Consider the following 112,615-nt stretch of genomic DNA (forward strand, 5'->3'; position numbering starts at 1 on the left):
GTGCGTACGCCGGTGCGTTCAACGATGAACTCATCCGACGTGTTGATGCGCCCTACCAGGTCATGATTGCTGACCTGGCGTTTCGGCAGGCTGAAACCCAGCCCGGCCAGGATCGGATTACCCATGTACAGCCCTCCTCGGACACCGTGGTTCAACATGGCGATGCCTCAGCACACCAGCACCTCGCCCAATTGCCAGACCTGGGCGGCGAAACCCCAGCCGGTGGCTGCGCCGGCCATGACGATACGATCGCCGGGGCGGATCTTGCCCTCGCGCAGGCCGGTCATCAGGGTGTACGGGATGGAAACGGAGATCATCACGCCGGTATCGCCCATCGTCAGCTGGTACTGCTCCGGACGGGCACCGATGCCCTCGGCCCAGGCCTTGACCAGGAACGGCGCTGGCTGGTGGAAGACGAAATAATCGATGTCATCGCTGCCCAGGCCGGCCTTTTCCAACGCCCGGCGCATCGCGATCGGCACGTTGGTCGGGACGAAGCTGGCCATCTTGTTCTGGCCGTCGCTGAACAACGAGAAATACAGCCGCGGCTTGGCCTCGCCGGTCGGGTTTTCCGGCAGGCGCCAGCGACCGGTGGCCACTTCATAGAACGTGGCGTCGCTGTGTTCGGCCGAAGCCAGCAGATCGCAGCTGTCGTCGTCGCCGCGGGTCAGCAGGGCCACCGCGCAGCCATCGGCGAACAGGGTCGAGGTACGCGAGGTGAAGTCGAGCAGGTTGGAGATGTACTCGCTGCACACCACCAGCACTTTCTCGGCCTTGCCCTGGCGGATCATGCTCGCTGCCAGGCGCAGGTTGAGCAGGAAGCTGGCGCACTCCATCTGCGAATCCAATGGCAGCGCCCGGCTCAGGCCGAGCTGCTTGGACAGCACGTTGGCCATGCGCGGATAGAGACGCCCGCGCAGGTCCGGCAGGACATCGCCGGCGTCGGTCATGATCGGCGAGGAAGCCGAACAGATCAGCATGTCCACGCTATCCGGCGCGGTATCGCTGCTGCGCAGCAGGCGCTCGGCGGCCCGGACCACCAGGCTGAACTCGTTCTCACCGTTCCGCGGGTCGAAATAGCCCCGCCGATTGACGCCCCAGAATTGCCACCAGGACTCGCTGAGGTCCGGTACCGCGGCGAACACCGGATCGTCGTTTTCGTAGCTGCGAGCAGGAAGTTCACAGGTGATCGCTGCCAGTTTGACCTTATGCATGAACTTCTCCCGCCAGTTCCAGGGTCACGCCCTCCACCACCATGCCGAACGGATCGAAGCTGATCAGCAGCAGTTCATCCAGACGGTCGCGCTGCGCCGCGCGCAGTTGCGACGCCAGTTCGAACGGCCCCAGGCAACGACCATCGGGCCGCCCCTGGCCGAACCATTCCTCGCGCACCCAGTTCAGTTGCGGGAAGTCTCCGGCCAGACGGGTGAATCCATCGCGTACCGCTTCGGGCAATCCGGGTTGGGCCGGCAGGTTGAGGTGTCCCTTGACGTCGCCTACCTGGCGAATATCGGTATTCAGCGGAATGCTCAGCGGCAGCCATTCCTGCGCCGGATCACCGCCCAGCGCACCGCGACGGAACGCGGCCTTGCCGGTCGGCCGGCAGAGCAGCGCCAGGGCGCCGTCGGCAAGGGCGAAGCCAGACTCGCTGTCCACTTCCAATCCCTGGCTGGATTCGCCGCGCACGACCAGGACGTTGCGATAGCCCTGGTCGCTGGCGAGGGTATCGACCACGTAGAGGGCGCGAGCCAGGCTCGAGTCGGTGAGGTCGAAGACATGCGCGCGATTCGCGCCGAGGATCTTCTGCAACGGATGGCCGATCTTCGGCGCCATGATGTCGCGGTTCTCGATCAGATGGTCGGGAGACAGGGCGAGGCCGACGATCAGGTCGATCTCCTCGGGCTTGACCGCCGCCTCGTCCAGGGCTTCGCGAACCGCCGGCAGCAAGCGCTGCATCAGCATCTCGTCGCCCTGGGCGCGAGGGCGTTCGCCTCCCAGCGGCCCCTCCAGACACACATAGGATGGGGGCAGGTTCACCCCCACAGCCTGAATCAACATGCCCGTTCCTCCGGAAGGTTGTCGTGATAAAGGGTGTCGGCCAGGTGGCGCAGCTCGGCGCGCGCCAACTTGCCGTTGTCGTTGCGCGGCAAGGCCGGCAGCACATGCAATTGGCTAGGCAGCATGTGCGAGGGAATCTGTTCGGCGAGATGCTGGTCGATACGCTGCGCCAGCAGGATCTGGTTGTCGTCCAGCGGAGTGGCCAGGGTGACGAACAGGGTCGGACGCAAGCCGTCGTGCAGCCGGCAGGTAGGAACCAGAACCGCCTCGCTCACTTCCGGCAGATGACGGCAGATCGCCTGCTCGACCTGGGTCGGCACCACCCAGCGGCCATTCACCTTGAACAGATCGTCTTCCCGCCCACAGTGGCGGTAGGCACCCGACTCGTCGCGCTCGAACAGGTCGCCGGTGCGATACCAGCCACCTGCGAAGCGCGCCTGCTGCTCTTCGCTGGCCCGCCAGTAACCCGGACTCAGCCCAGGGCCACGCACCAACAGCACGCCTTGCTGGCCCGCTTCCTCGATAGTGTGTCCTTCGCGGTCCACCAGCCGGCACTCATAGCCAGGCAACGGCAGCCCGGTGCTGTCGGCACGCGCCTGCCCCGGGCGGTTGGCGAGGAACACATGGCCGACCTCGGTAGCCCCGATGCCGTCGCAGATCTCCAGCCCGTGCGCGGCCCAGAATTCGAACTCGCCGCGCGGCAGCGGCGAGCCGGCGGAAAACGCCAGGCGCACGCTGCTCAACAGCTCCCTGGCCTGCGCACGCAGCGAGGCATAGATGGCTGGCACCCCAAACAAGACCCGGGGGCGGAAGGCGACCAGGTTCTCCAGGACGCGCTCCGGGCTCGGCCAGGTATCGTCGAGCAGCGCCGAGGCTCCGCTGAACCAGGGAAAGAACAGGCTGTTGCCCATGCCATAGCCGAAGAACATCTTGGGAATCGAATACAGCCGGTCTCCCGCCTGCAATGCCAGCAACTCCGTAGCGAACGCCCGACAGAATCCGAGCGTGTTGCGCAGGCTGTGCATCACCCCCTTGGGCGCCCCGGTGGAACCCGAGGTGTATTGCAGGAAACAGGCTGCCGCCGGGTCCTGGCGATGGAAGGCACTCCAATCGAGGTCCGCAGGGCCGACCAGCGCGTCCAGCGAGAAATCGTCGAGCAAAGGGCGACCGGCGGCCGCACGCAGGGTCAACGGCGCCAAAGGACCGCTCAGCGACGGTGCATCGGCTTCACGTACCACCAGGCTGGCCTGGCAGTCGGCAGCGATATCGGCCAGGGCCTGCTCGCGGGACTTGGGGTTGATCACGGCGGGAATGGCGCCGACCGCGATGCAGGCCAGGAACAGGCAGGCCAGCGAAGGCGAGTCGTTCAACGCCAGCACCACGCGATCGCCGGGCTTGAGCAGGCGGGCCAGTTGGCTGGCCTGGGAGAGAATGTAGGTCCGGCATTGCAGCCGGCTGAGAGTCTGGCCCCGATAGTGATAAACGGCGGTATCGGGATCGAAATCGAGGCGGAACAGAACCTCGGTCAGGTTGGCCAATGTGGACATGACAGAACGTTCCCTCTTCAGCGATATGCATCCGAATCAGGAGATACCTGAGCCAGAGCGCTTGCTTTGTCAGGAACGGGAAACTAGCGGCGCTGGGCGAAGCGCGATATTCGGAGTCCGAACGAAAAAGTTTCGGGGAGAAGAACCACGGGCTTCGTAGGCCGCGGCAATCGGCGCGATCCAAACCGCGAGAAATTTGGCACACCCACCGGACTGCGCGGGATCCGAGAACGGCAACCAAGCAAGAAGGGTGGCAGCCTCTTTACGCAAGAGCCCCATCGGCCAGACAAAAACCGTTACAACCCTTGCTCGAGGCCGCGTCCGAACCCATGAGATGGCAAACCAATGACAACCCACTTTGCTCGGCAAATCGCCTCCCAGATCTCACAGTTCGAGGCGCTCGGCCTGGGCTCCATGGGGGCGACGGCATGCCTGGAAGCGAGCGGCCATCCATCGGGCCGATAGCGCTCCACCCCGTCTCACCTGCCATTTGCAGGCCTCCCTGTTGAAATCCCATTGCGTAGTACACTGGGCGATCCTGCCGAAGAGGACACCTACATGCCCCATAGCTACAGGAAAATGGAATCGCCGGTCGGCACACTGACCCTGGTAGCCAGGGACGATGCCTTTCTGGTCGCGATTCTTTGGCAGCATGAGCGTCCCAACCGAGTACCGCTGGACGAGATGCGCCTCTCCGAGGACAGCTCCCTCCTGGCGGAAACCGAACGCCAGTTGCGGGAATATTTTTCCGGCAAACGTTCCCGGTTCGAACTCCCGCTCGACTTCCAAGGTACCGAATTTCAGAAAAAGGTCTGGTCCGCCCTGCTCACCATTCCATTCGGCGAGACCCGCAGCTATACGGAAATAGCCGTGCAGATCGGCAGCCCCAACGCAGTACGGGCGGTTGGAGCCGCCAACGGACGGAACCCACTGTCCATTGTTGCACCTTGCCATAGGGTGATCGGAGCCTCTGGCGGCCTCACCGGTTTCGCCGGTGGGTTGGCCGCCAAGCAGTGGTTGCTGCGTTTGGAAACCCGAGGCAGGACACCAGACCTGTTGAGCATGATCGAGGACGAGTGAGCTGCCGCTTGCCCTCGCGCCCGGTGTTCACCGGAAAAATCCTCGCCTTTTGACTTGACCCGACTGCAGCGGGGACATTTCAGATCGAGGACCGACGGCAACTGAGCGCAACTCGTTCGTACGTCAGGTCCTTGTTCCTGGGCGGCAACTGATAGTCGACTGAACAGGAGCCATCGCTCCAGCGAATGGACAGGCGCCCCTGGTCCTCGATACCGAACACCAGCAAACGGGACAGGTTGTCGACCATTCCCACGACCCGCTCTTCCTTGTCGTATGCCTGTGCACCGAAGGGAATCTTTCCTCCAGACTCCATGCTCAGGACGAACTGCACCCGCCGACCGGACTCCGCGGAGAAACGCTTGGCAACCACGGCGCCCCGGGTCGGCACGGCCATTTGCGTGCTGTCGCTGATCTCGGTATCGCTTCCAAGGGTATTGGTATCCAGGTTCACCCAGTTGTAACGATAGGGTTGCATGTAGGGGAGCACGGCATAGCCACGGCCGTCGGTGCGAACCGAAGAGTAGCCGTCGAGGCCGACGCCGCCAACCTCCGGAACCTCCACCAGGCCGAACGTTTCCCCCACCGGCTGGCCGAAGGTCACTCCCCCCGGATGCACCACTACCGAACCGCTTGCTCCCAGGTTGATCTGCTTGTTGTCGCGCCCCTGGCTGTAATTGGCGGACAACTTGGCCTTGGACGTGTCCCAACCCAGGCCGACGCTGCCGGAGTTGCCGCCGTCCTTGCTGTAGTTGGCCTGTGCGCTGTAGTTGAACGCATTGGCTTCATCCAGGTATCCGGAGATACCGGTGTTCAGACTCGAATCACCATGCTGTGAACTCACGGCATTGGCATATACCTGACTGGAGCGTGCGCTACCGCCCAAGGGGATGCTGACGGAGGCCGTGAACTGGGTATCGGAGCGCCCGAACGACCCCGTCTCCTGGGTACGGGAAACCGCCAGGCTGTAGCTCGCGCGCTTGATGCCGCTGCTGAAGCCGAACTGCACGCGACGGCTGCTGCCGGGGCGATTCCAATATGTGGTTTCGCCCGCCGTGAGATAGAGCGAACTGCGTCGGAACAGCGTCTGGTTCACCGTCAGGTCTATGCGGCTCTTCTGCCGACTGGAACTTGAGCCATAGAGGTAGCTCTCGTCGGACATGTCGTCGATATGCTGGCTGAGAGTACGGTAGCCTTCCGTGGAATAGCGATAGCCCACCACGGTAAAGCTGGTTTCGGTGGCGTTGATGGTCTTGGAATAGAGAAGCCGCAGACTCTGCCCCTGGTTGCGCCCACCCCGTCGCGTGCGGGACTGGCTATGGGTCACGTCCGCAGAAAGACCGCCCAGGGGCGTGTTGAAGCCGAGGCCCAGGTTGGTGGCATTGTACTTCTCCGCAGCCAGCAGGCCGCCAAAGCCGGTAACCCTGTCGGACAAGCCATACACAGCCGATCCCTGGAGCAGGTTGACCGACGGCTGGCCGTCATTATGGTATTCACCGGCGGCCAGGCCATAGCGCAGGTTCCCCTTGCGGGTCATGACCGGCAGGTAGGAATAGGACTGCTTGAAGGACCGCTGGCGTCCGTCCGCCTCGATGATCTTGACCTCCAGGTCGCCATTGGAGCCGCTGGGATAGATGTCGGTGATCTCGAACGCACCGGGCGGTACGTTGGTGGAATAGATCACGAAGCCATTCTGACTCACCTCGACCGTCGCATTGGTTTCAGCGATACCGCGCACCACCGGGGTATAGCTGATCTCGTTGTCGGGCAGCATGCCGATATCGGATTGCAGTTGCACGCCGCGCATACGCACGCTCTCGAAAGCATCCCCCTGAGCGGAGGTATACAACTCACCGAGGGACAAGGTCCCCTTCAGGGCACGAATGTCACGTTCCACATAGGTACGGTTGCTACTGAACTTGTTGCGCATGCCGGTACCTCCGCTCAGGGAAGAGTCGTTGCGCAGGCGCCAGCCAAACAGGTTGAAGCCGTTGCGCAGACCCAGGTAGCGGTAATCGCTGTTCTGGCCAAAATTGGTGTTGCGCGTGAAGTTGGCCTGGTAGTTGGAAAACAACGCGGTGACGCCGTCATCCCAAAGAGAGGGATCCACATAGCCACGCGAGTGCCGCTGTACATACAGCTGTGGAATGCTGACCAGCAGGGAAAGGCTGTTGACGTCGAACTCTACGGATGCACCGGGGATGAGTTCGGCGACATTCAGGGGAGTATTGTTTTCCAGGTTGGCCGGAATGAGCTTGTCCCGAGTCAGCCGGGCGATATCGACCCCAATCTCCTTGAGCAGGCCCATCCGAATGATCGGGCGAACGCTTCCGGTGTCGGGATCGGCACTGAACACGACATCTTCGCGCCGGATCATGATCTGGTTCAAATGAATGTCGACGCTGTAAGTGCCGGGCGACACCGAGTTGCCGTTCTCGAAATACTTCAGTTCAACGGGCGCCCCGCCCTCGTTGTTCAGGAACTCGGCGTTGAATTCCACCGCGGAAGTTACGGCAGGCAAAGCCAATCCCAAGGCCACGAGACAGGAAGACCTGGAATAGACGGACACCTTGAGGTCGAACCTTTTCCTAAATATGGCCACGCGAATATTCCTTGGACTAATTTCCGACAAACCGGAAAAACCCATCCATAGGGGAAGTTAAGAGCAGCTCTTCTGCCCTTCTGCTCTTCTGAGCTTCAGTCGGATAAGGAGCTGGAATGTTTATCGAGGCCGCCATAGTCATTTACGCTCTGGAACTCGATATTTCCAGAAACGCCGGGGGGAGTTCCCTTGATTTCGAATCGGCGACTCGACTTCGGCGCGACCATGTCGGCATCAACGACATAGGAGGCATTGCCAGCTTTTAATTTCACGTTGGCGAAAGAGACATGAAACGCAGTATCGTTGGAAACTTCGACAACCGACTTACCTCCCTGCCGAACAAGACGCCAGATCAACTTTCCAGGCGCTTCGGCGGAAGTTCCCGACAAGTTATCGGGGCGGTAGAAGACCTTGATACGCTGGCGCAAAGCTATCTGCAACGTATTAGCCGACGCAGATTTTTGCGGAATTTCCTGGACGTTCAGGCGGAATACGGATTCCCTGTCGCTCGGCAAGCCTTCCCCTTGAAACAGGATACGCAGGGTTTGCTGCTTGTTGCCTCCCAAACGACTTAGGGCAGGCGTGATGGCAAACGGGACCTCGCGATTATCTGCCCCATTATCAGCCTCTACCCAGGATTGAATCATCACGTCCTTGGAAGCCTGGTTCCTGACCAGGATTGCAGCCTCCTTGGCAGGCGCCTGCAGAACGACCCGGGTTCCTCCCAGTGTGATTCCCGCATTGGCAAGGGTGGAAAAAAGCAAAAGGATGCCACCCCAGATAACTCTGGAAGAAAATGGATATTTCATGACGAACTCACACCTCATGGAGCGGGGTATATACATACCCCGCCCATGTAGCAGAACTTAGTTGTATTCCAGGGTGAAGGGCAGGGAGCCGTTGGCAACACCTGCCGTAGCGGCCGCAGCGCCAGACTTTACGTAAGCAGCCCGCAGATTCAGATTGGCGCTGTAAAGGGTGATGTCTTGGCCTTCGCCATCTTTTTCAACCCTGGAATTCAAGGGTGCATCAATGGTCTCGTTCGCCGACAGGTTCAGCAGCTTGCCATCGGAACCATAGATGCCAATACCGACGCCAGTGGCAGTGGAGTCTTTACCAAGCTTCAGCAGGCTTTCGTTGTGCGAATCGATGCCGGTACCGGACATCGGGTCGAACTTCAGCTTCACGGTGGTCAGACCGGTACCGGTCTTGCCACAGTCCAGGTTCAGATTCAGGCTGGTACCACCAGCGATGCTGCCGCCCGCGGTGCCGCTCAGCGAGTCGATGCTGATCTTGCCGAGGTTTACGTCGATGGTCTGGTTGCCCGCTGCACCGCCAACGGTGGTGCCAGCACCTCCAGTGATGCTGCAAGCGGCCGCGGTGATTTCACCTTTGAAATTGATGGTGCCGTCTGCCGCCATGGCATTGCCGACGACCAGGCTGGCTACTGCGGCAGCCAGAATGCTTTTCATGGAAATGGACACGATTGAGCTTCCTTTTGACAGTGAAAGTGTTGCGATTTTTGAACTCTATAAGAGCCAGCAACATTCTCCGAAAAGCCGAATAGAACGACAACGAAGCACTTCCCAGGCAATCGTGTGAAACTTCCCCAGTGCTTGTATGAAGTTTCCTACAAGCGCCAAAAACCTCGTAGTTAAAAACCCTCCGACACCACAAGCTCGCTGCCACCAACAGCCAAAGACAATGAACGATCCGAAAGAAGCGCCATCAGCTTCGATAGCGCCTCTTATATGGAAGAATGAAAAACCAAGACAAATCAAAGCAAACCCAGCAAGTACCCAATTACCCCATTGCCCCAGCAGCAAACGCGGAGCTTATGGGTTCGAGAAATCCATGCTGGAGAATAGAGGCGATTCAGGTTATGGAGAGACCTGAACAGCTTCTGAAAGTTCTATCCGGCCCGATCTCTAGAGCCTTGCCAATTCGGTTGAGATACTGATTTCGAACGCACTTAGTTTGCCTTCCAATGAAGAGGCCAGATTGGCTATCCGCTCGGAAGACTCCGATGGGTTCTGGCAAGCCTTTTCAAGGCAGGAACAAGACTCGACCAATAGGCTGCTGCCCACCACCCTCGCAGCCCCTTTTATCCTGTGCGCAAGTTCGGCCACTCCTTGCAGGTCTGCGAGTTCAAGCAATTCCGCCAACCGAGTACGATCATCCCGACTGCTGGCCAATAAAGTTTCCAGCAACCGCCGCAATGCAGCCGGCTCGCCGCCGGTAATGGCCTCCAGCGAACGAATGTCGAAAAGACTTTCCATCGGCGATTCCGAACCAAGCGCTTTCATACAGACTCCATCGATATGCTTAAAGGAAGGTCACTGCGCGTTGCGCTGTCCCGCCTGCGGGACTCCAGGCATCCGTAGAACGACAAGGCCGTATATGCCGTCCGGGCCAGTTATCCGCAAGCAGCATAAGGGAATTGTCTCCGCCTCTGCCGTCCAAACAGGGGAGCATCGCTTGTTGCGTCTCCTCGAACAGACGCAAACAGCCCTGGAAACACTCATGGCCGGCACGGAGTCTACCTTTGCCAGCCGACCGCAGCCGGCCCGACCGCTCGTTTCGGGGAGGGAAACTCCTACGGTAAGTCTGTGCGAAGAGGCGTCATCAGTTGCGACCGCCTGACGGTTCGAAGCGAACCTGGCAGTGGAGCCATCGCTGCGACACGCGAACCTGGGGTGACGCGCATGTGTTGGAAAGCGACGGTCGCAACCATGGTTTGATGGACCACTATTGGCGTGCACAGGCATACGAGGAAGACGCAGGGAACACCTGGTTGAAAACCAGCTCTACAGATCATCGAGCGGCGAGGGTTCTATCTATGGCAAATCCATTGGACGGCTTGCACGACGCGGACCACGCGAAGGCCGAAAAAACGGAAGGAAGGATGCCATCGGTCAGCGATCGCAGGGCGCTTGCCCGTCTTCTGGAATTGATACTGTCCACCGCCCAGGCCGGTCTCGCCTTCTCCAAGGACCGCTTCGACATCGGACGCTTTCGCGCGCTCCAGCATGCCGTCGCCGAATTCATCGCCAGCGACCAGGGGGTGGCGTACGAACGGGTCGAGAACTGGATCACTCTGGACAGCCACTACCCGACCCCGAAACTGGACGTCCGTGCGTTGATCCTCGACTCGCAACAGCGGGTCCTGCTGGTCCGCGAGGCCTCGGATGGTCGCTGGACCCTACCGGGCGGCTGGTGCGACGTAAACGAGTCGCCGGCAGATGCGGTAGTTCGCGAAACCCAGGAAGAAAGCGGACTGGAAGTTCGAGCGATACGCCTGTTGGCATTGCTGGACAAGCACAAGCATCCCTACCCTCCCCAACTGCCGCATGCGTTGAAAGCCTTCTTCTTCTGCCACGTCACCGGTGGCAGGCTTCAGCAACAAACGGACGAAACGTCGGCGGCCGAGTACTTTCCGGTGGACGCCTTGCCGCCGCTTTCCGAGCACCGGGTACTGGCCTCGCAGATCCAGACGTTATGGCAGCGAATCCGCGCAGGAACGCCAGAGGCGCTTTTCGACTAGGCTGCAGACCTCATGGAGTCATCGCGCGGCAGACGGCCTGACCCCAACGGCGTCCAGCAGGCGCACCCGGCAGATCGACCGACCAGTCGATGAGCGCTTGCCGCCCTCCACCATCGCCGGCAGCTTGACGCCGCCAACAGCGGCGCAGCGTGCCTTCCGACCAGTAAAGCCAGCCCGTCGTTCTCGTTCGAATGCTTGCCGGAGCGCACCCGAAGCGCCAGCCGCCCGACCATCCCGAACGTGCAAGCTCCGAGCGAGTTCCCCCCGCTTCGTCCATAGCTCATCCGTGCTAGTCGACCCTCACCTTGGGATGCACCTATGATTCGTCCCTTGGATGACCCTCCGCGGTCGGGAACAAGACATTCAAGGACGAACTCGTGGGCAAACCATTCCTTCACGCTCGGCGCTGGCTGCTGCCGCTCGCCTTCATCTGCACGGCAACGACTGCGGTCGCCGAAAGCACCGGCGACTACTGGATCGTCTACGGCAAGGGCGAACGCTACAACAACGAGGTATTCGTCGCCAACGCCACCGGCATCTTGCAGCAACCCAAAGGTATCCAGTCGGCGCAGATCATCCAGCTATTCGAAGACCGGTCGATGCCGACGCTGACGGCCTACGAGGTCCAGTTCAAGTGCAAGGAGCGCAGCGTCCGCTTCGACAACGCACGCGCCATGCGCCGCATCGACAACGTCATCACCAACGTGAAAACCGTCGACGGCTGGATCGACCCGGAGAAATACGATTATTGGCTGCAACGCTCGTTCGCCTTCGTCTGCGCCCCGGCCATCCGCGACAACAACCAGATGTTGCCGCTGGGCAAGATGCCCATTGCGCGCATGGTGCAGACCGTCCAGGCAATGTTCGTCGAACTGCAGGGCGTCCAGGCCAAGAAACAGACCATGCGCGATCTGGATGCGATGCTCGGCAACGAGTAGAAATGAAGGAAGGCGGCTTGCCGCCCTCCTCCGGAGCGCCACGGAGCAGGTCAGCGGCATGCCGCTCGCAGCGTCCTGCCGGCCGTAGCCAGCGCCGCGACGAATAGCCAGAATGTGTCTCTATGCGAGGAGCGCGCGGAGCTGCGCGGGGACTTCCATGACTTCGCGGGTATCCGGGGAGACACAGACCTGCGTCAGACTCGCAGTGAACGCCACCACGTCCGGCGAAAGACGTCCTTCGACTGAAAACGAGAAAGAATGCGTCCCCACGTTCGACACACCCACTCGCAGCGTGAGTTCGTCGTCCCAGGTGACCGGATGCAGGAATTCCAGGGAGAACGCTCTCGCCGGGGGAAGAATCCTGAAACCCAGGAGGGTTCTGAGCCCCGGGCCTCCCAGCCAGACCCCGAGCGCCTCCTGCACCGCTTCCAGCACGAAGTATGAAAAACGTGGCGTATAGACGATCCCTTCGGGATCACAGTCGCCAAACAGTACCGTTCTTTTTATGAAAACCGGGGTCGGCATCGCGTCACTAATCCAGTCGCGAGGAAAGGAGCTTCACTCTATGAAAGTCAAGGCCCACTGACAAATCCTCGGATAGCCATGCACCTGTTCACCAGGCTGCATGGAAGCAGACTGGCAGGCACACAACTGTGGTTGCCAGTGCCGATATAACTGGCGAAAGCACGAAACCAGCCGCTCGTTCTGGCGCGCTGTGGATCGGATATCCGGACTCCAGAAACAGAAAAGCCCACCTCGAGGGCCTCGGCTCGTTGAACCAGGATGGGGCTCGGTAGAAATGGTGTTGGCACGACAACTCATTGCAGCATGAACAGATAGGCCACCTTCGGGTGGCCCATCTATTAGAGAAATTACCAACTGCGGATTTTATTGGCAGTATCGCTCCTTCCCCTTGCGTTCAAACGAACACTAACGCGCTGGTTTGTATCTGAGCTGGAACCAACTCACCCGTGGGCTCTAGCAATGGCACTAATCGTGAATGTCCTTCCCGCAGCCTATCGTGCAAGCGGTTCAGTGCATCCACATCGTCAACGCCATCACGTGCCTCAGCCCAGAGCACAAGTCTACCGGCATCGTCCGCCGCAAGTTTCACCGGTGCCAAGGATGAGAATGGAGAGTTCACTTGTAACAATTGCAAGATCACACCCAGCGGTAACCCTGAAGGCACAAGTCCCAACTCGACGACGAAAAGCCAACCGCCCTCGAGGCGCTCCATAACCAGTTCCGGTCCCTCTGCCGGTTGCAGCCGCAACGTGGCATCGTTGCTCGAGGGAAGTCTCAAGCCCCACTGTGCCAGCCATGTATCAATCATGTGAACTCCTTATTCCGCCAAGCCTTAGCCATCTCAACGGTAGTCGAACTCAAGGGTTTGCCGAAACGCAGGAAGCCTCGTGCCGAGTAGTTGTCGACGATATCGTTCAGCGCTTGATTGATTTCCGCCGGACTGGTGGCATGCCGTAGCTGCTCCTCCGCCCGACGTAACAGAGCTACGTTGGAATCCGGCTGGCCAGGGCGATACAGAGAGGGGAAGATAACTTCCTTACGAATGTTCTCGGCAATAACCGCCACTTTGCGGCGCTGCGCCTCTGCTAACGCAGCGGCGAGCACCGGCGACTGCACCGTCTGCCCGCGCATGGCATCGAGTAACTGCTGATGATCAACGTTATCAGCATGGTTCAACTCAGCTGCCAACCATGCTAGGCGTTCCGGAGTATCTGCCAGCGCATCGAGTCGCTGAAGAGCGGAGCGCATAGCCTCGTCCAACTTGAGCCTACCCGCCAAGCCATTGGCGCTAACGATAGCGACAGTCAGCTCGGTGAACGCATCCCGCGCCTTCTGGCGAAAAGCCACCGCCCCGTCTGTGATCTCCGGGTTCTGTTGAGCAACACTGGTGAGCATACTGTCATCAAGTGCCAGCAGCGCCTCGTCGAGAGAAGCGAAGGTATGACGCTCTGAAGCCTGAAGACGTTTCTCCAGATGTTCACCGACTCGCTCCTGGAGGCGCTCCTGAAGATGCGCCTTGATCTCGTCCGGCATGGTGAAGTTCAAGGTGCCACCGAGCATGCCACTGAAATCACCGCGCTCGCTCTTCAACGGCACCACAACGGTTTGCTCGCGCAATTCCTCCAGGCCCTCGAGCTGCAGCATTTCGCGCGCCTGCAGGGCAGGCACCCCGACGACCCAGCCCTTGAGCGCGCCGCCCCTAGTACCTCGGTCGGGCGCTACCTCCCCAGCTTCGCCCTCGAACTCAAGGATCAGGTTGTCGTTGCGCCGCAGTGGCCCGCTGTCAAAATTCTTGTCGATCATCTCAGGGACCGGCACGTTAATCATCACCCCGCCATCCTGGAATTCTGTCCACTCTACGCCGGCCTGGTACGGCTGATCACTCAAGCTGACCTTCTGGAACACTCCTGGGAAGGAACCGGAGATATGTGCCGCCTGGGCGACCTCCAGATCCGGTGTGTGGCTGGCATTGAACACCACTAATTGCGGACGCCCCTCGAACATGGCCGTACCTGTGATGTTCAGCGTCTTAATCTGGGGAATGTAAGCACTCAACCGATCTAGATCGCCAAAGGTGACTCCGGAGCCGGACTGCAATCTGCTGGCGATGGCGGCAACGGTCGGCTGGCGTGCAACCTCTGGATGCGTAGCGATCTGTCCGAGCACGGCCTTGCGTGTCTCGTCGCGCAATAGGCGTTCTAGGGGCTCAGCCCGCGAATCTATGCGTGGGAGTACATTGAGCAGCAACTCAGAGAAGCCGCCGATCTTGTTGCCCAAGCCCTTTTTCAGCGATGCGCCGATCTCGCTGCTAATGTGTTGGAACAGCTTCAGCTTCTTGTTCGAGCTGTCGAGCAGCGAAATAAGATCCATCTTGTCGGAAAGGGTCTTGAACGCCGCCGGGCTCATACCTGAGGCCAAAAGGGCGGCGGTGATGCCGCCAGCGGACGAACCGGACATGCTGCGGATGCCATCGAGCATGCCTTTCTCTTCTAGCGCCAGCATTGCTCCCGGGTATGCCGCACCTTTGGCACCACCGCCGCTTAGGACCAGACTGGTCAATGGTGGCCGACTGAGCTGTAGCTCGGTGATTCCGTTCTCAAACTGGCGCAGAGTGATCTGCCGCGGCCCTGCCGAGTCAGTCAGAGTACGGGACTCCCCTTGCCCTTGGGGACTGCTGAAACGCACGTCGCTAACGCTTTCCGGCAACTTCCCGGAAAGTATTCCCGGCGTGCTCTTTAGGGCAACCCCGAGACCTTGCCCTGAAGGTTCCTGACGCAAGCTGGCGGACTTATGCGCTGCCTGCGACGGGGTTTCGACAGGCTCCTGATTCAGCGAGGAGGCAGTAGCCCCCAACGATTGGATATGCATGTTCGCTCCTTGAAATACCGAGGGTTCGGAGCAAATATTAGGAAAACCGGCCATAAGGTTTTGCCAGTTTCGGACGTTTTTTTATCAGTTCGGACTGGCCTGCCCCCAGTTTTAGTACCGCTGCCTAGTTAGTAGGCTATGGGGTTGATATCAACTTTTCCCGCTTCAGCTGCTGCTGGTTGGTTCGCCACTTCGCAGCAAGCTCTGCCGGGGAGAGATTGCCAATGGCGCTGTGTGGTCGGTGCTCGTTGTAATCCCGCCAAGCCGCGATACGGATTCTGGCTTCGACCAGCGAGCAGTGCTCATTGAGGCATTCGCCCCGGAACTTGCCGTTGAATGACTCGATGAAGGCGCTCTGCGTGGGCTGGCCAGGCTGAATCAGCTTCAACTTGATGTCACGCTGACAGGCCCACTGATCAAGCGCCTTGCCGGTGAACTCGGGGCCCTGGTCGGTGCGGATCGCCTGCGGGTAGCCACGAAACCGCGCCATCTCGTCCAGCGCCTGCGTGACACGAAAACCGCTGATACCGTACTCCACCAAGATGTCGACCGACACCTTGGTGAAGTCATCGACCACCGTCAGGCATTTGATCCGTCGCCCAGTGCTGAGCGCGTCGAAGACGAAATCCATCGACAAGACCTGGTTCGGTGCGCTCGACAGGCTCAGGCATTCGCGCGCCACCGCGACCCTCCGCCGCCTCACCATCAAGCCGGCGGCTCGGTACAGCCGGTAAATCCGCTTGTGGTTGACCTGCACGCCACAGCAGGATGTGCAGGCGGCGTTAGCTACAGCGTCGATACTGCTGGGCCAGTTCCACCAGTTGGGCGTGCAGCTCGGTCGGTACACTAGCCTCGACCCGCTTGAGGAAGTCGAGAAGAACGCTTCTGCACTGCCGTCTCCTGCTTGGAAAACGGACTCTACTAAGTTCAGCGTGGTACTGAAATCGGGGGGCAGGTCAATCGATAAAGGTATCCCGACCGCAGGTTTGTTGGCCCACGTGATGGTGGCCAAGTTTGCCGATCACTTGCCGCTGTACCGGCAGGAGAAAATCTTTGGCCGCGCCGGGCTGGCAATTGCTCGCTCGACCCTGGCGCAGTGGGTCGGACAAACCGGCGTGCGGCTTCAGCCACTGGTCGATGCACTGCGTGAAGCCGTGCTGAACCAGGGCGTGATCCACGCTGATGAAACACCGGTGCAAATGCTTGCGCCAGGCGAGAAGAAAACCCACCGGGCCTATGTCTGGGCGTACAGCACGACGCCGTTTTCAGGGCTCAAAGCGGTAGTTTACGACTTCAGCCCAAGCCGTGCTGGCGAACATGCGCGCAACTTCCTGGGTGACTGGAACGGCAAGCTGGTCTGCGACGACTTCGCTGGCTACAAAGCCGGTTTCGAACAAGGCATCACTGAAATCGGCTGCATGGCCCACGCCCGGCGCAAGTTCTTTGATTTGCACGTGGCGAACAAAAGTCAGCTGGCTGAACAGGCCCTGCACTCGATCAGCGGCTTGTACGAGGTCGAACGTCAGGCGCGGGACATGAGTGATGAAGAGCGCTGGCGAATACGACAAGAATTGGCGGTGCCGATCCTCAAAAAACTGCATGACTGGATGTTGGCTCAGCGAGACCTGGTGCCCAATGGATCAGCCACGGCCAAAGCCCTCGATTACAGCCTGAAACGCTGGGTAGCGCTGACGCGCTACCTGGACGATGGGGCTGTGCCCATCGATAACAATCAGGTCGAGAACCAAATACGGCCATGGGCGCTCGGGCGTTCGAACTGGCTGTTTGCCGGGTCGCTGCGCAGTGGTAAACGGGCGGCTGCAATCATGAGCCTGATCTAGTCGGCGCGTATGAATGGGCATGATCCGTATGCCTATCTCAAAGATGTGCTGACGCGGCTGCCCACGCAGCGGGCCAGTGAGATCACTGATTTGTTTCCGCATAAGTGGGTAAATAGTCTGGAATAATCCTACAGCCGCTTCTCCATAACGATGGTGCGCTCCGCCCCATGAAACTCGTCGCGGATTTTCTGATAACCCAATGCGGTATAAAACCTTTCAGCTGTAATCGACGATGGCACACGTACAGCTCCAACTCCTGCGCTGACAGCAGTTGTATGAATGACATCCATCAAATGCCGCCCGATACCGCCTTTCTGGTGAGCTGGGTCAACGAAAACACTTCTGACGACGTCACAGTCGAGACCGGCAGTGCCAATAATGTTTTCGCCCAATAAGTCTACGAAGACCCTACGCTTCGTAAGCTGTGTGGTGATGGCTTCAGGAGAAAAGCTCTGCTCAACCTGAGCGATCACATCAGGCGGATAGTCCTGTGAATTTGACTCACGCAGGGCGGCTATAACTACGCGGCTTATCGCTGCTGCATCTCTGCTCGTGGCGGGACGAACGTGGCATTCCATGCTGAGACCTCAATCCTAAAGGATTACAGCTTAGCGCATCGCAATGTGCCTTCCCCGGACGCTTACGAACATCGACACCGCACAGTCGAAGGGCATTACAGCGACCCCGACCCTCGTCATCCGGGACAACCAGACAGGACGAAGCGTGAAGCTTGAAGGCATGGCCGACGAGACCACGTTGCTGTCGGCGATAGACTGGCTAGCCAAGGATCTCTAGCGTCGCGCCAAGAGACTCTTGGCTAAGAAATCGGCGAGGATTCCAACATCCCTCTTTTGGGCCTCCAGGATGCCCTGCACTTCACCTGGCAGAACCTCGACCTCCTCCCCATCCACAATCTTTACCATTCTCTTGCGGCCGGAGCTGGTGAGGCTAAGCCTCAACTCCATCGCCGGCCGGGCATTGATGTAAATGCTCTCGAGCAAGCGTTCCATGACTTCGACCACCCCTTAATATCAGTTAGCCATCTCCATACAGGGATTATGCCCTCTAGGGCATGAGGGAGTCACCCCTAACGCTGCAAGCAGCAGTTCTGGATACGGACGGGCTGATGGTTTCCTGCTGCCCCATCGCAAGCGATCCTGTCTGCTGTCTATTCCTTCCTCGAACCGGTACAAGCCCGCACCTCTTCATCACTTCCCCAAATGGGCCACCACGCCCCCTGGCTATCGGCTTACTCTTGGTACTACTCACTAGCGTGTGCCTGCCCTAACCAAGACTACAAAACGATAGGCGGTTCATCTTTCCTCATAACTTGAGGTTACTATTGAGTCTCATCCAACCCTCAGGGTTAAGGAGATTGGAATGCTTATTAAAATTCTTCGAATTATATTCTTGTTGCCTATAGTTGGTTTGGCACAGCAGGCTGCTGCCTCCCCGCCCGCAGAGTCACACTCGGATGAACAATCTGAATCTTCGTGTATCGATGTCCAAGTCAATGGAGCACGTAGCCTGTCTTATAACTGCATGGCTCAGCAAATGACTCCACCCAAAGAGGATCTTCGGCGTCGGAACCCTACCTTGAACTCCACATTAGCGTCTGAACGCGCCACTCGCCTGCCACCCACACAGACAGGACTTTTTACCAGCCTTCATCAACGTGCCATATCGAACTCGAAAGACTAGCCCTCAGCCAAACGACTTCCAGCCTATGCAGGGCACTCTATAGAGTGCCCTGCAGCACATTCGCAAGCTGAACACCTTGAAATGAAATCCTACTAAGGCGCATCCTTAGTTCAAAACCACATTTATTATTCCTGACACATTCTGGACCTCACCATACACTGCCCGCCCATCACGATAACTGTAGCTCATTATCACTGGAATCGTTGTTTTGAATGCAGTGCAACTGTAGTTTACAACAACAGATCCGCCATATGGCTCAACACCCAATTGAATGTCGGTCGGGCCGACCCATGACACATTACACCCTTGAGATGAATTCCCGGGTGTATTGTAACCAACACATCGTAGATCTGATGTTCCCCTGCTAACACCGTCTGGATAGAAATTGGCATAACGTGGAGCATAAAGATTTGCCCGGCAAGATGTTGTAAATTTCCTATTTCCGCTGGCAGAAACAGTGACCGTTCCTGGTGAAGGCATTGCCGAAATGATCATCCTTTGCAGAGGAGGGAGTGTAGGCGCTCTTTGACTCGACTTCATATTACTTGGAAGAATCGAACAAACTACAATATCTTCAACATCCACACCCTTTGAGACTTCCCCCAGACTTGTTATTTCAACTCCACCCTGCGCCCGACATATCTCACTTCCATCATTTGAGCCCTCATCAGCACACGCGAAATTGCTAGCCACCAAAAGCACAGCCGACATAACAAGTGATTTTTTCATTTTCAAAAAGACCTCTCCAGGCTAAAAATTATTCACTCAGTGAATACCCAGCTCATTGGGCGGCTTTCTTATCAGCTTCTCTGATTCAAGAACACGACCTTCAATTGGATCGCAGTTCAGCAGATTCAACCTCACACTCCCCTCTTCATTATCATTAACTCCGGATAGCTTTTGCTCTCTCTCAAAGCAGTGCTGCCCAATCTCATCCGATCCACCTCCACCACCGACACACCCATAGATGAGAGCAATTAAAGAAAATAGAGAGAAGTACCTATATCCGACCCAACCACCCATCTTCATACCGCAAGAAAAATACAACATTTGCGTCACACCTTTGTAATTCTCAAGAGTTACCCTTCACCTAGAAAAACCCTACCCCCAATTTCGCTTCAGTTCTGTTTCAGAAGACAACAACTATCTAATTTACTAGTAGGAATCTCAGCGCAGCCTTCCTGCCTCTTAGCAACAAAAATAACTGTTTCGGCAGCGACTGCTCAGTCCGCGCAAACACCTGAATACAAGATGGCTTGGAAGCTCACTTCTACCTTATGAGTTACTAGGCTCCCTCCTCTGCACCATGCGCTAACAACTCGCCTTTACAGCGGTAAAAAATACTCCGGCGACGTAGTGATGATTTCCTGCTGCTCTATCCCAAGCGATCCTGTCTCCTGTCTGTACCTTTCTAGAACCGGTACTGTAGTGGTCAACCCATCCCGGACAGTGGGTTGAGTTTTTCTTCGGCCACCGCAGGTGGTAACCCGTCGTTGAATTGATGCGGCCTGATCCAGTTGTAGCGGTGCATCAAGTAATGACTGATGTCCCGTTGGGCCTCCTGCGCCGTCAGGTAACCCGTTGACGGGACCCACTCCGACTTCAGACTGCGGAACAGGCGCTCCATCGGCGAGTTATCCCAGCAATTCCCCCGACGGCTCATGCTCTGCTGCATCCGATAGCGCCAGAGCCGTTGCCGAAACAGGCGGCTGGCGTACTGGCTGCCCTGGTCTGAATGGAACAGCACCTGCTGTGGCCTGCCGCGCTGTTCGTAGGCCATGTCCAGGGCCTTGATCACCAGTTCGGCATCCGGCTTGGCCGAGAACGCCCAGCCGATCACCCGCCGGGTATGCAGATCCAGCACCGCGGCCAGGTAGTGCCAACGGCCTTGCGCCCAGACGTAGGTGATGTCGCCACACCACACCTGATTGGGATGCTCGGTCGCGAATTTGCGGTTCAGCCGATTCGGGATATCCGGCCGCTCAACAGTGGCCTGTTTGTAGGCGTGCGAGCCCGGTTGCTTGCTGACCAGGCCCAGCTCACGCATCAACCGACGCACTCGGAAACGGCCGATGGTCACGCCCTCTTCGCGCAGCATGCCCAGAATGCTGCGGCTGCCGGCCGAGCCCCGACTCTGGCTGAACAACTGGTTGACTTGGCTGCGTAGCGCCACGCGGCAAGCATCGACACGCCGCCGTCGAAGACGGTGGACGTAGTAGCAAGACCGCGCCACATCGAAAGCTGAACAGACCACTTCCACCGACTCCTGCTCACTCAACTGGTCTATCAGCGCGTACGATCGAGTTCGTCCGACATCAAGAGAGCGGTAGCCTTTTTTAATATCGCTTTCTCCCGCTCCAACCGGTTGATCCGGGCTTCCAGCTCCTGGATCTTTTGCTGCTCAGGCGTCAACGCCTTGCTCTTCGGGGTCACACCCTGGCGCTCCGCCTCGAGCTGCTTCACCCAACGGCGCAAGGCCGAATCCACCACCCCCAGCGAACGGCAGGCGTCGATATGGCTGTAGCCTTGGTCCAACACCAGGGCCGCGGCCTCTCGTTTGAACTCGGCGGAAAACGTACGTCGTTGCTTGCTCATCAGACACCTCTCTCACGGCGAGGATTCTCGCCTAAATCGGTGTCCGGGATCAGTAGACCACTACAGAGCAGCTGTAGCAGGAGCAAATGGCCCAAAGGGGAAATGGGCTTGAAGGGCGAAGGGAATGGTTCACAAGGGTAAAAGCCCTACCCGAAAGGGCCTGCCGGAAGGCAGAAATGGCTGCGTTCGCCCTGGCGAACGCACTGAAAAGGCTATAGGTTCATGCCCCCACAGACGTCATCCTATGGTGGGTTACTACTTTGACGTCGAGAACGATCACAATTTCACATAGGGGCGCAATCGGCCAGGATTTTAAGTCTTTTCCCAAAAAAGTCTGTCCAGAGGTATGTCGACGAATCGGAGTCAACCGGCAAAACCGCCTTCCTGAAGAAAGCGCTCCTCTTCTTGGGTCGAGACCCGACCCAGGATCGCGTTCCTGTGCGGAAATCGACCAAAACGCCGAATGATGTCGCAATGTCCTTCGGCATGCGCCAACCAGGGTTGACCCAATTGCTTGTTCAACCGTATCGACAGCGCTTGGTCGGCCAGATCCTCGGAATGGGCGAATGGTAGGCAGAAGAACACGCGCAACGGCGCGTCGACGTGGGGCATGTGTCCAGCCTCCAGGGCCTGGAGAGCAAAATGTCGAGCTATTGGATCAGTGGCATACATCCGTGCGGAACCGCGAAAAGCATTGCGGGGGAACTGGTCGGTCAGCAATAGCAATCCCAGCGCGCCCAGTGGCGTTTCGATCCAGTCATCGTGATGCCGGTCCACAACGGCCAGGTGCAGATTGAGGAAACGCCGTCGGAAGGCTCGATCAAACGAGGCCTGCTTGGCGAACCATAGACCTTGGTCTCCAGCCCGTCGCCAGAAGTCTATCAACTCAATACCTGCGGGATTCATGATGCACTCCGGTTGCCATGGATCAGGCTGCGCCCAGCGTAGATTCCCTGCGCCGTTTCCAGGGCGAAGCGCTCGGCGTCACAACGCCGCACGTCGTCCATGATCTGACGGCGCATTTGCTCCGGCGTTCCCATCAGCTCCAGGGCGTGCTCGCTCAATGTCAGCGCCGACTCGAAAGTTTCCCGGACTTGCCAGGTAGCGCCTGCATTAAGCAGTTCGATGGCGTGCTCCCGGTCGAACGAACGAGCCAGCACTGGGACCTGCGAGAAGCTGGTATGAACCAATTCGGCAATCTTCAGGCTAGCCTCGCGATCATCAACGGCGACGATGATCAGCCGTGCGTTCGCCGCTCCCGCAACCTGGAGAATATCCAGGCGAGCTCCGTCACCGTAGTGCACCTTGAAGCCAAAGTCGCCGGCATCGCGGATGGCATCGGGATCAGTCTCAATGATCGAAATCGAACAGCCATGGCTGAGCAATGGCTGGCTGACAATTTGCCCAAACCGCCCAAAACCGATCAGCAGCACGCTGGCACTGAGGTTGTCCGGGGGCTCGACGCCCTCTAGCGATGGCGAAACCTTGGGCATCAAGCGGTCATGGGCCATCACTAGGATCGGAGTAAGGGCCATGGACAGGATGATGGTCGCCGTCAGGATGGCATTGCCGTGCCGATCGATCAGCCCCACCGCCATGGCGGCGGCGTACAGCACGAAAGCGAATTCTCCGCCCTGGGCCATCAAAACCGCCCGCTCCAGCGCCTCGCGGTTGCCGGCCCCCATCAGCCGGGCAACCAGGAAGATGCCAAGCATTTTCAACAACATGTAGGCCAGCACGGACACCGCAATCAGCCGCCAGTTACCCGCCACGATGCCGGCATCAAGCGACATGCCCACGCCAAGGAAGAACAACCCCAACAGAATGCCGCGAAACGGCTCGACATCGGCCTCCAACTGGTGGCGAAATGACGATTCAGACAGCAATACCCCGGCCAAGAACGCGCCCATGGCCATGGATAACCCGCCCCACTGCATGAGCAATGCCGCCCCTAGCACGACGAACAGGGCTGCCGCGGTCATTACTTCACGAGCCTTCGCCTTACCCAGCACGCGGAACAGCGGATCAAGCAGGTAGCGCCCCGCCACCAACAGGCCAACAATGGCCCCCACCCCAGTGGCGACTTCGATCCAGCGACCGCCCTGGCTGACCTGCCCGCCTCCCGGCGCGAGAAAGGCGACCAGCGCCAGGAGCGGAACGATGGCTAGATCTTCGAGCAGCAGGACGGCCACGATCCGCCGCCCCTTGGGCTGCCCCAACAGACGACGCTCCTGCAGCATCTGCATGACGATCGCCGTGGAGGTAAGCACGAAGCCTGTGCCGGCGACGAAGCTTTGCGCAGTCGGATAGCCGAGCAGCAGCCCGACGCAGGTGAGCAGCCCGATACAGACCAGAACCTGTGCAAAGCCAAGTCCAAAGATATCCCCGCGAATCGACAGTAGGCGCGACGGTTGCATCTCCAGGCCGATGATGAAGAGGAACATCACCACCCCCAGCTCCGCGACCTGTAGGATCGAATGGGTGTCGTCAAAAAAGCCCAGGCCGAATGGCCCGATAACTACCCCGGCCGCCAGATAGCCCAGGACTGAACCCAGCCCCAGACGTTTGAACAGAGGTACGGCGATCACCGCAGCTCCCAACAGCACGACCACGGGTAGCAGGTCGAACCCCTGATGGACCGCCGTTTCGGCGGTCTGTGAAACGGATTCGCCGGTCATAACACTCCACCCTAACATTAGCGTACCGCACTCATGGGCACGCCGGTCGCAAGACAAGACCGCTTCCCCATGGGGAAGCGGCCTCCGTTCGCTCACTTGGTGGTGTAACCGCCGTTCACCAGAATCGTCTGCCCGGTCATCCACCACCCTTCGGACACCATGAAGCGAATGTATGGAACGATGTCCTCGATGTCGGTCAAGCCCGTGCGCGAATATTTCGACAGCGCCGCGGCCGTCTTGTGGTACGCCACCGCATCGGCACCCTCCTCTGGATAGAAGAACGGTGTATCCATCGGACCTGGGCCGATCGCGGTGACTGAGATACCCCGCTCACCCAACTCTTTGGACGCTGCCCGCACGAAATGCTCCACTGGAGCCTTGGTGCCCGCATACGCGGCGTAGTATGGGGTATAAGCCCCCAGCAAGGCGGTAACCAGCATGCAGATCTTGCCGTTATCATTAAGGTGCTTGCCGGCCTCCTTGAGGAAGAAGAATGCCGACTTGGCGTTGACATCGCTCATCTGGTCGTACTCAGCTTCGCTAATGTCAACGATTGGTTTCTTGAGTACCTTGCCCACCGTGTTAATGGCAATGTCGGGACGGCCGATGGCGTCAACCACATCGGCGAACAGCTTTTCCATGGCCCCGGCACGGGTTAGGTCTGCCTGGAACGCCACCGCCTGGGCACCCGCAGCCTTGATCGCGGCGATCGTAGCATCGGCCTCGGCCTTTGTTGAATCACTGTTGTAGTGGATGGCGACGGCCTTCGCGCCGTGAGCGGCAAGATCGCGTGCGATGAGGCCACCGAGGTTCTTGGCGCCGCCGGCGATGATGACGATCTTGCCCTTTATGCTGTGGTCGGTCATGGTATTTCTCCTGTTGCGGAGCTTGGCTTCGGAGTGTGCAGGGTGATTGAAGGTCACACGTTGATACGAGGCTTGAGCAGATCCTGGAGACCAATCGTGCGGAACATCTCGCGACGGATCCGATCGCCGACCCGAAATACTTCCTCTGCGCCATCCTGCGCTGGGTCGACGTACACCCTGTACGGCCGTTTGCCGAAAGGCGCATCGACGATCTCGGTGATGGCCACCGCGACGGACGAGGCGTCGGCATCTTCCGGCTCCTGTGCTGCCAGCCCCTCGAGGGACTTAACCGCCACATCGGCATATGGACCCGTATCGTAGGCCGCCTTAACCGCCGCGTCGGCAGGACTGCCGGCATGGGCGAAATGATTGGTGCCTTTGGTAAACGCGCCGGGCACCACGATCGAGGTCTCGATGCCCCAGCGTGAAACCTCGCAAGCATAGGAAACGGCGAGGGAATCCATCGCTGCCTTAGCGGCGAAGTATGGCGCCAGGAACGGCGGCGTACCGCCACGAGCCGAGGACGACGACACCCATACCAGCAGCCCGCGCCCCTGCTTGCGCATATAAGGCAAGGCCGCGCGGTTCACGCGCTGGGTCGACAGCACATTGATGTCGTAAAGTTGCGCGTACTGTTCCGGGGTAAAGGCTTCGGCGGGACCGAACACCATATGCCCCGCGTTGTGGACGATTACATCGAGCCGGCCATTGTCCGCGACGACCTTGTCGATGCCGGCCTGCACAGATGCTTGCGATTGCACGTCGAGCTCGACGGTGCGCAAATCGACGCCGTGCGTTTGTGCATAGGCCGCGATTTCGGTCACCCGCGGCGCATTGCGCCCCTGGGTTTCACGCATCGAAGCGTAAACGGTATGGCCCGCTTGGGCCAGTCGCTGGGCACTGAGCAGTCCGAAGCCGCTCGATGCGCCGGTTACCAGAACGATCTGTTTCATGAAATAGCTCCTTCTATTCAGTGTTGCCGCTCAGCATAGGCCGCCATTGGCTCGCACGACCTGTCCGTTAACCCAGCCCCCTTGCGGACCAGCGAGGAACGCGACCACCTCAGCGATATCCCCGGGTTCACCAAGGCGCTCCAGCGGCGCGACTCGGGACATGCGTTCGATCAGTTCCGGGCTTTTACCGTCAAGAAACAGCGCGGTGGCCACAGGCCCTGGCGCCACCGCATTGACAGTGATGCCGCGCCCTCGCATTTCCTGGGCGAGTACCTGAGTCAACCCCTCCACGGCCGCCTTGGTGGCGATATAGACGCCGTAGGTGGGGCTACGCATCCCGATCACGCTGGATGAGAAGTTGATAATCCGGCCACCGTCGCGCAGACGTCGCGCGGCTTCACGGCAGACATTGAAGGTGCCCTTGAAGTTGATGGCCACCGTGCGATCGAACAGTTGGTCGTCGCTGTCGGCAACGCTGGCCAGTTGCATCACGCCGGCACAGTTGACGACCACGTCGATACCCTGGAACGCTCTCTCAACTTCTTCAAACATCACTCCAACCGCCACGGGATCTGCCACATCAGCCTGAAGGGCCAGAGCCTGACCACCGGCCGCCTCAATGGAGGCGACCACTGCCGCGGCCGGGCCGGCGCTGCCGGCGTAGTTCACAATTACCCGGAAACCCTCGCCAGCCAGGCGCTGGGCCAGGGCCGCACCGATCCCGCGCGATGAGCCAGTGATCAACGCGACTTTGCTTGTTTCGCTCATGAAAGAAACCTCTTGCTGGGTCAGTGTCGTGCAGGCACCAGAGGGCGGACCGCCCCCTCATGGGCCAGCGCCATTTCCGCTACAGTTGATCCCTCGACAACCGTGACGCCCGCGCCTCGCTGCGCCGGGCCTGTCAGTACATCGAACGTTTACAGCATGACGTTGATGACCTTCTTCTCCACGTAGCTGTACAGCTCCTCAATGCCCTCTTCCCTGTCCACGCCGCTGTTCTTGAAACCGCCCCAGGGCACGCCGAGAAAATGGGTGTTGCTGCCGTTGATGAAGACGCTTCCAGCCCGCACCCGGCGGGCAGTATCGAATGCCTGTTGAATATCCTGGGTCCAGATGGCGGCGGACAGTCCATACTCAGTGTCGTTAGCCATGGCGATAACTTGCTCAAAGTCGCGCCATTTGCTGACAGACAGTACCGGCCCAAAGACTTCCTCGCGCCATAGGCGCATGCCGGGGAGAACGTCGGCATAAACAGTCGGTTCGACCCAGAAGCCCTTGGCGAAGGCCGCGCCTGGCGGGCGGCGGCCGCCGGTCATCAGGCGAGCCCCCTGGGTCTGCGCCGGGTCAAGGAAGCTCATCACATGAGCATAGCTCTTGGCTGAGTTGATCGGCCCCATGCCCGTATCCGGGGCCATAGGGTCGCCCACTTTTATCGCAGCCACCTTCTCGACGACGCGCTGCAGCAGGGCTTCGTAGATCGATTCGTGGACCAGCAGCCGCGAATTGGAGCCGCAGGATTGCCCCTGCCAGGAGAAGTTCATCCCGCGTACCGCACTGTCGGCCGCGGCATCGAGATCAGCGTCGGGGAACACGATCATCGGGTTCTTGCCGCCCAGTTCCAGGGTCACGTGCTTAATCCCAACCTGCGCGGCGCTGCGCTGGATCGCCATGCCAGTCGGTACCGAGCCGATCAGCGCGATGCGCTTGACCTCGGGGTGACGCACCAACGCATCGCCAACCTCTTGGCCAGTGCCGTTGACGATGTTGAATACCCCGGGCGGCAACACTTCCCGCGCGATCTCTCCCAGCAGCAGCACTGACAACGGCGAAGTTTCCGGAGGCTTGACCACAACAGTGTTGCCGGTCACCAGTGCCGAGGCGGTGCGCGCAGCAGAGAACATTGCCGGGTGGTTGAACGCGGCGATACGGCCGACCACGCCATACGGCTCGTGAACCGTCATGTGGAGATGTCTGCCAGTGGCGGGAATCGTTTCGCCGTGCAGCCCGTGTATCAGACCCGCATAGTAACGCAGGCTACGCACGGTCTCGTGCATACTGGCCAGGGTGGGAGAGTAGGTATTGCCCGAATCCAGCACCTCGATCCGAGCCAGCTCCTCGGCACGCGCCTTGATACGCTCGCCGAAGGTGCGCAGTAGTTCGCCTCGCTCCTCACCGGTACGCTCGGCCCAGGCCGGCCACGCGCGGCGAGCAGCATCCACCGCTCGCTCAACATCCCGTCGGGTACCGGCGGGCGCGCGGCCAATGATCTGTTCGTTGGCGGGGTTTATCGAATCCACCCAGCCAGCGCCTTCGCTCTCGACCAGTTCGCCGTCAATCAGCAGGCGCCCTGTGATCAATGAGTCTTGCATGCTCCCATCCTCTCCAGTCGCTCAATGGACATCGGAAGCGTGCAGGCGCTGCACACGCTTCTTCCACAATTCCCATGGCCGGTCGACCTGGGTCTCGATGTTGGCGCAGGCGGTGGCCGCCTCCTCTTCACTTAGGTAGACCACATCGCCCAGGTTTAGCGCCTCGATCTGCATGCGTGCGTTGACCTCGGCATACACGGCCCGGTACACAGCCTGCTTGAGGGTCGGTGCCACCACCGTAGAGCCATGCCCACGCATCAGCACGAATGACGCGTCGCCAAGGCTGCGGGCCAGCGCCGCGCCGAGGGCATTGTTACGCACCAGCAGGTCGGTGGCATCGCCGCCGCTCTCGCGGATCTCGAACACCGGCGCACCCGCCCCTAGGAAGCCGCTCATGTGGCATACCGGTCGCAGCGCAACAGCACGCGAGACACTAAACGGCAGGACTGTAGGTGAATGGCTATGGACAATCGCCTGCACGTCAGGGCGCAGCCGATAAATCTCTGCATGGATAAAACGCTCGAGATAGACCGCCCGCCCGCCGGCATCAACCGGCGCTCCGTCCAGGGTGAACTGGACGATATCCTCGGGGCGCACGGTTCCTGGGGCCATGTTGCGCGCCAGTAGGAATCGTTCGGGATCTTTGTCGTGACGCACGCTGACATGACCGAAGGCATCGACAATGCCCTGATCGAACAGAATATGGTTGGCACGGACCAGATCCTCGACCAACGCAGGATCCGGTGTAATGCCGATATGCCCAGAATCGTTAGCAAACGCTGCGCTGCCATGAGCCTGGCAAGAATGGTTAAGCATGGTAGGCATGTTCCTTGAGTGGTTAGGCGTCAGTGCGAGCCTCCATGACCTGGCTGGCTCGCCATACACACTCGTAGATTAGGAGCGGCCTTACCATATATCCATTAGCTATTCCCACAACCAAACATAGTCAGCCGACTATGAGATTAGGGCACGGAAACCGGCACCGCACGGCTGAGAATGAACTGGACCAATTGAGTCTGGAAAGCTGAGAAGCGCTTGTCTTCGCGGTGCACCAGATAGATCGGTACCTTCATGGACAGATCGGGGCGTGCCAGCACCTGCAGCTCACCACGGGCAATCTCGGCGCGCACCGCTGAGGCGAACATGAAGCTCACGCCGACTTCCTGTCGCACCGCATGCTTCATGGCCTCCGGATGGCCTAGCTCGATGACCACTCGCCGCTGCTCGAAACCCTGTCGACGCAGCAGTGACTCCTCCAATTCTCGACGCGGCATATTGCGTGGCGTGCTGACGAAAGGCATCTGGTGCACATCGAGATCGGCCAGCGGCAAGCTTGCCCATGGGCTGCTCGGCGAGCACACCAACACTAAGTCGTCTTCCCACAACGGCAAGGTGGTTAAGCCATCAAGATCCTGGCCAACAGCTAACAGAATTACCGCAAAATCGCATGTCCCCATACGCGTGGCATCTACGGCGCCCTGCGGGTTGGAGATTTCCACCGTCACCAACCCGTCGGGATGCAGCCGGTGAAAGTCCAGCAGCAGCGGCGGCAACGCATAGGACCCTACCGACATTGACGTCGCCACCACGGCATTGCCCATCTCGCCACTTTCCAGCCCAGCCAACTCGCGTTCCACCTCTCGGGTACGGGTTATGACCTCCGTCGCCCATCGATAAATGCGCTCGCCCGCCTCCGTCAAAGCGATATTGCGGCCCGAACGCCTAACCAAGGCATAGCCCAGCCGTGCCTCCATGCTGCGCACATGGGCAGTGACCACCGGCTGGGCTATGCACAGCCGGTCCGCAGCCCGAGTGACGCTGCCCAACTCCACAACGGTGCAGAACACCTCAAGCTTCTGGAAGGTGAGGTACGAATCAAAACCACGCATGGCCACACTCCTATATCCACTTGGCTATTTGAATAAAGATTAATACGTATTTGAAGGTATGATTTGCATTACCCCATCATCCCCGGAACCAACAACAAGCCTGCCCGACAGGAGACAACAATGGTTCCTCTGACTCCCGCACCTTCCCGGCCATCGGAACGTATAGTCACCTATCGCGAGGTGTCGATATGAACCTCACCAGCTACGACTACGTGATCGTTGGCGCCGGCTCCGCCGGGTGCGCTCTCGCTTATCGCCTGGGCGAAGATCCGCAAGTGAGTGTCCTAGTGCTCGAGGCTGGTGGCCAGGACCACTCACCCTATATCAAGGTACCGCTGACCTGGGGCGTGATCCTCAAGAACAGGCTGTTCGACTGGGGATACTTCACCGAGCCAGAAGCTAGCATGCAGGCCCGCCGGATCGAATGCGCCCGCGGCAAGGTGGTTGGCGGATCCTCATCGATCAACGGCATGGCCTATGCTCGGGGAGCTCGCGAGGACTATGACGGCTGGGCCAATGAGCTGGGCATTGAGGGCTGGGCTTACGACGATGTGCTGCCCTATTTCAAGCGCAGCGAAAGCTGGGAAGGTGGCGAAAGCGCCTTGCGCGGAGGCAGCGGTCCGCTGACGGTTGGACGGCTCGACTACCAAGACCCCTTGATCGATGGATTCCTAGCCGCGACACGAGCCTGCGGCTATCCCGAAAATCCGGACTACAACGGAGCTTCAAACGAAGGTTTCGGACCGATGCAGGCCACCATTCGTAATGGCCTTCGCTGCAGCGCGGCAGTAGCCTACCTGCGCCCGGCCCTAGCCCGTGGCAATGTCACCCTGGTGACTGGCGCCCTGGCCAGGCGCATCATGTTCGACAACGACCAATCCACGCCGCGTGCCGTCGCGGTCGAATATGCCCGCAACGGCGAGCTACATCACGCAGAGGCCCGCCGGGAGGTCATACTCTGCGGTGGGGTAATCAATTCGCCACAATTGCTGATGCTGTCGGGCATCGGCCCTGCCGGACATGTGCAGGCGCATGGTATCGAAAGCTTGGTAGACCTGCAGGGTGTGGGCAACAACCTGCACGACCATATTGTCTTCGATCTCCGCTGGCGGCGGCGCACTCCCGGTCCCTTACACCGAATGATGCGCGCCGACCGAATTGTCCTAGATGTCCTGCGTACACTGCTTGGCGGCAATGGCTTCTCCAGTCGCATACCCGCGGCGGCGGTTGGGCTTGTTCGCAGCCACGCCGACCTCGCGCATCCCGACGTACAACTGATCCTGGCCGCCGGACCGATGAACGCCGCGCCCTATCTTGAACCATTCAAGCGGCCCTACAGCGATGCCTTCGCCATCAAAGGTGTGTACCTGACTCCTGAAAGCCGCGGTCAGGTCACACTGCAATCGGCGGACCCCGAGCAACCTGCCTGTATCCGTCAGCATTTCCTAACCAGGGAGAACGACTGCATCGCGGTACGCCAGATGTTCAGGCGCATGCGCGAGATCGGCGCACAGCCGGGTCTGGAGGCCTTCATCGCCGAAGAGCTCGCACCTGGTCTCAGGGTCCAAAGCGACGCCGAGGTCGACGCCTTCATCCGCAGCCAAGCCATCACCCTGCATCACCCGGTCGGCACCTGCCGAATGGGGCCTGACGAAGATCCGCAAGCGGTGCTCGACAATCAGATGCGTGTGCGAGGCGTGAGGGCGTTGCGAGTCGTTGATGGCTCTGCCATCCCGCGCATCATCCGGGGCCCGACCAACGCGCTGATCATGATGATGGCTGAACGCGCTGCCGATTTCATTACGGGCAAGGCCTCGCCCCGCAAACAGCGGCCGGCCAGTTCCCCGCTCACCCCGCGCCAGCCTGCCGGGAGGCTGCAATGACCCACATCTACAATCATTCCCATGGCGCACGCATCGTCCAGCATGACCGCAACGTCTTCCGTATCGGCCTGGGCGAGGTTGAGGTGATTCGCTTGTACGACACTTCGCTGTTGGGCGAAACCGCACAAAGCTGGCTGCCGAATTTCGACCGCCAGCGCGTGGCTGCCCATGAGCACTGGTTGGCACCAACTCATTACGATCCGGAAAGCGGTCGCATTCCGATGCCGGTGCACAGCTGGATCGTACGCACCGGCCGCCACACTGTGTTGATCGACAGTTGCATCGGCAATCACAAGGAGCGCCCCGGTTTGCCGGAAATGCACCATCTGTGCACACGCTACCTGGACAGGATGCGAGCCCTGGGCATCCAGCCTCAGGACATCGATTACGTTATGTGCAGCCACCTGCACGCCGATCATGTCGGTTGGAACACCCAACTGGTCAACGGCGTCTGGGTACCGACCTTTCCCAAAGCCCGCTATGTGATCTCACAGGTCGAGTACGACCATTTGCTGCGCGCCGTACGCGGCGAAGGTGCCCCCGGCCCTGCCTGGTTCGCGCCCATGTACAACGACAGTGTTTTGCCTGTGATCGAGGCAGGCCAGAGTGTGATGTTCGCCGACACTTATGAACTGGACGACACCTTTCTCATCCGCCATGCACCGGGCCATTCGCCCGGGCATGTGCGGATCGAACTGTCCTCCCGAGGCGCACGCGGCGTATTTAGCGGCGACATGCTGCACTCTCCGATCCAAATTCCATTCTGGCAGTGGAGCAGCAAGGTTTGCGAAGACCCTGCGCTGGCCGCGCGCAGTCGCTACGACCTGCTGTCGTTTTGCGAACAGCACGGCGCACTCCTCTTGCCCGGGCATTTCGAGGCCCCTCACGCCGGTCATATCGTCGATGACGCCGGCACCTTCGGCATCAGATTCTTGTCCTGATGCCCGATTTCTACCGCCCCACTCATCAGGAGGAGTTTTCATGAGCAACGATTGCGCTCGCACCGCCTTCTATCAGCGCCTTGCCAGCCAGGCGCTGGTTCCCCTCTGGGAACAATTGCACAACCTGGTCCCGCACCAACCCAACAGCGACTGCCAGCCGGCCCTGTGGCGCTACGGCGACATTCGTCCGCACCTCATGGAGGCCGGCCAGTTGATCAGCGCTGAAGAGGCCGTGCGTCGCGTTCTGGTGCTGGAGAACCCGGGCCTACGTGGGCAGGCGGCAATCACCACTAGTCTGTATGCCGGCCTGCAACTGATAATGCCAGGCGAACTTGCCCCCAACCACCGCCACAGCCAGTCGGCGCTACGCTTCGTGGTGGAAGGCCAAGGCGCCTACACTGCCGTGGATGGAGAGCGAGTGACCATGGCGCCGGGCGACTTCATCATCACACCGTCCTGGGCATGGCATGCCCATGGCAACCCCGGACAAGCCCTGGGCGGCGAAGCGGTAGTCTGGCTCGACTGCCTGGACATTCCCCTGGTGCGCTCGCTCGACTGCGGTTTCGCGCAGAGCCCTCTCGATGCCGAACAGCCCGTCACGCGTCCCGAGGGGGTCAGCCAAGCGCGCTATGGTGCCAACATGCTTCCGCTTCGTCACCAAGTGTGCGGTGCAACGTCGCCGCTGTTCCACTATCCCTACGAACGCAGCCGCGAAGCCCTGGACAGCCTGCTGCGCCAATCCGAACCGGACGATTGGGACGGCCTGAAGCTGCGGTACGTCAATCCGGCCACCGGTGGCTGGGCAATGCCGACCATCGGCACCTGCATGCAGTTGCTGCCACGTGGTTTCAACGGCAAGACCTACCGGACCAGCGACGCCACAGTGTTCTCGGTGGTGGAAGGCCACGGGCGGGCCGTCATTGCGGGCCAGAATTTTGATTTTGCTCCCAAGGACACCTTCGTAGTGCCCAGTTGGGCTTCGCTGAGCCTGCAGGCCGAGCAGGAATGCGTGCTGTTCAGTTGCTCTGATCGCCCGGTGCAGCAGGTGCTTGGCCTGCTGCGGGAATCCCGCGAAAACCGTTAGCCCCAGTTGACGTTGTCATGACCTATCTGTTCGCTCTCGAACCATCCACTACGCTAGCGCCGGCATGCCCGTAGGAGAGCGAGCCTGTGCTGCCCCGCCAGTCAGTGAGCGGCGCCGTGGCAGAAGTCCAAGCGCACATGAGCAAGATGGGTAAGCAACGCGCTGCGCAAGGGCTGCAAGCTGAAGTGCTTACCCACGGTGGTGACGTTATTCGATCACTGCATGGTCCAGGAAGTGTTTCAGCGTACCGCACCCGAGTGTCAGGCCAATTTCATTCCCATAGGACAAAAGCAAGACAGGTGAGGAGACTCCACGATGAATGCACCCCAAAAACGACAATCGATCATCATCGTCGGCGGTGGCATAGGCGGACTGGCCGCCGCCCAGGCCCTGACCCAGCAAGGCCTGGAGGTACTGTTGCTGGAGCAAGCCGGAGAAATCGGTGAAATCGGCGCGGGCATACAACTGGGCCCGAACGCCTACTCGGCGCTAGACGCACTGGGGGTGGGCGATACCGCAAGGGCACGCTCGGTATTTACAGAAAATTTGATCATGATGGATGCTATAGATGCCCGGGAAGTGGCGCGCATAGATGTCGGCGAGGCCTTTCGCAAGCGCTTCGGCAACCCCTACGGGGTGATCCATCGCGCCGACATCCACCGCTCGATCCTCGAGGCCGTGCAGAAGAACCCGCTGATCCGCTTCCAGACCTCTACCCGTATCGAAACTCTCGTGGCGGACGCTACAGGGGTTTCGCTGAGCGACAGCCGCGGCAATCGCTACCGGGCCGACGCTGTGATCGGCTGCGACGGAGTCAAGTCGGTCATCCGCCAGACACTGCTGGGCGATGACGTCCGCGTCACCGGTCATGTGGTCTACCGGGCGGTCATCGAACGGGCGGACATGCCCGAAGACCTTCAAGTCAATGCGCCGATGCTCTGGGCCGGCCCTCGGTGCCACCTAGTGCATTATCCACTACGCGGCGGCCAGCAATATAACCTGGTGGTGACATTTCATAGTCGTCGCGAGGAACGCTGGGGCGTCAGCGACGGCAGTAAGGAGGAAGTGCTGTCGTACTTCGACGGTATCCACGAGCGTCCGCGACAACTGCTCGACCGCCCCACCTCCTGGCGCCGCTGGGCGACCGCTGATCGCGACCCAGTCGACCGCTGGGGCGAAGGCAGTGTCACCTTGCTGGGCGACGCGGCTCACCCCATGACTCAGTACCTGGCACAGGGCGCCTGCATGGCGTTGGAGGATGCGGTAGTGCTTGGACAGGCGGTGAAGGCCTGCAACCACGATCTGGTGGCCGCCATGCGGCTCTATGAGCAAGTACGCATACCCCGCACAGCACGTGTACTGTGGTCCGCCCGCGAAATGGGCCGTCTTTATCACGCCAAAGGCGTGGAGCGACAGGTCCGCAATCAGCTATGGCAAGGACGCGACCAGGACCGGTTCCATGATGCACTCCATTGGCTGTACGGATGGCAGGCTTCCAACTGCTTGCAGCCGTTGGAGCTGGCTACCTCTGTGAAACTAAGCTAACCAACGATGGGAGCCTGTTCTAAGAGCCCGACAATAACTGCTGAGCCAGGTCATGCCGGCCCAGCATGTGGTACAAGCGATGTGCCTGGCTACTGACCGTGCCAGCATAAAACGCCCGCAACAACACGAATCGCAGGCCGCCGGACTCCAATAGCCACTGGCTAATCTGGGCTGGATAAGGCTGTCCTGCGTCGTTAGGCAAACGTATCGTAAGTCATGCTCGGTTTATAAACTTCCCATGCTGTTCTCCATGACACAGTATCCCCTGATATCAACCCCAGGACGTACTAACTAGGAAGCGGTACTAAAACTGGGGGCAGGTCACCCCAGCATAGAGATGGCACATCGCCAAAAAAATACCCCTTCCCCGCTACCGTTGTTTTCTCGTTGTTGCCAGCCCCTGATCTGGCGGAAAAGCCCGCTCCATGAATCGTCATGGAGCCTCCCATGTTTCAACTCCTTTCCTGGATATCCAGGAAGCCGTCCCCCACCCCACCAACCAAAGCTGCCCCAGGGGGATTCCTCCCTCCTCTGAGCAGCATGGAACTGCTCGGCACGCCTCGGCGCCGGCAGCTACTGGAGAACATCTGGCAACGTGCCTCGCTATCCAAGCAGCAATTCGAGGAGATCTACCGGCGGCCACTGGCCAACTATGCAGAGCTGGTCCAGCAGCTCCCTGCTTCGGAAAACCATCACCATGCTCATCCAGGCGGGATGATCGATCACGGCCTGGAGATCGTGGCCTACGCACTCAAGGTACGGCAGACCTACCTGCTCCCGATCGGCGCAGCGCCGGAGTCACAGTCAGCCCAGGCTGAAGCCTGGTCGGCCGCCGCGGCGTATGGCGCCCTGGCTCACGACATAGGCAAGATCGTCGTCGACCTGCAGGTTGAGCTACAGGACGGCAGCACCTGGCACCCTTGGAACGGACCGATCAACCAGCCATACCGCTTCAAGTACGTGAAGCCCCGCGAGTACCAGCTCCACAGCGCTGCCTCAGCACTCCTCATCCACCAACTGTTACCGCGCACTGCACTCGATTGGCTCAGTCGCTTTCCAGAGCTGTGGGCTCAATTGATCTACCTGTTCGCAGGGCAGTACGAGCACGCTGGGATCCTCGGCGAGATCATCGTGAAGGCAGACCAGGCCTCAGTCGCGCAGGAGCTGGGGGGTAATCCGGATCGAGCGCTGGCTGCACCGAAGCAGTCGCTGCAGCGGCAGTTGGCAGACGGCCTTCGCTACCTGGTGAAGGACAAGTTCAAGCTGAATCAACCTGGCGGCCCGTCCGATGGATGGCTGACCCAGGACGCACTCTGGCTGGTGAGCAAGCCTGCGGCCGATCAGTTGAGGGCCTACCTACTGGCTCAGGGAATCGAAGGGGTCCCCTCCTCCAACAGCACGCTCTTCAACATGCTTCAGGACCAAGCCGTCATTCAGACGAACGCCGAAGACAAGGCCATCTGGACGGCCACGATAGACAATGGTGCTGGGTGGAGAAACAAGTTCACGCTCCTCAAGATCGCTCCAGCCTTGATTTGGGCTGACCCTGCCGAGCGGCCTGATTCCTACAGCGGATCACTCGTCATTGAAGAGGGCAACGCCTCCCCTGAAAAGCCGGAAACGACCTGCGAAATCCCCAACGATCCGATTGAACAGCAGCAAGCACCAGAAACCAAGATGACGCTCCGCCAACCTTCGCCGAGCGTTGCGAAACCGTCAAAGGAGATACGGGCGATTGCGAACCCGTCAATTGATGATCAGGAAGAAACGGACGACTTATACGCGCTTCTTGGTAATATCACTTCGCCACCAAGCGGGCTAGACACTACTAGCCACGCCTCACCGGCTGCTTCTCCTACGAACACTCGCGGGGAGGAGAACCTGCAGCAGCCACTAGGGAACAAGGAGCCAATAGATTGCGCTCCTGAAGCAATTGAAGACGTATTTATGCCTAGCAGAAGCACTGATCTGGGACAGGGATTCGTTGACTGGATGAAATCTGGCATCACGGCCCGTCGCCTGTTCATCAACGACACCAAGGCTTTGGTGCATACCGTCGACGGGACCGCCATGCTGGTCACGCCAGGAATCTTCAAGCGTTATGTCCAGGAGCATCCGGAGGTTGAAAAGCTGGCCCAGGCCAAGGAGACCGCCGGCTGGAAGCTGGTGCAGCGCGCGTTCGAGAAACAGGGTCTTCACCGAAAGACCAGTAAGAATCTGAACATCTGGACCATCAAGGTTTCTGGTCCTCGCAAGACGAAGGAGCTCAAGGCTTACCTGCTCCAGGATCCCAAACTGCTGTTCCCTGTGCAGCCTCTGGACAACCCAAGCCTCACGGTCATCACCGATGCCGAAGGAGGTGTGGAATGACGCCGCAGCAGCTCACCGAGGAGTACATCTTCGCGCACGATCTCCGAGAAGCCAGCGCGAAGATCTACCGCGCCGCGACCAAGGCGCTGCTCAAGCACTTCGGCCCTACGGCAACCGTACAGGAGGTGGACCACAGGTCTGTGCTGGGATGGCGGCGCAAGGTCCTGGAACAAGGCCTGTCGAAGAGGAGCTGGAACACGTATTCGAATCATCTGCGAACGATCTGGGGGTATGCCATCGAGCACGAGCTGGTGACGCACTCCCAAGTCAACCCGTTCAGAAAGACCACCGTCATCCCCCCCAGGCGAGCAAGCAAAACCGTCGCAGCCGAAGCCATCCTGCGCGCCCGCAATTGGCTCAACATGCAGGTCGGCGCCGAGCGCTGCACCGGCGATCGCGCACGCATCACTCCCGCCTGGTTCTGGCTTTGCACGTTTGAGGTCTTCTACTACACCGGCATCCGGTTGAACGCGCTGCTGTGCATCCGCAAGCGCGACATCGACTGGGATAATCAACTGATCCTCATCCGCGGCGAGACAGAGAAAACTCATAAAGAGTTCGTAGTGCCAATAACGGAGGGGCTTGTGCCTCACCTATCGCGGCTCCTGCAGGAGGCCGATAGAGCCGGATTCGCCGATGACGACCAGTTGTTCAACGTCAACCGGTTCTCACCGCATTACAAGAGCAAGACGATGAACTCCGACCAGGTCGAGGCCATGTACCGGAAGTTGACCGAGAAGGTTGGGGTGCGGATGACCCCGCACCGTTTCCGGCACACCCTGGCCACCGACTTGATGAAGGCACCCGAGCGGAACATCCATCTCACGAAGTGCCTGCTCAACCACTCGAATATCCAGACCACGATGAGCTACATCGAGGCCGACTACGACCACATGCGTGCCGTGCTGCATGCTAGAAGCCTGGCCCAAGGCGCGCTGGAGAACGTCAGAAAGGTGGATTACAGCGGCTCCCCGCAAGCCTCTGCCAAACCGAAGCCATGCGGGCAACCTCTCGCTCGAGTGGGTGAAGTGCCGCCACCTGAGGCCAGGACAGAACCGTCAGAACCAAGGGAGCACACACAAGAGACAGGCATTCAGGGAGGTCCAACCGTGCGGGAAGAAGCGCTACCACAGCCACCTGACACCTTCGACCAAAGCGTGCTGTTCACTCTAATGGCTCAACACTTATCGAACCGTGCCGCCTCGGCATCCGCGGCTCCCGCTGCAACAAGCGGATCTGGTGGATGGGGATCTACTGCCCGAAGCAGTCTCGCCTAGCGATACCGGTACTGAAGGACCGGCTACCGGACGAAAGGTAGCCGCGCCTCCCAGCAGTTCGCTAGGCCTGTAGGAAAAATCTGGAATTACCGAGAGCGCCTAGATTCCAGCGCCGGCATGCTGGCAGAGCCCCGCAGTTTCAAGGCCAACACCGCAGTACCCTCTGTAATCGCTGATTACGTCGAGGGCGCATTGCTACGCCTGCAGAATGGTTTCAGGGCCTTAGAAACAGAAAAGCCCACCTAAATAGGCGGGCTATTCCATATTGACATCACGTCAATGCGGGCCTAATGTTCGGCCCAGACGGCTGCTGGACAAGTAAAAGGTGCAACACCCCTTCCTAGGCCTGTGCAACTCGCCCCTCTCAAAATGGTGGGTCGTGTAGGATTCGAACCTACGACCAATTGGTTAAAAGCCAACTGCTCTACCGACTGAGCTAACGACCCAACGCGAGGCGTATAATACTGATTTCTAACGTAAAAACAACACCTCTCGCGAATTTTTTTCAGAAATATGGCGTCGGGTCGGAAATACCAGCCGCCGCGAAGCCATCCGCACGCAGCCGGCAGCTATCGCATTTGCCGCACGCACGTCCCTGCTCATCGGCTTGATAACAGGACACCGTCAGGCCGTAATCCACCCCGCGCGCCACGCCCGCCTGGATGATCTGCGCCTTGGACAGATACTGCAGCGGCGCCTGGATGCGGAAGCCATTGCCTTCCACGCCCGCCTTGGTTGCCAGGTTCGCCATGCGTTCGAAAGCCTCGACGAACTCAGGGCGACAATCCGGATAACCAGAGTAATCCACCGCATTCACACCGATGAAGATGTCACGGGCATCCAGGACCTCGGCCCAGCCCAGGGCGAGCGAGAGGAACACCGTATTGCGCGCCGGCACGTAAGTCACCGGTATACCTGCGCTAGGCGACTCGGGCACCGCGATGCTCTCGTCGGTCAATGCCGAGCCGCCCATGCCATTGAGGTCGAGCCCTATCACCTTGTGCTCGATCACGCCCAATTGCCGGGCCACGCGCTCGGCGGCCTGCAGCTCGGCGCGATGGCGCTGGCCGTAGTCGAAACTCATGGTGTAGCAGGCGTAGCCGTCGGCCTTGGCCATGGCGACAACGGTGGCGGAGTCGAGGCCGCCGGAGAGCAGGATGACCGCTTTCTTCTGGTTCATGATGGATTCCTCGTCTCAATGGCCAGGTTCGTCGTTCCAGAGAATCTTGTGCAGTTGCAATTGCAGGCGGACCGGCAGGTTGTCGGCCACGATCCAATCGGCCAGTTCGCGCGCGCTGACCTGATAGTGGCTCGGCGAGAACAGGACTTCACCGGCACGCTGGTCGAGGCGGTACTCGATCAGCTTGGATACCGCCCAGTCGTAGTCCTCTCGCGAACAGACGACAAACTTCACCTGATCGTTGTCGGTCAGCAACGGGATATTTTCGTATCGGTTGCGTCCGACCTCGCCAGATCCCGGCGTCTTGAGGTCGAGAACCTTGCTTACGCGCGGGTCGACCCGTGACACATCGAGGGCCCCGCTGGTTTCCAGGGAAACCTCGTAGCCGGCGTCGCAAAGCCGCTCCAGCAGAGAAATGCAATTCGGCTGGGCCAGCGGCTCCCCGCCGGTCACGCAGATGTAGCGAGGCTTGTAGGTGGCAACCCGCTCGAGAATAGCGTCCAGGCTAACGACGTCGCCGCCGCTGAAGGCATAGGCGGTATCGCAATAGTGACAGCGCAGGGGGCAGCCGGTCAGGCGCACGAAGACCGTCGGCAAGCCGGCGGTACGTGTTTCCCCCTGCAACGAGTAGAAAATCTCGGTGATGCGCAGGGTCTGTTGCATATTCAGCCACGGGCGTGACGACTGAACAGGTCGTCCGCCTCCGTTGCGGTAAATGAAGGGGCGCCACGGAACGTATCCTGTCGTGGCACTCGAAATCCCGGAAGGTCTCGCGAGGAGAGGCACGAAGATCAGCCGAGCTGAAACCATGCAGCTTCACGGGGGCGCCGATTCTAACGAAAAAACCCGCGACAGGCGCGGGTTTGTTCATCGGGAACGGGGTCAGCGAAGGTTCTTCAGGTCGCGCTGCGCCAGTTGGGCGGCCGAAGTGCCCGGGTACTGGGAAATGACCTGCTGGAGGATGCCCTTGGCCTTGTCGTTGTTACCCAGGCGACGCTCGACGTCCGCCAGCTTGTACAGCGAGTCGGGCACCTTCTGGCTGCTGGGGTAGCTCTGGCTGACCCGCGCGAAAGCCTGGCCGGCACCTTGCAGGTCGCCCTTGGCCAGGTTCACCTCGCCGAGCCAGTACTGGGCGTTGCCGGAGTACTGGCTGTTCGGGTACTTGCGCAAGAAGGCATTGAACGCCTGGCTCGCCTTGTCGAAATCCTTGCTCTTTATCAGGTCGAAGGCCGCGTCGTAGTAGAGCTTCTCCTTCGCCGGGTCGCCCGGCTCGCTACTCGGCGCCGGTGCGTTGTTGCCTGCGGGAGCCGCAGGCGCCCCATTGGCATTGATGGCGCCAGCAGGTGCGGAATTCTGTGCAGCGGGAGCGCCACCACCGGAAATCCGACGGTCGAGGTCCTGGTAGCGTTCCAGGCTTTCCTGCTTGAGCTGCTGGATCTGGTTCTGCTGTTCCTCGAGCGTGCCACGCAGGCGAGCCAACTCGTCCTGCATCTGCTGGAGCTGCATGAACAGTTCGCCCTGCACGGAGGTGGGGGTTGTCACCCCACCTCCGGCAAAGGCGCCGCCGGCACCTGCCGTGCCATACCCGGAAGGAGGAACGTTGCCGCCATTGTTGGCGGCAACGCCGTCATACACAGGAACTTCCGCCCAGGCCGCTAATGGCAGGCTGAGCGCGAGGAACGTCAGGACACGCAGGTGCTTGGGCATAACGACTTCTTACTTCTTCAGCTCGACGCGACGGTTCTGAGCCCAGGACTGCTCGTCGTGGCCGGTAGCGACCGGACGCTCTTTACCATAGGAAACCAGTTCCAGCTGGGCCGGCGAAACGCCCTGCAGCACCAGGTAGCGCTGAACGGCCTTGGCACGACGCTCGCCCAGAGCCATGTTGTACTCGCGGGTGCCGCGTTCGTCGGTGTGGCCTTCCAGCACTACGCGCTGACCGCTGCCTTTCAGGTCTTTCGCGTGTACGTCCAGAGCGCGCATGGCTTCCGGCTTCAGGTCGGAGCTGTCGTACTCGAAGTAGAAGGTGGTGATCGCACGCAGAGCGGCTTCGTCGCTCAGGCTGCCGTCAACGGCACCGCTGTTGGCGCCATAGCCTGCGTTCGGGTCGACGCCGCCATTGGCACCTTCACCGGAAGCATCGCCGCCCTTGGAGGAGCAACCCACAGCCACAGCCATGGCCAGAGCCAGCGCAGCAAATTTGCCGAATTTCAGCATTTCCATCATGTAACTCCTAATGAACCCCAGTGTATAAGTTTGTAACCGTTGGCGACCGTCAGTTCAGGTAAGGGGACCAGGAAGGCTCGCGCACATCGCCCTGAGCGGTAGGGAGAGGTATCCGTACGCGTCCGTTGATGGATACGAGCATCAGCACGCCCCGGTCCTGCTGGCGGGTGGCGTAGATTAGCATGGTGCCATTGGGCGCAACAGTGGGCGAATCGTCCAGAGTGGTGTTCGACAGCACCCGCAGATTGCCGCGCTGGAGGTCCTGGGCGGCGATCTGGAAGTTGGTGTAGCCCTGCTGGCGGTGGACCATTACCAGGGTCTTCTCGTCGGCCGAGAGTTTCGGGTTGGCGTTGTAGTTGCCGATGAAGGTTACCCGGTCCACGGCACCGCTGTTCACGTTCATCTTGTAGATCTGCGGCTTGCCGCCACGGTCCGAGGTGAAGTACAGGGTAGAGCCGTCCTTGCCCCAGAAGGGTTCGGTATCGATCGCCAGGTTGTTGGTCAGGCGGCGCAGGGCGCGGCTGCCAAGGTCCATGACGTAGATTTCCGGGTTGCCGTCGCGCGACAGGACGAAGGCCAGGCGGTTGCCGTCAGGGGAGAATGCCGGAGCGCCATTCAGGCCCTCGAAATTGGTGATCTGCTCACGACGGCCAGTATCGACGTACTGGATGAAGATACGCGGGCGCTTCTGTTCGAAGGAGACATAGGCGATACGGCGGCCATCGGGCGAGAAGCGCGGCGACACGATGGGCTCGCGCGACTGCAGCAGGGTCACCGGGCGGGCGCCGTCGTAGTCGGAGCGCTGCAAGGTGTAGCGGGTGTTGTCGACCGAGAAACGCTCGGCGGTGACATAGAGCATCTTGGTGGAGAACGCGCCCTTGATACCGGTGAGCTTCTCGAACGACTGGTCGGCGATGTAGTGCGACATGTCGCGGAGCTGATCGGTGCTGCCGGTCACGCTGCCGGTCAGGACCTGCTGCTCGGTGCCGACATCGAACAATGCGTACTGCACCTGCAGGCGTCCGCCGGCAGGCACGATGTTGCCGACCATCACGTAGTTGACGCCAACTGCCTTCCAGTCACGGAAGATCACTTCGCTGGCCTGCGCCGGCTGGCTGATCATGTTCTGCCGGGGCAGCGGCTCGAAGTAGCCGGAGTTGCGCAGGTCGTTGCCGATGATATTGGACATGTCTTCCGGCAACACGTTGCCCCCCTGGAAGCCGAACGGCACCACGGCGATGGGAATGGCACGGTCGTTACCGCTGGAGATCACCAGCGGGTCGGCAGCCTGCGCAGCACCTGCCACCAGGGCCAGGGCGAACAGCGCAATGCGAATCAGGGTACTCACAGACTCAAATCCTCCGGTTTAAAGATGATGCGGCGCTGACGATACAGGCTGTCGAAGGTAGCCCGCGGCAATTGCTGCATATCGGGAATACGGCCGACGTTGCGCACCGCCGCCACCGCCGAACTGTCGAAAGGCTTGTCGCCACTCGAACGGCTGACGCTGGCATTGGTGATGGTACCGTCCGGCAGCATTTCGATCAGTACTTCTACGCTCATTCCATTACGCGCCGATGGAGGACGCCGCCACTGCTGGCTCACCAGGTTGACGATCAGGTCGTCGAGACTGCCGGTGACCTCGCTGCCCACCTCGTCGGCCAGGGCCTGCTGGCGCTCGGTCGTATCCGAAAGCAACTCGGCCAACGCCTGCGCCTTCTTGTCCTCGGCAGCCTTGCGCGCTGCCGCGGCAGCGGCGGCGGCCTTTTTCTTGGCGGCCTCGACGGCGGCTTTCTTCTTCGCCGCTTCCGCAGCAGCCTTCTTCTTGGCCTCCTCGGCCGTTTTCTTCTTCGCGTCCTCGGCTGCCTTTTTCTTGGCGTCGTCAGCGGCCTTTTTCTTGGCCTCGTCCTCGGCGCGCTTCTTGGCTATGTCAGCCTGCTTCTTCTGTTCGGCGGCCTTGGCCTCGGCAGCTTTCTTGGCTTCATCGGCCTTCTTCGCCTCGGCGGCTTTCTGGGCCTCGGCCTTTCGAGCCTCGTCAGCCTTCTTTTGTTCCGCCGCTTTCGCAGCAGCGACCTGCTGCTGTTCCAGCTTTTGTTGCTCGAGTTTCTGCTGCTCGAGCTTCTTCTGTTCGAGCTGCTCGACTTCGTATTGCTTGGAGGCGGTCTTCTTCGCCTCGCCAGCGATCTTCTGGTTGGTCTGGGTCGTCGCCTGGCTCTTCGACTTGAGCTGGTAGAGCGTGGCCTGCACGATCGGCTTGGAGGGAGGAAGCTCCGGAGCAAACGCCCAGCTGACGAACAGCATGGCGAAGATCAGAACGTGCAGGACCACCGCCAGGACGACGGGCCAGAAATAACTCTCGGAAGGCGAGCGCTCGAACTGTTGCTTCAAGATCAGGGGGCCTCGGTAATCAACCCGACGTTGGGCACACCGGCCTGCTGCAAGGCACCCATGGCGCCAACCACCGCACCATAGTTCACCGCCTTGTCGCCGCGGATGAATACCTGGGTGTCCGGACGGGCACTCATGATCTTGGTGACTGCATCGGTCATCTGTTCCAACGACACGGCACTATCGGTCTGTTTTTCAGTATCCACTTCGCTGCCGACGTTCCAGTAATAGGAACCGTCGGCCTTCACCGAAAGGGTCAGGACCTGCTTGTTGTTGTCCTGAGGCAACGCCTCGCTGGACACCTTCGGCAGGTCGACCTTGACCCCCTGGTTGAGCATCGGTGCGGTCACCATGAAAATCACCAGCAGTACCAGCATCACGTCGATGTAAGGCACCACGTTCATTTCCGCGACCGGCTTGCGCTTGTGACGAACCCTTGCCATATCGGCTTACCTCTCAGTCGTCTTAGTCGTCGCTGGTGTGCACCTTGCGGTGCAGGATGGCCTGGAACTCGTCGGCGAAGGTGTAGTAACGACCGATCAGCATCTCAGAACGTGCGGAGAAGCGGTTGTAGGCGATGACCGCGGGGATCGCGGCGAACAGGCCGATGGCGGTGGCGATCAGCGCTTCGGCGATACCCGGGGCGACGGTGGCCAGGGTAGCCTGCTGCACGGTGGCCAGGCCACGGAAGGAATTCATGATACCCCAGACGGTACCGAACAGGCCGACGTACGGGCTGGTGGAGCCGACGGTTGCCAGGAACGGCAGGCTGGCCTCGAGTTTCTCCTCCTCACGGGAGATGGCCACACGCATGGCGCGCGCCACGCCCTCCATCACCGCATCGGGATCGACGCCGGGCTGCTGGCGCAGACGGGAAAACTCCTTGAAGCCGGCACGGAAGATCTGCTCGACGCCGGAGTCCGGGTCCGGATTGCTACCGGCCTGGCGGTACAGCTTGGACAGGTCGATGCCCGACCAGAAGCGTTCTTCGAAGGCATCCAGTGCCTTCTTGGCGGCGCGCATGGCGTTACCGCGCTGGAAAATCATGATCCAGGATGTGACCGAGGCGGCCACGAGGGTCAGCATGACCAGCTGCACCACGATACTGGCGTTGCTGATCAGGCTCCACATGGAGGTATGGTCGACGACGTTCGGTTCCACTTTAATCTCCTGCTGAAAAAGAATCCGGGCTTCCGGCAAAAGCCGCACGCAACGTTTCGGGGATAGCACGTGGCTTCAGGGTGTCCGCTCGCACGCACGCCACCAGGAACCGCCCCTCGCAGAGCAGGACGGAGTCCGACGCTCGACGAACCTGTTGACGAAACTTCAGGCTCGCCCGGTTCAACTCCTCGACCTCGGCGCTGACAAGCAGTTCATCGTCGAGCTTGGCCGGGGCGTGGTAACGCGCCTCGGCGGAGTGCACGACGAACAGCAGATTGTCGCCGACCAGTTGCGATTGGGCGAACCCCAAAGCTCGCAGCCGCTCGGTCCGAGCCCGTTCCATGAACTTGAGATAGTTGACGTAATAGACGATGCCGCCGGCATCCGTGTCCTCGTAATAGACCCGGAAACGCTGCTGGAACGGCTTTCCCCCGTGTTGCGCGCGCATACTCTAGAACCAAGTCCCGGCTTTGCCAATCGGCAATCGCCCACAAATGCAATTAATTACCATCTTCAGACGTGAACAGATCCGTCGTCACCCCCGGCCCCAACCTTTTCGGAATATTCAGGCCAAAGTGCAGGTACGCATGGCGTGTTACCACGCGCCCCCGCGGTGTCCGCATGATGTAGCCCTGCTGGATCAGATAGGGCTCCAGTACATCTTCGATCGTGTGCCGCTCCTCGCTCAACGCCGCAGCCAAGTTGTCGATTCCTACAGGCCCGCCATCGAACTTGTCGATCATGGTCAGCAACAGACGACGGTCGAGGTGGTCGAAGCCACGCTCGTCGACATCGAGCAGGTTCAATGCCTTGTCGGCGATCACCCGGGTAATGTCGCCCTGCCCCCGGACCTCGGCGAAGTCGCGTACCCGGCGCAGCAGGCGATTGGCGATTCGCGGCGTACCGCGGGCGCGCTTGGCGATTTCCGCCGCGCCCTGCGGCTCGATCTCCAGGCCGAGAATGCCGGCCGACCGACTGACGATGGTCGCCAGGTCCTCGACGTTGTAGAACTCCAGGCGCTGGACGATACCGAAGCGATCGCGCAGTGGATTAGTCAGCATGCCGGCACGAGTGGTCGCGCCGACCAGGGTGAACGGCGGCAGGTCCAGCTTGATGGAGCGGGCCGCGGGCCCTTCGCCGATCATGATGTCCAACTGGAAATCTTCCATGGCCGGATACAGCACTTCTTCGACGATGGGCGAAAGACGGTGGATCTCGTCGACGAACAGGACGTCGCCGGCTTCCAGGTTGGTCAGCAACGCGGCGAGATCGCCGGGACGCTCGAGCACCGGCCCGGAAGTACTCTTGATGGAAACGCCCATTTCCTGGGCGATGATATTCGCCAGGGTCGTCTTGCCCAGCCCCGGCGGACCGAAGATCAGCGTATGGTCGAGCGCCTCCTGGCGGCCGCGCGCGGCATGGATGAACAGCTCCATCTGCTCGCGCACGCTGGGCTGGCCGATGTAGTCGGCCAGCTTCAGCGGGCGAATGGCGCGGTCCAGCTGCTCATCGCGTTCGCGACCGGAAACGGCGGATATGAGGCGATCAGGCTCGATCATCGGGCGCCACCTAGACCATGCCCTTCAGGGCCTGGCGGATCATTTCTTCGCTGGACAAATCCTCTCCCGGTACGGCTGCGACGGCACGACTGGCTTCCTGTGGCTTGAAGCCGAGGGCGATCAGCGCGCTGACTGCATCGGCCTCGGCGCTTGAGACTGTAGCGCTGGCACGGGGTTCCATCACCAACGGTGCAATCGTGGGCATGTTTTCCCAAGCCTTGAAGCGGTCCTTCAACTCCACCAGCAGGCGCTCGGCGGTCTTCTTGCCAACACCGGGGATCTTCACCAGGGTGGAGGTGTCCTGTGCCTGGACGCAACGCACCAGTTCGTCCACTTCCAGGCCCGACATCAGCGCCAGGGCCAGTTTCGGACCCACGCCGTTGAGTCGGATCAGCTCACGGAACAGCTCTCGCTCGCGCTTTTCGGCGAAGCCATAGAGCAAGTGCGCATCCTCACGCACAACCAGATGGGTATGCAAGGTCACCGGCTCGCCTACCGAAGGCAACCGATAGAGGGTCGTCATCGGCACTTCCACTTCATAGCCGACGCCATTCACATCGAGGATCAGGTGCGGCGGCTGTTTCTCCGCCAGGGTGCCACGCAAGCGTCCGATCACGAAGAGCTTTCCTTATTCAAAGACGCAGGCGCCCGCCACGTCGGCGTGCGCCCACCAGGCCATGGGGGACCAGACTCTGTTGGGTATGGGCATGACACAGGGCGATGGCCAGGGCGTCGGAGGCATCGATCTGCGGTTTCTGGGTCAGCTTCAACAGATGCATGACCATCATCTGCACCTGCTGCTTGTCTGCACCGCCGGTCCCCACGACTGCCTGCTTGACCTGCGAGGCGGTGTACTCCGCCACGCTCAACCCCTCCTCCATCGCCGCGACGATGGCCGCCCCCCGCGCCTGCCCCAGCTTCAGGGCCGAATCGGCGTTGCGCGCCATGAACACCTGCTCGATGCTCAGGGCCGTCGGGCCATGGGTGCGGATCACCTCGCGGACGCTGCGAAACACCACGTGCAGACGCTCGTGCAAGGGGCCATTACCGGTCCGTATACATCCAGACGCCACGTATTCGCAACCGCGCGCCGTTTCCCGCACCACGCCGAAGCCGGTGATGCGCGAGCCCGGGTCAATCCCTAGAATCAAAGTCATAAGCTGGATACTAAAAGCCGGAAGCGGGGTTCGAACGCATCAAGCGTACCCCACTTCCGGCTTCGCGTTATCGCTCCGATCGGCTCAGCCGAGCTGCGCCATCACGTCGTCCGGGATATCGGCATTGGAATAGACGTTCTGCACGTCGTCCAGATCCTCGAGCATGTCGATCAGCTTGAGCACCTTCTGCGCGGTTTCCAGGTCCAGGGTCGCGGTGGTCGAAGGGATCATGGTGACTTCGGCTTCGTCGCCCTTGAATCCGGCGGCGGCCAGCGCCTCGTTCACCGAAATGAAGTCGGCGAAGGTGGTGAACACGTCGATGGAGCCATCGTCGTTGACTACCACGTCATCGGCGCCGGCCTCCAGGGCCGCGTCCATCAGCGCCTCCTCGTCCACGCCGGGAGCGAAGCTGATCTGTCCCTTGCGTTCGAACATGTAGGCGACCGAACCATCGGTGCCCAGGTTGCCGCCACACTTGCTGAAGGCATGACGCACTTCGGCAGCGGTACGGTTGCGGTTGTCGGTCATCGCCTCGACGATGATCGCTACGCCGCTCGGCGCATAGCCTTCATAGGAAAGCTCGACCATGTTGTCGGCATCGTTGGAGCCGACGCCGCGTGCAATGGCACGATCGATGGTATCGCGGGTCATGTTGGCGGTCAGCGCCTTGTCCACGGCCAGGCGCAGACGCGGGTTGTCCGCCGGTACGCCGCCGCCCTGCCTTGCAGCGACGGTCAGCTCACGGATCAGCTTGGTGAATATCTTGCCTTTCTTGGCATCTTGCCGCTCTTTGCGGTGCTTGATGTTGGCCCATTTAGAATGACCAGCCATAACTCACTCCGTATTGCTCTCTCGGCAGGAGGCGCCGCAAGCGGCGCCACCGCGGGTTGATTCGAATCACTCGGCCTTCGGCTGCTCGCGCAGGCGAATGTGCAGCTCGCGCAGGGCCTTGCCGTCCACGGAACCCGGTGCCTGGGTCATGACGTCGCCAGCGCTCTGGGTCTTCGGGAAGGCGATCACTTCGCGGATCGACGATGCACCGGTCATCAGCATGACCAGGCGATCCAGGCCGAAGGCCAGGCCGCCATGCGGCGGCGCACCGTACTTGAGCGCGTCGAGCAGGAAGCCGAACTTCTCTTCCTGCTCCGCCTCGTCGATGCCCAGCACGCGGAACACCGCCTGCTGCATGGACTTGTCGTGGATGCGGATGGAACCGCCACCCAACTCGGTGCCGTTGAGCACCATGTCGTAGGCGCGGGAAAGCGCCGCGCCCGGATTGGCCTCAAGCTCGGCCGGGGTGCACTTGGGCGAGGTGAACGGGTGGTGCAGCGCGGACAACGAGCCGTCGTCGTTCTCCTCGAACATCGGGAAGTCCACGACCCACATGGGCGCCCACTCCCGGGTGAGCAGCTTGAGGTCATGGCCGACCTTGATACGCAGCGCGCCCAGGGCATCGCAAACGATCTTGGCCTTGTCGGCGCCGAAGAACACGATGTCCCCGTCGACCGCGCCAACGCGATCGAGGATCACGTTCAGGTTGGCCTCGGGGATGAACTTCACGATCGGCGACTGCAGACCTTCCACGCCCTTGGCGCGCTCGTTGACCTTGATGTAGGCCAGGCCCTTGGCACCATAGATGCCGACGAACTTGGTGTAGTCGTCGATCTGGCTGCGCGGCATGGAGGCGGCGCCCGGTACACGCAGGGCGGCGACACGCCCCTTCGGATCGTTGGCCGGACCGGAGAAGACCTTGAACTCCACTTCCTTCAACTGGTCGGCGACGTCCACCAACTCCAGCGGGATGCGCAGGTCGGGCTTGTCCGAACCGTAGCGGCGCATGGCCTCTTCGAACGGCATGTGCGGGAACTCGTCGAACTCGACGTCCAGCACTTCCTTGAACAGCTGGCGCACCATCTTCTCGGTGATGCCGATGATGTCGCTCTCGTCGAGGAAGCTGGTCTCGATGTCGATCTGGGTGAATTCCGGCTGGCGGTCGGCACGCAGGTCCTCGTCACGGAAGCACTTGGCGATCTGGTAGTAGCGATCAAAGCCGGCGACCATCAGCAGTTGCTTGAACAGCTGCGGCGACTGCGGCAGGGCGAAGAAGTGTCCCGGGTAGGTACGGCTCGGCACCAGGTAGTCGCGCGCGCCTTCCGGCGTCGGCCGGCCGAGGATCGGGGTCTCGACGTCGAGGAAGCCGTTGTCGTCCAGGTAGCGGCGAATGCTGCTGGTGATGCGCGCGCGCAGCTTCAGCTTGGCAGCCATCTCCGGACGACGCAGGTCGATGAAGCGGTAGCGCAGGCGGGTTTCCTCGCCCACATCGGAATATTCATCCAACGGGAACGGCGGAGTCTCGGCCTGGTTCAGCACTTCCAGTTCGTAGCCCAGTACCTCGATGGAGCCAGACGCCATGTTCGGGTTGCGCGCGCCTTCAGGGCGCAGGCGCACCTTGCCGGTGATCTTCACCACGAACTCGCTGCGCACCCGGTCGGCCTTGGCGAAGGTTTCCGCACGGTCCGGATCGAACACCACCTGGGCCAGCCCCTCGCGATCGCGCACATCGAGGAAGATCACTCCACCATGGTCGCGGCGGCGGTGAACCCAACCGCAAAGGGTGACTTCCTGGCCGTCCAGGCTCTCGTTCAGTTGGCCGCAATAGTGGCTGCGCATCATGGTGTGGTTCGCTTCTCGTAAGTCTTGGATTCTGTGGAGCCGCCGGCTGCCTGGCGACCATTGCCGGGCTCTCGCCGGCCCTGACCGAGCACCGGAACCATCGGTACGCCCCCGGAAGGACATCTCCCGCGCTGCCCGGTGAACGGCAACGGCGAAGCACCCGCATCCGGGCCCACTTCGCATTGAAGGCGGGGATTATAGCCTGAAAAATCCATGGCTTGCAGCCAGCCCCGCCGGCCTGTCACGCGGGAAGCCAGGCCGTTGAACGGAAGCATTTCGCCGCACCCTGCGAACCATTCGCTTGACCGGGCAGTCGGAATAGATTCTCCCTATCGCCGCCTTTGACATAGACCAAGAGCGCTGGGAAAAACCCTGTGTTAGCCTCACTCCAACTGTTTCGGAGTGCCCCATTCACAAGGCCGACTGAAAGGAGAACGCCATGGAAATCAATATCGGAATCGGCGAACAGGATCGCGCAGCCATTGCCGAGGGCCTGTCGCGGCTACTGGCCGACACCTACACCCTCTACCTGAAAACCCACAACTTCCACTGGAACGTCACCGGCCCGATGTTCAATACGCTGCACCTGATGTTCGAAGGTCAGTACACCGAACTGGCCGTTGCCGTGGACGACATCGCCGAGCGCATCCGGGCCCTGGGCTTCCCGGCGCCCGGCACCTACGCCGCCTACGCCCGCCTGTCGTCCATCAAGGAAGAGGAAGGCGTGCCGGAAGCCGAGGAGATGATCCGGCAACTGGTCCAGGGCCAGGAAGCCGTGGTGCGCACCGCCCGCAGCATCTTCCCGCTGCTGGACAAGGTCAGCGACGAACCCACCGCCGACCTGCTCACCCAACGCATGCAGGTACATGAAAAGACCGCCTGGATGTTGCGCAGCCTTCTCGCCAGCTGATCGTCGATCGCTCGATAGAAAGCGGGGCCCGCCTCAGGGCCCCGCCCTCCCCTCCGGCGCCAACCGCTTGATTTGAGTAGCCTCCTGCTTTCCTGTTAAATAGCCGCCGTGCGTCACACGCATAGGCCGGCCGTCCTTCCGCACCTTTCGTTTCATGCACCGAAGCGCTGTCCGGCTACTTGATCGTTACCCCATCAAGGTGAACTCATTGACATGTTGAAAATCGTCCTTCTGGTCACGGGCGTCGCCGCCCTATTGCTGTCCTTCATTCCCAGCCTAAGAACCGAAGCCACACCCTTCCTGCAACATCCCGATGCCATCTACCTGGCCATTCTGGGCCTGATCAACCTGCTCTTCGCTCCCGTACTGCAATCGTCACATCCAACCCGCCCGCTGCAGGCCGGCGCAGCCGCCCTGCTGGTCCTGGGCGTCGTCCTGCAGGCACTGATCCTGCTGGCGCCGCTGCCGACCATCGCCGACCAGCCGGCGATCGTCCTGCCCCTGCTAAGCCTGGTGCTGGCCACGGCCCTGCAACTGGCGGGCAGCCTGAAGCCCGGCAAACCGGTCTCGCGCAGCGCCAGCGCCCCGACGGCCCTCGGCGGCAGCCAGGACAGCGGCAACCGGGAGACAGGTACCGTGAAGTGGTTCAACACCTCAAAAGGTTTCGGCTTCATTTCCCGCGATTCGGGCGAGGACATCTTCGTCCACTTCCGAGCGATTCGCGGCGAAGGCCACCGCATCCTCATCGAAGGCCAGCGCGTGGAGTTCTCGGTGGTACAACGGGACAAGGGCCTGCAGGCGGAAGACGTAATCGCCTCCCGCCGCTGACCGCCGCGAAAAACAGAAAACCCGCCGAACGGCGGGTTTTTTGTGCATTCAATAATGGGGAGGAGGCGCTTCGTCTTCCCCCGCCTCGCCCACCAGCCCCTGGACGTCTTCCAGACGCTTGATCAATGCCGCGACCTGAAGCTGCAGTCGCTCAATGCTGCGCTGCTGCTCGACCACCACATCGTTGAGAGCCTGCAAAGTGTCATCCTGGAAAGCCTGGCGGCATTCCAGGTCATCCATGCGCGCGTCCAGCTCCATCTAGGCCTCCCCGGCAAAACGGAAGCCGTCGGTCAGCACCATCCGCAACTTGCCGCGGATCGCCTCGACCTGCTCGGAAGAATAAGGCTGAGCCGGATGGCGCCCCCAGACAGGGCCGGGCCAGGCGTCGTCGCCACGTCGCCGGACGATCACGTGCATGTGGAGCTGGCTGACCACATTGCCCAGGTTAGCGACATTCATCTTGTCCGCACGGAAGGTGTCCTTGAGCACCTCTGCCAGCAGCGTGGCCTCGCGCCACAGCGCCTGCTGGTCATCGACATCGAGCTGGAACAGCTCGGTGACATCCTCCCGCCTCGGCACCAGGATGAACCACGGATAGCGGGCATCGTTCATCAGCAGCAGGCGGCTGAGGGGAAAGTCGCCGAGCAACAGGGTGTCCTGCTCCAGCCGGGGATCCAAAGCGAACATACTGACCTCTCCTGTTCGACCGTCATTCATGGACAGCTTAGCCCCTCCTTCCGAGAAGGGACCCGCCGTAACTGCCGCGCAGGATACTTCGCCGCCCGGCCAAAGCAAGCCCGCACATCCGCCCGCCCCAGCTTGGCGCGCCACTCCAGCCGAACGCCCCATAAGATGCCGGTCGAATGAATACAGCGCGACGTCGAACAGGAGACATGCCGTGGATACAAACGCATTCGCCACAGACAACTCGATGGCAACCAACCCTTGAAGCAGACGGATTACAAACAGGTTTCAAGGCATGATTCGTTTGCTTTCAAACAGAATAGCTTCGCTCTCGAAGAGACCAACTGGAATACATAGGCGAAGCCGTTTTCCAATTTGTGCACGGAGTTTGCTTATACCTCTTTCATCACAGTAAGAGGGGCCGCACGGAACATGACATTTTTATTACAAGACCCCGCCAATCGGGAAAAGCGACTTGAGAAGCGACCTCAACAAGAGTGACCAAGCCCGCGACATACGTCATTTTTTCAACTGCTCACCTACGCAGATGCGACATACGTCATGCAATTTTGCGACAACGCCGTAAAGAATCCGTCGCTTCGAAACCTCAACTATCGCCAAGAAACACTGCGTGCTATAAGTTAGCGCCGACAAGAAGAACTAGCCGTCACTGCGGCACTGTGATGGCAGAGATAATTTCAAAACCAAAGGAGCAATCACAATGAAAGTGATGAAGTGGAGCGCCATTGCACTGGCGGTTTCCGCAGGTAGCACTCAGTTCGCCGTGGCCGACGCATTCGTCAGCGATCAGGCCGAAGCAGGGGTTCATCGAAGACAGCAGCCTCGACCTGCTGCTCCGCAACTACTATTTCAACCGTGACGGCAAGGAAGGTCGGGGCGATCGCGTCGATTGGACCCAGGGCTTCCTCACCACCTACGAATCCGGCTTCACTCAAGGCACCGTGGGCTTCGGCGTCGATGCCTTCGGCTACCTGGGCCTGAAGCTCGACGGTACCTCGGACAAGACCGGCACCGGCAACCTGCCGGTGATGAACGACGGCAAGCCGCGCGACGACTACAGCCGCGCTGGCGGCGCCCTGAAGGTGCGCATTTCCAAGACCATGCTGAAGTGGGGCGAAATGCAACCTACCGCGCCGGTCTTCGCCGCCGGCGGCAGCCGCCTGTTCCCGCAGACCGCGACCGGCTTCCAACTGCAGAGCAGTGAATTCGAAGGGCTCGATCTCGAAGCGGGCCACTTCACCGAAGGCAAGCAGGGCACCACCACCAAGTCGCGCGGCGAACTCTACGCAACCTATGCAGGCCAGACCGCCAAGAGCGCGGACTTCGCCGGCGGCCGCTACGCGATCACCGACAATCTCAGCGCCTCCCTGTATGGCGCCGAATTGAAAGACATCTATCGCCAGTATTACCTGAACACCAACTACACAATCCCGCTGGCATCCGACCAGTCGCTGGGCTTCGACTTCAACATCTACCGCACCACCGATGAAGGCAAAGCCAAGGCCGGCGACATCAGCAACACCGCCTGGTCCCTGGCCGGCGCGTACACCCTGGACGCGCACACCTTCACCCTGGCCTACCAGCAGGTGCATGGCGACGAGCCGTTCGACTACATCGGCTTCGGCGAGAACGGTTCCGGCGGCGGCGGTGACTCGATTTTCCTCGCCAACTCCGTGCAGTACTCCGACTTCAACGGCCCCGGCGAGAAATCCTGGCAGGCCCGCTACGACCTGAACATGGCCTCCTACGGCGTTCCCGGCCTGACCTTCATGGTTCGTTACATCAACGGTAAGGACATCGACGGCACCAAGGTCGACTCCAGTTCCTCCTACGCGGGCCTGTACGGCGAGGACGGCAAGCACCACGAGACCAACCTGGAAGCCAAGTACGTCGTCCAGGCCGGCCCGGCCAAGGACCTGTCGTTCCGTATCCGCCAGGCCTGGCACCGCGCCAATGCCGACGAGGGTGAAGGCGACCAGAACGAGTTCCGCCTGATCGTCGACTATCCGCTGTCGATCCTGTAATCGACCGACAGGCAACGAAAAAACCCGGCATCGCCGGGTTTTTTCTTCTCGGCGGCAACGCGCCTATAAAGGAAGGGCGTAGGTACCGGTCACATGGGCCACCAGGTCTTCCTCATTACTCTGCGAAAACACTCCGACCTCGCAGACGACCTGGCGCCGCCCCAGCTTGAGGATGCTCGCCTCGGCCAACAGGTCCTCGGGCCTGGGCTTGCTGAGGAAGTTGATGTTCAGGTTCGAGGTCACGGCCATCTCGACCGCCCCGAGACGCCCGAGAATGACCGCGTACATCGCCGCGTCGGCCAGCGCCATGATGGTCGGGCCGGACAACGTTCCACCGGGACGCACCAGCTTGCCGTGAAAAGGTATGCGCGCCAGCGCATGTCGTTCGTCGAGACGCTCGACACGAAAATCGATGTCCTCGGCCATGGGCAGCCCCATGCGGATCAACGCCTGTACCTGCGCCGCGTTCATTGCCTGCTGACTCCTCATCATCGATGGCCGGCGCCCTGTACGCAGCCAGACCGGCACCGTACAATGCCCAGCCATTCCTCCCGATACAACCGACATAACGGCCAAAGATGCGTACCAGTCAGTATCTGCTTTCCACGCTCAAAGAAACCCCCGCCGACGCGGTGGTAATCAGCCATCAACTGCTGCTTCGCGCCGGCATGATCCGTCGCCTGGCCTCGGGTCTCTACACCTGGCTGCCAATGGGCCTGCGGGTACTGCGCAAGGTCGAGACCATCGTCCGCGAGGAAATGAACGCTGCCGGCGCCCTGGAAGTGCTGATGCCGGCGGTGCAGCCGGCCGAGCTGTGGCAGGAGTCGGGGCGCTGGGAGCAATACGGCCCTGAGCTGCTGCGCCTGAAGGACCGCCACGAGCGCGAATTCTGCGTAGGCCCGACCCACGAAGAAGTGATCACCGACCTCGCGCGCAACGAGCTGAACAGCTACAAGCAACTGCCGATCAACTTCTATCAGATCCAGACCAAGTTCCGCGATGAGATCCGCCCGCGCTTCGGCCTGATGCGCGGACGCGAATTCATCATGAAGGACGCCTATTCCTTCCACCTGAGCCAGGACTCGCTGCAGCAGACCTACGACGGGATGTACCAGGCGTACAGCAAGATCTTCTCCCGCCTCGGCCTGGATTTCCGTCCCGTGCAAGCCGACAACGGCTCCATCGGCGGCAGCGACTCCCATGAGTTCCACGTGCTGGCCAACTCCGGCGAGGACGATATCGTCTTCAGCGACAGCTCCGACTACGCCGCGAACATCGAGAAGGCCGAAGCCGTGCCGCGCGAGAGCGCCCGCGGCAGCGCCACCGAGGACATGCGCCTGGTCGACACGCCCAACATCAAGACCATCGCGGCCCTGGTGGACGGCTTCCAGCTACCGATCGAGAAAACCATCAAGACCCTGGTGGTGCATGGCGCCGAAGAAGGCACGCTGGTCGCCCTGATCGTCCGCGGCGATCACGAGCTCAACGAAATCAAGGCCGCCAACCAGCCGCTGGTCGCCAGCCCGCTGGTATTCGCTTCGGAGGCCGAGATCCGTGCCGCCATCGGCGCCGGCCCCGGCTCGCTGGGCCCGGTCAACCTGCCGATCGCCTGCATCGTCGACCGCTCCGTCGCCCTGATGAGCGATTTCGCCGCTGGCGCCAACATCGAGGACAAGCACTACTTCGGCGTGAACTGGGAGCGCGACCTGCCGCTGCCCGAGGTCGCCGACCTGCGCAATGTCGTCGAAGGCGACCCCAGCCCGGACGGCAAGGGCACCCTGGTGATCAAGCGCGGCATCGAGGTCGGTCATATCTTCCAGCTTGGCACCAAGTACAGCGAAGCGATGAAGCTGAACGTCCTGAGCGAACAGGGCAAGCCGGTCAACCTGATCATGGGCTGCTACGGCATCGGCGTATCCCGCGTGGTCGCCGCCGCCATCGAACAGAACCATGACGAGCGTGGCATTCTCTGGCCAAGCGCACTGGCGCCGTTCCAGATCGCCCTGGTACCGCTGAAGTACGAAACCGAGAGCGTCAAGCAGGCGACCGACAAGCTCTATGCCGAGCTGACCGCAGCCGGTTTCGAAGTGCTGCTGGATGATCGCGACAAGAAGACCAGCCCCGGGGTGAAGTTCGCCGACATGGAGCTGATCGGCATTCCCCACCGCATCGTGATCAGCGACCGCGGCCTCAACGAAGGCGTCCTGGAATACAAGGGCCGCCGTGACAGCGAGTCGCAGAACCTGCCGATCGGCGAACTGATGTCGTTCATCACCGAAAAACTCAGCCGCTGAGCGTAACGATGCCCACCGGAAGACCCCTGCGCCTATTCGCCGCCGCCCTGTGCGGCGGCCTTCTGCTGAGCGGCTGCGCCAACCAGTTGCCGCAGCGTAGCGAGCATGAGGAGCGCGTCGAGCGGAAGCTGCTCGAACACACCCTGCAAGTCGATGTCGGCCAGCCCGATGTGCTCGAACTGCCGCAGCGCCGGGTCCGGATCAACGACCAGAAGTCCTTCGAGGTCACCGAGTTCGAGGTGACGCGCCGTTACGACCGCTATACGCCGTACCAGGCTTGGCGGGAGATCTACGAGATCCCGTTGGGCGCGGTGGCGCTGGTGGCCGGCGTCGGAGCGAACATCGTCAACGTGGTGACCTTCGGCAGCGTACCGGACAACATCACCCACGGCTGGATCAACTATGGGCTGGCCGGGGTGAATCCGTTCATGAACGTGGAATCCAACGGTCGCGCCGAACAGAATCTCGCGAGCATCGACGAGAAACAGCGCGACAAGCGCCTGGAGTACTCCAGCCTGCCCTGGGCGGAGCGTCCGGTCATGGTCAGTTCCGGCAAGGAACTCAACGAACTGCTTACCGACCGTCATGGCGTGCTGCGCCTCAACCTGCTTGACAGCCCCTTCGCCGAACAGGACATCAGCCGCATCTCGCAGATACATCTTTCGGTGAGCGACCCGCAGGATGGTACCCGCGCCGATGCCAGCCTCCGCGTCAGCCGCAGCCTGCGCGGCAAGCTCCTGGAAGCTCACGCCCTGATCTATGACGACCTGGAAGGCGATGACGTCCACCACTGGGTCCATCGGGTGAAACGCCTCGCGGAGCTGGGCCTGGAAGAAGAAGCCAGCGAACTGGAACAGAGCCTGATCGAGCTCACGCGCAACGACCCCGAACTGCAGCAGCAGTTCATGCATGCCCTGCTCCGGGATGCCGGACGCCTGGCCGCGGACCCTGGCGAGACGCCCTGACGGCGAACTCGCCTCGTCAGCGACGGACGACGAAGCCAGCGATCCCCTGCAGCGGCATTTGGTCGACCTCGACCGCAGAGACCTCCGCGTGCCGCGGGCCCCGCCCCAGCCATCGCTCCAGGGCTTTCGCCCGGTCCTCCTCGCCCTCCCAGACGACCTCGACACGCCCGTCATCCAGGTTTCGCACCCAACCGTCGAGTTCGAGGCGATCAGCCTCTTCCCGGGTCGCCTGACGGAAACCGACGCCCTGTACCCGGCCGCCGACATAGGCATGCAAGCAGATCCTCGCCATCAGCGTCCCTCCCGCAAAGCCTCGAGCTGTTTCAATATGCCATCGGCCGTCTGCTCGCCCAGCAGACGCTGACGCATTTCCCCCCGAGCATCGACGATATAGGTGACAGGCAACGCTTCGCTGCGAGGGAGCTTGAAGCGAGGCGCCGGATCATCGGCCAGCACGGTGAAGCGAATCCCCATGCCATCGGCCGACTTCTTCAACTCGGCATCGCGCAAGCCATCGAAATTCACGCCAATGACGCGCCCGCCCTGCCCTTCCAGCACCTGCGCAAGGCGATTCATCTCCGGAATCTCGGTCCGGCAGGGCGCGCACCAGTCAGCCCAGTAATTGACCACCAGCCAATGCCCGTCCAACTGCTCCGCAGCGACAGGACGCCCGTCCTGGTCGACTCCGTAATCCGCCGAACAGCCCGCGAGAAACAACACCGCAGCAGCGCCCAGCGGGCGTAGCCAACTCCCCATGTCAGGAACCTCTCGAGTCAGGAAAACATCGGCCGGACCAGGGCAACCCGGCGCGGCACTATGGCGAGACCTTACTGGAAGCCATCCACCTCTGCAAAACCGAGTGGAGACGAATATGGGAAGAAGAAGCCCCGATACTTCCTACAAGGCACAAAGTGCGAGAAGAGTCACGACAATCGCCGTCGAACCGCACAGTTTGACGCAAAGGACCACCCCTATAATCCGCGTGCCACACACGACGCGACGACTCAACCGGCCGTATGCCCAGGCATCGGCAGGATCGACTTGGGGAGAAGTCGAGAGCGACGAGTCCGAAGCCCTTTTAAACGGACACACTGCTGCTTATGAAAGACCATCTGATCGGAAGCGTCCCCGCACACCTGGTGGATGCCGCACGCCCGACCCTGACAGCCCACGAGGGCCTGGTCGCGGACTACAACATTGCCGCCTGGCTACATCTTCCGGATGCCTGCGACCTGCTGGTGTCACTGGTGGTCAGCTATCTGGATGGCGGGCGCCAGCGCGAAGTGGCGGTGGATCACGGACGAATCGACCGCCAGCAACGCATCCTGCTTTCCGGCATTGCCCGCCTGCCCGTACGGCAGAAAGTGGAGAACATGCAGGTACGCCTGAAGTCGGCGACGGCCTTTTCCCGACTGGTCGTGGAGGAGTTCTTCGTACAAGCGGTGGAGCAGGAAAACAGGACCCAGCAGCTGTCCGAAGCTTGAGCCGGATCGCTCAGCCCTGGCGCACCTGATCGAGCAGGGGTTCGTCCCGCGCTTTCTCAGGCGACGGTTCGCTGACGCTACGCGCCGGCACCAACGACTCCGGCCAACTGCTGAACTGCAGCCCGGTAATCCGGTTCAAACGCTCAAGCGCTGCCTGCTCATCCTTGTGATGCAAATGGACGACCTTGTTCGACATTGGGAGCATGAACGGGAACCTCGGCGGAACTACGGAGTGAAACGACTGTCACACGAGGGTTTGCCAGAAGCGTGCCAACAGCGCTTTCCCTGCGCTTGCTGGGATTCCTCCGGCAGAATGCAGCGCCTCATGCACATCGTTCGCCGCAAACTGACACTTTACGTCACCTTCGCTCCCGAGGTTCCGTCCGCCAGCCAGTGGGCCAGGCTTTCTCCGAACAGCGCCTCCTGCTCCACCTGCAAGCGTTCCATCGCCTGCTGGAACGGCGGATACCACGCCTCGTCCAGATTCGCAGGCATGCGCTCTCGGCTAGGCATGGGCCAGGGGCAGCGATTCAGCAAGCGATGCAGACTGTAGGCGCCAAGATCCCGGCACAGCACCCACTCGCCGCCGCCGGCGCGGCAGACGAACTGTTCCTTCTCGAGAAAGTCCAGCAGTTCCTCCCACTCATCCTCGGGCAACAGCCAACCCGCACGATGCAAGTGGGTCAGGCGTAGCGACTGTCCAAGCTGCTGGCGCTGGTGGAACACCCTCAGCACGCCGAGCAGAACGATCAGCTTGGGCAGCGAGCGCCGCCGCCAGAGACGGGAAGAAGAGAGATTGCAGACCAGCACCGCGCCGAACAGAACGATCATCCAGGAAAGATAGATCCACAGCAGGAAGATAGGCACGGTGGCGAAGGCACCGTAGATCAACTGGTAGCCGGGAAACAGGCTTACGTACAGCCCGAACAGGGTTTTCGCGGCTTCAAACAGTACCGCGGTGAACACGCCGCCCATCAGGGCATGGCGCACCGGGACCCGGGCGTTCGGGACCGCCGAATAGAGCAGGGTGAAGGCCGCCACGCTGAACGCCAGCGGCATCAGCCCTAGCAGCGTCTCCGCGCCCGGCAACGCGTCCGGGCCATGGAGCAGCGACAGCGAAGTGATGTAGGTGGTCACGGCGAAGCCGGCCCCCAGCAACAATGGGCCCAGGCTGAGGATCGCCCAGTAGAGGAGGAACCGCCCGACACCCCGGCGTGGCTGGCGAACCCGCCAGATCTCGTTGAAGGCTTTCTCGATGGTCACCAGCATGGTGAAGGCGGTGACTGCCAGAAAGACCACCCCGACCCAGGTCAGGTGCCGGGCCTGGGTGGTGAAACTCTTCAGGTAGGTTTCCACCGCTTCTCCAGCGGAAGGCACGAAATTGCGAAAGATGAAAGTCTGGATCGACTCGCCCATGCCATGGAATGCCGGAATCAGCGAAAGCATGGAAAACATCACCGTCATCATCGGCACTACCGCGAACAACGTGGTGTAGGTCAGCGCCGCGGCGCTGTTGGGAGCCTTGTCGGTGACGAAGCGATGAGCGAGGAAGCGAGCGAACTCGACCCCATCGTTGAAATGTTCGCGCATGCCCTCTCCTTGAAGTCGCGCCGGTTCTTCGCCTCTCGGGGCGGTACTTCGCGCCGACGGGTTCAGTCCTGGTCGACGAGGCGGTTAGAATAGCCGTCACTTCACCGGCCATGCGACCCCTGACATGAGCGAACTGATCCTGTTGCACAATCCGCGCTGCTCGAAATCCCGCGCAGCGCTCGAACTGCTCGAAGCCCGCGGCCTACAACCGCAGGTGGTGCGCTATCTGGAAACCCCGCCGAGCGCCGCCGAGCTGAAAGCGATCCTGGCCAAGCTCGGCATTCCCGCCCGCCAGTTGCTGCGGACCGGGGAGGACGAATACAAGGCCCTCGGCCTGGATGAGCCCAGTCTTGGCGAAGAGGCCATCATCGAGGCAATGGCCAAGCATCCGAAGCTGATCGAGCGCCCGGTGCTGGTCGCGGGTGACAAGGCGGTGGTTGGCCGGCCTCCGGAAAGAGTCCTGGAGATCCTCGCTTGAGCAGTCCCTACATCCTGGTGCTGTACTACAGTCGCCATGGCGCTACCGCGGAAATGGCCCGGCAGATCGCCCGTGGCGTCGAACAGGGCGGCTTCGAGGCGCGCGTACGCACGGTTCCCGCGGTATCCACCGAATGCGAAGCGGTCGCCCCGGACATCCCCGCGGAGGGGGCGCTGTACGCAACCCTGGAGGACCTGAAGAACTGCGCAGGCCTGGCCCTCGGCAGCCCGACCCGCTTCGGCAACATGGCTTCCCCGCTGAAATACTTCCTCGACGGTACCAGTAGCCTGTGGCTGACCGGCGGCCTGGTCGGCAAGCCGGCAGCGGTCTTCACCTCCACCGCCAGCCTGCACGGCGGCCAGGAGACCACTCAGTTATCGATGCTGTTGCCATTGCTGCACCACGGCATGCTGGTCCTGGGCATTCCCTACAGCGAACCCGCCCTGCTGGAAACCCGCGGCGGCGGCACGCCTTACGGCGCCAGCCACTTCGCCGGCGCCGATGGCAAGCGCAGCCTCGATGAGCACGAACTGACCCTGTGTCGCGCGCTGGGCAAACGCCTGGCGGAAACCGCCGGCAAGCTGGGGAGTTGAAATGGCCCGCAAGAACAAACCGCTGCCCGAAGTAGCGTGGCTGCAGCCGCGCCTGGCGCTCAGCCGCGCCATCAGCCTGGGAAGCTTCGTCGGCCTGGTCCTGCTCATCCTCATTCGCGACCTGATCTACGCGGACGCCCATGGTGCGGCGAGCTGGGTGCCCTGGCTGGTCCTCGCCTTCAAGCTGCTGCCGCTGCTGGTGGTGGCCCCCGGACTGCTCATGGGCAGCGCGCGCGGGCATGCCTGGGCCTGCTACGTGGTCAACCTGTATTTCATCCTCGGCGTACTCGCCGCCTTCGATCCCACGCAGCGCCTGTTCGGCTGGGCCGAAGTGCTACTCAGCGTGACCTTGTTCTGCGCCGCGCTGCTCTATACGCGCTGGCGATTCCAGTACGACCGAAGGGTCGCCGGGGAACGCTGATGGTAAGGCAGGAGCCCCTCCTGCCCTGCCTGCGCCGCTTTCCAGTGCCGACAGCCGGTAAGCCTGCAGACAGCCAGCGCTCCGGTATTGCCGGCGCATGGATGGAGAGACGGATAGAAGGCGGTCACTTCCTGCCGCAAGCGAAACCCAAGGACTGCGGCACGGCCATGCGGGAGTTCGTCGACGGACTGTCGACGCCTACCAGCCGAGGGTTTCCTTGAGGAAAGGAATGGTCAGCTTGCGCTGAGCCTGGAGCGAAGCGCGATCCAGTTGCTCCAGCAGATCGAACAGAGAGTTCATGCTGCGCGAACCGCGGTTGAGGATGAAACGACCGACTTCATCGGTCAGATGCAAGCCACGACGGGATGCCCGCAGTTGCAGGGCACGAAGCTTGTCTTCGTCGGAAAGACCGTGCAACTGGAAGATCAGCGCCATGGTGAGGCGGGACTTCAGGTCCGGCAGCTTGACCTGCAGCTCCCGGGGCGACTTCGATGCCGCCAGCAGCAGGCGCCGACCGGTATCGCGCAGTCGATTGAACAGGTGGAACAGCCCCTCTTCCCACTCTCGCTTGCCAACCAGCACATCCAGGTCGTCGATGCAGACCAGCTCGCACTGCTCGAGATCGTCGAAGATTTCCGGGCCGTACTGCACCAGATCTGCCATCGGCAGGTAGATGGTTCGCTCTTCGAACTGCTCGAAACGCAAGCAGGCCGCCTGCAACAGGTGGCTGCGGCCGACGCCGTCGTGTCCCCAGAGGTAGATGAGGCTTTCCGCCCAGCCAGCCTCGGCTTCGCACAAACGCTCGACATATCCCAGTGCCGCGGCATTGGCACCGGGATAGTAGTTGGCGAAGGTGGCGTCGTCGCGCAGACGCACACTGAGGGGAAGCTGAATAGGTTTCATGCCAGGCTGGGCGGACAATCCGAAAACGCCGCAGGAGTCACCGTAAAGGCTGCAAAGTTTATACGCCTCGGCAAGGCCGCACAATGAGCAACTAGGCAAGCAAAATCAAAGGTTTGCCGATAGCCGAGGCTCCTTGCCCAGAGCATCGGCCGGTCGCGCGCCGGCCCGCTCCGTTGCATAGGAGCGGATCGGCGCGCCGACTCACTGCCAGCGGAAATTCAGTTGGGTCGACGACGGCACCGCCGCGCTGGGCGCTGCGGGCTGGCCGGAGGCATCCAGCGGTACGCTGTCGGCCGGGACTTCCTGCAACTGCGCCAGGCCCAGCTGGGCACGCAATTGCTCGGGACTGGCCTTCACGGAATAGTCGAGGCGGTCGCCCCACACGCCTACCAGACGCGCGCCGAACGGATCGAGCAGGCGTTGCAACTCGGCATAGCGTGCCAGTGTCGCGCCCTGGACCTGGAGGGTCAGGCCGGTCGCCGCTCCCGGCGTGGCAACGAAACGAGTGGACAGGCGGTTGCCGACGGCCAGCATCACGCTCTCTGCCAACGCGTCGGGCGTAGCGCCTTCAGCCTGGCCTTGCTCTCGCGAATCGCCCATCCACAGCCGCCATTGCGCCTGCCATTTGCCGTCCGCCTCCTTGGCGTCCACTGCCAGCAAGGCATCGGCGGCATAACGCTCGGAGGCTGCGCGCAGGGCATCGGGTTGGGCGGCGTTGAGGTTCTCCGGGGTACCGACGATCTGTTCGTCGAGATCCGCCAGAGGCAGGCGCAACGGCAAGCCGCGGTTCTGCGCCGCACGCTTGAGCGGTTCGGCCGAGGCCTGGTTGTCACCGACCAGGGAGCTGCCATCGGCGCTTTCGTTCAGCCACCAGGCCAGCACCGCCGGGCGGTTGGCGCCCCAACTCGGCAGGCCGGCGGCCCGCAGCGCATTACCGGTGGCGGTCGGATCGAAATCGACCACCAGCGCCAGCGGCGGACCATTTTCGAAGGCGTACTGGCTGATCAGTTGCTGCGGATCCTTCAGGTACCCCGCCAATGCCGGGTTCTGCGGCGCCTGCGGATTGCCGGTCAGGCGCACCAGCAGGGTCTGCAGGGCTCGCACCAGTCCGGCATCGCGCTCTCCGGGCTGCTGCGACGAAACCGGCTCGTGGACCTGGTAGAGATTGGGGACCGTTGCCGCGAAGACGGGCAAGCCTAGCAGGGAAAAACAGAGAACGAAGAGTCGGGCTATGCGCATGGAGGGCTCTCGACGAACGGATGGGAACGGCGGCGACGAGCTGTGAAGGCCGCGCAAGTGGACCTATACCTTAAACAGCAGTCCGTCCAGCGGCAACCGAGATGGCCGCTGCGTGGCAAGCCTGATAAAATCGCGCGCCTTCAAAACCGGCAAACAGCGTTGCACGCCTGGGCGGCCGGCCGATCTCCGAATTACCCCTATAGGCCTGGATTTATGAGCAGCAAGCAACCCTCGTTGAGCTACAAGGACGCTGGTGTGGACATCGACGCCGGCGAAGCCCTGGTGGAACGCATCAAAGGCGTGGCCAAGCGCACCGCACGCCCGGAAGTGATGGGCGGCCTCGGCGGCTTCGGCGCCCTCTGCGAAATCCCGGCCGGCTACAAGCAGCCGGTGCTGGTATCCGGCACCGACGGGGTGGGCACCAAGCTGCGCCTGGCGCTCAACCTGAACAAGCACGACAGCATCGGCCAGGACCTAGTGGCGATGTGCGTCAACGACCTGGTGGTCTGCGGCGCCGAGCCGCTGTTCTTTCTCGACTACTACGCCACCGGCAAGCTCAACGTCGACGTCGCCGCCACCGTAGTCACCGGCATCGGTGCCGGTTGCGAACTGGCGGGCTGTTCCCTGGTCGGCGGCGAGACCGCCGAAATGCCCGGCATGTACGAAGGCGAAGACTATGACCTGGCCGGCTTCTGCGTCGGCGTCGTGGAAAAGGCCGAGATCATCGACGGCTCCAGGGTCCAGGCCGGCGACGCGCTTATCGCCCTGCCCTCCTCCGGCCCGCACTCCAACGGCTACTCCCTGATCCGCAAGATCATCGAGGTTTCCGGCGCCGACATCGAGCAGGTCCAACTCGACGGCAAGCCGCTGGCCGACCTGCTGATGGCGCCGACCCGCATCTACGTCAAGCCGCTGCTCCAACTGATCAAGCAGACCGGCGCGGTCAAGGCCATGGCTCACATTACCGGCGGCGGCCTGCTGGACAACATCCCGCGCGTCCTGCCGGACAACGCCCAGGCCGTGATCGATGTCGCCAGCTGGAACCGTCCGGCGGTATTCGACTGGCTGCAGGAACAGGGCAACGTCGACGAGACCGAGATGCATCGCGTACTCAACTGCGGCGTCGGCATGGTCATCTGCGTGGCCCAGAGCGACGCCGAGAAAGCCCTGGAAGTCCTGCGTGCCGCCGGCGAGCAACCCTGGCAGATCGGTCGCATCGAAACCTGCGGCGCGGACGCCGAGCGCGTGGTCCTGAACAATCTGAAAAACCACTGATGCCGAAACTCTGCAATGTCGTGGTGCTGATTTCCGGCTCCGGCAGCAACCTGCAGGCGCTGATCGACAGCCTCCGGGAGGGCGCCACGCCGGCCCGGATCCGCGCGGTGATCTCCAACCGCGCGGACGCCTATGGCCTGGAACGCGCGCGCCAGGCCGGCATCCAGACCGAGGTGCTCGATCACAAGGCCTATGCCGATCGCGAAAGCTTCGACCAGGCCCTGGCACAACGGATCGATGCCCATGAACCGCACCTGGTGATCCTTGCCGGGTTCATGCGCATCCTCAGCGCCGATTTCGTTCGCCATTACCAGGGGCGACTGCTGAATATCCATCCCTCGTTGCTGCCGCGCCACAAAGGGCTGCATACCCATCAACGCGCCCTCGAAGCCGGCGACCGCGAGCACGGTTGCAGCGTGCACTTCGTGACGGAGGAACTCGATGGGGGGCCACTGGTCGTACAGGCAGTAATCCCGGTAGAGTCGCAAGATACGCCGGAACGCCTGGCCAGACGGGTTCACGAGGAAGAACACCGGATCTACCCGCTGGCCATGCGCTGGTTCGCCGAGGGCCGCTTGCGCCTGGGCGAACAGGGCGCCCTGCTGGATGGCCAGGCCCTGCCTGCCACCGGCCATCAGATTCGCACCAAGGAGATTCGCAATGCGTAAAGCCATGCTGTTCCTGCTGACGCTGCTGACCCTGCCGGCCTATGCCTTCGAGCTGAAGCCGTTCACCGCCAGCTATACCGCCGACTGGAAACAGATGCCCATCAGCGGCAATGCCTCGCGCAGCCTGAAGGCTCTCGCCGACGGCCGCTGGCAACTGGACTTCGAGGCCTCCATGCTGCTGGCCAGTCTCAACGAAGTCAGCACCTTCAAGGTCGAGAACGACACCTTCCTGCCACAGACCTACCGCTTCGCCCGCCAAGGTCTGGGCAAAGGCAAGCAGATCGAACTGGACTTCGACTGGTCGCAGAAGCAGGTGCTCGGCAGCGACCGCGGCGATGCGGTGCGGCAACCCCTGAATCGCGGTCAACTGGACAAGTCCACCTATCAACTGGTCCTGCAGCATGACGTTGCCGACGGCAAGAAGAGCATGAGCTACCAGATCATCGAGGGCGAGGATGTCGATACCTACGACTTCCGGGTTCTCGGCGAGGAAAAGGTACGCACCCAGGCCGGCCTGATCAACGCGATCAAGGTCGAGCGCGTGCGTGATCCGGGCAAGAGCAACCGCAAGACCATCCTCTGGTTCGCCAAGGACTGGGACTACCTGCTGGTCCGCCTGTACCAGATGGAAACCGACGGCAAGGAATACCAGATCATGCTCAAGGAAGGCACCATCGACGGCAAGACCGTCACTGGCGAAAAGAGCTGATCCCCCCTCCCACGAAAAGCCGGGCCATTGCCCGGTTTTTTATTGCCCGCGGATCAGCCGCAGGCCTGGTGCTCGCGGCAGATCAGTTCGGCATCGGCAGCGCTCAACGGCTCCCCGGTTAGACCGCAGAAGGGCGAGCCCGCACGCCGTTGATGGAACCGGCAGGACCGACAAAGGCCGAAACCAGGCACATCCTCCTGACGCTGGATGACGACCAGAAGATCACGCAACAAGCCTTGCAAGTGTTCACCCTTCTCGCCCAGTGCCGTGACGGCCTGCTCGAGGAACTGCGGCGGAATCACCGCCTCGATCAGCGCGCGCCCCGCATCGGTCAGCCGCAGATGAACGCTGCGCCGATCCCGCGCATCCGGCAGCTTGCTGATCAGCCCCCTCCCTTCCAGCACCTTGAGCGATTGCGACACTGTGCCCTTGGTCAAGCCGAGGTATTCGGTCACGCCCAGCGGAGTATCCGAATAGCGATTACAACGCGCCAGGTAATGCAAGGCGCTCAACTGCACCGGCTGCAGCTCAGCCACCAGCGGCTGCTCGCGGGACCAGGCACGCATCAGGCTGGTCAGCCTTTCCAGATAATCGTAAAGGGCGATGGCGGACATGGGATACCTCCTTGCCAATATAGTATCGACTAAAAACATGTTTGACAAAGAGGTCGCCCCTTGTTTAGGCTGAAAACGTATCGTATCGATACTAAATTCCTACAGGAGAATCAGCATGACCAAAGCCATCTACTACCACGCCGGCTGCGCAATCTGTGTCGAAGCCGAACGTTCCTTGCTGCCATTGCTCGATCGCAAGCAGGTGGACATCGAAGTGGTCCATCTCGCCGAACAATCGGCACGCATCGCCGAGGCGGAAAAGGCCGGGGTCAAGTCGGTTCCTGCCCTGGTTGTCGACGGACAGGTACTGCACCTTAACTTCGGTGCGGCGCTCAGCGATCTGAAATAAGGAGAACGGCCATGGAGGTGAAGATCTTCGACACCCATGTGCGAACCCGCGACGGCCGCTACCTGCACTTCGATGTCCTAGTCACGGAGGAGCTGGGGGCTCGCGCCGGCGAGTTCGCTCGACGCTGGCTCGCCGGAAGAGGCATAGACCAGGCCGATATCAGCCAGGGGCATTGCAGCTACTGCCATAGCGAGATTGCGACAGCAGAGGTTGCCGAAGCCATTCGGCTCCATGGCCATTACATCCTTCCCCTGGAAGGCTGTTGAGGCCAATGGACAGCTACCACCCGATCGCCTGCGATCTCCATGACTACCTGGAGATCGCCTGCCTATACCGCTACCGGTTGCTCCTCGAACTCGAGGATGGTGTTCGCTTCGAAGCCGAGGCGCGCACGACGCATACCCGGGCCGTTCGGCCAGGCGGCGGCAAGGAGGAATACCTTGAGGTGGCCGTCGAAGGAGCGACTCTGCTGCTGCGCCTGGATCGCCTGTTGGCGATTACCGCCCTCACGGAAGCGGCCTTGTTCGGCCGCATACGCCTGAGGGAAGAGGCCTGTTCCAGAGCATCCGGCATGCCACCTTCACACCTTGGAAACTGAAAAGGTTTTTCTCAATTCCAGGACTATTTGATTAGCCTGCTATTGAAATAGGCTGGATTTGCCTTGATGCAGATCAACCCTGGAGCAGAAAAGATGAGTGTGACAGTGACCGAGCGTGACGATGACCACAAATCCCGCGAGCTGCGTGCGCTTGGCCGCCGCTGCTGGGACGTGCATCAGCAGGGACTGCTGGTTGGCGTCTTCCATAACGAGGATGACGCCCACGCCTATCGGATCAAACTGGAGAAAGAAGAAGAACTGCGGCAGATAGGTAAATCGGCCTGAACCATGCGCCCCCGCGTACTTCGGGGGCGCACCTTTGGTCTCAGGTCCCGGAAAGGCTCCGGTCGAGACTGACGACTCCCGGCGGCAGGCTATCTTCCTGTACCCGTTGCCGTGGGGCACGCAACATCGCCCGAACCAGAGCCACCAGCACGCCGAGCGCCAGCCCACCCAGGAGGCCCAAGGCCACCACCAGAGCCTTGCGTGGCTTGATCGGTCTCAGAGGCGTTGCAGCTTTCTGGTCGACCCGTACCAGTTCGATCTTAAGGTCACTTGCCCTCAAGGTCTGTAGACGCGCCTGCTCTCCACGCAGCTTGTCGATGTTTTCGAAGAAACGCTCCTCGCCCTTTCGAGCCTGCAGGTATTGCACTTCACGGTTGTTCTCCAACTGTTTCAGCTCTTGCTGGATCGTCGCTACGCGGGGCTCGGTGAAGTCATCGCCCTTGCGTTTGAGCAAGGTATCGCGCTCGGCGGTCAAGGCATCGACGCCCATGAAATACAGGGGAATCTGCTGGTTATTCACCTCGGTGCGGAAAACGCTGCGCGAGCCATCCTGCCCGACCTCTCCCAGTGCGCCCGGGGTCGTCGGCTTGACGATCCCCAGCCGCGTGGCGATCTGGATGGCTTCGTTGAGCTGCTGGATACGAGAGCCGCGCACCATCTTCAGCCGCCCGCGCAACGCCCTGAGTTCATCCTCCAAGCCAGCCCGCCGGATGCTGTCCGCTTCCAGCAACCGGGCGATCTTGCCTTCCTTGCTAGCCTGGTAACTGGCACGCTTGCCTTCGATATCCTGCTCGAGGAATTGCAGGCGACCGTCGATACGTGCCTGGAGGTCGTCCAGGATTCGCTGGCGCTCGTTCTCGATGGTCGACGCGAGCATGCCGTTGAGAATGGCGGCACCATCCATGCCCTGGGGATACTGCATGGACAAGCGGAAGAAAGGCGCCGCCTGGGGGGCCTTCTTCAAGTCCGTCTGCTGCATGCTGAAGGCATCCTGGTTGAACTTCCAGAAAGCCTGCTCGGGGGACAGGCCCTCGGTGTTCAATTGCTGGAATAGCTCTGGATGTGCTTCGAAATACTCCAGCCTGCCGGAGTAGGCTGCCAGCTCGTTGCCGACGCGCTCCAACGCTTCCCGCGGAGTCATGGCGTAAAGACCTTCGATGTTGACAGCCTCCAGGGCCTTGGTCTGGATCGGCCGCAACAGGACATCCACCTGGTAGGTCGGAACGACCAACAGCGCATAGGCGAGCGCAGCGGCGGTCGCCAAGGCCGCGATCAGCGCTATCAGCCACTTCGACGCCCACAATTGCTGGAACAGCTGAACGATATCGATCTCCGAGGGCGAAGCCCCCGGAAGCTGTGAGGAAGGCATACCAACGTCCTTTTCGATAGGCGGCTAGCCCACAGATGCACGCAAAGGCAGCCGTAGGAGATTTCTGAGGAAAGGCATTATGCTATCGAAACGAAATCATCGGTAGTTATTTTAGAACTGCTTCGCATTCCAGAATTGGTAGTTGACCGGCATCCGTACCGGTCAAGCGACACTCCGGATGCGGACCTCACCACATGAGATCGTCGGGCACCACATAGTCCTTGTAGGGATCGTCTTCGTCCGGCTCCTGGCTCTGTATGTTGAGCAGCACCACCCGCCGCGGATCGCGCTCCTGGATCTTCACCGCCGCATCCCGGGGCACGATCTCGTAGCGTCCGTCATAGCTGACGATAGCCAGGCTGCCTCGGCTCAGCTTGTCGCGGATCAGGTCGTTGACCGCGATCCGCTTGACCTTCTTGGCGTCGACGAAATTGTAGTAGTCGTCGCTTTCCAGCTTGGGCAGGCGCGTCCCTTCGATAAGTTGCTTGATCTGCGCGGCCTTGGCCTTCTTCTCGGCTTTTTCCTGCTGCTGGCGGTTCAATTCCTGGTCGCGCGCCAGCTTTTCCGCCTTGGCCTGCTCCGCCGCCTGGCGCTGGGAGTCGTCCTTGTCGACCTGGTTCTTGTGCTCCAGGCGCTGCTGTTTCTGTTTCTGCTTGGTGGCCTGCTTGGCCTGTTTCTCATTGACCAGCCCGGCTTTCAGCAACTGGTCACGCAATGACATGCTCATTCGTCAACGACTCGCTCGCGTGGCACGCCCGGTGGGGTGCGGCATAATCTTCCAGCCGACTGGGGTTCAGCCGGCCCTCGCAGGGGGTATAATCCTCCAGCCTCAGCCGCCTCAACGCAAGTCTCGGCGGCTCGCAAACTGCCACGCATGCCCTGGAGACCCCTCCCTACCGTCCCGAGCACCCGCAGGCACTCCTCCCGGCCCCTGATATCGAAGGCATGGAAAGCAAGGCATGAGCGTTTCTCTCCTGGTAAAAGTCACTCTGGTGGGCCTGTTCGTCGCCAGCGTCCTGTTCGTCCATTTCCGTGGGCGCGCGCGCTTGCCCTTCCTGCGTCAACTGGTCAACCACTCCGCCTGGTTCGCCCCCTACAACTCGCTGATGTACCTGTTCTCCAGCGTCCCCTCGAAGCCCTATCTGGATCGCAGCCGTTTTCCGGAGCTGGACGAACTGAAGAACAATTGGCAAACCATCCGCGAAGAAGCCCTCAACCTGTTCGACGAGGGTTATATCCGGGCTGCCCTGAACAACAACGAAGCCGGCTTCGGCTCGTTCTTCAAGAAAGGCTGGAAGCGCTTCTACCTGACCTGGTACGACGGCCCGCTGCCCTCCGCCCAGCAGCTCTGCCCGAAGACCGTAGAGCTGGTGAGCCGCATCCCCAACGTCAAGGGCGCGATGTTCACCCTGCTTCCCGGCGGCAGCCACCTGAATCCGCACCGCGACCCCTTCGGCGGCTCGCTGCGCTATCACCTCGGCCTGTCCACGCCGAATTCGGACAACTGCCGCATCTACGTCGACGGCCAGCCCTACGCGTGGCGTGATGGCGAAGACGTGATGTTCGACGAAACCTTCGTCCACTGGGTGAAGAACGAGACCGAGCAGACCCGGGTGATTCTCTTCTGCGATATCGAGCGGCCGCTCCGTTCCCGCCTGCTGACCCGGCTCAATCGCTGGATCAGCGGCATTCTCGGGCGTGCGACCGCACCGCAGAACGTCGAAGGCGAACGCGTCGGCAGCATCAACCAGGCCTACTCGGTCGCCATTCGCGGCGGCAATGCCATCGGCGCCCAGGTGAAGCGCTTCAAACGCGCCTACCCGAAGGCCTACCGAATCCTCCGCCCGGTGCTGGCGGTGATCCTGCTGGTCATCCTCTATCGTTGGATCTTCGGCTGATTCAGATGCCGTGGCAGCCCGGCTGCCACGGTAATTTTCCCCATCAACAGCCAGGCGCGCTCCTCTCCGCTTTCTTGGCCTCGCCCCAGAGGCTGTCCAGTTCCTCCAGCGAACATTCTTCGGCTTTCCGGCCGGCTTCGCGCAGGTTCCGCTCGATGAATCGGAAGCGCCGCTCGAACTTGCCGTTGGCCTGGCGCAGAGCAGCCTCCGGATCGACCTTGAGATGCCGGGCCAGGTTGACCACGACGAACAGCAGGTCGCCAACCTCCTCGCCCACGGCACCCTCGTCACCCTCTGCCATCGCCTCGAGGACTTCGTCCAGCTCCTCGCGAACCTTGTCCACCACAGGCAGCGCTTCCGGCCAGTCGAAACCGACCTGCGCCGCGCGCTTCTGCAGCTTCGCCGCCCGTGACAACGCCGGCAGGGCGACAGGAACGTCATCCAGCAGCGACAACTGCTGCGGCTCCTTGGCCTTGGCGGCACGCTCCTCGGCCTTCAGTTCTTCCCAGCGCTGCTTGACCGCCGCTTCGGCGAGCTTCGCCGCATCGGGCTTGCCATAGAGATCGCCATCGAGGAATACGTGGGGATGTCGACGGATCAGCTTGCGGGTGATGCCGTCCACCACCTCGTCGAAAGCGAAGCGATCCTCTTCGCGAGCCAACTGGCTGTAATAAACCACCTGGAACAGCAGGTCGCCCAGTTCCTCGCGCAATTGCGGGAAATCCCCCTGCTCTATGGCGTCCGCTACTTCGTAGGCTTCTTCCAGGGTGTGCGGGACGATGGTCGCGTAGCTCTGCTTGAGATCCCAGGGGCAGCCGAATTCGGGATCGCGCAGGCGCGCCATGAGGTGGAGCAGGTCGTCGAGTCGGTACATGGGTATCTCGGGTCTTCAGTGAACGGTCCGGGCATTCTGCCCTTTCCGGAAACGAAAAGGCCACGGGCAGCCTGCGAGCGCCCGTGGCCTGTTTCCGCCTCGCCTCAAGGCGTACGGTTGCGCCGCGCCTCGATGATGTTGGGCAGTTGCGAAACGCGCGCCAGCAGGCGTCCAAGAGCGTCCAGACCGGGAATCTCGATGGTCAGTTGCATGGTCGCGGTGTTGTCTTCCTTGTTCGAACGGGTATTCACCGCCAGAACGTTGATCCGCTCATTGAGCAGCACCTGGGACACGTCGCGCAACAGGCCGGAACGATCATAGGCACGGATCGCGATATCCACCGGATAGGTGCGAACCGGCTCCGGCCCCCAGCTGACCTGGATCATCCGCTCCGGTTCGCGTCCCGCCAGTTGCAGCGCGGTGGCGCAATCCTGGCGGTGGATGGTGACCCCACGGCCCAGCGTGATGTAGCCGACGATGGGATCTCCCGGCAGCGGCTGGCAGCAGCCGGCCATCTGCGTCAGGAGGTTGCCGACGCCCTGGATCTGCACGTCGCCGCGCTTGCCGTGGCCGATCTTGCTCGGCTTGCGCGGGATCAGTTCGAGTTGCTCGCTGTCGCGGTCCGGCTCGACCAGTTGCTGGGCATAGTTGACCAGGTGCGCCAAGCGCAGGTCGCCGGCGCCGAGAGCGGCGAACATATCCTCGGCGGTACGCACGTTGGCCTTCTCCGCCAGCCGGTCGAAATCCACCGGCGGCAGCGCCAGGCGCGACAGCTCGCGTTCGATCAGGGCCTTGCCGGCAGCGACGTTCTGGTCCCGCGCCTGCAGCTTGAACCAGTGGACGATCTTCGCCCGCGCCCGGGAGGTGGTGACGTAGCCCAGGTTGCTGTTCAGCCAGTCACGGCTCGGACCGCTGTGCTTGCCGGTGATGATCTCGACCTGCTCGCCGGTCTGCAGGCTGTAGTTCAGCGGCACGATGCGTCCATTGATCTTCGCCCCGCGGCAGTTGTGCCCGACCTCAGTGTGGACCCGATAGGCGAAATCCAGCGGGGTCGCGCCCTTGGGCAGGTCGATGGCGTGGCCGTCGGGAGTGAAGACGTAGACCCTGTCCGGCTCGATATCGACCCGCAGTTGCTCCGCCAGGCCACCGATGTCGCCCAGTTCCTCGTGCCATTCGAGCACCTGGCGCAGCCAGGAGATCTTTTCCTCGTAATGGTTGGAACTGGCCTTGACGTCGGTCCCCTTGTAGCGCCAGTGCGCGCAGACCCCGAGCTCCGCCTCTTCGTGCATGGAGTGGGTACGGATCTGTACTTCCAGCACCTTCCCCTCGGGGCCGATCACTGCGGTATGCAGCGAGCGATAGCCGTTTTCCTTGGGGTTGGCGATGTAGTCGTCGAATTCCTTGGGAATGTGCCGCCAGAGGGTATGCACGATGCCCAGCGCGGTGTAGCAGTCGCGCATCTCCGGAACGAGCACGCGCACGGCGCGAACGTCGTAGATCTGGCTGAAGTCCAGGCCCTTGCGCTGCATCTTGCGCCAGATCGAATAGATGTGTTTCGCCCGCCCGCTGAGATCGGCCTGTACGCCGGTGGCCGCGAGAGCTTCCTTCAACTGGCTCATCACGTTGGCGATGTACTGCTCGCGATCCAGCCGGCGCTCGTGCAGCAGCTTGGCGATCTGCTTGTACTGGTCGGGCTCGAGGTAGCGGAAGGACAGGTCCTCCAGCTCCCATTTGATATGTCCGATGCCCAGGCGGTGGGCCAGCGGCGCGTAGATATCGAAGACTTCCCGGGCGACGCGGTGGCGCTTTTCCTCGTCGGCGTTCTTCACCGCGCGAATGGCGCAGGTGCGCTCGGCCAGCTTGATCAGGGCGACGCGAACGTCGTCGACCATCGCCACCAGCATCTTGCGCAGGTTCTCCACCTGCGCCTGGGTACCCAGCACCATGGAATGGCGCGGATTGAGGCTGGCGCTGATCGCGGCCATGCGCAGCACGCCCTCGATCAGCTTGGCCACCACCGGCCCGAAATGCTTGTTGACCGCTTCCAGGGTGATCTTGCCTTCCCGCACGCCTCGATAGATGACCGCGGCGACCAGGGACTCCTGATCCAGCTTGAGGTCCGCGAGGATCTCGGCGATTTCCAGTCCGGTCTGGAAGCTGGACGTGCCTTCTGCCCAGGAGTTCTGTGCGGCGATCGCTCGCTGCTCGGATTCGCGAGCGAACTCGCAAGCCTCCAGCAAGCCCTGACGATCGAGCCCGGGGACGAGGTTCTGGACGTGGTCCAGCCAGGCCTCGAGGTTGATACTGCCGTCGGTGTTGACCGGCTGGTGCGCTCTCACCTGTACCATCTTGCCTACCCTTTACCACGGTGCGCGTAGCCCACCGATGACTGCGCCAGCCTTCGAACGGGCTGGTCGGATTACGCAGGCATCCTAGCCTGCCTCGAACAAAGCCATGGCCTCGACATGTGCGGTCTGCGGAAACATATCGAGGATTCCGGCGCGCTTCAGACGATAGCCCTGCCTGGCCATTTCGCCAGCATCGCGCGCCAGGGTCGCCGGATTGCAGGATACATAGACTACCCTCCGGGCACCCAGAGAACTCATTTCGCGTACCGCCTCGAACGCGCCGTCGCGCGGCGGATCGAGCAGCACAGCGGTAAAACCTTGCTCCGCCCAGGGCGCTTCGGCAAGCGCTTTGGACAGGTCGGCCTGGAAAAAGTGCGCGTTGCCAAGGCCATTGGCCAGCGCGTTGGCGCCTGCCCGCTCGACCATCGCCGCCACGCCCTCCACCCCGACTACCCGCGCCACCCGGCGCGCCAGCGGCAGGGAGAAATTGCCCAGCCCGCAGAACAGGTCGAGGACCCGCTCGTCGGCGGTCGGCGCCAGCCAGTCAAGGGCCTGGCGGATCATCGACTCGTTCACCGGCGCATTGACCTGGACGAAGTCTCCGGGTCGGTACGCCAGAGTCAGTTGCCAGTCACCCAAGGAGTAGCCCAGTTCGGCGGCCGGCTCCACCGGCAAGGGCTGTTCCGCACCTTGCAGCCAGAGCTGGGCCTGGTGTGCGGAGCAGAAAGCGGCCAGGCGCTGGCGATCCTCGTCGACCAGGGCCGTCGTATGCCGCAACAGCAATGCACTGGCCGTGCCATGGAAGAGTTCCACGTGGCCGATGCTTTCCGGCTTGCGGAAGTCCTGCAGAAGAGCAGGCAGGGCACGGGCAATCGTTTGCAAAGGCGGCACCAGGACCAGGCACTCATCGAAGGCGACGATCTCCTGGCTGGCCGAGGCACGGAAGCCGACATCCAGACGCCGCGCCCTGGCATCCCAGCGCACGGCGATCCGAGCGCGGCGCCGATAGCCGAATTCGGGCCCGACCAGGGGGGCGGCCCATTCTTCCGGCTCGATCCCGGCGAAACGCTGCAACTGCTCCTGCAAGGTACGCTGCTTCAGGGCCAACTGCTCGCCGTGTTCCAGGTGCTGCAGGGTGCAGCCGCCGCAGCGACCCGCTACAGTGCAGGGCTCGCGGCGACGCAGGTCGCTACTGCTGAACAGGCGCTCGCTGCGCGCGTCGACCACCTTGCTTCGCGCGCCCAGCACCCGTGCCTCAAGTTCCTCGCCAGGCAGCCCGCCGCTGACGAACCAGGTCATCCCCGCCTCGTGGGCGATACCTCGGCCGTCATGGGCCAGGCGCTCGATGGTCAGGCGCTGCTTCTTGCCTACCGGTATCGCGGGACCGCGCGCACCACCGCTGGGCTGGAAGCGCAGCCCGCCCTTATTTCTGGCCATGGACATGCTCAGCGCGGGTCATAGACGCCGGAAGACAGGTAGCGGTCGCCGCGGTCGCAGATGATCGCCACCAGCACGGCATTCTCCAGTTCGCGGGACAGGCGCAGCATCGCCGCCACCGCCCCGCCGGAGGACACGCCGCAGAAGATGCCTTCCTCGCGGGCCAGCCGGCGCATGATGTCCTCAGCTTCGTCCTGGTGCATGTCGACGACCCGGTCGACGCGACTGGCGTCATAGATCTTCGGCAGGTATTCCTGCGGCCAGCGTCGGATTCCCGGGATGGCCGAGCCCTCCATGGGTTGCAGGCCGACGATCTGCACCGCCGGGTTCTGCTCCTTGAGGTAGCGCGATACGCCCATGATGGTCCCGGTGGTGCCCATGGAGCTGACGAAATGGGTGATGCTGCCGCCGGTCTGCTGCCAGATTTCCGGGCCGGTGCTGTGGTAATGGGCTTCCGGGTTGTCGCCATTGGCGAACTGGTCGAGAACCTTGCCGCGGCCTTCGCGCTGCAGCTTGTCGGCCAGATCGCGCGCGCCCTCCATGCCCTCTTCCTTGCTGACCAGAATAAGCTCGGCGCCATAGGCGGTCATCGCCGCCTTGCGTTCAGCCGTGGAGTTGTCCGGCATGATCAGGATCATCTTGTAACCCTTGATCGCCGCCGCCATGGCCAGGGCGATGCCGGTGTTGCCGGAAGTAGCCTCGATCAGCGTATCGCCGGGGCGGATGTCGCCGCGCAGTTCGGCACGGGTGATCATCGACAGGGCCGGGCGGTCCTTCACCGATCCCGCGGGGTTGTTGCCTTCGAGCTTCACCAGCAGGGTATTGGAGGTTTCCCCGGGAAGGCGCTGCAGACGCACCAGAGGGGTATTGCCAACGCAGTCGGCGATAGTCGGGTACTGCACGGTCATGGAGGCACTCGTTCGGCACTGACGGTAAAGGCTGAGCATGATACCGGGAAACTGGGGCCGGACCCTAGCACCGCAATATCCGGTCATGCATGCCGATTCAGCCGAAAGACCGCCCGAAACGGCATGCGATGCGATGACCAGAGGCGTCCGAAGAGAAAACCTGGCGTTGGACAGCCGATGCCTGACCAACGCCAAAGAAAGGTCCGACAGGCGTTGCGCCTGCCGGTGAAAGCGCGTTGGCCGCGGCGATCAGAACGAGGTGGTCATCGAAACGTAGTAGGCGCGACCCGGCTCGTTGTAGGTTGCCGCGCCGGCGTCGAAGGAGTTGCCCTGGCGGTACAGGCGCTTGTCGAAGAGGTTGCTTACCCCGCCCCGTACGCTCAGGTTCTCGCTGAAGGTGTAGCCGGCGCTGACGCCCCAGATGCCATAGGTACCCACCTCTTTTCGCGAGACCACCGGCGTGTTGCGGCTGGTGCCATGCTTCGGCGGCTCCTGGCGGCCGTAGATGGTGCTGGTCAGTTGGGTGGAAAGACGCTCGCTGGCCTGCCAGTCCAGGGTCGAGTTCAGGGTGTACTCGGGGATCACCGAAAGCGGGTTGCCGGTGTCCTTGTCCTTGGATTGCAGCATATAGGTCAGGTTGGTGCTCCAGCTCAGGTCCTCGTGCAGGGGGACCAGCAGGTTGCCTTCCAGGCCTTCGACCACCGCCTTCTTCGCGTTGCTCCATTGCAGGATGTTGTTACCGGTCCCGGTCTGTCCCATGACATCCAGCGGCGCGACGATCTTGTTCTTGTAGTCGTTGCGGAAGTAGGTGAGCCCGGCGACCCAGCCATCGCGCCGGAACTCGATGCCCAGTTCCTTGTTGACGCTGGTCTCGGCGTCCAGGTTCTCGTTGCCGACCAGGTAGCAGCCGCCGCTGCTGGTCTGGATCGGGCAGCCGTTGCCACGGGTATAGAGCAGGTAGTTCGGGTTGCTCTGGTACAGGTTGGGCGCCTTGAAGGCCCGTGCGATACCGGCCTTGACCGTGAAGTATTCGCCGAGCGTCTGGGAAGCGTTCAGGCTCGGGCTCCAGTTCAGGCCGAAGTCGCTGTGATCGTCCAGGCGCAGCCCGGGGGTGAGCATGGTGCCGGGGCGCAGTTCGATATTGTCCTCCACGTACAGCGCCCGGATCTCCGCCTTGCTTTTCGGGCTTCGCGAGCCGGCCGCGGGGGTCCCCGGCAAGCTATCGCTTCCCACGAAGCCCTGCTTGAGCGAGGACGGGTCGTTGAGGGTTTCCTTGTTCCACTCCGCGCCCACCGTCAGCACCTGCTCGAACAACGCATGCAACGGAAGGTTGAGTTCGCCGCTGAGGCGATAGTTCTCCAGCTTGCTGGTGCTGAACGAACGGTCGGCGCCGATCTGCCCCTCGACGGAACCGGCCAGCCCCTCCTCCAGACGGTTGTTGCGGGTGGAGTCGTACTGGGCGACGAACCTGGAAGTACCGAACGACCAGGTCCCGTTGTGGGTGATGGCGTAGTTCTCGCGATACATGCGGTTGGTCTCCGCACCGTCGTCGGCGAGTCCCTGGGTATTGGCGGTGCCGTTGTTGTTCTGGGTATCGCCGGCATAGATGTTGCCCTGTCGGCTGAAGCCCGCTTCGAAATCGACGACCTGGTCGGGGGTCACCTGCCACGACAGCATCCCGCTGAGATCGCGATTGCGTACCCCTTCGCGTCCGGCCACGGTACGGCTCGGGTTGACGGTATGTCCGAGGTTGATGTCGGTATCGTCCGAATCGGTCTTGTTCGCGCTGCCGTACGCGCGGAAGCTCAAGGCTTCGGTCAGCGGCCCGCTGAGGCTGAAGTTGGCGCGGCGCGTGGCGCCATCCTTGGAGCTTTCCGGAATGTTGGTGAACACCGTCATGGAGCCACGCAAACGATCGGTCGGGCGCTTGGTGATGATGTTGACTACCCCGCCCGCCGCGCCGGAACCGTAGCGTGCCGCCGCGGGCCCACGGAGGACCTCGATGCGCTCGACCTCCTCCGGCGGCACCCAGTTGCTGTCGCCGCGGGTGTCGCGTTCGCCGCGCCAGCCGTAGCGCACCGAGTTGCGCGAGCTGACCGGCTTGCCGTCGACCAGGATCAGGGTGTTCTCCGGCCCCATGCCGCGGATGTCGATCTGCCGGTTGTTGCCGCGCTGGCCGCTGGAACTGTTGCCGGTGAGGTTGACCCCGGGCATGGTGCGGATGATCTCGGAGAGATCGTTCACCGGCGGGCGCTTCCTGATGTCCTCGGCGGTGATGATGGATACCCCCGGTGCCTGCTTGAGCTCCTGTTCGGCGGTGCCCAGCACCACCTCGTCACCCAGCTGGACCACCGATTCGGCGCGTTCGTCCAGTTCTTCCAGGCGCTCGTCCTCGGCCAGGGCCTGCCCGCCCAGCAGGCTCGATGAAGCGAAAAGGACGGCAGCGGCGAGATGGCCGCGACGGAATTGGGGGGACATGCGTGACTACTCCTGTCGAGGGAAAACGGGTAGCAGGCGAGCCACGAGGGATACGTTGACGTTTTTTCTGAAGCCTGGGTCGCCGGCGTTGCGCGGGTGACGTCTCGGCACGGGCAGAACAGGGCGCAGACCCGGAACAAGGCCGGCCGAGGAGATCGGCACGGATGATAATCATTCACAAAGGAGAGTAAAGATCATTTACATCTAGGTAAAATGTAAAGGCACCTGCGCCTCGCTAGGCAGAAGGCAGCACCAGGCACAGGCGCAGCCCCGGATCGGCGGCTTCCGCCCATAGGCGGCCGCCCTGGAGCACCACGGCGCGACGGGCAATGCTCAGTCCCAGGCCGAAGCCCTTGCCGGTACGTGCCGAAGACAGCCGGGTGAACGGGCGGAAGATGGTCTCCAACTGGTGCTCGGCCACACCCTCGCCCTGGTCTTCCAGGCAAAGCCACCAGCAACTTCCTTCGCGCCGACCATGCAGGCGGATCACGCCGCCCTCCGGCGAATGCCGGATGGCGTTGCGCAGCAGGTTCTCCAAGGCCTGGGCAAGTGCATTGAGGTTGCCACGCACGACACAATCCTCGGGCAGATCGCTGCGGAACCGCTCGGCGGCCCAGCCGCTTTCGAAGCGTACGTTCTCCACCAGCAGGTCCCATAACGCCGGGATGGAAATGTCCTCCAGCGCCAATACCGGGCGTTCGGTGTCCATCCAGGCCAGCTCCAGGGTGTTGTCCACCAGTTGCTGCATGCCCTGTACCTCCTGCTCCAGGCGCTCGCGCAGGAGCTGCGCGGACAGCGTGCCCTCTGCCGCCACCTGCAGGCGCGCCAGCGGCGTGCGCAGCTCGTGGGAGAGATCGCGGAGCAGTTGGCGCTGCAACACCATGTGCTCGTCGAGTCGCTCGGCCATATGGTCGAACGCCCGCCCCAGATCGCCCAGCTCGTCGCTGCGCCGGCTGATCTCTGCCTGCGTACGCGCCGTCAGGTCGTTGCCGCGCAGGGCATTGGCCTGCGCTCGCAGGCGTCCCAGCGGCACTACCCAGCGCCGATACAGCAACACTCCCAGCAGCAGGGCCAGCCCGGCCGGCACCAGGCCGTGGGTGACCAGGCGCTTGGCCGGCGACAAGCCGGGAGGGACGAACTCGGCGGGAAGACGCAGGACTACCCTGCCTTGCTCCGGATGTTCGGGGAAGCGCAGGTTGATGAATGGCCGCGACAGCGAGCGGGAACTCATCGGCCAGTCGACGCCCCGCAGGAAAGTCAGGCGCTCGGCTTCCTCCGTGGTGAGCGGACGACTGCCCAGCGATTGCAGCCGTCCGTCGAGCACGACCACCCAGTCCAGCGCCTGCTGGCGCGGCTCGGCCAGCCAACGGTCGATGCCCTCGCGGCCATCGTCGAGCCAGGCACGCTCGGCTCGCCGCGCATAATCCGCCAAGGCGGAGCGGGCTTCGGCGGACAGGTAGTAACCCTTCAGTTCGGCACTGCGTCCCCAGGTCCAGGACAGCCATACCGATAGCAGGAAGAACGCCACCAGCACCAGGGCCAGGCGCCAGAACAGCGAATGGCGGTTGGGCATCATGGCGCCGGTGTCAGGACGTAACCCTTGCCCCAGACGGTATGCAACTGGTGACCGGCGTAACCGAGGCGTTGCAGCTTGCGCCGCAGGTGACTGACGTGCATGTCCAGGCTGCGATCATGCTGGGTATGACCGCGGTGCAGGACATGCTGGTAAAGGAAGGCCTTGGTCAGGGTCTCGCCTTCCGCGGCGAGGAAGGTTTCCAGCAGGCGGTACTCGGTCGGCGTCAGGCCGGCGAACCGCTCGCCAAGGCTGACATCGCAGACATCGGCGGAGAACTGCAGCGAGGGCCGCGCCAGCGGTTCGGCGCAGCGGCCCGGCGCGCCCCCCCGCTCCAGGGCGATCCGGCGCAGGATGGCATCGATGCGCACCCGCAGCTCGGCCAGGCTGAAAGGCTTCGGCAGATAATCGTCGGCGCCCTGGCTGAACCCGGCGATGCGGTCCTGCTCGGCGCCCAGGGCCGACATCAGGATCACCGGCAGCGCCTGCTCCTGGCGGAGTTGGCGAAGAATCTCGAGGCCATCGCGCCCCGGCAGCATGATGTCCATCAGGATCAGGTCATAGGCGCCGCTGCGCGCAGCCGCCAACCCCTCTTCCCCGTCTCGGCACCAGGTCACCTCGAAACCGCTGCCATTGAGGTGCTGGAACAGATGTGCGCCCAGTGTCGGATCGTCCTCGATGGCCAGCAGTCGGGGGTCGGGCGTCAGGGATGGGAACATGGCAGCCAAATAAGATTGATTAGCAATCGTGCCAGTATTCACGATCTTTCCGCTTCGTCGCAAGCCGAATCCGCCGGGCTGCGCACATCGGTGCAGATTCCCCTTCCGCGACCCGCTAAACTGCGCGGGGTAAACGCATGGCCGGGGAGCGTCGGCCATCCCGATCTGGCTCGACGGAGAGACGTGTGTTCAAGGATCTCGGCATCAAGGGGCGCGTACTGCTGCTCACCCTGCTCCCCACCAGCCTGCTGGCGATGGTGCTTGGCGGTTACTTCACCTGGGTCCAGCTGTCCGACATGCGCGCCCAGTTGATCGAGCGCGGGCAACTGATCGCCGAACAACTGGCGCCGCTGGCCGCCACCGCGCTGGCGCGAAAGGATACCGCCGTGCTCAACCGCATCGCCAACGAGGCGCTGGACCAACCGGACGTGCGCGCGGTGACCTTCCTCGACGCCCGCCAGGAACGCCTCGCCCATGCCGGGCCAAGCATGCTCACCGTCGCCCCGGCCGGCGACGCCAGCCATCTGAGCATGTCCACCGAACTGGACACCACGCACTTCCTGCTACCGGTTCTTGGCCGCCACCACAGCCTGTCCGGCGCCACCGAGCCTGACGACGAGCGCGTACTCGGCTGGGTCGAACTGGAACTGTCGCACCACGGGACCCTGCTGCGCGGATATCGCAGCCTGTTCACCAGCCTCTTGCTGATCGCCGCCGGCCTCGGCGTCACCGCCCTCCTCGCCCTGCGCATGAGTCGCGCGATCAACGCGCCGCTGGAACTGATCAGCCAGGGCGTCGCCCAGCTGAAGGAAGGCCGCATGGAAACCCGCCTGCCACCGATGGGCAGCAACGAGCTGGACGAACTGGCCTCCGGCATCAACCGCATGGCGGAAACGCTGCAGAGCGCCCAGGAGGAAATGCAACACAACATCGACCAGGCCACCGAGGACGTACGCCAGAACCTGGAAACCATCGAGATCCAGAACATCGAGCTGGACCTGGCGCGCAAGGAGGCCCTGGAGGCGAGCAGGATCAAGTCCGAGTTCCTCGCCAACATGAGCCACGAGATCCGCACCCCGCTCAACGGCATCCTCGGTTTCACCAACCTGCTGCAGAAGAGCGAGCTCAGCCCGCGCCAGCAGGACTACCTCACGACCATCCAGAAATCGGCGGAAAGCCTGCTGGGGATCATCAACGAGATCCTCGACTTCTCGAAGATCGAGGCCGGCAAGCTGGTTCTGGAAAACCTCCCCTTCAATCTCCGCGACCTGATCCAGGACGCCCTGACCATGCTGGCTCCGGCCGCCCACGAGAAGCAACTGGAACTGGTCAGCCTGGTCTACCGGGATACCCCGATCCAATTGCAGGGCGACCCGCAGCGGCTGAAGCAGATCCTCACCAACCTGGTCGGCAACGCCATCAAGTTCACCCAGGGCGGCACCGTCGCCGTACGCGCCATGCTCGAGGACGAAAGCGACGACCGCGCGCAGCTGCGGATCAGCGTACAGGACACCGGTATCGGCCTCTCCGAGGAGGACCAGCAGGCCTTGTTCAAGGCCTTCAGCCAGGCCGACAACTCACTGTCGCGGCAAGCCGGTGGCACCGGCCTGGGCCTGGTGATCTCCAAGCGCCTGATCGAGCAGATGGGCGGCGAGATCGGCGTCGACAGTACGCCTGGGGAAGGTGCCGAATTCTGGATCAGCCTGAGTCTGCCGAAAAGTCGCGACGACAACGAGGAGCCAGGCGCCTCCTGGGCCGCGGGCCAGCGCGTGGCGCTGCTCGAACCGCAGGAGCTGACGCGCCGCTCGCTGCACCACCAGCTCACCGACTTCGGCCTGGAAGTGAGCGAATTCGCCGACCTCGACAGCCTCCAGGAAAGCCTGCGCAACCCGCCGCCCGGCCAGTTGCCGATCAGCCTGGCGGTGCTCGGCGTCTCGGCCGCGATCCATCCGCCGGAAGAGCTGAGCCAGTCGTTCTGGGAATTCGAACGGCTCGGCTGCAAGACCCTGGTGCTCTGCCCGACCACCGAGCAGGCGCAATACCACGCGACCCTGCCCGACGAACAGGTCGAGGCCAAGCCCGCCTGCACCCGCAAGCTGCAACGCAAGCTGCAGGAGTTGCTTCAAGTCCGCCCGACGCGCAGCGACAAGCCCCACGCCATGGTTTCCGGACGGCCGCCACGGCTGCTCTGCGTCGACGACAACCCGGCCAACCTGCTGCTGGTGCAGACCCTGCTCAGCGACCTCGGCGCCCAGGTCACCGCGGTGGACAGCGGCTACGCGGCCCTCGAGGTAGTGCAGCGCGAGCGCTTCGACCTGGTCTTCATGGACGTGCAGATGCCCGGCATGGACGGCCGCCAGGCCACCGAGGCGATCCGCCGCTGGGAGGCCGAGCGGGAAGTCAGCCCGGTGCCGGTGATCGCGCTCACCGCACATGCGCTTTCCAACGAGAAGCGCGCATTGCTGCAGGCCGGCATGGACGACTACCTGACCAAGCCGATCGACGAACAGCAATTGGCCCAGGTAGTGCTGAAGTGGACGGGACTGAGCCTGGGCCAGTCGCTGGCCAGCATGAGCCGTGCGCCGCAGCTCGGCCAGTTGAGCGTGCTCGACCCCGAGGAAGGGCTGCGCCTGGCCGCCGGCAAGGCCGACCTCGCCGCCGACATGCTGGCGATGCTGCTGGCCTCGCTGGCGGCGGACCGCCAGGCGATTCGCCAGGCCCGCGACAACGACGACCGCACCGCTTTGCTCGAGAGGGTCCACCGGCTGCATGGCGCCACCCGCTACTGTGGCGTGCCGCAGTTGCGCGCGGCCTGCCAGACCAGCGAAACCCTGCTCAAGCAGAACGATCCGGCGGCGGCCGCGGCCCTGGACGAGCTGGACAAGGCCATCGAGGCCCTGGCCGAGACTGCCTCGGCCACCACCCACCTGTCCTCCACCAGCCTCGACTCCAGCGAACTCTGACCATGCGCATCCTGTTCTTCAGCACCCAGGCCTACGACAGCGAGAGCTTCCAGGCCAGCAACCACCGGCACGGCTTCGAACTGCACTTCCAGCAGGCCCACCTGCAGGCGGACACGGCGGTCCTCGCCCAGGGCTTCGAAGTAGTCTGCGCCTTCGTCAACGACGACCTCTCGCGGCCGGTGCTGGAACGCCTGGCGGCCGGCGGCACGCGCCTGGTCGCCCTGCGCTCGGCCGGCTACAACCACGTCGACCTGGCCGCCGCCGAAGCGCTCGGCCTGCCGGTGGTGCACGTCCCGGCCTATTCGCCGCACGCTGTCGCCGAGCACGCGGTCGGCCTGATCCTGACGCTCAACCGGCGCCTGCACCGCGCCTACAACCGGACCCGCGAGGGCGATTTCTCGCTGCATGGGCTGACCGGCTTCGACCTCCACGGCAAACGCGTCGGAGTGATCGGCACCGGACAGATCGGCGAGACCTTCGCCCGCATCATGGCCGGCTTCGGCTGCGAGCTGCTGGCCTACGATCCCTATCCCAATCCGCGCATCCAAGCGCTCGGCGGCCGCTACCTGGCGCTCGACGCCCTGCTCGCCGAGTCCGACATCGTCAGCCTGCATTGCCCGCTGACCGCCGACACCCGCCACCTCATCGACGCGCAGCGCCTGGCGACGATGAAACCCGGCGCGATGCTGATCAATACCGGCCGTGGCGCCCTGGTGAACGCCGCGGCGCTGATCGAGGCGCTGAAGAGCGGACAACTGGGCTACCTCGGCCTCGATGTCTATGAAGAGGAAGCGGATATCTTCTTCGAGGATCGCTCCGACCAGCCCCTGCAGGATGACGTGCTGGCACGCCTGCTGAGCTTCCCCAACGTGGTGGTGACCGCCCACCAGGCCTTCCTTACCCGCGAGGCGCTGGCGGCGATCGCCGACACCACCCTGGACAACATCGCCGCCTGGCAGGACGGGACGCCACGCAATCGGGTCCGGGCCTGATGGCGTGGTAGCATGCGCGGCTGATTGGAGGCTCCATGGCTGAACACGATTTCCGTTACACCCTGCTCAACCCGCAATACACCCTCAACGAATGCCGCGCGCTCTCCCCGGGGCGCTACCAGGTCACCGGCACCGGCGGCTCGATCAAGGCCGACGACGTGCTGCTGGTCAGCCTCAAGGGCAGCAAGACCCTGAGCATGCGCCTGACCGTGGAAAAGGTCCGCCACCTGATCAACCCACCCGGCCAGTGGCTGGCGGTCGCCCGCGGCCCGGCATTCCGCGAACTGGCGATCCATACCTGGCAGGTCGACTGCGACCAGTGCCAGGCTCGTCTCGACTTCGAGTTCGCCGTGGACGCCAGTCTCGGTCGCAAGGCCCTGGCGCCGGCCGCCGAAGAGCGCATTCACGAACTGGGCTGGAGCAGCCGCGAAGGCAAGCACCTGTGCCCGAAATGCCAGTAGGGCGAACGCTCCGTCCGACCGACGGTCTGTGAACTATCGCCCGTACGAAATGCGCAAAGGAAACGCCATGAAACCCTCTCTCGCCCTCTTCGCCTCCACCGCCCTGGTCCTGGGCGGTTGCGCCAGCCAGGAGACCACCCTGGAAACCGAGCAGGCCTACCAGGTCGACTGGGTCGGCGCACAACCGACGATGGACTACAGCCACATCAGCCTGACCTTCGACGGCCAGGGCCGTGCCTTCGGCAACGGCGGCTGCAACCACTGGTTCGCCAGCTACACCCTGCAGGACGACCTCCTTCAGTTCGGCGCCATCGGCAGCACCCGCCGCCTGTGCGCGGCGGAGATCATGGAGCAGGAACGGCGCTTCCTGGCCCTGCTGCAGAGCGTCCAGCACTGGGACATTTCGCCGTCCGACGAGCTGCGCCTGTGGCCGGCCGAAGGCAAGCCGCTGCGCCTGGTCCCCGAGCACGACTGAAGCCTGAAGCGGCGCTACCCGGCGCCGCCCGTTTACATTTTTTTGACATCCATTTCATTCCCGCTTGACCACCACGTCCCTAGGCTTCCGCATCCTCGCCCGGAGACGCTTGATGTTCGCCCCACCCAGCACCGAGACACTCAACCGCTTCTTTCTGTTGTCGTGGCTGGTGGTGCTCTGGCAGGTGCTGCGCCTGCAGGACGGGATCGTCTTCGACGACGCCTGGCTGCCGCTCTGGAGCGTCGCTGCCAGCCTGAGCTACGCCTTCCTTTATATAGTCCCGGTGTACCTCGCCTGCCGACTGCTCCTGCATTTCCATGATCGCCTTCCCGTGCGCCTCAGTCCGTGGCTGGCAGGCGTGCTGGCCATCGTCGGCAGCGCGGCGGTACAGATACTGCTCTACGCCGACCGCACCCTCTACGACCTGTACGGATTCCACCTCAACGGTTTCAGCATCGGCCTGCTGGTCTCGCCCGGCGGCCTCTCCAGCCTCGGCAGCGGCGACGGCACCCTGCTCAGCGCAAGCCTGGCGGCCCTGGCCCTGCTCTGTCTGCAGGTGCTGCTGTACAGCGCCTGCCAGGTCAGCCGCGAACGCCTTCCCGCGCTCCCTCGGCGCGCCTGGCGCTACCTGTTGGCGGCCTTCCTCTGCCTGGCCCTGGGCGAACGCCTGGCCTATGCGTTCAGCTCCCTGCGCGACTACCGGCCGATCCTGCTGGCCAGCGAACGCTATCCGCTGTACCTGCCATTGACCGTCCGCAGCCTGGCGCGAAGCCTGGGCATCCAGCCGACGCCCACCCAGCGCGAGCTGCTCCAGCAGCAGAGCGACCTGCACTATCCGCTCCGGCCGCTGGAGATCAGCGCCCCGGCGAACCCATTGAACATCGTCTGGATCGTCGCCGAGTCGCTCCGCGGGGACATGCTCGATCCGCGCTACATGCCCAGGCTGTGGGACTTCTCCAACCGGGCGATCCGCCTGGACAACCACTACAGCAGCGGCAACCTGACCCAGATGGGCGTCTTCGGCATGTTCTACGGGCTGCACGGCGGCTACTGGGACGCCGTGCTGAAGGCCGGCCAGCCGCCGGTGCTCATGGAGGTACTCAGGCAGCAGAACTACCAGTTCCGGATCAATGCCGCGCAACGTTTCAGCTATCCGCCCTTCGACCGCAGCGTGTTCGTCAACCTGCGCCCGCAGGACCTGCACGTGCTGGATAGCCCGGAGCCTGCCTGGCAGCGCGACGCCCGGAACACCGACGACCTGCTGCGCTTCGTCGATCGCCGACTACCCGACCGGCCGTTCTTCGCCTGCCTGTTCCTCGAGTCGAGCCACGCCAACTACAGCTTCCGCGACGAGACCGCGAAAATCCGCCCCTATCTGGTCAACTTCAACTACCTGACCACCGATTTCCAGGCGCAGATGCCGCTGATCAAGAACCGCTACCTGAATGCCGTGCGCGAAGTCGATACACAGATCGGCCGCCTGCTGCAGCACCTGGAAAACCAGCACCTGCTGGAAAACACCGCGGTAGTGGTGCTCGGCGACCATGGGGAAGAGTTCATGGAACGCTCGCGCTGGGGCCACAATACCGAGTTCAATCGCTACCAGACCGGCACCGTCGCCGTGCTGAGCATTCCCGGACAGGCGCCCCGTGCCGTCCGCGGCATCACCAGCCACATCGACCTGCCCGCAACGCTCCTGCCGCTGCTGGGCGTACGCAATCCGCCCCGCGACTACTCGCTGGGACAGGACCTGCTCGCAGCGGACTACCATCGCGACTATGCGGTGAGCGCCGATACCACGCGCATCGCCTACCTGGGCGAAGGCTTCAAGGTGAGCTTCCCACTGCGTGGCGCGGACCGTCACCACGGTCCGGTGAGCGATGGCGACGACCGCCCGCTCGACGTGGAACAACAGGAAGCCATACGCGGCCCACTCCGTGCAGCACGCCTGGAACTGCTGCAGGATCTCGGCCGCTTCAGCGCCTTGCCGGTAGGGGAAGAGCCGTCGCCGCGGAACCTCGCGACTTCGTTGAGGCCATGAGGAGCATCAGAACAACCTGAGTTGTTCGTGGGCGCCCTGCAGGTCGAGCAGGCGCACGCCGACGCCGATCAGGCGCACCGGACGATTGCCACGGGCAAAGGCCTGGCCGAGCAATTGCCGGTAGCTCTCCAGGTCGCGCCCGGCGCCGGACTGTTCCACCGTGGTCTGGGTGAAATCGTGAAACTTCAGTTTCACGAACGGCTTGTCCGGCCGATAACTGCCATCCAGGCGTTGCAGGCGTCCGTCCAGCTCCCCGAGCAGGGTCGGCAGTTCCTCCAGGCAAGTCGCCAGGTCCGGCAGGTCGCGATCGAAGGTACATTCGACGCTCACCGACTGGCGCCGGCTGTCGACTTCCACCGGTCGCTCGTCGATACCATGGGCCAGTCCCCACAGGCGTTCGCCGAAGCTGCCGAACTCGCGCACCAGGCTCAGCTTGCTGCCCTGGCGCAGGTCGGCGCAGGTGCGGATGCCCATCCGCGCCAGGCGCTCCGCCGTGACCTTGCCGACGCCATGCAACTTGGCCACCGGCAACTCGGCGACGAACCCGTCGACCTGCTCCGGGGTAATCACGAACAGCCCGTCCGGCTTGCGCCAGTCGCTGGCGATCTTGGCCAGGAACTTGTTCGGCGCGACGCCCGCCGAAACGGTGATGTGCAGCTCCTCGGCCACCCGGCGGCGGATGTCCAGGGCGATCCGCGTGGCGCTACCGGCGAAATGCGGCGAAGCGCTGACGTCCAGGTAGGCCTCGTCCAGCGAAAGCGGCTCGATCAGATCGGTATAATCGCGGAAGATCGCATGGATCTGCTTCGACACCGCCCGGTAGACATCGAAACGCGGGCGCACCACCAGCAGATCGGGACACAGCTTGAGCGCCGTGCGCATGGCCATCGCCGAGCGCACGCCATAGGCCCGCGCCTCGTAGCTGCAAGTGGCGACCACTCCGCGCTTGTCCGGCGAACCGCCAACCGCCAGCGCCTTGCCGCGCAGGCTGGGGTCGTCGCGCATCTCGAGGGCGGCGTAGAAACAGTCGCAGTCTATATGGATGATTTTCCGCACCGGAATCTCGCTACAAGCCCCGCCGGGCCTGCCCCGGAGCGCTGAATTCTAACATTGGGCAAGCGCTAAGCATTTGAAGAAAAAACACTTTTTTCGGAAAATCGATTGACAGCCCGACGAGAGTCCGTAGAATGCGCCCACACAGACGCGGGATGGAGCAGTCTGGTAGCTCGTCGGGCTCATAACCCGAAGGTCGTTGGTTCAAATCCAGCTCCCGCAACCACATTCGAAAAGCCCCGGCACTAGCGATAGCGCCGGGGCTTTTTGCATTCCGCCCCTCCTGCTCCACTGCATCGCCTCGCCCTCCGTTCGCTCGCATCATCGCACATTTAACTGTATATTCGTACAGCCAGCTCAGCCTTCGATGAATGCTCGGTAACGGATACGGAAAGGACAGACAGATGCTGAACGTCGAACAATTGAAGCGCAGCGTGAACCGGATGGAACTCGACGACATCCGCCAGGCAGTGGACGAACTGCAGATGGACGGCCTGGTCACCGACGGCAAGACGCCGTTCACCCGCGTGCACTTCAACACCTGCTTCGCCGAGATCGAGGCGCTGTTCCAGCGCGCCGGCTTCCACCGGCCGCTCGATGTGGTCGGCTACCAGGGCGAGATCTATGCGTTGTACGACCCCTCTCGCTGGGAGGCCGTGGAAGTGCTGCGCTGGTTGAAGGAATACCGCGAGGAATCGCGTCACCTGACTCCGGCGTGAGCGCAACGCCTGCGTCAGCGCAACTCGTGTGCCAGGCGCGCGCAGGCCATCCCCACGACCAGCATCACCAGCGGACCGAAGGCCCGCATGGAGATCCGCGCAAGGCTCCAGGACTCTTTCGCAGCGAACAGGCTGGCCGGATTCACCGAATAGACCAGCAGGGAACCGCAGAACAGCCCCAGGCCCAGTTGGCCCAGGCGGCGCAACCAACCGTCGTGGCGGAGCAACACCACCAGCAGGACGCCGTACAACAGGCAATCGACCCGCGCCACCGAATCCTTGACCTGCAACGACTGTTCCCAATCCCCCAGCCACCATCCAGCGGCCACGCCCAGCACGACTCCGGCGCCGACATGAATGCCCGCCTGGATCATCGTCACCCTTCCCCCCTCGGAAATGGTCGGACAGTGCAAGCCGCCACTATGCCCACGGCAAGCTGAACCATCGCTGAACGAACACCAGCAAATGGCCTTCGGCCACTTCGCCGACGCAACTCCTGAAAAACCCGGCGGTCTTCTCCCTGTGACAGGACGCCGCCCCGCACAGAAAAAATCTGCTGCGACCACTTGGGAACTCGCCCGAGAGGCCATACTCTGTCGCGCAAATTCCCATGAGGTGGCTGATGCGCACCGACGCTCCCGTTCCAGAACATCCCGCTCCACCCAGCTCTCCCGCGTCCCCACAACGCATCCGGCTGATCGATCGGATTACCGCCTACCGCCAGCCCATCGGCCTGGTCTTCACCTTGCTGCTGTTCGGCCTGGCGCTGGTGGCCTGCTACCACCTGCTACGGGAGATCGATCCCGGCGCCCTCCACGATGCCATCGCCGACGTGCCCAGGCCGGCGCTGCTCGGCGCCCTGAGCGCGACCGCCCTCGGCTTCGTCATCCTGCTCGGCTACGAGTGGTCGGCCAGCCGCTTCGCTGGTGTCACGCTGCCCATGCGCAGCCTGGCCACCGGTGGCTTCAGCGCCTTCGCCATCGGCAATGCGGTAGGTCTGTCGCTGCTTTCCGGCGGCTCCGTACGCTACCGACTGTATTCCCGGCATGGCATCGGCGCTGCCGAAATTGCCCGGATGACGCTATTTGCCAGCCTTTCCCTGGGCTGCGCACTGCCGGTGCTGGCGGCACTCGCCGCACTCTGCGACCTCGACGATGCGGCATCGGCGCTGCACCTGCCCCACGCCCTGGTCGCCGTCATCGCGATCGCCGTCCTGTTGCTGGCTGTCGGCCTGGTGGCGTTCCTGGCCCGGCACCGTCTGCCGGGAGAACGGCCGTCCCCCGACAGCCTGCTGGTCCGCCTCGGCCGCCGCAGCCTGCGCCTGCCAGGCCTGCGCCTGTCGCTGCTGCAACTGCTGATCACCGCCCTCGACGTCGCCGCCGCCGCTACCGTCCTTTATCTGTTGCTGCCGGAAACCCCACCCTTCGCGGTGTTCCTGCTGGTCTACCTGCTCGCCCTGGCCGCCGGCGTGCTCAGCCACGTACCGGGCGGAGTCGGGGTGTTCGAGGCGGTGCTGCTGGCCGCGTTCGCCGGCCAACTGGGCGCCGCGCCGCTGGCCGCGGCCCTGCTCTTGTACCGCTTGATCTACGTGGTGCTGCCGCTGCTGTTGGCCTGCCTGTTGTTGCTGTTCCTCGAAGCGCGCCGGTTGTGGGTGACGCGCCAGGCGATCCGCGTCGCCTCGGGTTTCGCCGCACCGATCCTGGCGATCCTGGTCTTCCTCTCCGGTGTCGTGCTGCTGTTTTCCGGCGCCACGCCGGCGATCGACACCCGCCTGGAGCACCTCGGCTTCCTCATTCCACATCGCCTGATCGATGCCTCGCACCTGGTCGCCAGCCTGATCGGCGTGCTCTGCCTGCTGCTCGCGCAGGGTTTGCGCCGACGGCTGTCGGCCGCCTGGGCCCTGACCCTGGTGCTGTTGCTGGTGGGCGCCCTGCTTTCGCTGCTGAAAGGCTTCGACTGGGAAGAAGCCAGCCTGCTGAGCCTGACCGCCGCGCTGCTCGCCATGTTCCGCCGCTCCTTCTACCGTCCCAGCCGGCTGATGGAGGTACCCTTCTCGCCGCTTTACGTAGGTGCCAGCATCTGCGTGGTCGGCGCCTCGGTCTGGCTGCTGCTGTTCGCCAACCAGGACGTGCATTACAGCAACCAGCTCTGGTGGCAGTTCGCCCTGGACGCCGACGCCCCGCGCGCCCTGCGCGCCGCCCTCGGCAGTTGCCTGCTGCTCCTGGCCCTGGCCCTTGGCTGGCTGCTGCGCGCGGCACCGCCGGCGATCCGCGAGCCGGACGCGGAAGAGCTGCAGCGCGCGGCGCGGATCATCCGCCACTCGGACCAGCCGGATGGCGGCCTGGCCCTGACCGGCGACAAGGCCCTGCTCTTCCATGAGGGCGACGACGCTTTCCTCATGTACGCCCGCCGCGGTCGCAGCATGATCGCCCTGTACGACCCGATCGGCCCGGCCATGCAGCGCGCCGAACTGATCTGGCAGTTCCGCGACCTCTGCGACCTGCACCATGCCCGCCCGGTGTTCTACCAGGTGCGTGCCGAGAACCTGCCGTTCTACATGGACATCGGCCTGACCGCCCTCAAGCTCGGCGAAGAAGCGCGAGTCGACCTGCTGCGCTTCGACCTGGAGAACAAGGGCAAGGAAATGAAAGACCTGCGCTACACCTGGAACCGCGGCCAGCGCGACGGCCTGGCCCTGGAGTTCCATGAACCGGGCCAGGCTCCGCTGGACGAGCTGAAGGCGATATCGGACGCCTGGCTGGGCGGCAAGCAGGTGCGCGAGAAAGGCTTCTCCCTGGGCCGCTTCACCCCGGCGTACCTGAACTTCTTCCGCATCGCCATCGTCCGCCACCAGGGCAAGCCGGTGGCCTTCGCCAACCTGCTGGAAACCGACAGCCGCGAACTGGCGAGCCTCGACCTGATGCGCGTGCACCCGGAGGCGCCGAAGCTGACCATGGAGTTCCTCATGCTCGGCCTCATCCTCCACTACAAGGCCCAGGGCCACGCGCGCTTCAGCCTCGGCATGGTGCCGCTGGCCGGGCTCCAGCCAAGGCGCGGCGCGCCGTTGACCCAGCGCCTGGGCGCGCTGGTCTTCCGGCGGGGCGAACAGTTCTACAATTTCCAGGGGCTGCGACGCTTCAAGGACAAGTTCCAGCCCGACTGGGAACCCCGCTACCTGGCCGTGCCAGCCGGGCTCGACCCGCTAGTGGCCCTGGCCGATACCGCCGCGCTGATCGCCGGCGGCCTGACTGGATTGGTGAAACGCTGATATGTCTGTCGTGAAACGTCACTGGCGCCGTTTTCTGGTCGCCGCCCTGGTGCTGATCGTCGGTGCCGCCCTGCTGCTCTGGAGCCGACCGGCGGCCCAGGCGAAACTGGAAGCCCTGGACCTCGACGACGGCGGCCACGCCACCCTTGCCGAACCCGGCGAGAAGCCGCGCTCGCGGGTGGTGGTGATCGCCGCCCCCGAACAGCAACTGAACGACGCCCAGATGCTGAACCTGGCTCACGACAGCGCCGCCCGGGTGATCCAGTACTTCCCCCCGGAAAACGGCGATTGCAGGGCGCAGCAGTCCCGGCTCGAAGCGGTCATTGCCCGCCTCGGCGGCAAGCCGAACCTGGTCGCCGGCATCGGCCCGGGCTCGACCACCGCCTGGCGCTGGCTCGCCAGCCAGGACGACGACAAGGCCAAGGCGCTCTCGGTCGGCTTCGACATTGCCCTGGCCGAGCGCGACTGCGACGCCCCGCTGCCGCATCAGGCGGCGCACGGCCAGTGGCTGCTGGCCTGGAACGACAACCCGGACGACGACACCGCGGTCTTCGTCCGCAAGCAGTCGAGCGCGGAAACCAGCATCAGCGACTACGACACCCCGTTGTCCGACGTGCTCGCCCATCAGTTGCGCCTGCAACTGCAAGGCAACGCCGAGGCCCTGCCGGTACTCGAGGTCCCCGCGGCGCAACCCTCGGACATCGTCACCCTGTTCTATTCCGGCGACGGCGGCTGGCGCGACCTGGACAAGGACTCTGCCGAGCATATGGCGAGCATGGGCTACCCGGTGGTCGGCATCGACACCCTGCGCTACTACTGGCAACACAAAAGTCCGGAACAGAGCGCCGCCGACCTCTCCAAGCTGATGCAACACTACCGCGAGAAGTGGGGCGCGAAACGTTTCGTCCTGGCCGGCTACTCGTTCGGCGCCGACATCCTGCCGGCGATCTACAACCGCCTGCCCGGAAAGGACCAGCAACAAGTGAAAGCCATGCTGCTGCTGGCGCTGGCGCGGACCGGCAGCTTCGAGATCGAAGTGGAAGGCTGGCTGGGCAAGGCCGGCGAGGAAGCCGCCACCGGCCCGGAAATGGCCAGGTTGCCGGCGGCCAAGGTGTTCTGCATCTATGGCGCCGAAGAAAAGGACGAAAGCGGCTGTACCCAATCCCAGGCCGTCGGCGAGAAGCTCGAACTGCCGGGCGGCCACCACTTCGACGAGGACTACCTGTCCCTGGCGAAGAAGATGCTCCAGGCCATCCGCGACCGCGAGAACGCTCCCGACGCCTGATCGCGATCAAGCTCTCCCCGCTCCGCCCTTCTTGTCCCCGGCCGACGCCAGCTAGACTGAGCCTGCCGGGGGCATTCAGGCTGGCTTCAGCGGAGCCGCCGAGAATACCGGCCGACCCGCCGCAGAGCGGGCTCCCGAGAGCCGAAGAGAAGGAACCGTGATGAGCTGGAAAAACACCGAATCCCGTTATGGGAGCCTGACCATTGCCCTGCACTGGCTGACCCTGCTGCTGATCGCCGGGGTCTACGCCTGTATCGAACTGAAGGGCAATTTCCCCAAGGGCAGCGAAACCCGCGAACTGCTCAAGCAATGGCACTTCATGCTTGGCCTGAGCGTTTTCCTGCTGGTCTGGTTGCGCCTGCTGGTGCGCCTGGCCAGCCCTACCCCGCGCATAGAGCCCGCCATCCCCGCCTGGCAGGCGACGCTGGCCAGGCTGATGCACTACGCCCTCTACCTGATGATGATCGGCCTACCCTTCGCCGGCTGGCTGATCCTCAGCGCCGCCGGCAAGCCGATACCGTTCTTCGGCCTGGAGCTACCGCCGCTGGTCGACAAGAACCCCGACCTCGCTGGGCAAATCAAGGAATGGCACGAAACCATCGGCAACGCCGGTTATTTCCTGATCGGCCTGCACGCCGCCGCGGCGCTCTTCCATCACTTCGTCAGCCGCGACAACACCCTGGTACGGATGCTGCCGCAACGGCGCTGAGAAACGTGCAAAAAAACGCGCCCAGTCGGGCGCGCTTTTTTTGCAGCGGAACGGATCAGATTTCGACCTGGGTTCCCAACTCGATCACCCGGTTGAGCGGCAGGTTGAAATAGCGCAGGTTGCCGTTGGCGTTCTTCAGCAGGAAGGCGAACAGCCCCTCGCGCCAGCGCGCCATGCCGATGCGCTTGGATGGAATCACCGTCTCCCGGCTGAGGAAGTAGGTGGTGCGCATCGGGCTGAAGTCCAGTTCGTTGAGATGGCACAGGCGCAAGGCCGCCGGGATGTCCGGCTCTTCCATGAAGCCGAAGTGCAGGATCACCCGGAAGAATCCGTCGCCATAGGCCTCGACCTCGAAACGGCGATCCGGCGAAACCCGTGGGCTGTCTTCGTTGACCACGGTGAGCAGCACCACCTGCTCGTGCAGCACCTGGTTGTGCAACAGGTTGTGCAGCAGCGCGTGAGGCACCGCGTCGGTACGCGCGGTAAGGAACACCGCGGTCCCCTGGACCCGGTGCGGCGGCTGCACGCGCATGCTGGAAATGAACACCGAGAGCGGCAGCGAACCCTCGTCGAGACGCTCCACCAGCAGTTGGCGGCCACGCTTCCAGGTGGACATCAGGATGAAGATGACGATACCCGCGATGACCGGGAAGGCGCCGCCCTGGATCACCTTGGGCAGGTTGGCGGCGAAGAACAGGCTGTCCACCGCGAGCATCACGCAGAAGAACGGGACACCCAGCCACAGCGGCCATTTCCACAGGCGCCAGATCACCACGCCCATCAGCAGGGTGGTGATCAGCATGGTTCCGGTCACCGCCACGCCGTAGGCCGCCGCCAGCGACGCCGAGGACTCGAAACCGAGCACCAGCAGGACCACGCCGACCATCAGCGCCCAATTCACCCCGCCGATGTAGATCTGCCCCTGCTCGTGGCTGGAGGTGTGCTGGATGGTCATCCGCGGCACGTAGCCGAGCTGGATCGCCTGACGGGTCAGGGAGAAGGCGCCGGAGATCACCGCTTGGGAGGCGATCACCGTGGCCAGGGTGGACAGCGCCACCATCGGCAGCAGCGCCCAGCCGGGCGCCAGCAGGTAGAAGGGGTTGCGCGCCGCCTCGGCGTTGGAAAGGATGGTCGCGCCCTGGCCGAAGTAGTTCAGCACCAGCGCCGGCAGCACCAGCAGGAACCAGGCACGGGCGATCGGCTTGCGACCGAAGTGGCCCATGTCGGCGTACAGCGCCTCGGCGCCGGTCAGCGCCAGTACGGTGGCGCCGAGGATGGCGACACCGATGCCGGGATGCGAGCCGAAGAAACGCACGGCCCATACAGGGTTCATCGCCTGCAGCACTTCCGGCTGCTGGATCACCCCGTAGACACCCAGCGCCGCCAGGGCGCCGAACCAGAGCACCATGACCGGGCCGAACAGGATGCCGATCCGCGCGGTGCCGTGCTTCTGGATCAGGAACAGGCCGATCAGCACGATAAGCGCCAGCGGTACCGTCCAGTGCTCCAGGCCGTCGAAGGCGATCTCCAGCCCTTCTACCGCCGACAGTACCGAGATCGCCGGGGTGATCATGCTGTCGCCGTAGAACAGCGCCGCGCCGATCAGGCCGGCAACCACCACGAAGGTCTGCAGCCTGCCGAACGGCGCCGCCGCCCGGCGCGCCAGGGCCGACAGCGCCATCACCCCGCCCTCGCCCTGGTTGTCGGCACGCAGGACGAAGATCACGTACTTGATGGAAACGACCCAGACCAGCGACCAGAAGATCAGCGACAGCACGCCAAGGACGCCATCGTGGTTGGCCTGCACCCCGTAGCCGCCGATGAAGACCTCTTTCAGGGTATACAAGGGACTGGTGCCGATATCCCCATAGCAGACTCCAACCGCCCCGACCATCAGGCCGATGGCAGAGCTGGAATGCCCCTCCGACGTCTCCTCGGCACGCGTCGCTGCATCACTCATGAAACGCTTTCCCCCGGAAAAATTCGGCAAATGCTGCGCCCATGCCGTCCGCGATGCAAGCGCCGAGGCCCCGGACTGCTATGACTATAGAAGGCCGGGGAGCCGATTGCCGAGCGCCCGCGGAGAGTTTTTCCAGGGCCGGAAAAGAGCTGCACGGGAGACTGGAAAAGCCGCGGCGCTGCCGCTAGAATTGCGCACTTTTTGATCAGAGGCGCCAGCAAGCGCGCCCGCCTACCGAGGTTAGCCATGTCCACCCCCACTCCCAAAGTCGGCTTCGTCAGTCTTGGATGCCCCAAGGCGCTGGTCGACTCCGAGCGCATCCTCACCCAACTGCGCATGGAAGGCTATGAGGTCGTCCCGACCTACGAAGACGCCGACGTCGTGGTGGTCAACACCTGCGGTTTCATCGACAGCGCCAAGGCCGAGTCCCTGGAAGTGATCGGCGAAGCCATCGCCGAGAACGGCAAGGTCATCGTCACCGGCTGCATGGGCGTGGAAGAGCACGCGATCCGCGACGTGCATCCCAGCGTGCTGGCGGTCACCGGCCCGCAACAGTACGAGCAGGTGGTTACCGCGGTGCACGAAGTGGTGCCGCCGAAGACCGAACACAACCCGCTGGTCGACCTGGTCCCGCCGCAAGGCGTCAAGCTGACCCCGCGCCACTACGCCTACCTGAAGATTTCCGAAGGCTGCAACCACAGCTGCAGCTTCTGCATCATCCCGTCCATGCGCGGCAAGCTGGTCAGCCGGCCGGTCGGCGACGTGCTGAGCGAGGCCGAGCGCCTGGTCAAGGCCGGGGTCAAGGAACTCCTGGTGATTTCCCAGGACACCAGCGCCTACGGCGTGGACCTGAAGTACAAGACCGACTTCTGGAACGGCCAGCCGGTCAAGACCCGCATGAAGGAACTCTGCGAGGCGCTGAGCAGCATGGGCGTGTGGGTTCGCCTGCACTACGTCTACCCGTACCCCAACGTCGACGACGTGATCCCGCTGATGGCCGCCGGCAAGCTCCTGCCGTACCTCGACATCCCCTTCCAGCACGCCAGCCCGAAGGTGCTCAAGGCCATGAAGCGCCCGGCCTTCGAGGACAAGACCCTGGCCCGGATCAAGCAGTGGCGCGAGATCTGCCCGGAACTGACCATCCGCTCGACCTTCATCGTCGGCTTCCCGGGCGAAACCGAAGAAGACTTCCAGTACCTGCTCGACTGGCTGACGGAAGCCCAGCTCGACCGCGTCGGCTGCTTCCAGTACTCCCCCGTCGAAGGCGCTCCGGCCAACGAGCTGGGCCTGGAGCCGGTGCCGGACGAGGTCAAGCAGGACCGCTGGGAACGCTTCATGGCCCACCAGCAGGCGATTTCCGCCGCTCGCCTGCAGCTCAAGGTGGGCAAGGAAATCGAAGTGCTGATCGACGAAGTCGACGAACAGGGCGCGGTCGGCCGCTCCTGGGCCGACGCTCCGGAAATCGACGGCAACGTGTTCGTCGACAGCGACGAGCTGAAGCCGGGCGACAAGGTCCGCGTGCGCATCACCGATGCCGACGAATACGACCTCTGGGCCGAGCTGGTCTGAGCCCTCCCTGAAGAGCCCCGCCCCGCGGGGCTTTTTCATCGCCAACCGTTCCGGAGAGCACGATGCTCAACAACGACGTACTACGCAGCCTGCGCTACCTGCTGGATCTTCCCGATGCACATCTGGCCGAACTGGCCGCCCCGTTCGGCGAGCAAGTCGAAGCGGACCTGCTCGAGGCTTACCTGAAGAAGGAAGACGAAGACGGCTTCCAGGCCTGCCCCGACCGCTACCTGGCGCGCTGCCTGGACGGACTGATCATCCAGCGCCGCGGTCGCGACGAGTCGCGTCCGCTACCGCCGCTGGAACTGCCGTTGAGCAACAACATGATCCTGAAGAAGCTGCGGGTCGCCTTCGAACTCAAGGAGGAAGACCTCCATGCCATCCTCGCCAGCGTCGACTTCCCGGTCTCCAAACCCGAGCTGAGCGCCCTGTTTCGCAAGCCCGGCCACAGCAACTACCGGACCTGCGGCGACCAGTTGCTGCGCAACTTCCTCAAGGGCCTGACCCTGCGCGTCCGTGGCTGAACGCGCGGAGCCGCTGCTGGCGGTTCTGCTCCAGGCGCCGCCCTGCGTCGACCCCTGGTTCCTGGAGTGCCGCCAGGATCGCGCCGGCCTCACCATCCTCGTCCGCGACCTCGCCAACCAGCGCACCTGGCGCGTCGAGTTCGTCGAAGTCGAAGGCCTGCGCCAGCTCGACGCTGCCGACCTGCTGGAATTCTGGCCAGCCTGTGCGGCGTCCGAGGGTTGGCTGTACCGGGTCGAGCAAGGCGGCTGGCTGGACCAGGAATGCCGTCGCGAGGGCTTCGTCGCCCGCGAGACCAAGGCCGTCGACGAGTATTTCGTCAATGGCGGCGATCGCTGCCTGAGCGTGCTGTCCTGGACGCCACCGAAGGTTTCCCCGCTGATCTGACCTCCATGAAAAAAGCCGCCCGTGGGCGGCTTCTTGCATGGCGCTCCGGCTACATCAGGAAGATCGTCGCCAGGCCGAGGAAGATGAAGAAACCGCCGCTGTCGGTCATCGCAGTGATCATCACGCTGGAGCCCATCGCTGGATCGCGTCCGAAACGATGCAGGGTCATCGGGATCAGCACTCCCATCATCGCCGCCAGCAGCAGGTTCAGGGTCATCGCGGCGGTCATCACCACGCCCAGTTCCCAGTTGCCGTAAAGATAGAAGGCCACCACGCCGATCACTCCGCCCCACGCCAGGCCGTTGACCAGCGCGACGCCAAGCTCTTTGCGCAGCAGGCGGTTGCGACTGTTGCTGGTCGGCTGTACCTGGTCGAGCGCGATGGCGCGGACGATCATGGTGATGGTCTGGTTGCCGGAGTTGCCACCGATGCCGGCAACGATCGGCATCAGCGCGGCCAGCGCCACCAGTTTCTCGATGGAGCCTTCGAACAGGCCGATCACCCGCGAGGCGACGAAGGCGGTGATCAGGTTGGTGGCCAGCCAGGCCCAGCGGTTGCGCACCGACTTCCAGACCGAGGCGAAGATGTCTTCTTCTTCACGCAGACCGGCCATGTTGAGGACTTCGCTTTCGCTCTCCTCACGGATCAGGTCGACCATCTCGTCGATGGTCAGACGACCGATCAGCTTGCCGCCCTTGTCCACCACCGGCGCGGAAATCAGGTCGTAACGCTCGAATGCCTGGGCGGCGTCGTAGCCGTCCTCGTCCGGGTGGAAGGTCACCGGGTCGGTGGCCATGACTTCCAGCACTTGCTTGTCCGGATCGTTGACCAGCAGGCGCTTGATCGGCAGCACGCCCTTGAGCACGCCGTCGTAGTCGACCACGAACAGTTTGTCGGTATGCCCGGGCAGTTCCTTCAGGCGGCGCAGGTAGCGCAGCACCACTTCCAGGCTGACGTCCTCGCGGATGGTGACCATCTCGAAGTCCATCAGCGCGCCGACCTGGTCCTCCTCGTAGGACAGCGCCGAACGCACTCGCTCGCGCTGCTGCGCGTCGAGGCTTTCCATCAGTTCATGGACCACGTCGCGCGGCAGTTCCGGCGCCAGGTCGGCGAGTTCGTCGGCGTCCAGGTCCTTGGTCGCGGCGATGATCTCGTGGTCGTCCATGTCCGCGATCAGGGTTTCCCGGACCGCGTCGGAGACTTCGAGGAGGATGTCGCCGTCGTCCTCGGACTTGACCAGTTGCCAGACCGTCAGGCGGTCGTCCAGCGGCAGCGATTCGAGGATGTGGGCGATGTCGGCGGGGTGCAGTTCCTCCAGCTTGCGCTGGAGCTCTACGAGATTCTGCCGGTGGACGAGGTTTTCCACCCGGTCATGGTGCTGGCCTTCCTGACGATGGGTCAGGTCCTCCACCACCTTGTGGCGATGCAGCAGCTCGACCACCTGCGCTAGGCGGTCCTGCAGGCTTTCCTGCGGCTTCTTGGCTTCTACTTCGGTCATAGCGCGCTCCACCCCCAGTAGCGGAGCACGCCAAAGGGGTCAATCAGAAACGTGATTGGTCAAACGGGAAACTGTTCGAGTTTCTACTGGGTAAGTCCATGGGGGTGTTCCAAGGGCCCTCTCGGGGCAGATACGGATAATGATAACACTCCGCTTGCGTTTTGCGCGTTACAAAATGGCGGCAAGAACAAGCGCTTGCGGCACAAAGTTCATCGTCACTCGACGCCTGACTGCGACGCCGGAAATTTCACTCAGGACACTCGGCCCCGCGGAAAAAGGCAACGCGTTAGCCTGCACTCACCCTTATCCGACCCGGAGTGCCGGCCATGCGTTCCCTGTCCCTCCTTCTCCTCCTCTCGCTGGCGTCCACCTGCGAGGCCGCTGCGGTATTCCGCTGCGAAGACGCCAGCGGCCATGTCAGCTTCACCCAACTCGGTTGCCCCGCCGGGCAGGCCGGCGAGACCGTCGTGGCGGACAACCCGCCGCCGGGAGGCAGGAGCGTCACGCCGAGGGCCGAGACGAAGACGAAAAAGGTGTCCATCGGCCGGAAAAGCGTGCCGCTCGCGGTGATCGGAGAAAGAGAAGATCGCTGCGGCAGACGCCTGGACGAGAAGGAACGCCGCAAGGCGATCGTGGAGCAGCGGATCATGGCGGGAATGACCCGCTCCGATGTGGAGCGGGCGCTGGGCAAGCCGGACCGGGTCAGCGGGAACAATGCGGAGGTGCGTTATCAGTACAAGGCCGACAAGCGACGGGGAGCGAGAAGCGTGAGCTTCGATCAGGAGGGATGCGTGAAGGGAAAGGGAAGGTACCGGGTGGAGCGAGTCGATCCCGGGAGCTAAGGCCGGGCCGACCTCATACCGATGAAAGCAGGACCGGCATCGCCTTTAGCGTGCCGGGCAGGGTGTCGCCCTGCCCGCATGGAAAAGACGGACGACAGTCTTCAGCAGCCTACCGCCTACCCGCCGCGCACGCCTCTGGCTGGCGGTTATGGTCAGGCTCAATCCTCTTTCTGCGGTTCGCCGGGCAACAACGCGCGTGATGAACAGACCGCGATACAGGTGGAATCCCGTTTGCACGTCCACCGTTTCGGAAGCGCCTTGCAGTGAAGTCAAGGCAGCGATGCCCTTGCGCACACGGTACTCGTTCAACGCGCGGCTGCCTCCCTCCATCGGCAGCAAGGAGGGCAACGGCTCGCCAGCGGGCGCATGGTCGACAATGCTGCCGACGATGGTGATGAGCTGGTCGCCGCGCGCGCTGACGGCAGCCTGCGCGAGGTTTTCGGAAATCACCGCATCCAGGCGAACGATGCCGACGCGACGACTGATCAACATGACCATGGATCTCTCCTCTATGTATGGATGGCATCGCTACGATGCATCGCAACGACCTCTAGGAAGCCGTTCCACCTGCCCCCCCGGAGGCCTGCCCGGGAGCGGTGCGCTCGAGGTCGACGAGCAGCACGTGTTCGTGAGCGAGAACAAGGTCGAAACGAGCCTGTCCCAGCGCCTGGCCATCCTGCACGACGGACGGGTTTTCGATGGGCGTCAGGCGCAGCAGGCTGGCCTTCAGCACGCGCAGGCGCTCGCCGGCATTGCCTGACTGCAGCAGGCAGCGGGCATCCTGCAGGTACTGGTGCGCCTCGGGACCATGCCAGGTCAGGCGAAAGATGCTCTCGCAACTGGCCAGCAGGGACTCCTGCTCGCCACTGGCGGAAAACTCCCGCCGCACCTTGCCAAGCAGGCTCGAGGACTCCAGGCGCAAGGTCATGAAGGGGATGGCCGGCGGGGCCAGCAGTTGATCGGCATCGATGACGCTGCCGGCGGGCAGGCCGAACAACTGCCGCAACGTTTCGCGCAGGGCGGCGTGATCCAGGCGCACGGTTGCACTGGACATGGCGAACTCCTTTTTCAGGATGGATGGATGACGGACAGGCACCGACGCGGCGGATACAACCGCCGGCCAGGCCGGAGCGAAGTACGTTCGTTCAATGCAGGCGCAGGACCCGCGCCAGGTTGCCGCGCGCCTGCAACAGCAGGACCAGCAGCACCAGCAGTACCCCGAGCATCCACGGCGAGAGGTGCTCGGCGCGATACAGCCCGGCCACTATTCCCAGCGCCTGGCAGCCGGTGCACAACGCCAGCAGGTAGGCGCACAGGGAAACGCCGGGGCGGAAACGCGCGCCGGCGCGGCGATAGGTGATCAGGCGCATGCAGATCGCCGAGCAGACCAGCACGGTCAGGGTGGACAGCGGGTCAACCATCGGACTTGCCTCCCCGGCGGCGCAACAGCCCGCGCATCCAGTTGGGCAGTTCACCGCCACGCATCCACTCGAGCATGCCGATGCCGCCGGTCACGCACAGGGTCGCGGCGACGAAGGCGGCCATGCCGCTGGTCTGGGTCAACCCGCGGCCGAGCGCCTCGATTCCGGCGTAATAGCCGCCGACCCAGGACACCAGCAGATAGCCGAGGCGGGTCAGGGCGTTGTAGTCACGGGCGAACACGACAAAGAAGATGGCGCCGCCGAAGCCTCCCAGCAAGGCGTTGCCATCGATACCCGGCAGGTACATGGCCAGGCCGACGCCAGCCATTGCGCTGGCGGCGGAGGCCGCAGAGCTTGGCTCGGACATGGATGACTCCCGGAAATGCAAAGGCCCGCCGAAAAGGCGGGCCCGGAACGGCCGAAGCCCGCATCGGCGGGCCTCGGCCAGAGGAATTTCAATCGTGGAGAATTTATACCTTTATCGTCCCATAGCGTCAATATGGGAAAACCCGTTTTCATATAGAAATTTTTTTAGCGCTCGCACACGATCCCCACCTCCGCCATCGGCTCCTCCAGTCGCTGCAAGGCCTGGTGCAGCAAAGCGACAACCCGCTCGCGCCATTCCTTGTCCCAGCGATGCAGGGTGCTCTTCGACAGGCCGCTGAGTCGCTCGATCTCGCGGATGCTCGACGGCGGACGACGGAACATGCGCATCAGCAAGGCCAGGGTTGCCCGCTGCTCGATCGGGTCGGCCCCGGGCTTCAGCCAGTCGCGCAAAGCCGCCAGGCCAAGGACGAAATCCCGCCCGCGGGCGAACTCGGCCCGCACCACCGCCAGCTCCAGTGGGTGCGCAGCCAGCTGGCGCTGGGCGAAACGCACGGTCATCACCGCCTGGGCCTGCCATTCGTGCGGACTCAAACCGCTGGGCAGGTGTTCGATGAAGCTGCGATCGAAGCGCTCGCGCAGGCCATCGATCACCATCGCCGTCGACGACTTCGGTCCCGGCTGGTGCTCGAACATCCAGTAGGCCACGGCCAGCGCCTGCTCGGTACTTTGAAACATGGTATTCCCTCCTTGGCCGGCCCACCTGGCTGGCCGCTCGCATTAGCCACCCGCAGTGGCTGTGTTGGGCCGCCGTCCTACCCGAGGCGAGTAGGAAAGCGCTGAAATTATGGTAATACCCATATACGGACGCTTGCAATGCCACAGGCACACCCTTAGTCTTGCCCCCTATGGAACTCAAAGATCGCATCAAGGCGGCGCGCAAGCACGCCCATCTCAGCCAGGTCCAGCTTGCCCAGGCGGTAGGCATGACCCAGACCTCCATTTCCGATCTGGAGCGCGGCAAGTCCCGCGCCACCAGCTTCGTCGCGCAGATCGCCGGCGCCTGCGGCGTCAACCCCCTATGGCTGGCGGAAGGTCGCGGCGAGATGCTCGCCGAGCGCGGCCAGGCGAACGCAGGACCCAATGCCAGTTGGCTTGGCGCAGTAGAGTCATGGGACGACGAAACGCCCCTGGATGCCGACGAGATCGAACTGCCCTTCTACAAGGAGATCGAGCTGTCCGGCGGCAAGGGCAGCACGGTGATCCTGCAGACCGGCGGGCGCAAGCTGCGCTTCGGCAAGTACACCCTGCGCAAGAAGAACATCGATCCGGCCAGTGCCGCCTGCGTCACGGTCAGCGGCAACAGCATGGAGCCGGTGCTGCCGGACGGCAGCACGGTAGGTGTGGACACTAGCGCGCGGACGATCAAGGACGGCGACATGTACGCCTTCGACCACGACGGCCAACTGCGCGTGAAACTGCTCTACCGCCTTCCGGGCGGCGGCCTGCGCATTCGCAGCTTCAACAGTGACGAGCATCCGGACGAGCGCTACGAGCCCCAGGAAGCCGCCGAGCACATCAACGTGATCGGTCGGGTGTTCTGGTACTCGGTGCTGGTCTGACCCCTTCCCGCCCCGCCTGACGACGGGGCCGCGTTCCGGCGGAAGAAAAATCCCAGGCAAAGAAAAAGGGCCTGCATTGCTGCAGGCCCTTTCGGCATGGCGCACTCAGGAGGATTCGAACCTCCGACCGCTCGGTTCGTAGCCGAGTACTCTATCCAGCTGAGCTATGAGTGCGTGTCGGTGCTTTTTCCGGCCACCTGCCGGTAACGCTTGTTTTACCGTGAAAGACCGCAACTGTCGATCCTTCGTCCGTCGAGCCCCTGACTAGAGGAACCCTTCGAAATATGGCGCACTCAGGAGGATTCGAACCTCCGACCGCTCGGTTCGTAGCCGAGTACTCTATCCAGCTGAGCTATGAGTGCGTCGTGGGGGCGCATTATAGATTGTGGATTTTATCCGTCAAGCAATTTTTTCAATCAAATCAGTAACTTAGTTACCAAGATGGCTTTCGCCGCCTGAATCAACCTCTAACACTTGAATGGCGGAGAGGGGGGGATTCGAACCCCCGACACCCTTTTGAGGTGTACTCCCTTAGCAGGGGAGCGCCTTCGGCCACTCGGCCACCTCTCCGCAACACGGGGCGCATGATACCCATCTTTACCCCGTTTGCAAAGGGAAAATTAGATAAAAATTAATGGTTTGGCTCTTGATCTTTCTCTTTCTGGATGCGCTGGTAAATTTCCTCCCGGTGCACGGCGACTTCCTTCGGCGCGTTGACGCCGATGCGCACCTGGTTCCCTTTGACACCCAGTACCGTCACGGTGACGTCGTCACCTACCATCAGGGTCTCTCCGACCCGACGAGTCAGAATCAGCATTCCTTTCTCCTCACGCGAATATTTCAGGACAACAGTCTGCAAAAAAGAAATGGCGGCGGATCCGCAGAAATCAAGAGCGCGATCCTTCACCCAGTATTGACCAGTCCCGCCGGAATGAAAGTTCCTGCCGAACGGTCAAAAACGACAAAAGGCGCGGGGTTGCCGCGCCTTTCGCCTGCCAGCGTCACTCACCCTGTCGCGCCGGCGCGTCGAGCTCGAACGCCGTGTGCAGGGCACGTACCGCCAGTTCCAGGTACTTCTCTTCGATCACCACGGAAACCTTGATTTCCGAGGTGGAGATCATCTGGATGTTGATGCTTTCCTTGGCCAGCGCCTCGAACATGCGGCTGGCCACGCCGGCGTGCGAACGCATGCCGACGCCGACGATGGAAACCTTGGCGATGTTGGTGTCGCCGATGGCTTCGCGCGCGCCGATGTTGGCGGCGGTCTGCTTGAGGATTTCCAGGGCGTTCAGGTAATCGTTGCGATGCACCGTGAAGGTGAAGTCGGTGGTGTTATCGTGCGCCACGTTCTGCACGATCATGTCGACTTCCACATTGGCGGCACTGATCGGCCCGAGGATCTTGAAGGCCACGCCGGGGGTATCGGGTACGCCACGGATGGTCAGCTTGGCTTCGTCGCGGTTGAAGGCGATGCCGGAGATGATCGGCTGTTCCATGGATTCCTCTTCATCATCGATAGTAATGAGGGTGCCCGGACCCTCCTGGAAGCTGTGCAGCACGCGCAGCGGAACGTTGTACTTGCCGGCGAACTCGACCGCCCGGATCTGCAGCACCTTGGAACCGAGGCTGGCCATTTCCAGCATTTCCTCGAAGGTGATCTTGTCCAGCCGGCGGGCCTGCGGCACTACGCGCGGATCGGTGGTGTAGACGCCGTCGACGTCGGTGTAGATCTGGCATTCGTCGGCCTTCAACGCCGCCGCCAGGGCCACCCCGGTGGTATCGGAACCGCCGCGGCCCAGCGTGGTGATGTTGCCGTTGCCGTCAACGCCCTGGAAACCGGCGACCACCACTACCCTGCCGGCCTTGAGGTCGGCGCGGATGTGGGTGTCGTCGATGTGCAGGATGCGCGCCTTGGTGTGTGCGCTGTCGGTGAGGATACGCACCTGGTTGCCGGTATAGGAGACCGCCGGCACGCCGCGCTTGATCAGGGCCATGCTGAGCAGGGCGATGGTCACCTGCTCTCCGGTCGAGACCATGACGTCCAGTTCGCGCGGAACCGGCTGCTCCATGATCTGGTTGGCCAGGCCGATCAGACGGTTGGTCTCGCCGCTCATGGCGGATACCACCACGACGACGTCATCGCCCGCTTCGCGGAATTTCTTCACCTTCTCGGCCACCTGCTCGATACGCTCGACGGTGCCGACGGAGGTCCCTCCAAACTTCTGTACGATCAAAGCCATTTCAAACCGCCTGATTCCGTGAAGGGCGCCCTTTTGAACCTGCCACATTCTTTCGCTACCCGGACTGGCGGGGCGCACCGCCGGCCGGGCATCAAGGGGCGCTGGCCGCCCGGCCCCGCGTCGCTCTGGCGCGGGGCCGGCATGGCATCAGAGCCCTTGCTCGACGAAGCGCTGGGCCAGGGCCAGGGCCTCGTCCAATTTCGCTGCATCGGTGCCGCCGCCCTGGGCCATATCCGGGCGTCCGCCACCTTTGCCACCAACTGCCGCCGCGGCTTGCTTCATAAGCTCGCCGGCCTTCAGTTGGCCGGTCAGGTCCTGGGTCACGCCTGCGACCAGTACGACCTTCCCGTCCAGCTCGCCGCCGAGCAGGATCACTGCGCGACCGAGCTTGTTCTTCAACTGGTCGACCAGCGCCAGCAGCGCCTTGCCGTCCAGACCATCGAGGCGCGCGGCGAGTACCTTCGCGCCCTTGATTTCCACCGCTGCCGCCGAAAGGTCGTCGCCGGCCGCGCTGGCAGCCTTGGCCTTGAGCTGTTCCAGCTCCTTCTCCAGCGAGCGGTTGCGCTCCAGCAGTGCGCCGAGCTTGTCCAGCAGGTTATCGCGGCTGCCCTTGACCAGGCTGGCGGCTTCCTTGAGCTGCTCCTCGGCACCGTTCAGGTAGGCCAGCGCCGCCGCGCCGGTGACCGCCTCGATACGGCGTACGCCGGCAGCCACGCCACCCTCGCTGGTGATCTTGAACAGGCCGATGTCGCCGGTGCGGGATACGTGGGTGCCACCGCACAGCTCGACGGAGAAATCGCCGCCCATGCTCAGTACGCGCACCTGGTCGCCGTACTTCTCGCCGAACAGCGCCATGGCGCCCTTGGCCTTGGCGGTGTCGATATCGGTTTCCTCGGTCTCGACCTCGGTGTTGCGACGGATTTCGGCGTTGACGATATCCTCCAGGGCCTTCAGTTGTTCCGCCTTGATCGCCTCGAAGTGGCTAAAGTCGAAACGCAGGCGCTGGCTGTCCACCAGCGAGCCCTTCTGTTGTACGTGGTCGCCCAGTACCTGGCGCAGCGCGGCATGCAGCAGGTGGGTCGCGGAGTGGTTGAGCGCGGTGGCCTGGCGTACCGAGGCGTCGACCTCGGCCTTGACCGCGGCGCCGACGCTCAGGTTGCCCCGGGCGACCACGCCGTGGTGCAGGTGCGCGCCGCCGGCCTTGGTGGTATCGCGCACGTCGAAGCGCACGCCAGCCGCCTCGAGGTAGCCACTGTCGCCGACCTGGCCGCCGGACTCGGCGTAGAACGGCGTCTGGTCGAGGACCACGACGCCCTCCTCGCCCTCCTCCAGGCGCTCGACGGCCTGGCCGTCCCTGAACAGCGCGACGATCTGCCCGGCGCCGGAGACGCCCTGATAGCCGAGGAAGCGGGTCTCGCCGTCGACCTTGACCAGGCTGTTGTAGTCCATGCCGAAGGCGCTGGAAGCGCGGGCGCGCTCGCGCTGGGCCTCCATCTCGCGCTCGAAGCCGTCCTCGTCGATGGTCAGCTCGCGCTCGCGGGCGATGTCATTGGTCAGGTCGACCGGGAAGCCATAGGTGTCGTACAGCTTGAACACCACGTTGCCGGGAATCACGCTGCCCTGCAGTTCGGCAAGGTCCTGTTCGAGGATCTTCAGGCCTTGCTCCAGGGTCTTGGCGAACTGCTCTTCCTCGGTCTTCAGCACGCGCTCGATGTGTGCCTGCTGTTGCTTCAGCTCGGGGAAGGCATCGCCCATCTCGGCGACCAGCGCTGCGACGATCTTGTGGAAGAAGGTGCCCCTGGCGCCCAGCTTGTTGCCGTGGCGGCAGGCGCGGCGGATGATCCGCCGCAAGACGTAGCCGCGACCTTCGTTGGACGGCAGCACGCCGTCGGCGATCAGGAAGCTGCAGGAACGGATGTGGTCGGCTACCACCTTCAGCGACGGCGCGTCGTCGTTGGCGCAGCCGATGGCCTCGGCGGAGGCTTTCAACAGGTTCTGGAACAGGTCGATCTCATAGTTCGAGTGCACGTGCTGGAGTACCGCGCTGACGCGCTCCAGGCCCATGCCGGTGTCCACGCTCGGCGCCGGCAGCGGGTGCATGACGCCGTCCGCGGTGCGGTTGAACTGCATGAACACGTTGTTCCAGATCTCGATGTAGCGGTCGCCGTCCTCTTCCGGCGAACCGGGCGGGCCGCCCCAGATCTCCGGACCATGGTCGAAGAAGATCTCGGTG

107 protein-coding genes, 5 tRNA genes and 4 pseudogenes (2 of these 116 only partly in view) are annotated in these 112,615 nt (G+C 62.5%); 43 read left to right on the forward strand and 73 right to left on the reverse strand.

What is annotated here, in order from left to right; translation table 11 throughout:
* The 4 genes in view from pqsD to pqsA are tightly spaced (at most 42 nt apart) and all read right to left on the reverse strand, a layout consistent with a single transcriptional unit that may run on beyond the window.
* Positions 1–125, reverse strand: partial view of an anthraniloyl-CoA anthraniloyltransferase gene (gene pqsD, locus VQ067_RS21075; RefSeq protein WP_003086245.1) — the beginning only. 889 nt of this gene lie to the left of the window's left edge; only the first 125 of its 1,014 coding nucleotides appear in the window; it begins with the start codon at positions 123–125; its stop codon lies off the left edge, out of view.
* Between the two features lie 42 nt (positions 126–167).
* Positions 168–1,214, reverse strand: coding sequence for a 2-heptyl-4(1H)-quinolone synthase subunit PqsC (gene pqsC, locus VQ067_RS21080; RefSeq protein ID WP_003108612.1), 1,047 nt, complete (start codon positions 1,212–1,214; stop codon positions 168–170).
* Entirely contained in the window at positions 1,207–2,058 is an 852-nt protein-coding gene (pqsB, locus tag VQ067_RS21085; protein ID WP_003086240.1) for a 2-heptyl-4(1H)-quinolone synthase subunit PqsB, read from the reverse strand. Before pqsB ends, pqsC begins: the two co-directional genes overlap by 8 nt.
* The gene (gene pqsA, locus VQ067_RS21090; RefSeq protein ID WP_003086238.1) at positions 2,052–3,605 is read right to left on the reverse strand and encodes an anthranilate--CoA ligase; all 1,554 of its coding nucleotides are present in this window, start codon (positions 3,603–3,605) and stop codon (positions 2,052–2,054) included. The genes pqsB and pqsA overlap by 7 nt, the downstream gene beginning before the upstream one ends.
* Positions 3,606–4,163: 558 nt before the next feature.
* On the opposite strand from pqsA, the gene VQ067_RS21095 reads away from it, so the two are divergent.
* Positions 4,164–4,685, forward strand: coding sequence for a methylated-DNA--[protein]-cysteine S-methyltransferase (locus VQ067_RS21095; protein WP_003086236.1), 522 nt, complete (start codon positions 4,164–4,166; stop codon positions 4,683–4,685).
* Positions 4,686–4,764: 79 nt separating this feature from the next.
* Here VQ067_RS21095 and VQ067_RS21100 read toward each other — a convergent pair whose 3' ends face one another.
* From VQ067_RS21100 to VQ067_RS21115, 4 genes are all read right to left on the reverse strand, one after another.
* Complete coding sequence (locus VQ067_RS21100; protein WP_003134047.1) at positions 4,765–7,284, reverse strand: fimbria/pilus outer membrane usher protein; 2,520 nt, start codon at positions 7,282–7,284, stop codon at positions 4,765–4,767.
* 95 nt (positions 7,285–7,379) lie between these two features.
* Positions 7,380–8,093 carry a fimbrial biogenesis chaperone gene (locus VQ067_RS21105; RefSeq protein WP_003134048.1) on the reverse strand — a complete coding sequence of 238 codons (714 nt, stop codon included), beginning with the start codon at positions 8,091–8,093 and terminating at the stop codon, positions 7,380–7,382.
* Positions 8,094–8,150: 57 nt separating this feature from the next.
* Positions 8,151–8,768: a fimbrial protein gene (locus VQ067_RS21110; protein ID WP_003086231.1), complete on the reverse strand. Its 618-nt coding sequence runs from the start codon at positions 8,766–8,768 to the stop codon at positions 8,151–8,153.
* Between the two features lie 444 nt (positions 8,769–9,212).
* Complete coding sequence (locus tag VQ067_RS21115) at positions 9,213–9,590, reverse strand: Hpt domain-containing protein (RefSeq protein ID WP_003134050.1); 378 nt, start codon at positions 9,588–9,590, stop codon at positions 9,213–9,215.
* Between the two features lie 599 nt (positions 9,591–10,189).
* On the opposite strand from VQ067_RS21115, the gene VQ067_RS21120 reads away from it, so the two are divergent.
* Both VQ067_RS21120 and VQ067_RS21125 read left to right on the forward strand, forming a co-directional pair.
* Positions 10,190–10,828, forward strand: coding sequence for an NUDIX hydrolase (locus tag VQ067_RS21120; protein WP_033990316.1), 639 nt, complete (start codon positions 10,190–10,192; stop codon positions 10,826–10,828).
* 377 nt (positions 10,829–11,205) lie between these two features.
* Positions 11,206–11,766 carry a hypothetical protein gene (locus VQ067_RS21125; RefSeq protein WP_003086226.1) on the forward strand — a complete coding sequence of 187 codons (561 nt, stop codon included), beginning with the start codon at positions 11,206–11,208 and terminating at the stop codon, positions 11,764–11,766.
* A 120-nt stretch (positions 11,767–11,886) separates the two neighbouring features.
* Here the strand turns inward: VQ067_RS21125 and VQ067_RS21130 are convergent, their stop codons facing one another.
* The 4 genes and pseudogenes from VQ067_RS21130 to VQ067_RS21145 all read right to left on the reverse strand — a co-directional run.
* On the reverse strand, positions 11,887–12,291 hold the full coding sequence (locus VQ067_RS21130) for an acyl-CoA thioesterase (protein ID WP_003108604.1): 405 nt from the start codon (positions 12,289–12,291) through the stop codon (positions 11,887–11,889).
* A 394-nt stretch (positions 12,292–12,685) separates the two neighbouring features.
* Positions 12,686–13,099 carry a CesT family type III secretion system chaperone SpcU gene (gene spcU, locus VQ067_RS21135; RefSeq protein WP_003134054.1) on the reverse strand — a complete coding sequence of 138 codons (414 nt, stop codon included), beginning with the start codon at positions 13,097–13,099 and terminating at the stop codon, positions 12,686–12,688.
* Positions 13,096–15,159 (reverse strand): type III secretion system effector cytotoxin ExoU, encoded by a 2,064-nt coding sequence (gene exoU / locus VQ067_RS21140; protein WP_033990318.1) that lies wholly within the window; start codon positions 15,157–15,159, stop codon positions 13,096–13,098. Before exoU ends, spcU begins: the two co-directional genes overlap by 4 nt.
* A gap of 136 nt (positions 15,160–15,295) precedes the next feature.
* A pseudogene (locus tag VQ067_RS21145) lies at positions 15,296–16,013 on the reverse strand (IS3 family transposase); the annotation flags it as partial.
* Between the two features lie 105 nt (positions 16,014–16,118).
* On the opposite strand from VQ067_RS21145, the pseudogene tnpC reads away from it, so the two are divergent.
* Positions 16,119–17,126: pseudogene (tnpC, locus tag VQ067_RS21150) on the forward strand (IS66 family transposase); the annotation flags it as partial.
* A gap of 2 nt (positions 17,127–17,128) precedes the next feature.
* On the opposite strand, the gene VQ067_RS21155 reads toward tnpC, so the two are convergent.
* Positions 17,129–17,578 carry a GNAT family N-acetyltransferase gene (locus tag VQ067_RS21155; RefSeq protein WP_071534877.1) on the reverse strand — a complete coding sequence of 150 codons (450 nt, stop codon included), beginning with the start codon at positions 17,576–17,578 and terminating at the stop codon, positions 17,129–17,131.
* 64 nt (positions 17,579–17,642) lie between these two features.
* Between VQ067_RS21155 and VQ067_RS21160 the strand changes: the two are divergent.
* Positions 17,643–17,795: pseudogene (locus VQ067_RS21160) on the forward strand (DsbA family protein); the annotation flags it as partial.
* On the opposite strand, the gene VQ067_RS21165 reads toward VQ067_RS21160, so the two are convergent.
* The 11 genes from VQ067_RS21165 to VQ067_RS21215 all read right to left on the reverse strand — a co-directional run bounded on the left by VQ067_RS21165 (position 17,792) and on the right by VQ067_RS21215 (position 30,051).
* Positions 17,792–18,010: a hypothetical protein gene (locus tag VQ067_RS21165; protein ID WP_003108468.1), complete on the reverse strand. Its 219-nt coding sequence runs from the start codon at positions 18,008–18,010 to the stop codon at positions 17,792–17,794. The pseudogene VQ067_RS21160 and the gene VQ067_RS21165 sit on opposite strands and share 4 nt — an antisense overlap.
* Before the next feature lie 1,456 nt (positions 18,011–19,466).
* Positions 19,467–19,751: a hypothetical protein gene (locus tag VQ067_RS21170; RefSeq protein ID WP_033990321.1), complete on the reverse strand. Its 285-nt coding sequence runs from the start codon at positions 19,749–19,751 to the stop codon at positions 19,467–19,469.
* 382 nt (positions 19,752–20,133) lie between these two features.
* Positions 20,134–21,296 (reverse strand): IS3 family transposase gene (locus VQ067_RS21175; RefSeq protein ID WP_108720486.1). Its coding sequence is split into 2 segments (ribosomal slippage): positions 20,134–21,041 and positions 21,041–21,296, totalling 1,164 coding nucleotides; the frame shifts between segments, so codons are not numbered across the junction.
* Positions 21,297–21,659: 363 nt separating this feature from the next.
* Positions 21,660–22,202 carry a DUF924 family protein gene (locus tag VQ067_RS21180; protein WP_031636509.1) on the reverse strand — a complete coding sequence of 181 codons (543 nt, stop codon included), beginning with the start codon at positions 22,200–22,202 and terminating at the stop codon, positions 21,660–21,662.
* A complete protein-coding gene (locus VQ067_RS21185; RefSeq protein ID WP_052150397.1) occupies positions 22,199–23,974 on the reverse strand; it encodes a monovalent cation:proton antiporter-2 (CPA2) family protein in 1,776 nt (591 codons plus the stop codon). Before VQ067_RS21185 ends, VQ067_RS21180 begins: the two co-directional genes overlap by 4 nt.
* A 92-nt stretch (positions 23,975–24,066) precedes the next feature.
* Positions 24,067–24,840 (reverse strand): SDR family oxidoreductase, encoded by a 774-nt coding sequence (locus VQ067_RS21190; protein ID WP_031636511.1) that lies wholly within the window; start codon positions 24,838–24,840, stop codon positions 24,067–24,069.
* A gap of 53 nt (positions 24,841–24,893) precedes the next feature.
* Complete coding sequence (locus VQ067_RS21195; protein ID WP_023124012.1) at positions 24,894–25,793, reverse strand: SDR family oxidoreductase; 900 nt, start codon at positions 25,791–25,793, stop codon at positions 24,894–24,896.
* Between the two features lie 30 nt (positions 25,794–25,823).
* A complete protein-coding gene (locus VQ067_RS21200) occupies positions 25,824–26,561 on the reverse strand; it encodes an SDR family oxidoreductase (RefSeq protein WP_023124013.1) in 738 nt (245 codons plus the stop codon).
* Positions 26,562–26,710: 149 nt separating this feature from the next.
* Entirely contained in the window at positions 26,711–28,162 is a 1,452-nt protein-coding gene (locus VQ067_RS21205) for an aldehyde dehydrogenase family protein (protein WP_340080889.1), read from the reverse strand.
* A gap of 21 nt (positions 28,163–28,183) precedes the next feature.
* Positions 28,184–28,978, reverse strand: coding sequence for a class II aldolase/adducin family protein (locus VQ067_RS21210; RefSeq protein ID WP_023124015.1), 795 nt, complete (start codon positions 28,976–28,978; stop codon positions 28,184–28,186).
* Positions 28,979–29,124: 146 nt separating this feature from the next.
* A complete protein-coding gene (locus tag VQ067_RS21215) occupies positions 29,125–30,051 on the reverse strand; it encodes a LysR family transcriptional regulator (RefSeq protein ID WP_023124016.1) in 927 nt (308 codons plus the stop codon).
* A 188-nt stretch (positions 30,052–30,239) separates the two neighbouring features.
* Between VQ067_RS21215 and VQ067_RS21220 the strand changes: the two genes are divergently transcribed.
* The 6 genes from VQ067_RS21220 (at position 30,240) to VQ067_RS21245 (ending at position 39,151) form a co-directional block, all read left to right on the forward strand.
* Entirely contained in the window at positions 30,240–31,934 is a 1,695-nt protein-coding gene (locus VQ067_RS21220; RefSeq protein WP_033991233.1) for a GMC family oxidoreductase, read from the forward strand.
* Positions 31,931–32,875, forward strand: a complete 945-nt coding sequence (locus VQ067_RS21225) for an MBL fold metallo-hydrolase (protein ID WP_023124018.1) — start codon at positions 31,931–31,933, stop codon at positions 32,873–32,875. The genes VQ067_RS21220 and VQ067_RS21225 overlap by 4 nt, the downstream gene beginning before the upstream one ends.
* 40 nt (positions 32,876–32,915) lie before the next feature.
* Positions 32,916–33,959: a gentisate 1,2-dioxygenase gene (gene gtdA, locus VQ067_RS21230; RefSeq protein ID WP_023124019.1), complete on the forward strand. Its 1,044-nt coding sequence runs from the start codon at positions 32,916–32,918 to the stop codon at positions 33,957–33,959.
* Positions 33,960–34,274: 315 nt separating this feature from the next.
* Positions 34,275–35,504, forward strand: coding sequence for a 3-hydroxybenzoate 6-monooxygenase (locus VQ067_RS21235; protein WP_023124020.1), 1,230 nt, complete (start codon positions 34,275–34,277; stop codon positions 35,502–35,504).
* A 447-nt stretch (positions 35,505–35,951) separates the two neighbouring features.
* Positions 35,952–37,874, forward strand: a complete 1,923-nt coding sequence (gene mobH, locus VQ067_RS21240; protein ID WP_263889519.1) for a MobH family relaxase — start codon at positions 35,952–35,954, stop codon at positions 37,872–37,874.
* On the forward strand, positions 37,871–39,151 hold the full coding sequence (locus VQ067_RS21245) for a site-specific integrase (RefSeq protein ID WP_263889520.1): 1,281 nt from the start codon (positions 37,871–37,873) through the stop codon (positions 39,149–39,151). The genes mobH and VQ067_RS21245 overlap by 4 nt, the downstream gene beginning before the upstream one ends.
* A gap of 370 nt (positions 39,152–39,521) precedes the next feature.
* On the opposite strand, the gene VQ067_RS21250 is transcribed toward VQ067_RS21245, so the two are convergent.
* The 15 genes from VQ067_RS21250 to aspS all read right to left on the reverse strand — a co-directional run bounded on the left by VQ067_RS21250 (position 39,522) and on the right by aspS (position 51,495).
* Positions 39,522–39,597: transfer RNA gene (locus VQ067_RS21250), tRNA-Lys, on the reverse strand.
* A 59-nt stretch (positions 39,598–39,656) separates the two neighbouring features.
* Positions 39,657–40,331: a 7-cyano-7-deazaguanine synthase QueC gene (gene queC, locus VQ067_RS21255; RefSeq protein WP_003086132.1), complete on the reverse strand. Its 675-nt coding sequence runs from the start codon at positions 40,329–40,331 to the stop codon at positions 39,657–39,659.
* A gap of 15 nt (positions 40,332–40,346) precedes the next feature.
* The gene (gene queE, locus VQ067_RS21260; protein ID WP_003086131.1) at positions 40,347–40,994 is read right to left on the reverse strand and encodes a 7-carboxy-7-deazaguanine synthase QueE; all 648 of its coding nucleotides are present in this window, start codon (positions 40,992–40,994) and stop codon (positions 40,347–40,349) included.
* A gap of 219 nt (positions 40,995–41,213) precedes the next feature.
* Positions 41,214–42,038: a tol-pal system protein YbgF gene (gene ybgF, locus VQ067_RS21265; protein ID WP_003120698.1), complete on the reverse strand. Its 825-nt coding sequence runs from the start codon at positions 42,036–42,038 to the stop codon at positions 41,214–41,216.
* Positions 42,039–42,047: 9 nt separating this feature from the next.
* Positions 42,048–42,554 (reverse strand): peptidoglycan-associated lipoprotein Pal, encoded by a 507-nt coding sequence (gene pal, locus VQ067_RS21270; protein ID WP_003111417.1) that lies wholly within the window; start codon positions 42,552–42,554, stop codon positions 42,048–42,050.
* Between the two features lie 52 nt (positions 42,555–42,606).
* Positions 42,607–43,905, reverse strand: coding sequence for a Tol-Pal system beta propeller repeat protein TolB (gene tolB, locus VQ067_RS21275; RefSeq protein ID WP_003086128.1), 1,299 nt, complete (start codon positions 43,903–43,905; stop codon positions 42,607–42,609).
* On the reverse strand, positions 43,902–44,945 hold the full coding sequence (gene tolA / locus VQ067_RS21280; RefSeq protein ID WP_033991237.1) for a cell envelope integrity protein TolA: 1,044 nt from the start codon (positions 44,943–44,945) through the stop codon (positions 43,902–43,904). The genes tolB and tolA overlap by 4 nt, the downstream gene beginning before the upstream one ends.
* A gap of 2 nt (positions 44,946–44,947) precedes the next feature.
* Positions 44,948–45,388, reverse strand: coding sequence for a protein TolR (gene tolR, locus VQ067_RS21285; protein ID WP_003086126.1), 441 nt, complete (start codon positions 45,386–45,388; stop codon positions 44,948–44,950).
* Between the two features lie 22 nt (positions 45,389–45,410).
* Positions 45,411–46,106 carry a protein TolQ gene (gene tolQ / locus VQ067_RS21290; RefSeq protein WP_003086125.1) on the reverse strand — a complete coding sequence of 232 codons (696 nt, stop codon included), beginning with the start codon at positions 46,104–46,106 and terminating at the stop codon, positions 45,411–45,413.
* A gap of 1 nt (position 46,107) precedes the next feature.
* Complete coding sequence (gene ybgC, locus VQ067_RS21295; RefSeq protein WP_003086124.1) at positions 46,108–46,554, reverse strand: tol-pal system-associated acyl-CoA thioesterase; 447 nt, start codon at positions 46,552–46,554, stop codon at positions 46,108–46,110.
* Positions 46,555–46,606: 52 nt separating this feature from the next.
* Positions 46,607–47,665, reverse strand: coding sequence for a Holliday junction branch migration DNA helicase RuvB (ruvB, locus tag VQ067_RS21300; protein ID WP_003086123.1), 1,059 nt, complete (start codon positions 47,663–47,665; stop codon positions 46,607–46,609).
* 10 nt (positions 47,666–47,675) lie between these two features.
* Complete coding sequence (gene ruvA / locus VQ067_RS21305; protein WP_003086122.1) at positions 47,676–48,281, reverse strand: Holliday junction branch migration protein RuvA; 606 nt, start codon at positions 48,279–48,281, stop codon at positions 47,676–47,678.
* A gap of 16 nt (positions 48,282–48,297) precedes the next feature.
* Positions 48,298–48,822, reverse strand: coding sequence for a crossover junction endodeoxyribonuclease RuvC (gene ruvC / locus VQ067_RS21310; protein ID WP_003112575.1), 525 nt, complete (start codon positions 48,820–48,822; stop codon positions 48,298–48,300).
* 84 nt (positions 48,823–48,906) lie between these two features.
* Positions 48,907–49,653, reverse strand: a complete 747-nt coding sequence (locus tag VQ067_RS21315; RefSeq protein WP_003086107.1) for a YebC/PmpR family DNA-binding transcriptional regulator — start codon at positions 49,651–49,653, stop codon at positions 48,907–48,909.
* Positions 49,654–49,719: 66 nt separating this feature from the next.
* Positions 49,720–51,495: an aspartate--tRNA ligase gene (aspS, locus tag VQ067_RS21320; protein WP_003123218.1), complete on the reverse strand. Its 1,776-nt coding sequence runs from the start codon at positions 51,493–51,495 to the stop codon at positions 49,720–49,722.
* A 439-nt stretch (positions 51,496–51,934) separates the two neighbouring features.
* Here aspS and VQ067_RS21325 point away from each other — a divergent pair, with 439 nt between their 5' ends.
* A complete protein-coding gene (locus VQ067_RS21325) occupies positions 51,935–52,405 on the forward strand; it encodes a Dps family protein (protein ID WP_003086103.1) in 471 nt (156 codons plus the stop codon).
* 213 nt (positions 52,406–52,618) lie between these two features.
* Positions 52,619–53,233, forward strand: a complete 615-nt coding sequence (locus VQ067_RS21330; RefSeq protein WP_003086101.1) for a cold-shock protein — start codon at positions 52,619–52,621, stop codon at positions 53,231–53,233.
* A 48-nt stretch (positions 53,234–53,281) separates the two neighbouring features.
* Here VQ067_RS21330 and VQ067_RS21335 read toward each other — a convergent pair whose 3' ends face one another.
* A complete protein-coding gene (locus tag VQ067_RS21335) occupies positions 53,282–53,491 on the reverse strand; it encodes a SlyX family protein (RefSeq protein ID WP_003086099.1) in 210 nt (69 codons plus the stop codon).
* The gene (locus VQ067_RS21340) at positions 53,492–53,920 is read right to left on the reverse strand and encodes an HIT family protein (RefSeq protein ID WP_003086095.1); all 429 of its coding nucleotides are present in this window, start codon (positions 53,918–53,920) and stop codon (positions 53,492–53,494) included.
* 718 nt (positions 53,921–54,638) lie between these two features.
* On the opposite strand from VQ067_RS21340, the pseudogene VQ067_RS21345 reads away from it, so the two are divergent.
* A pseudogene (locus tag VQ067_RS21345) lies at positions 54,639–55,962 on the forward strand (OprD family porin).
* Positions 55,963–56,025: 63 nt separating this feature from the next.
* On the opposite strand, the gene VQ067_RS21350 reads toward VQ067_RS21345, so the two are convergent.
* Entirely contained in the window at positions 56,026–56,433 is a 408-nt protein-coding gene (locus VQ067_RS21350; RefSeq protein ID WP_003086091.1) for a PaaI family thioesterase, read from the reverse strand.
* A 107-nt stretch (positions 56,434–56,540) separates the two neighbouring features.
* On the opposite strand from VQ067_RS21350, the gene VQ067_RS21355 reads away from it, so the two are divergent.
* Positions 56,541–58,256 (forward strand): proline--tRNA ligase, encoded by a 1,716-nt coding sequence (locus tag VQ067_RS21355; protein WP_003134223.1) that lies wholly within the window; start codon positions 56,541–56,543, stop codon positions 58,254–58,256.
* 8 nt (positions 58,257–58,264) lie between these two features.
* Entirely contained in the window at positions 58,265–59,221 is a 957-nt protein-coding gene (locus tag VQ067_RS21360) for a hypothetical protein (protein ID WP_003086088.1), read from the forward strand.
* Between the two features lie 16 nt (positions 59,222–59,237).
* On the opposite strand, the gene VQ067_RS21365 is transcribed toward VQ067_RS21360, so the two are convergent.
* The gene (locus tag VQ067_RS21365; RefSeq protein ID WP_003140780.1) at positions 59,238–59,513 is read right to left on the reverse strand and encodes an acylphosphatase; all 276 of its coding nucleotides are present in this window, start codon (positions 59,511–59,513) and stop codon (positions 59,238–59,240) included.
* Positions 59,513–59,977, reverse strand: coding sequence for a TlpA disulfide reductase family protein (locus tag VQ067_RS21370; RefSeq protein ID WP_003102387.1), 465 nt, complete (start codon positions 59,975–59,977; stop codon positions 59,513–59,515). The genes VQ067_RS21365 and VQ067_RS21370 overlap by 1 nt, the downstream gene beginning before the upstream one ends.
* Before the next feature lie 344 nt (positions 59,978–60,321).
* On the opposite strand from VQ067_RS21370, the gene VQ067_RS21375 reads away from it, so the two are divergent.
* A complete protein-coding gene (locus VQ067_RS21375; protein WP_003102388.1) occupies positions 60,322–60,705 on the forward strand; it encodes a hypothetical protein in 384 nt (127 codons plus the stop codon).
* A gap of 10 nt (positions 60,706–60,715) precedes the next feature.
* On the opposite strand, the gene VQ067_RS21380 is transcribed toward VQ067_RS21375, so the two are convergent.
* Both VQ067_RS21380 and VQ067_RS21385 read right to left on the reverse strand, forming a co-directional pair.
* The gene (locus tag VQ067_RS21380; RefSeq protein WP_003112577.1) at positions 60,716–60,901 is read right to left on the reverse strand and encodes a hypothetical protein; all 186 of its coding nucleotides are present in this window, start codon (positions 60,899–60,901) and stop codon (positions 60,716–60,718) included.
* Positions 60,902–61,059: 158 nt separating this feature from the next.
* Positions 61,060–62,295 (reverse strand): YihY family inner membrane protein, encoded by a 1,236-nt coding sequence (locus VQ067_RS21385; protein WP_003117099.1) that lies wholly within the window; start codon positions 62,293–62,295, stop codon positions 61,060–61,062.
* A 124-nt stretch (positions 62,296–62,419) separates the two neighbouring features.
* On the opposite strand from VQ067_RS21385, the gene arsC reads away from it, so the two are divergent.
* The 3 genes from arsC to VQ067_RS21400 are packed head-to-tail and all read left to right on the forward strand — an operon-like array spanning position 62,420 to position 63,787.
* The gene (gene arsC / locus VQ067_RS21390; RefSeq protein WP_003109944.1) at positions 62,420–62,773 is read left to right on the forward strand and encodes an arsenate reductase (glutaredoxin); all 354 of its coding nucleotides are present in this window, start codon (positions 62,420–62,422) and stop codon (positions 62,771–62,773) included.
* A complete protein-coding gene (gene wrbA / locus VQ067_RS21395; RefSeq protein ID WP_003102394.1) occupies positions 62,770–63,366 on the forward strand; it encodes an NAD(P)H:quinone oxidoreductase in 597 nt (198 codons plus the stop codon). The genes arsC and wrbA overlap by 4 nt, the downstream gene beginning before the upstream one ends.
* 1 nt (position 63,367) lies before the next feature.
* Positions 63,368–63,787, forward strand: coding sequence for a DUF2069 domain-containing protein (locus VQ067_RS21400; protein ID WP_003086072.1), 420 nt, complete (start codon positions 63,368–63,370; stop codon positions 63,785–63,787).
* A 198-nt stretch (positions 63,788–63,985) separates the two neighbouring features.
* Here VQ067_RS21400 and hda read toward each other — a convergent pair whose 3' ends face one another.
* Complete coding sequence (gene hda / locus VQ067_RS21405) at positions 63,986–64,690, reverse strand: DnaA regulatory inactivator Hda (protein ID WP_003102398.1); 705 nt, start codon at positions 64,688–64,690, stop codon at positions 63,986–63,988.
* Positions 64,691–64,891: 201 nt separating this feature from the next.
* On the reverse strand, positions 64,892–65,929 hold the full coding sequence (locus VQ067_RS21410; RefSeq protein WP_033991240.1) for a DUF2066 domain-containing protein: 1,038 nt from the start codon (positions 65,927–65,929) through the stop codon (positions 64,892–64,894).
* 213 nt (positions 65,930–66,142) lie between these two features.
* Between VQ067_RS21410 and purM the strand changes: the two genes are divergently transcribed.
* Genes purM through VQ067_RS21425 form a run of 3 tightly spaced genes read left to right on the forward strand, consistent with a single transcriptional unit; the run spans position 66,143 to position 68,581 of the window.
* Positions 66,143–67,204 (forward strand): phosphoribosylformylglycinamidine cyclo-ligase, encoded by a 1,062-nt coding sequence (gene purM, locus VQ067_RS21415; protein ID WP_003109942.1) that lies wholly within the window; start codon positions 66,143–66,145, stop codon positions 67,202–67,204.
* On the forward strand, positions 67,204–67,872 hold the full coding sequence (gene purN / locus VQ067_RS21420) for a phosphoribosylglycinamide formyltransferase (RefSeq protein ID WP_003086063.1): 669 nt from the start codon (positions 67,204–67,206) through the stop codon (positions 67,870–67,872). Before purM ends, purN begins: the two co-directional genes overlap by 1 nt.
* Positions 67,865–68,581, forward strand: coding sequence for a DUF3108 domain-containing protein (locus VQ067_RS21425; protein WP_003102406.1), 717 nt, complete (start codon positions 67,865–67,867; stop codon positions 68,579–68,581). The genes purN and VQ067_RS21425 overlap by 8 nt, the downstream gene beginning before the upstream one ends.
* A 53-nt stretch (positions 68,582–68,634) precedes the next feature.
* Here VQ067_RS21425 and VQ067_RS21430 read toward each other — a convergent pair whose 3' ends face one another.
* The gene (locus tag VQ067_RS21430) at positions 68,635–69,195 is read right to left on the reverse strand and encodes a MarR family winged helix-turn-helix transcriptional regulator (protein ID WP_023099884.1); all 561 of its coding nucleotides are present in this window, start codon (positions 69,193–69,195) and stop codon (positions 68,635–68,637) included.
* A gap of 115 nt (positions 69,196–69,310) precedes the next feature.
* Between VQ067_RS21430 and VQ067_RS21435 the strand changes: the two genes are divergently transcribed.
* The 4 genes from VQ067_RS21435 to VQ067_RS21450 all read left to right on the forward strand — a co-directional run bounded on the left by VQ067_RS21435 (position 69,311) and on the right by VQ067_RS21450 (position 70,427).
* A complete protein-coding gene (locus VQ067_RS21435; protein ID WP_003086058.1) occupies positions 69,311–69,544 on the forward strand; it encodes a glutaredoxin family protein in 234 nt (77 codons plus the stop codon).
* Positions 69,545–69,555: 11 nt separating this feature from the next.
* Positions 69,556–69,810 carry a DUF2024 family protein gene (locus VQ067_RS21440; protein ID WP_033991241.1) on the forward strand — a complete coding sequence of 85 codons (255 nt, stop codon included), beginning with the start codon at positions 69,556–69,558 and terminating at the stop codon, positions 69,808–69,810.
* 5 nt (positions 69,811–69,815) lie between these two features.
* Complete coding sequence (locus VQ067_RS21445; protein WP_003086055.1) at positions 69,816–70,142, forward strand: Rho-binding antiterminator; 327 nt, start codon at positions 69,816–69,818, stop codon at positions 70,140–70,142.
* A gap of 93 nt (positions 70,143–70,235) precedes the next feature.
* On the forward strand, positions 70,236–70,427 hold the full coding sequence (locus tag VQ067_RS21450; protein WP_003454532.1) for a hypothetical protein: 192 nt from the start codon (positions 70,236–70,238) through the stop codon (positions 70,425–70,427).
* A gap of 40 nt (positions 70,428–70,467) precedes the next feature.
* On the opposite strand, the gene VQ067_RS21455 is transcribed toward VQ067_RS21450, so the two are convergent.
* Together VQ067_RS21455 and VQ067_RS21460 are read right to left on the reverse strand one after the other, a co-directional pair.
* Complete coding sequence (locus tag VQ067_RS21455; RefSeq protein ID WP_004364065.1) at positions 70,468–71,796, reverse strand: Wzz/FepE/Etk N-terminal domain-containing protein; 1,329 nt, start codon at positions 71,794–71,796, stop codon at positions 70,468–70,470.
* A 187-nt stretch (positions 71,797–71,983) separates the two neighbouring features.
* Positions 71,984–72,523, reverse strand: coding sequence for a DUF2058 domain-containing protein (locus tag VQ067_RS21460; protein WP_004364066.1), 540 nt, complete (start codon positions 72,521–72,523; stop codon positions 71,984–71,986).
* A gap of 232 nt (positions 72,524–72,755) precedes the next feature.
* Between VQ067_RS21460 and lpxO2 the strand changes: the two genes are divergently transcribed.
* Complete coding sequence (lpxO2, locus tag VQ067_RS21465; RefSeq protein ID WP_003086047.1) at positions 72,756–73,694, forward strand: lipid A hydroxylase LpxO2; 939 nt, start codon at positions 72,756–72,758, stop codon at positions 73,692–73,694.
* Positions 73,695–73,737: 43 nt separating this feature from the next.
* Here lpxO2 and mazG read toward each other — a convergent pair whose 3' ends face one another.
* From mazG to pirR, 7 genes are all read right to left on the reverse strand, one after another.
* Positions 73,738–74,568 (reverse strand): nucleoside triphosphate pyrophosphohydrolase, encoded by an 831-nt coding sequence (gene mazG, locus VQ067_RS21470; RefSeq protein WP_009876021.1) that lies wholly within the window; start codon positions 74,566–74,568, stop codon positions 73,738–73,740.
* A 104-nt stretch (positions 74,569–74,672) separates the two neighbouring features.
* The gene (gene relA, locus VQ067_RS21475; protein WP_003086042.1) at positions 74,673–76,916 is read right to left on the reverse strand and encodes a GTP diphosphokinase; all 2,244 of its coding nucleotides are present in this window, start codon (positions 76,914–76,916) and stop codon (positions 74,673–74,675) included.
* Positions 76,917–77,000: 84 nt separating this feature from the next.
* Positions 77,001–78,353, reverse strand: a complete 1,353-nt coding sequence (rlmD, locus tag VQ067_RS21480) for a 23S rRNA (uracil(1939)-C(5))-methyltransferase RlmD (RefSeq protein ID WP_003102417.1) — start codon at positions 78,351–78,353, stop codon at positions 77,001–77,003.
* A gap of 8 nt (positions 78,354–78,361) precedes the next feature.
* Positions 78,362–79,261, reverse strand: a complete 900-nt coding sequence (gene cysM, locus VQ067_RS21485; protein ID WP_003102419.1) for a cysteine synthase B — start codon at positions 79,259–79,261, stop codon at positions 78,362–78,364.
* Positions 79,262–79,510: 249 nt separating this feature from the next.
* Positions 79,511–81,739, reverse strand: coding sequence for a TonB-dependent siderophore receptor PirA (gene pirA / locus VQ067_RS21490; protein WP_033991242.1), 2,229 nt, complete (start codon positions 81,737–81,739; stop codon positions 79,511–79,513).
* Between the two features lie 235 nt (positions 81,740–81,974).
* Positions 81,975–83,312, reverse strand: coding sequence for a sensor histidine kinase PirS (gene pirS / locus VQ067_RS21495; protein ID WP_074241383.1), 1,338 nt, complete (start codon positions 83,310–83,312; stop codon positions 81,975–81,977).
* Positions 83,312–84,031, reverse strand: coding sequence for a response regulator transcription factor PirR (gene pirR, locus VQ067_RS21500; protein WP_003109933.1), 720 nt, complete (start codon positions 84,029–84,031; stop codon positions 83,312–83,314). The genes pirS and pirR overlap by 1 nt, the downstream gene beginning before the upstream one ends.
* Before the next feature lie 185 nt (positions 84,032–84,216).
* Between pirR and gacS the strand changes: the two genes are divergently transcribed.
* From gacS to VQ067_RS21525, 5 genes are all read left to right on the forward strand, one after another.
* Entirely contained in the window at positions 84,217–86,994 is a 2,778-nt protein-coding gene (gene gacS / locus VQ067_RS21505; protein ID WP_003117109.1) for a two-component system sensor histidine kinase GacS, read from the forward strand.
* A gap of 2 nt (positions 86,995–86,996) precedes the next feature.
* Complete coding sequence (locus VQ067_RS21510; protein WP_003086027.1) at positions 86,997–87,986, forward strand: 2-hydroxyacid dehydrogenase; 990 nt, start codon at positions 86,997–86,999, stop codon at positions 87,984–87,986.
* A gap of 35 nt (positions 87,987–88,021) precedes the next feature.
* Positions 88,022–88,447, forward strand: coding sequence for a hypothetical protein (locus tag VQ067_RS21515; RefSeq protein ID WP_003086023.1), 426 nt, complete (start codon positions 88,022–88,024; stop codon positions 88,445–88,447).
* A gap of 67 nt (positions 88,448–88,514) precedes the next feature.
* Entirely contained in the window at positions 88,515–88,922 is a 408-nt protein-coding gene (locus tag VQ067_RS21520; RefSeq protein ID WP_003086021.1) for an META domain-containing protein, read from the forward strand.
* A 112-nt stretch (positions 88,923–89,034) separates the two neighbouring features.
* Positions 89,035–90,963 carry a sulfatase-like hydrolase/transferase gene (locus tag VQ067_RS21525; RefSeq protein ID WP_003159674.1) on the forward strand — a complete coding sequence of 643 codons (1,929 nt, stop codon included), beginning with the start codon at positions 89,035–89,037 and terminating at the stop codon, positions 90,961–90,963.
* A 6-nt stretch (positions 90,964–90,969) separates the two neighbouring features.
* On the opposite strand, the gene dinB is transcribed toward VQ067_RS21525, so the two are convergent.
* Positions 90,970–92,019, reverse strand: a complete 1,050-nt coding sequence (dinB, locus tag VQ067_RS21530; RefSeq protein WP_033991246.1) for a DNA polymerase IV — start codon at positions 92,017–92,019, stop codon at positions 90,970–90,972.
* A 146-nt stretch (positions 92,020–92,165) separates the two neighbouring features.
* Between dinB and VQ067_RS21535 the strand changes: the two genes are divergently transcribed.
* Together VQ067_RS21535 and VQ067_RS21540 are read left to right on the forward strand one after the other, a co-directional pair.
* Positions 92,166–92,242, forward strand: a tRNA-Met gene (locus VQ067_RS21535).
* A 178-nt stretch (positions 92,243–92,420) separates the two neighbouring features.
* The gene (locus VQ067_RS21540; RefSeq protein WP_003086015.1) at positions 92,421–92,735 is read left to right on the forward strand and encodes a hypothetical protein; all 315 of its coding nucleotides are present in this window, start codon (positions 92,421–92,423) and stop codon (positions 92,733–92,735) included.
* A 14-nt stretch (positions 92,736–92,749) separates the two neighbouring features.
* On the opposite strand, the gene VQ067_RS21545 is transcribed toward VQ067_RS21540, so the two are convergent.
* Positions 92,750–93,109 carry a hypothetical protein gene (locus VQ067_RS21545; RefSeq protein ID WP_003086013.1) on the reverse strand — a complete coding sequence of 120 codons (360 nt, stop codon included), beginning with the start codon at positions 93,107–93,109 and terminating at the stop codon, positions 92,750–92,752.
* Positions 93,110–93,357: 248 nt separating this feature from the next.
* Here VQ067_RS21545 and mprF point away from each other — a divergent pair, with 248 nt between their 5' ends.
* From mprF to VQ067_RS21560, 3 genes are all read left to right on the forward strand, one after another.
* Complete coding sequence (mprF, locus tag VQ067_RS21550) at positions 93,358–96,003, forward strand: bifunctional lysylphosphatidylglycerol flippase/synthetase MprF (protein ID WP_033991249.1); 2,646 nt, start codon at positions 93,358–93,360, stop codon at positions 96,001–96,003.
* A 1-nt stretch (position 96,004) separates the two neighbouring features.
* Complete coding sequence (locus VQ067_RS21555; protein WP_019372074.1) at positions 96,005–97,288, forward strand: virulence factor family protein; 1,284 nt, start codon at positions 96,005–96,007, stop codon at positions 97,286–97,288.
* Between the two features lie 160 nt (positions 97,289–97,448).
* Positions 97,449–97,997 carry a cytochrome b gene (locus VQ067_RS21560; RefSeq protein WP_003086007.1) on the forward strand — a complete coding sequence of 183 codons (549 nt, stop codon included), beginning with the start codon at positions 97,449–97,451 and terminating at the stop codon, positions 97,995–97,997.
* A gap of 55 nt (positions 97,998–98,052) precedes the next feature.
* On the opposite strand, the gene VQ067_RS21565 is transcribed toward VQ067_RS21560, so the two are convergent.
* Complete coding sequence (locus tag VQ067_RS21565; RefSeq protein ID WP_003086004.1) at positions 98,053–99,957, reverse strand: potassium transporter Kup; 1,905 nt, start codon at positions 99,955–99,957, stop codon at positions 98,053–98,055.
* A gap of 246 nt (positions 99,958–100,203) precedes the next feature.
* On the opposite strand from VQ067_RS21565, the gene rimO reads away from it, so the two are divergent.
* From rimO to VQ067_RS21580, 3 genes are all read left to right on the forward strand, one after another.
* On the forward strand, positions 100,204–101,526 hold the full coding sequence (rimO, locus tag VQ067_RS21570) for a 30S ribosomal protein S12 methylthiotransferase RimO (RefSeq protein WP_003086001.1): 1,323 nt from the start codon (positions 100,204–100,206) through the stop codon (positions 101,524–101,526).
* A gap of 62 nt (positions 101,527–101,588) precedes the next feature.
* Positions 101,589–102,050 carry a YehS family protein gene (locus VQ067_RS21575; protein ID WP_003085999.1) on the forward strand — a complete coding sequence of 154 codons (462 nt, stop codon included), beginning with the start codon at positions 101,589–101,591 and terminating at the stop codon, positions 102,048–102,050.
* Positions 102,043–102,435 carry a hypothetical protein gene (locus tag VQ067_RS21580; protein ID WP_033991250.1) on the forward strand — a complete coding sequence of 131 codons (393 nt, stop codon included), beginning with the start codon at positions 102,043–102,045 and terminating at the stop codon, positions 102,433–102,435. The genes VQ067_RS21575 and VQ067_RS21580 overlap by 8 nt, the downstream gene beginning before the upstream one ends.
* 49 nt (positions 102,436–102,484) lie before the next feature.
* Here the strand turns inward: VQ067_RS21580 and mgtE are convergent, their stop codons facing one another.
* A complete protein-coding gene (gene mgtE / locus VQ067_RS21585; protein WP_003085996.1) occupies positions 102,485–103,933 on the reverse strand; it encodes a magnesium transporter in 1,449 nt (482 codons plus the stop codon).
* Positions 103,934–104,259: 326 nt separating this feature from the next.
* Between mgtE and VQ067_RS21590 the strand changes: the two genes are divergently transcribed.
* A complete protein-coding gene (locus tag VQ067_RS21590; protein ID WP_033991251.1) occupies positions 104,260–104,775 on the forward strand; it encodes a DUF4124 domain-containing protein in 516 nt (171 codons plus the stop codon).
* A 45-nt stretch (positions 104,776–104,820) separates the two neighbouring features.
* Here VQ067_RS21590 and VQ067_RS21595 read toward each other — a convergent pair whose 3' ends face one another.
* The 5 genes from VQ067_RS21595 to VQ067_RS21615 all read right to left on the reverse strand — a co-directional run bounded on the left by VQ067_RS21595 (position 104,821) and on the right by VQ067_RS21615 (position 107,258).
* Positions 104,821–105,273: a hypothetical protein gene (locus VQ067_RS21595; protein ID WP_033991252.1), complete on the reverse strand. Its 453-nt coding sequence runs from the start codon at positions 105,271–105,273 to the stop codon at positions 104,821–104,823.
* Positions 105,274–105,325: 52 nt separating this feature from the next.
* On the reverse strand, positions 105,326–105,829 hold the full coding sequence (locus tag VQ067_RS21600) for a phage neck terminator protein (RefSeq protein WP_033991253.1): 504 nt from the start codon (positions 105,827–105,829) through the stop codon (positions 105,326–105,328).
* A gap of 91 nt (positions 105,830–105,920) precedes the next feature.
* The gene (locus VQ067_RS21605; RefSeq protein WP_003085989.1) at positions 105,921–106,196 is read right to left on the reverse strand and encodes a phage holin family protein; all 276 of its coding nucleotides are present in this window, start codon (positions 106,194–106,196) and stop codon (positions 105,921–105,923) included.
* Positions 106,189–106,563, reverse strand: coding sequence for a phage holin family protein (locus VQ067_RS21610; RefSeq protein WP_003085986.1), 375 nt, complete (start codon positions 106,561–106,563; stop codon positions 106,189–106,191). Before VQ067_RS21610 ends, VQ067_RS21605 begins: the two co-directional genes overlap by 8 nt.
* A 164-nt stretch (positions 106,564–106,727) precedes the next feature.
* On the reverse strand, positions 106,728–107,258 hold the full coding sequence (locus VQ067_RS21615; protein ID WP_016253768.1) for a hypothetical protein: 531 nt from the start codon (positions 107,256–107,258) through the stop codon (positions 106,728–106,730).
* A gap of 170 nt (positions 107,259–107,428) precedes the next feature.
* Here VQ067_RS21615 and alpR point away from each other — a divergent pair, with 170 nt between their 5' ends.
* Complete coding sequence (alpR, locus tag VQ067_RS21620) at positions 107,429–108,142, forward strand: transcriptional regulator AlpR (protein ID WP_003085982.1); 714 nt, start codon at positions 107,429–107,431, stop codon at positions 108,140–108,142.
* 97 nt (positions 108,143–108,239) lie between these two features.
* Here the strand turns inward: alpR and VQ067_RS21625 are convergent.
* The 6 genes from VQ067_RS21625 to alaS form a co-directional block, all read right to left on the reverse strand.
* Positions 108,240–108,316, reverse strand: a tRNA-Arg gene (locus tag VQ067_RS21625).
* Between the two features lie 111 nt (positions 108,317–108,427).
* Positions 108,428–108,504: transfer RNA gene (locus VQ067_RS21630), tRNA-Arg, on the reverse strand.
* A gap of 117 nt (positions 108,505–108,621) precedes the next feature.
* Positions 108,622–108,712, reverse strand: a tRNA-Ser gene (locus VQ067_RS21635).
* 61 nt (positions 108,713–108,773) lie between these two features.
* Positions 108,774–108,959 carry a carbon storage regulator CsrA gene (gene csrA / locus VQ067_RS21640; protein ID WP_003085981.1) on the reverse strand — a complete coding sequence of 62 codons (186 nt, stop codon included), beginning with the start codon at positions 108,957–108,959 and terminating at the stop codon, positions 108,774–108,776.
* 184 nt (positions 108,960–109,143) lie between these two features.
* Positions 109,144–110,382 (reverse strand): aspartate kinase, encoded by a 1,239-nt coding sequence (locus tag VQ067_RS21645; protein ID WP_003085971.1) that lies wholly within the window; start codon positions 110,380–110,382, stop codon positions 109,144–109,146.
* Positions 110,383–110,529: 147 nt separating this feature from the next.
* Positions 110,530–112,615 carry the 3' portion of an alanine--tRNA ligase gene (gene alaS, locus VQ067_RS21650; RefSeq protein WP_023112293.1) on the reverse strand. It continues 539 nt past the right edge of the window, so only the last 2,086 of its 2,625 coding nucleotides appear in the window; its start codon lies off the right edge, out of view — the gene reads right to left on this strand; the stop codon is at positions 110,530–110,532.

The organism is Pseudomonas sp. KBN12P06040, from assembly GCF_037574965.1.
Classification (GTDB): Bacteria; Pseudomonadota; Gammaproteobacteria; order Pseudomonadales; family Pseudomonadaceae; genus Pseudomonas; species Pseudomonas aeruginosa.

Bases quoted from the DNA above. Each gene is read 5' to 3' on its own strand.
- ybgF (WP_003120698.1), bottom strand. From the start codon at position 42,038: ATGCCCAAGCACCTGCGTGTCCTGACGTTCCTCGCGCTCAGCCTGCCA.
- VQ067_RS21215 (WP_023124016.1), bottom strand. From the start codon at position 30,051: ATGCGTGGTTTTGATTCGTACCTCACCTTCCAGAAGCTTGAGGTGTTC.
- arsC (WP_003109944.1), top strand. From the start codon at position 62,420: ATGAGCGAACTGATCCTGTTGCACAATCCGCGCTGCTCGAAATCCCGC.
- VQ067_RS21435 (WP_003086058.1), top strand. From the start codon at position 69,311: ATGACCAAAGCCATCTACTACCACGCCGGCTGCGCAATCTGTGTCGAA.
- VQ067_RS21575 (WP_003085999.1), top strand. From the start codon at position 101,589: ATGCTCAACAACGACGTACTACGCAGCCTGCGCTACCTGCTGGATCTT.
- ruvB (WP_003086123.1), bottom strand. From the start codon at position 47,665: ATGATCGAGCCTGATCGCCTCATATCCGCCGTTTCCGGTCGCGAACGC.
- VQ067_RS21540 (WP_003086015.1), top strand. From the start codon at position 92,421: ATGCTGAACGTCGAACAATTGAAGCGCAGCGTGAACCGGATGGAACTC.
- VQ067_RS21195 (WP_023124012.1), bottom strand. From the start codon at position 25,793: ATGAAACAGATCGTTCTGGTAACCGGCGCATCGAGCGGCTTCGGACTG.
- mobH (WP_263889519.1), top strand. From the start codon at position 35,952: ATGTTTCAACTCCTTTCCTGGATATCCAGGAAGCCGTCCCCCACCCCA.
- VQ067_RS21190 (WP_031636511.1), bottom strand. From the start codon at position 24,840: ATGACCGACCACAGCATAAAGGGCAAGATCGTCATCATCGCCGGCGGC.
- VQ067_RS21165 (WP_003108468.1), bottom strand. From the start codon at position 18,010: ATGGAACGCTTGCTCGAGAGCATTTACATCAATGCCCGGCCGGCGATG.
- purM (WP_003109942.1), top strand. From the start codon at position 66,143: ATGAGCAGCAAGCAACCCTCGTTGAGCTACAAGGACGCTGGTGTGGAC.
- VQ067_RS21450 (WP_003454532.1), top strand. From the start codon at position 70,236: ATGAGTGTGACAGTGACCGAGCGTGACGATGACCACAAATCCCGCGAG.
- VQ067_RS21365 (WP_003140780.1), bottom strand. From the start codon at position 59,513: ATGGCGAGGATCTGCTTGCATGCCTATGTCGGCGGCCGGGTACAGGGC.
- rimO (WP_003086001.1), top strand. From the start codon at position 100,204: ATGTCCACCCCCACTCCCAAAGTCGGCTTCGTCAGTCTTGGATGCCCC.
- queC (WP_003086132.1), bottom strand. From the start codon at position 40,331: ATGAACCAGAAGAAAGCGGTCATCCTGCTCTCCGGCGGCCTCGACTCC.
- pirA (WP_033991242.1), bottom strand. From the start codon at position 81,739: ATGTCCCCCCAATTCCGTCGCGGCCATCTCGCCGCTGCCGTCCTTTTC.
- VQ067_RS21155 (WP_071534877.1), bottom strand. From the start codon at position 17,578: ATGGAATGCCACGTTCGTCCCGCCACGAGCAGAGATGCAGCAGCGATA.
- pal (WP_003111417.1), bottom strand. From the start codon at position 42,554: ATGGAAATGCTGAAATTCGGCAAATTTGCTGCGCTGGCTCTGGCCATG.
- ybgC (WP_003086124.1), bottom strand. From the start codon at position 46,554: ATGCGCGCGCAACACGGGGGAAAGCCGTTCCAGCAGCGTTTCCGGGTC.
- VQ067_RS21545 (WP_003086013.1), bottom strand. From the start codon at position 93,109: ATGATCCAGGCGGGCATTCATGTCGGCGCCGGAGTCGTGCTGGGCGTG.
- VQ067_RS21610 (WP_003085986.1), bottom strand. From the start codon at position 106,563: ATGTCCGAGCCAAGCTCTGCGGCCTCCGCCGCCAGCGCAATGGCTGGC.
- spcU (WP_003134054.1), bottom strand. From the start codon at position 13,099: ATGATTGATACATGGCTGGCACAGTGGGGCTTGAGACTTCCCTCGAGC.
- mprF (WP_033991249.1), top strand. From the start codon at position 93,358: ATGCGCACCGACGCTCCCGTTCCAGAACATCCCGCTCCACCCAGCTCT.
- VQ067_RS21170 (WP_033990321.1), bottom strand. From the start codon at position 19,751: ATGTTGTATTTTTCTTGCGGTATGAAGATGGGTGGTTGGGTCGGATAT.
- VQ067_RS21335 (WP_003086099.1), bottom strand. From the start codon at position 53,491: ATGGAGCTGGACGCGCGCATGGATGACCTGGAATGCCGCCAGGCTTTC.
- gtdA (WP_023124019.1), top strand. From the start codon at position 32,916: ATGAGCAACGATTGCGCTCGCACCGCCTTCTATCAGCGCCTTGCCAGC.
- queE (WP_003086131.1), bottom strand. From the start codon at position 40,994: ATGCAACAGACCCTGCGCATCACCGAGATTTTCTACTCGTTGCAGGGG.
- VQ067_RS21095 (WP_003086236.1), top strand. From the start codon at position 4,164: ATGCCCCATAGCTACAGGAAAATGGAATCGCCGGTCGGCACACTGACC.
- tolR (WP_003086126.1), bottom strand. From the start codon at position 45,388: ATGGCAAGGGTTCGTCACAAGCGCAAGCCGGTCGCGGAAATGAACGTG.
- VQ067_RS21180 (WP_031636509.1), bottom strand. From the start codon at position 22,202: ATGAATCCCGCAGGTATTGAGTTGATAGACTTCTGGCGACGGGCTGGA.
- VQ067_RS21460 (WP_004364066.1), bottom strand. From the start codon at position 72,523: ATGAGCATGTCATTGCGTGACCAGTTGCTGAAAGCCGGGCTGGTCAAT.
- VQ067_RS21235 (WP_023124020.1), top strand. From the start codon at position 34,275: ATGAATGCACCCCAAAAACGACAATCGATCATCATCGTCGGCGGTGGC.
- VQ067_RS21600 (WP_033991253.1), bottom strand. From the start codon at position 105,829: ATGTCCAGTGCAACCGTGCGCCTGGATCACGCCGCCCTGCGCGAAACG.
- VQ067_RS21440 (WP_033991241.1), top strand. From the start codon at position 69,556: ATGGAGGTGAAGATCTTCGACACCCATGTGCGAACCCGCGACGGCCGC.
- VQ067_RS21510 (WP_003086027.1), top strand. From the start codon at position 86,997: ATGCGCATCCTGTTCTTCAGCACCCAGGCCTACGACAGCGAGAGCTTC.
- VQ067_RS21115 (WP_003134050.1), bottom strand. From the start codon at position 9,590: ATGAAAGCGCTTGGTTCGGAATCGCCGATGGAAAGTCTTTTCGACATT.
- lpxO2 (WP_003086047.1), top strand. From the start codon at position 72,756: ATGAGCGTTTCTCTCCTGGTAAAAGTCACTCTGGTGGGCCTGTTCGTC.
- VQ067_RS21520 (WP_003086021.1), top strand. From the start codon at position 88,515: ATGAAACCCTCTCTCGCCCTCTTCGCCTCCACCGCCCTGGTCCTGGGC.
- VQ067_RS21120 (WP_033990316.1), top strand. From the start codon at position 10,190: ATGCCATCGGTCAGCGATCGCAGGGCGCTTGCCCGTCTTCTGGAATTG.
- pirR (WP_003109933.1), bottom strand. From the start codon at position 84,031: ATGTTCCCATCCCTGACGCCCGACCCCCGACTGCTGGCCATCGAGGAC.
- mazG (WP_009876021.1), bottom strand. From the start codon at position 74,568: ATGTACCGACTCGACGACCTGCTCCACCTCATGGCGCGCCTGCGCGAT.
- VQ067_RS21445 (WP_003086055.1), top strand. From the start codon at position 69,816: ATGGACAGCTACCACCCGATCGCCTGCGATCTCCATGACTACCTGGAG.
- VQ067_RS21350 (WP_003086091.1), bottom strand. From the start codon at position 56,433: ATGAACGCGGCGCAGGTACAGGCGTTGATCCGCATGGGGCTGCCCATG.
- VQ067_RS21525 (WP_003159674.1), top strand. From the start codon at position 89,035: ATGTTCGCCCCACCCAGCACCGAGACACTCAACCGCTTCTTTCTGTTG.
- VQ067_RS21615 (WP_016253768.1), bottom strand. From the start codon at position 107,258: ATGTTTCAAAGTACCGAGCAGGCGCTGGCCGTGGCCTACTGGATGTTC.
- VQ067_RS21515 (WP_003086023.1), top strand. From the start codon at position 88,022: ATGGCTGAACACGATTTCCGTTACACCCTGCTCAACCCGCAATACACC.
- VQ067_RS21595 (WP_033991252.1), bottom strand. From the start codon at position 105,273: ATGGTCATGTTGATCAGTCGTCGCGTCGGCATCGTTCGCCTGGATGCG.
- VQ067_RS21430 (WP_023099884.1), bottom strand. From the start codon at position 69,195: ATGTCCGCCATCGCCCTTTACGATTATCTGGAAAGGCTGACCAGCCTG.
- csrA (WP_003085981.1), bottom strand. From the start codon at position 108,959: ATGCTGATTCTGACTCGTCGGGTCGGAGAGACCCTGATGGTAGGTGAC.
- VQ067_RS21205 (WP_340080889.1), bottom strand. From the start codon at position 28,162: ATGCAAGACTCATTGATCACAGGGCGCCTGCTGATTGACGGCGAACTG.
- VQ067_RS21380 (WP_003112577.1), bottom strand. From the start codon at position 60,901: ATGTCGAACAAGGTCGTCCATTTGCATCACAAGGATGAGCAGGCAGCG.
- purN (WP_003086063.1), top strand. From the start codon at position 67,204: ATGCCGAAACTCTGCAATGTCGTGGTGCTGATTTCCGGCTCCGGCAGC.
- VQ067_RS21325 (WP_003086103.1), top strand. From the start codon at position 51,935: ATGGAAATCAATATCGGAATCGGCGAACAGGATCGCGCAGCCATTGCC.
- VQ067_RS21355 (WP_003134223.1), top strand. From the start codon at position 56,541: ATGCGTACCAGTCAGTATCTGCTTTCCACGCTCAAAGAAACCCCCGCC.
- VQ067_RS21340 (WP_003086095.1), bottom strand. From the start codon at position 53,920: ATGTTCGCTTTGGATCCCCGGCTGGAGCAGGACACCCTGTTGCTCGGC.
- VQ067_RS21645 (WP_003085971.1), bottom strand. From the start codon at position 110,382: ATGGCTTTGATCGTACAGAAGTTTGGAGGGACCTCCGTCGGCACCGTC.
- VQ067_RS21185 (WP_052150397.1), bottom strand. From the start codon at position 23,974: ATGACCGGCGAATCCGTTTCACAGACCGCCGAAACGGCGGTCCATCAG.
- ruvC (WP_003112575.1), bottom strand. From the start codon at position 48,822: ATGACTTTGATTCTAGGGATTGACCCGGGCTCGCGCATCACCGGCTTC.
- VQ067_RS21245 (WP_263889520.1), top strand. From the start codon at position 37,871: ATGACGCCGCAGCAGCTCACCGAGGAGTACATCTTCGCGCACGATCTC.
- VQ067_RS21375 (WP_003102388.1), top strand. From the start codon at position 60,322: ATGAAAGACCATCTGATCGGAAGCGTCCCCGCACACCTGGTGGATGCC.
- pqsC (WP_003108612.1), bottom strand. From the start codon at position 1,214: ATGCATAAGGTCAAACTGGCAGCGATCACCTGTGAACTTCCTGCTCGC.
- VQ067_RS21330 (WP_003086101.1), top strand. From the start codon at position 52,619: ATGTTGAAAATCGTCCTTCTGGTCACGGGCGTCGCCGCCCTATTGCTG.
- VQ067_RS21590 (WP_033991251.1), top strand. From the start codon at position 104,260: ATGCGTTCCCTGTCCCTCCTTCTCCTCCTCTCGCTGGCGTCCACCTGC.
- VQ067_RS21370 (WP_003102387.1), bottom strand. From the start codon at position 59,977: ATGGGGAGTTGGCTACGCCCGCTGGGCGCTGCTGCGGTGTTGTTTCTC.
- VQ067_RS21130 (WP_003108604.1), bottom strand. From the start codon at position 12,291: ATGCCGACCCCGGTTTTCATAAAAAGAACGGTACTGTTTGGCGACTGT.
- VQ067_RS21360 (WP_003086088.1), top strand. From the start codon at position 58,265: ATGCCCACCGGAAGACCCCTGCGCCTATTCGCCGCCGCCCTGTGCGGC.
- VQ067_RS21225 (WP_023124018.1), top strand. From the start codon at position 31,931: ATGACCCACATCTACAATCATTCCCATGGCGCACGCATCGTCCAGCAT.
- VQ067_RS21410 (WP_033991240.1), bottom strand. From the start codon at position 65,929: ATGCGCATAGCCCGACTCTTCGTTCTCTGTTTTTCCCTGCTAGGCTTG.
- pqsA (WP_003086238.1), bottom strand. From the start codon at position 3,605: ATGTCCACATTGGCCAACCTGACCGAGGTTCTGTTCCGCCTCGATTTC.
- VQ067_RS21105 (WP_003134048.1), bottom strand. From the start codon at position 8,093: ATGAAATATCCATTTTCTTCCAGAGTTATCTGGGGTGGCATCCTTTTG.
- relA (WP_003086042.1), bottom strand. From the start codon at position 76,916: ATGGTACAGGTGAGAGCGCACCAGCCGGTCAACACCGACGGCAGTATC.
- VQ067_RS21385 (WP_003117099.1), bottom strand. From the start codon at position 62,295: ATGCGCGAACATTTCAACGATGGGGTCGAGTTCGCTCGCTTCCTCGCT.
- VQ067_RS21220 (WP_033991233.1), top strand. From the start codon at position 30,240: ATGAACCTCACCAGCTACGACTACGTGATCGTTGGCGCCGGCTCCGCC.
- exoU (WP_033990318.1), bottom strand. From the start codon at position 15,159: ATGCATATCCAATCGTTGGGGGCTACTGCCTCCTCGCTGAATCAGGAG.
- pirS (WP_074241383.1), bottom strand. From the start codon at position 83,312: ATGCCCAACCGCCATTCGCTGTTCTGGCGCCTGGCCCTGGTGCTGGTG.
- mgtE (WP_003085996.1), bottom strand. From the start codon at position 103,933: ATGACCGAAGTAGAAGCCAAGAAGCCGCAGGAAAGCCTGCAGGACCGC.
- VQ067_RS21200 (WP_023124013.1), bottom strand. From the start codon at position 26,561: ATGAGCGAAACAAGCAAAGTCGCGTTGATCACTGGCTCATCGCGCGGG.
- VQ067_RS21315 (WP_003086107.1), bottom strand. From the start codon at position 49,653: ATGGCTGGTCATTCTAAATGGGCCAACATCAAGCACCGCAAAGAGCGG.
- cysM (WP_003102419.1), bottom strand. From the start codon at position 79,261: ATGACCGTGCAGTACCCGACTATCGCCGACTGCGTTGGCAATACCCCT.
- VQ067_RS21605 (WP_003085989.1), bottom strand. From the start codon at position 106,196: ATGGTTGACCCGCTGTCCACCCTGACCGTGCTGGTCTGCTCGGCGATC.
- VQ067_RS21455 (WP_004364065.1), bottom strand. From the start codon at position 71,796: ATGCCTTCCTCACAGCTTCCGGGGGCTTCGCCCTCGGAGATCGATATC.
- pqsB (WP_003086240.1), bottom strand. From the start codon at position 2,058: ATGTTGATTCAGGCTGTGGGGGTGAACCTGCCCCCATCCTATGTGTGT.
- VQ067_RS21400 (WP_003086072.1), top strand. From the start codon at position 63,368: ATGGCCCGCAAGAACAAACCGCTGCCCGAAGTAGCGTGGCTGCAGCCG.
- VQ067_RS21555 (WP_019372074.1), top strand. From the start codon at position 96,005: ATGTCTGTCGTGAAACGTCACTGGCGCCGTTTTCTGGTCGCCGCCCTG.
- alpR (WP_003085982.1), top strand. From the start codon at position 107,429: ATGGAACTCAAAGATCGCATCAAGGCGGCGCGCAAGCACGCCCATCTC.
- rlmD (WP_003102417.1), bottom strand. From the start codon at position 78,353: ATGGCCAGAAATAAGGGCGGGCTGCGCTTCCAGCCCAGCGGTGGTGCG.
- aspS (WP_003123218.1), bottom strand. From the start codon at position 51,495: ATGATGCGCAGCCACTATTGCGGCCAACTGAACGAGAGCCTGGACGGC.
- VQ067_RS21425 (WP_003102406.1), top strand. From the start codon at position 67,865: ATGCGTAAAGCCATGCTGTTCCTGCTGACGCTGCTGACCCTGCCGGCC.
- VQ067_RS21210 (WP_023124015.1), bottom strand. From the start codon at position 28,978: ATGCTTAACCATTCTTGCCAGGCTCATGGCAGCGCAGCGTTTGCTAAC.
- VQ067_RS21560 (WP_003086007.1), top strand. From the start codon at position 97,449: ATGAGCTGGAAAAACACCGAATCCCGTTATGGGAGCCTGACCATTGCC.
- hda (WP_003102398.1), bottom strand. From the start codon at position 64,690: ATGAAACCTATTCAGCTTCCCCTCAGTGTGCGTCTGCGCGACGACGCC.
- VQ067_RS21565 (WP_003086004.1), bottom strand. From the start codon at position 99,957: ATGAGTGATGCAGCGACGCGTGCCGAGGAGACGTCGGAGGGGCATTCC.